Source organism: Streptomyces sp. NPDC046557, from assembly GCF_040645975.1.
In the GTDB taxonomy this organism is placed as follows: domain Bacteria; phylum Actinomycetota; class Actinomycetes; order Streptomycetales; family Streptomycetaceae; genus Streptomyces.
In genome coordinates this window covers 1-114199 of record NZ_JBEYZH010000008.1, presented here as the reverse complement: position 1 = coordinate 114199, position 114199 = coordinate 1, and the positions used below count along the sequence as shown (strand labels likewise).

The following is a 114199-nucleotide window of genomic DNA, read 5'->3' as shown; positions in this document are numbered from 1 at the left end:
CGGGCCTTCTTCGCGGCCGCGCAACTGCGCCCGGCCGCCTTGGAGTTCGAGCTGGTGCTGGAGCGGGAACCGGACAACGCGTACGCGCACTTCGCGCTCGCCCGGACCCATGAGCGGTCCGGGCGGCGCGCGCAGGCCCGCAAGCACTTCCGGCTGGCCGCCGCGCTCGACCCGCAGCCCGAGTACGTGGCCGCGGCGCGCTTCGAGGATTAGGCCGTCGGCCGACGCCGGGGCGCCGGCCTCTCAGCGGGAGTGCGGGGGCTCGTACGGGGGCACGTCGCGGCCGGGCTGGTAGTGCGGGCCCTGACGGATGTGGTGGACCACCACGATCAGGTCCACCGCCGCCAGCACGGCGAGCGCCCCGCAGGCGGCCGCCCACCCGGGCCGGCCGGCCAGCGCGAAGACGGCCGCCCCACCTGCCGCCCAGAGCAGCCCCCACAAGCTGAGCCAGAGCCGCAGCCGCAGGGGACTGCGGGCGGTCACCGGCTCGTTTCCGGTACGCATGACCATCGCCTCGGATCACCGTAGTCCTCGGTTCCATGGTCCCACCCGCCGGGCGGACCGGTAGGGGGCGGTGGGGAGCGTTTCAGGGGGCGAGCTTGTTTACGGCCGTGGCGGTCGTCTTCTTGAAGGCCGCCACGGGCGCGTCGGCGAGCGTCCCCATCCGCCCCCACTTCACGACGGTCACGGTCGCGCCGTCCCGGCCGATGCCGTACAGGTGCACGCCGGGTTCCGAGTCGGGGACCGAGGTGTTGACCCCGTAGACGTGGGCGCCCTCCTCGACGGGCAGCGCGCCGTAGTCCTGCCAGGAGGCCGTGCCGCCGGGTGTCGTGCGCAGCCAGTCGGCCGCGCAGGCGGCGTACCCGGTGGGGACGGCGCGGGGCGGTGGGGAAGCGGATCGGGACGGAATCGGGACACGGGAAGCCGACGGGGCCGTCTCACGGGCCGAGCGGATCGATGAAAGCCCAGGTCACAGCCGTTGTCGGTGGGTCCACCTAGACTCGGCGGCAGAAGAGAACCATTCGGACCGACCGGGAGGGAGGGCACTGTGAGTACCGCGACACCGGCACCCCGGGCGTACGCGCGGCCGGGGGAACCGGCGGCGACCGCGCCGGAGGCGCTGCTGCGGCATGCCGCCGTGTTCCTCCCCGCGGCCGTCCCCCGCCAGGGGCGGGTGGCGTTCTGGTGCCCCGAGGGGGACGCGCTTCCCGAGGCCGGGAAGGCGGCCCCGCTCGCGGTCGTGCGGCCGCACGGCGAAGGCGTCCGTACCCGTACGGTCGCCTCCGTCAGCCTGTCGGTGAGCGCCGCGCTGCCGCTGCTGGTCCGGGCGGCCCGCAGCCGCGCCGCCCACCCCGCCACCCGCGCGTGGGGTACCGCCGCCGTGCAGGCGCTCGCGCTGGTCGCGCGCGGGCGACTGCTGCCGGGCCTGACCCCCGACGGCATCGACGCCTGGCGCGCCGGCCCGCTCGACGCGCAGGACGTGGCCCACCTGCGCGCGATCGCCGCCGCCCTGCCCCCCGAGGGGTACGCCACCCCGCTCGCCGGTCGCCGCCCGCTCCGGCTACCCGAACCGGAGGCCCTGGTACGGGCGTTCCTCGACGCCGTCGCGGACGGCCTGCCCCGCACCCCGGCCGCGCCGGTGGCCGCCGGGCGGCCCTTCGCGGCTCGCGAACCGCAACGGGTGCCCGGGATGGCGGAATGGGCCGCTCAGGTCGCGGCGGGGGCGGACACCGGGGTGGGGATCTCCCTGCGACTGGACCTGTCCTCCTTCCGCCTCTTCGACGAGGCCGAGCCCGAGGACGTCCGCCGCGCCGGGGCCGCGGTCGTCCAGGTGCACAGCCTCGCCGATCCGACGCTGGTCACCGACGCGGAGCAGCTCTGGGCGGGAACGGTGGCCGCCGGGTTCGGCCCGCGCGCCCGCATCGATGCCGTGCTGGCGCTGCGCCGGGCCGCGCGGGTGTGGCCGCCGCTGCTGCGCCTGCTGGACCAGCCCGTCCCCGACGCGCTGGCACTGTCCGACCCCGAGCTGGACGACCTGCTGGGCATGGCCGGGACCCGGCTGGCGGAGGCCGGGGTCATGGTCCACTGGCCGCGTGAGTTGGCCCGTACGCTGTCGGCGACCGCCGTCGTACGCTCGACCGCGCCCGGATCCGCGATCGAGGGCACCGCCTTCTTCGACGCGCGGAACCTCTTCTCCTTCTCCTGGGAGCTGGCGCTGGGCGGCGACCGACTCACCCCGGGGGAGATGGACGCGCTGGCGCAGGCGCACCGGCCCGTGGTGCGGCTGCGCGACCAGTGGGTGCGGGTCGACCCCGAGCTGGTGCGCAAGGCCCGCAAGCGCCAGTTGGGGCTGCTGGACCCGGTGGACGCGCTGGCCACCGTACTGACCGGGACGGCCGAGGTCGGCGGCGAGCCGGTGGAAGCGGTTCCGGTCGGCGCGCTGGCCGCGCTGCGCGAGCGGCTGACGGGCGAGCCGGTACCCCTGCCGCAACCCGCCGCGTTGCAGGCGACCTTGCGCGACTACCAGGCCCGGGGCCTGGCCTGGTTGGACCTGATGACCTCCCTCGGCCTCGGCGCCTGCCTCGCCGACGACATGGGGCTTGGCAAGACCGTCACCCTGATCGCGCTGCACCTGCACCGGGACCGACCCGAGCCGACGCTGGTCGTGTGCCCGGCGTCACTGCTGGGCAACTGGCAGCGGGAGATCGAGAAGTTCGCGCCGGGGACCCCGGTGCGCCGCTTCCACGGGGGCAGCCGCAGTCTGGAGGGCCTGCCCGGCGGGTTCGTCCTCACCACGTACGGGACCATGCGGGCCAGTGCCGCGAAGTTGGCGGAGCAGAGCTGGGGCATGGTCGTCGCGGACGAGGCCCAGCACGTCAAGAACCCGCACTCCGCGACGGCGAAGGCGCTGCGCACCATCCCGACCCCGGCCCGGGTGGCGCTGACCGGCACCCCGGTGGAGAACAACCTGTCCGAGCTGTGGGCGCTCCTCGACTGGACCACGCCCGGTCTGTTGGGCCCGCTGACCACGTTCCGGGCCCGCCATGCCCGTCCGGTGGAGCACCAGACGGAGGAGGACGGCGGCAACGAGGAGGCCGTCGCCCGACTCGCGGCCCTGGTCCGCCCGTTCCTGCTGCGCCGCAAGAAGTCCGATCCGGGGATCGCCCCCGAGCTGCCGCCCAAGACGGAGACCGACCACCCGGTGTCCCTCACCCGCGAGCAGGCCTCGCTGTACCAGGCGGCGGTGGAGGAGGCGATGGCGGTGATCGAGTCGAGCGAGGGCATCGAACGACGCGGCATGATCATGAAGCTGCTCACCTCGCTCAAGCAGATCTGCAACCACCCGGCTCAGTTCCTGGGCGAGCACGGCTTGGGGGAGCACGTCGTGGGTGCGGGGGACCAGCGCGGCATACGGCAGGGGCAGCCCCGCATCGCGCACCGCTCCGGCAAGCTGGCCCTGCTCGACGAGCTGCTCGACACGATCCTGTCCGAGGGCGGTTCGGTGCTGGTGTTCACCCAGTACGTGACGATGGCCCGCATCATCGAGCGGCACCTCGCCGCCCGGGGGGTCCCCCATCAGCTTCTGCACGGGGGGACGCCCGTCACCGCCCGGGAGCGGCTCGTCGACCGCTTCCAGGCCGGTGAAGTCCCCGTTTTCCTGCTGTCCTTGAAAGCGGCGGGCACCGGACTCAACCTGACCCGGGCCGGACACGTCATCCACTTCGACCGCTGGTGGAATCCGGCCGTCGAGGAACAGGCCACCGACCGGGCCTACCGGATCGGGCAGACGCAGCCCGTGCAGGTCCACCGGATCATCGCGGAGGGCACCGTCGAGGACCGGATCGCCGAGATGCTGGAGGCGAAGCGAGCCCTGGCCGACGCCGTCCTCGGCTCGGGCGAGTCCGCGCTGACGGAGCTGACCGACCGCGAGCTGGCCGACCTCGTCTCGCTGCGGAGGCCCGCGTGATCACCGCCCGGGACGACCGCCGTCGGACCTTCGAGACCGTGCCGCCCGGTGTCGAAGCCGAGACGTGGTGGGGACGGGCCTGGGTGGCCGCCTTGGAGGAGCGCTCGCACGACGCGGCCCGGCCGGCCCGCGGGCGGGCGTACGCGGCGGAGGGCCATGTCGACGCGGTGACGATCACCCCCGGTCGGATCGTGGCGTACGTGCGGGGCAGCCGGCCCCGCCCGTACCGCACCGAGCTGGCGCTGCCGGCCTTCGCGGACGCCGAGTGGGGTGACGTACTGGAGGCGGTGGCGGCCGATCCGGCGGCGCTGGCCGGACTGTTGGAGGGGGAGGTACCGCAGTCCCTCGCGACTACGGTTTTGCCGGGCGCGGGGGAACTCGTCCCCCGCTGTTCCTGCCCGGACGTGGGCCGCCCGCCCTGCAAGCACGCCGCGGCGCTCTGTTACCGGGCGGCCCGGCTCCTGGACGAGGACCCGTTCGTGCTGCTGCTCCTGCGCGGGCGCGGGGAGCGGGAGCTGTTGGCGGAGCTGGCCCGGCGCAACGCCGCCCACGCCGCCCGCGAACGGCCCGACGCCGAGCCCGCGTTCCCCGGGGTCGCGGCCCGCACGGCGCTGGCCCGGACCGTGCTGCCTCCGTTGCCGGCCCCGTGGGCAGTGCCCGGCGCCGTGGGTCTGCCGCCCGCGTATCCATCGGACCCCGCCGCGCCGGACCCGCTGGTGCTGGACCAGCTCGCGTCGGACGCCGCCGCCCGGGCGCTGGCGCTGCTGCGGACCGACGAGGACCCCCTCGCGGGGCTCACGCTCTGGCAGGACGCCGTCCGGTTGGCGTCCGCGCACCCCACGGCGGGGCTCACCGGGCCCGCCCGCGCCCTCTACCGGGACCTGGCCCGGGCCACCGGGCGTACCCCGACCGACCTCGCGCGGGGCGCGGCGGCCTGGCGCCAGGGAGGTCTGGAGGCCCTGACCGTCCTCGAAGAGCCCTGGGACCCCCCGGCGGGCCCCTTCGACCGGGCCCGGCCCGCCCTGATCGCGGCGGGCCAGGGCTCCTTCCGACCGGACCGCAACCGCCTCAGCGCACGCAGCCGGCAGCTCCGGCTGGGCCGCCGGGGCCTCTGGTACGCGTACGAGTCCAGGTCGGACGAGGAGGACTGGTGGCCCACCGGCACGCCCTCCCCGGACCCCATCACCGCGTTGCGGAAGTGAGCCCGAGTCCCTGCGGTCATTCAGTACGGGTTACCCAGTACACGATGGAGTGAAATACGTACCGGCTCTATAACTCGAATGGGCCTACGGCGTTGTCTCCGGTGCGGGTGAGTCGCCCGTGAACTCCTCCGGAAGGCAGGGAACTGATGCGTCACAGTCGACGGAACGGCTTGATCGCGGCGGTGGTCGCGGGAGGTGGCGTGGCGGTCGCGGGAATGAGCGGCTTCGCCTACGCCGATGCGGACGCGGGCGGCGCCGCGCTGCAGTCGCCGGGGCTGCTCTCCGGAAACCTGGTGCAGCTGCCCGTGCACACGCCGGTGAACGTGTGCGGCAACACGGTGAGCGTCGTCGGGGTGCTCAACTCCGCCGCCGGCAACCGCTGCGTCAACGACGCGCCCGGGGGCGTCGGTAGCCATCCGGGGTCGAGGCCATCGCAGCCCGGCCCGTCCTCACATCCTTCGAAACCCGGGGCGGCCAACGGTTCGGGAGCCGTGGCCCACGGGAGCGGAAAGGATTCGCCGGGGGTGCTGTCCGGCAACGGCATCCAGCTTCCCGTCGACCTGCCGTTGAACATCAGCGGCAACTCGGTGGGCGTCGTCGGGGTGGGCAACGGAGCCACCGGCAACACCTCCGTCAACGGGGGCAGTCCCACCGAGCCGGTCCGGCCGCCCGCCCCCGTACCGCCCGTCACCTCCCGGCCGGTCACCCCGTCGGCCCCGCAGCAGGCCGCGGGGGCGCTGGCCCACACCGGCGCGGACGCCGTCGGGTACCTGCTGCCCGGCGGCGGGGCGCTCCTCCTCGGCGGAGTCCTGCTCTACCGCCGCTTCCGCGTCGGTCAGTAGCCCGGCGGATCGGGGTCGGCCGGCCCGCAGCCCCCGGCCCCCGGGTCCGGCGAGCCCGGAGCGGCCCGGTCCTCAACCCGCCCGGTCCTCAACCCGCCCGGTCCGAGAGGACCGGCCCGGCAGCGGGTTCCGGCCGGGGGGCGCGCCAGGCGTCGAGGATCGCGTCGATCCGCGGTGCCAGCCGGGCCCGGGCCGTGAAGCGGGGCACCCCCGCCATCAGCAGCGCGTCGTACTCGGTGTCCAGGTGGCGCACGGCGGCCCGGACCGCCACCGACACCGCCTGCTCGTCGAGGGCGCGGCCGGCGGCCGTGCGGCCCACCCGGCCGCTGCCCCGCAGCGAGGCGTGCGCGGCGATCGCCTGCGCGCGGTCGGCGGGGCACCCGGGGAACAGCCGCAGGATCTCTGCGGCGAAGGCCGCCGTGAACCGGGTGTCCTCGGCCGCGCGCCGCAGCCGGTCCCGGGCCCGACGCCGGGCGCGTGCGTCGGCGTCGGCGAGACAGGCCCGTTCCGCGCCGGCCAGTGCCTCCTCCTCCACGAGCAACCCCTGCCGCTCGTAGCGGTGTCGCCGCTTGTGGAGGCGGACCACGACGGCGGACAGCGAACTGGCCTCCCGGGCCCGCCGGGTGAGCGCCGCGTCCCCGCGCGGCAGGTACACCAGGTGTCCGAGGTCGGCGCAGTCGAGACAACGGGGGACGCCCGCCTCGCGGACGAGAAGCCGCTGCGGCCCCCGCCGGCACTCGGCGCAATGGACGGGCTTCAGCGACTCGAAGACGACGAGACTCATGACGGAGTGATACCGCCGATCGGCGCTTATATCACCTTGCGGAGATGGGTTGTTGGACTTTCATCAATTCACTCGGGACGTCATCATGTCCGCCTAACGTCACTCGGATGGGTCACTTTTCGGCCCATGGAGGAGGGCACATGGGTGGCGGACAGGCGACGGTACGGCGTCCGAGACCGACCGGGGCATCGGACCTCATCGGTCGGGAGATCGTCATAGCCCCCGGGGAGTGCACGGGATGGCACTACCACGACGTTCCGCTGATGGCGGTGGTCAAGTGCGGGACCCTGACCCGCGTCCTGCACGACGACACGGTCGAGGTGCACCCGGCCGGGACCACCTTCGTGGAGCCCCCGGGGATCGACCACATCCACCTCGGCCGCAACCTCGGCACCGAACCGGTCGTGCTCCAGGTGACCTGTTCCCTTGCCGAGGACGCACCCTGGTCGGTGTCGACCCCGGCCCCGCCCACCGCCACGCCCTGCGGCTGCCCCGGCCACGACGGCTGACGAATCCCTCGTCCCCGCCCGCCGCCCGCCGCCCCCCGCCCGCCGCCGGGCGTGGGCGCAGCCGACGTATCTACCCGCCCCCCCGCACGCCACGGACCACCCCTGACAATGGGCGCGTGCAGTGGGAACCGATCACCTGGCAGCGGCTGGCCGAAAGACTCGCCGACCACCTCGACGCACGCGAATCACCTGAGGGTGAGGCGGGTTGGCAGCGGGTCGGCATCGACGGCGCGCCCGCCGCCGACACCGGAACGGCGGCGGACCACCTCGCCGACGCCCTGCGCTCGCACGGCCGCCCGGTCCTCGTGGTGGCCGCCGACGGCTTCCTGCGCCCCGCCTCCCTGCGTTTCGAGTACGGCCGCGAGGACGTGGACGCGTATCTCGGCGGCTGGTACGACACGGCCGCCCTGTGGCGCGAGGTGTTGGGCCCGACCGACCCGGGCGGTACCGGGCGGGTACTGCCCGACCTGTGGGACCCCGTGACCGACCGGGCCACGCGCAGCCGGTACATCGAACTGCCCCCGGGCGCGGTGCTGATCGTGCACGGGCCGCTGCTGCTGGGCCACTGGTTCCCCTTCGACCTCAGCGTGCACATCCGCCTCTCCGCGGGGGCGCTGGCCCGCCGCACCGAGGAGTCCGCGCGCTGGACCCTGCCCGCCTTCGCGCGCTATGAGGCCGAGACCGATCCCGCTTCGATCGCCGACGCGCTGGTGCGGGCCGACGACCCTCGCCACCCCGCGTGGACCGGCATCCGTGGGCAGGCCGGCTGAGCGCGGGCCGCCCGCGCCCTCCCGCACCGTCACGGACGTCCGCACTCCGCACTCCGCAACAGCCCGATCCCCGCACGGTGACGAACCGGATCAGGCCATCGTGGTGGCCGCTAGTCATCGCTACGTTGACCGGGACGCTTCAACGGGCGCCCCGACGCCTGGGCAGAGGGAGACGGCAATGAGCAGAGGTCCCAAGGCAGCGGCGCCGGCCGCGCCGGCCCTGTGCGCCACCCTGGCCCTGACGGGCTGCAACGGTGACACGGAGGCGCGAGCCGCCGGCTCGACCCCCGGCGGCACCCCGAGCGCGACCCCCGCCCCGCCCTCGGCCCCGGGCGGCGGTGCGCCGCCGACGCCCGCCAAGCCGACGGCGAAGTCGACACCGGCCGCATCCGCGTCCACCACCGCGTCCGCCACCATGCCGGGAAAGCGCGCGCCGTCGGCCTCCGCGCCCGGCTGCACCGCCAAGGCGCCGATCTCGCCGAACGAGATCGCCGTCTACCGCTACACCCCCGAAGGCGGCTTCTCCAGCCTGATCGTCAAGCACGGCCACTGGGGCTGCCCCGGCCCGGGCGGCGCCGCCCACTTCGAAACGGTCGGCGAGAAGACCTTCATCCCGATCGCCGAGGAGGCCAAGATCACCGCCGTCACCCCCATCGTCGCGAGCACCGTGAGCAAGCCGATCACCCTCCACGAGCTCGGCGAGTGGCTCATCGCCCACCCGGACACGGGCCTGGTGTTCCACTACAACGTCGGCAAGTCGGGTGCGATCGAGACCCTCGGTCAGGAGGAGTACACGGTGTGAGCGCTACGGTCGACCCCCCGGCCGGGTGACCGCCACGGCCGCGGCGAGGCAACCCGCGCGGGTGGCCTCCGAGGGGTCGGCCCCGGCCAACCGGGCCGCGAGGAAGCCACCCGTGAAAGCGTCCCCGGCGCCCGTGCAATCCACCGCCTCCGCGGCCTCCGCCGCCACCTCGGCGGTGATCCGGCCCGCTTCGGCGACCAGCGCCCCCGCCGCCCCGCGGGTGACCACCACCAGCGGTACCCGCCGGCTCAGCTCCACCGCCGCGCGTGCCACGCCGGCCGGCTCCGGCAGGCCGGCCAGCAGCCTGGCCTCGTCCTCGTTGGGCAGGAGTACGTCCGCCCCCGCCACGGCGGCCAGGAAGCGCTCCGGCCCCAACACGGCGAGGAACCCCGCCGAGGCCGGGTCGACGCTCACCGGCACCCCCCGGGCGCGCGCCGCCCGCAGCGCGATCAGGGCCAGGTCCCGGCTGGAGTCCGCGAAGAACAGGTACCCCGACAGGTGCAGGTGCGCGGCCCCGTCCAGCAGGGCGGGCGCCCAGTCGTCGGGGGACAGGCGCAGCGACGCCCCGCTGTCGGTCAGGAACGTGCGCTCCGTGTCCTTGCCGACCAGCGCCACCACCGTCCCCGTCGGCTCCTCCCGGTCGATCACCAGCTTCGGCCGCACCCCGGCGTCGACCAGGGCCCGCTCGTGCCAGCCTGCCGATTCCACGCCCACCCGCGCGAGGAGGCGTACTTCCGCCGGGCCCGTGCGGGCCGCCCAGCAGGCCGCGTTCGCCCCGGCGCCACCGGGCAGGGTCCGGATGCGGGCCGCCGTGTCGGTGGCCGGGGCCAGGGGTTCCCGATACACCGCGACCACGTCCGTCACCACATCCCCGACGACCAGCAGCGCCCCGGCCGGGCCCGGTCCGGTGGTTAACCGTGCCCCGGTCATGCCCGCGCCGCCCACGCCCGCGCGATCCGCGCGCCGAGCCGCACGTTGCCCCGTACCGCCGCCAGGTTCGCCTCCAGCGATGCCCCGCCCGTCGCCCGCACCAGGAACCCCAGCAGGAACGGGGTCACCGCCTGCCCCGTGAGCCCCCGCTTCCGACATTCCGCGAGGGCGTCGGCCAGCACCCGGTCGTGGAGTTCCGGATCCAACTGTTCCGCCTCCACCACCGGATTGGCCACCAGCAGCGCGGAATCCGCACCGCCGAGCGCGTCCTGGGCGGCCATCACCTCCGCCACCTCTTCCGGGCTGTGTACCGTCCAGCCCACCGGCTCGCCGGAACTGGCCAGGTAGAAGCCGGGGAAACGGTCCGTCCCGTACCCGAGCACCCCCACGCCCAAGGTCTCCAACCGCTCCAGGGTGGCCGGGACGTCCAGGATCGACTTCACCCCCGCGCACACCACCGTCAGACGCGTGCGGGCCAGCAGCGACAGGTCCGCCGACTCGTCCTGGCTCCGGGTCCAGTCCCGGTGTACGCCGCCCAGCCCCCCCGTGGCGAAGACCCGCAGCCCCGCCCGCGCGGCCAGGAAGGCGGTCGCCGACACCGTCGTCGCCCCGGTCGCGCCCGTCGCGAGGGCGGGCGCCAAGTCCCGGTGACCGAGCTTGCGCACGCCGTCGCCGCTCGCGATCCGCTCCAACGCGGCCTTGTCGAGGCCCGCGTACGCCACTCCGTCCAGGACCGCGACCGTCGCCGGGACCGCGCCCTCCGCGCGGACCAGAGCCTCCAGCTCCAGGCCGACCGCCAGATTGCGGGGGCGGGGCAGGCCGTGGGCGATGATCGTCGACTCCAGCGCGACGACCGGGCGGCCCCCGGCGAGCGCCTCGCGTACCTCTTCGGACAGGACCGGTACTCCGGCCGGGGGTGCGGCTGCTCTCTGCTGTGACATGTCCCCATCCATGGCACGGGAGCGCCTCCGCCAAACGCGGGGCCGGCGCCGGGGCCGCGCCCGTACCCGCGCCGTCGACAGGATGACGCGTTCCACGCGCCCGCGCTGGACGTTCTGGCCACCCCGCGGGCCCCGGCACCGGCCTTACGCTTGCGCCCCATGAGCACCAGTGATCACAGCGCCCGCCCGGCCTCCCTCGCCGTCTCCGTACCGGACGTCCCGGACGACGAACTGGAGACGGAGGAGCTGGATCCGGCCCGGATCGTCGCGGGCGAACCGGTCGTGACCGGCAAGGTGCTGTGGGAGGCCGAGGACGGCTCGCAGATCCGCGGCATCTGGCAGATCACCCCCGGAGTGGTCACCGACACCGAGGCCGACGAGCTGTTCGTGGTGGTCAGCGGACGCGCCACCATCGAGATCGAGGGCGGGGCGACCCTGGAGGTGGGCCCCGGTTCCGCCTGTGTGCTCCGCGAGGGCGACAAGACGACCTGGACCGTCCACGAGACGCTGCGCAAGGCGTACCACATCAACTGCTGAGCGCCGCCGCTTCACCGGCCGAGCGCCGCGGTCCGGACCGTACGGGGCCTACGCGTCCGCCCGCGCCCGCGCCTTCACGGGCCCGGGGTAGCGGCGGGCGGTGAACAGGGCCAGCGCCGCCGTCGGCAGCAGCAGCGCGGCGCCGATCGCGTTGAGCCGGCCGTAGCCGGCCCGGGACATGACCAGACCCGCCGCGGCGCCGCCCACGCCCGCGGCGGTGTTCATCGTGAGGTCGCTCAGGCCCTGTACGGCGGCCCGGGCGGCCTGTGGCACCGAGTCGGTCAGCAGCGCCGAGCCGGACACCATCCCGGCGGACCAGCCCAGTCCGAGCAGGAACAACCCGAGTGCGCTCTGCCCGTGGCGATCGCCCGCCGTGCCCGCGAGCAGCGTGGCGAGCGACAGCAGCCCGGCCCCGAGACCGATCACGGACAACCGTCCGAGCCGGTCCGAGAGCGACCCCATGACCGGCGAGAAGGCGAACATGCCGGCGATGTGGCCGCTGATGACGAGCCCCACCAGTTTCAGCCCGGCGCCGTGGTGCCCGAGGTCCATCGGCGTCATCACCATGATCGAGACCATCGTGGTGTGGGACACCGCGACGGTGAGCAGGGCGAGACGGGCCCGCGGCGAGACCTTGACGGCGGCGAACCCGGCGCGCAGCGAGCGGCCCGCCGCGGGCAGCCCGGTCGGCGCCGACAGCGCACGCGCCGTCAGCAGGGGGTCGGGCCTCAGGAACACGGCGAGCAGCGTGCCGGTGAGGACGAAGACGACGGCGGCCCACAGGAAGGGGCCCGCCGTCCGGGGTATGGAGGTGCCGGCGAAGCCCGCGGCGGCCGGGGCGGAGAGGTTCGGCCCGGCGACCGCCCCGATCGTGGAGGCCCAGACGACCACGGAGATCGCCCGCGCGCGGCGGTCCGGCTCCGCGAGGTCCGCGGCGGCGAAGCGGGCCTGGAGGTTGGCGGAGGAGGCGGCGCCGAAGCAGGCCATGCCCAGCATCAGCAGCGGGAAGTTCCTGACCGAGGCGGCCAGCACCACGAGGAGGGCCCCGCAGGTGCCGATGGCGTAGCCCAGGACCAGCCCGGCCCGGCGCCCCCGCGCCGTCATGAAGGCGGCCAGCGGCAGCGAGACCAGGGCGGTGCCGATCACGGCGGCGGTGGAGGCGAAGCCGGACAGGGACTCCGTGCCACTGACCTCGGTGGCCAGGACCGGGGCCAGGGCGATGCTGATGGGCACGCCGAGGCCGCCCAGCATCTGACTGGCGATCAGCACCCCGGTGATCCGCCGCCGCAGCCGGGGCAGATCCGCGGCCGTGACCGGCGCGCCGGTGCGCTCCGTACCGAGGGACGCCGTCACGCGCCACACCCCCCGGGCGGGAGCGGGACGCGGACGGACGGGGTGAGGCGACCGCGTGCGGCGGCAGGAGTAGTCACCGCCGCAGTTTCCCACCCCTTACCGCAGGGCGGAACCCGGCAGGCAGCCCCCACGCGAGCCCCGAGTCCGCGCGCCGCCCCCGAGCCCCCACGAGCCGCCCCCGAGCCCCCACGAGCCGCGGCGCCCGCGTGCCTCTCAGAACAGCGGCTCGGGCAGCACCCCCTCCAGCGCGAGCAGCGTCCGCTTGGCCTCCACTCCGCCCCCGAAGCCCCCGATACCGCCGTCGTTCTCCACGACCCGGTGGCAGGGGACCACCACCGGCAGCGGATTGGATCCCATGGCGTTGCCCACCGCCTGGGCCGCGCCCGGTTGTCCGACCCGGGCGGCCAGCTCCCCGTACCCGACGACCTGGCCGTAGGGCACCGAGCGGTCGAGCTCCAGCAGCACCTGGCGGTTGAACCCGGAGCTGAGCCGCCAGTCCAGCGGAAGCTCGAAGCGCCGCAGCGAACCGGCGAAGTACGCCTCCACCTGGCGTATCGGCTCGGCGAGCAGCACCTCGCGGCCCGGCTCGGGCCGCCAGGGGTCCGCGCCGAGCCGGGAGACCAGCGAGCCGATCATCCGGTCGACCCGGTCCACCTCGGCATGGAACCCGACCCGGACCAGGCCCTCCGGGGTCGCGGCAAGGAGCAGGGGGCCGACGCCACCGGCGGCGACCGTCCATTCGAGATGCGGCCCGCGGGGCCGCTCGGAGCTGTCCACGCGTCCACCGTACGGCCCGCCACCGACAGCCCGGCCCCGCCTGCGGATCAGAACCAGCCGACCGCGTCACGCACCACGTCGGGCGCGTTGGTGATGATCCCGTCCACCCCCATGTCCTGGACCTTGCGGGCCGTCGCCGCGTCGTCCACGATCCAGGTGTCCACCTCCATCGTCTTGCCGTGTGCGCCGCGCAGACGGTGCACCGCCGCGACCCAGTCGGCCGAGATCGTGGTGTGCCAGGGGTTGATCCGGTCGGTGAAGGCGGCGTAGCGCGGGAGGTCGGCGACCTTGGGGGTGCCCAGGAAGGCCGTCACGATGTCCGGGCGCAGGTCGTGCACGATCCGGATGGAGTCGGCGCTGAAGCTCTGCACCACCAGCCGGCGGCCGACGTGCGCCTCGTCGAGCCAGCCGAGCCGATCCAGCAGGTCGAGGGTCTGCCGCTCGATCCCGGGGTAGAGCTCCGGCTTCTTGATCTCCAGCAGCAGTCGCTGGCGGTTGCGCTGGACCCGGTTCATGTAGTCCCGCAGGGTCGGCACCCGGGCGCCCGCGTACTCCTCGCTGAACCAACTGCCCGCGTCTAGCCGGGCGATCTCCGCCGCCGTGAAGTCCTTGACGAGCCACGGCTTGCGATCGGGGAACAGCTGCTCGACATTGGTGGTGCGGGCCAGACTGTCGTCGTGGACGACCACGAGTTCGCCGTCCTTGGTGCGCTGGACGTCGTTCTCGACCCAGGTCACGCCGAGCCGCATGGCGAGGTCGATCGACTCCAGGGTGTTCTCCGGGGCGTACGCCGAAGCCCCCCGGTGGGCGTACACGACGGGGGCGGACGAGCCGAGCGGGCCGTTGCCCGAGGCGGGGCGGCCGGCGGGGCCGGCGGCGGACGAGACCGTCGTGCCGAGCACGGTGAGGGTCAGGCCCAGGAAGGCGGCCGCGGCCGCGGCGGCGGGTCGGACGACGTACATGCGTTCTCCTCGGGTCGTGAGCCCCTGCCGCTGCCTCAAACAGGCGCGAAGCGGCAGACGTTGCGGCGGTGCACTTCACTGCGATGCACTTCACGGCTGTGCGGTGGACGGCGATGCGGTGGACGGCGATGCGCTTCACGGCGATGCGCTTCACGGAGATCTGCCCCATGGAGATCCGCTGTATGGCGATCATGGGCGTGAAGATCACCGCGCCGCCACCGAACTACGACAAACGGACCAGGCCACCGCCGACCGGACGGGTACGGCGAACGGCCCGGGGGCCCGCGCCCGACCCGGCCGACCCGTGCGAGTGCGTGAGTGTCAGTGGAGGGTCGTACGGTGGAGTCATGCGGCCCGTATCGAAGATCGAACGCACGGTGGCGCCTTTCGAGGTCGTCAGCCCCTACCAGCCCAGCGGCGACCAGCCGGCGGCCATCACCGAGCTGGAGAAGCGCATCCGTGCGGGTGAGAAGGACGTCGTGCTCCTGGGTGCGACCGGCACCGGCAAGTCGGCGACCACCGCCTGGATGATCGAGCGGCTCCAGCGCCCCACGCTGGTCATGGCCCCGAACAAGACGCTCGCCGCCCAGCTCGCGAACGAGTTCCGCGAGCTCCTGCCGAACAACGCCGTCGAGTACTTCGTCTCGTATTACGACTACTACCAGCCCGAGGCGTACGTACCGCAGTCGGACACCTACATCGAGAAGGACTCCTCGATCAACGAGGAGGTGGAGCGGCTGCGCCACTCCGCGACCAACTCGCTGCTGACCCGGCGCGACGTCATCGTCGTCGCGTCCGTGTCCTGCATCTACGGCCTCGGCACCCCCCAGGAGTACGTCGACCGGATGGTCGCCCTCAAGGTCGGCGAGGAGATCGACCGGGACCAGCTGCTGCGCCGTTTCGTCGACATCCAGTACACGCGCAACGACCTGGCCTTCACCCGCGGCACCTTCCGGGTCCGCGGCGACACCATCGAGATCTTCCCGGTCTACGAGGAACTCGCCGTCCGCATCGAAATGTTCGGCGACGAGATCGAGGCCCTCTCCACCCTCCACCCGCTGACCGGCGAGGTCATCAGCGAGGACCGCGAGCTGTACGTCTTCCCGGCCAGCCACTACGTCGCCGGCCCCGAGCGCATGGAGAAGGCGGTCCGCGGGATCGAGGCGGAACTGACCGAACGCCTCGCCGAGCTGGAGAAGCAGGGCAAGCTGCTGGAGGCGCAGCGACTGCGCATGCGCACCACCTACGACCTGGAGATGATGCGCCAGATCGGGTCCTGCTCCGGGATCGAGAACTACTCGCTCCACATGGACGACCGCGCGCCCGGCTCCGCCCCCAACACCCTCATCGACTACTTCCCCGAGGATTTCCTCCTCGTCATCGACGAGTCCCACGTCACCGTGCCGCAGATCGGCGCGATGTACGAGGGCGACGCCTCGCGCAAGCGGACCCTGGTCGACCACGGCTTCCGGCTGCCGTCGGCGCTGGACAACCGGCCGCTCAAGTGGGAGGAGTTCCAGGAGCGGATCGGCCAGACGGTCTACCTGTCGGCCACCCCCGGCAAGTACGAGCTCTCGCGCGGCGACGGCTTCGTCGAGCAGATCATCCGTCCCACCGGCCTCATCGACCCCGAAGTGGTGGTCAAGCCGACGGAGGGCCAGATCGACGACCTGGTGCACGAGATCCGTCAGCGGACGGAGAAGGACGAACGGGTCCTGGTCACCACCCTCACCAAGAAGATGGCCGAGGACCTGACCGACTACTTCCTGGAGCTCGGCATCCAGGTCCGCTACCTGCACAGCGACGTCGACACGCTGCGCCGCATCGAGCTGCTGCGCGAGCTGCGCGCCGGCGAGTACGACGTACTGGTCGGCATCAACCTGCTGCGCGAGGGCCTCGACCTGCCCGAGGTGTCCCTGGTGGCGATCCTCGACGCCGACAAGGAGGGGTTCCTGCGCTCGGGGACCTCCCTGATCCAGACCATCGGCCGCGCCGCGCGCAACGTCTCCGGCCAGGTCCACATGTACGCGGACAAGATGACCCCGGCGATGGAGAAGGCCATCGAGGAGACGAACCGGCGCCGCGAGAAGCAGATCGCCTACAACACGGCCAACGGAATCGACCCCCAGCCGCTGCGCAAGAAGATCAACGACATCGTCGCCACCATCGCCCGAGAGGAGCTCGACACCGAACAACTGCTCGGGACCGGCTACCGCCAGGCGCGGGACGGCAAGGGCGCGAAGACGCCGGTACCGGCCCTGGGCGGGGCGGCGGCCGGCGGCAAGGCGGCCAAGGCGAAGGGCGCCAAGGGGGCCAAGGCCGCCGAGGTGCTGACCGACCGTCCGGCCGCCGAACTGGCCGGGATCATCGAGGAGATGACGCAGCGGATGCGCGCCGCGGCGGCCGAGCTCCAGTTCGAGGTCGCGGCCCGGATCCGGGACGAGGTCGGCGAGCTGAAGAAGGAGCTTCGTCAGATGAGGGAAGCGGGCCTCGCCTGACCCGGGGCAGGTCAGTAGGGTGGGCCACGGGCAGCCGCGGGTACGTGCCGCGGGCCCTCATCGGGGCGGGTAGAGGAGAAGGGGACAGCGCGTGACGGTCAACATGACCAAGGGTCAGGCCATCAGTCTGCAGAAGCAGGACGGGGGCACGCTGACCGCGGTCCGGATGGGTCTCGGCTGGCAGGCGGCGAAGCGCCGGGGGCTGTTCGGCTCGCGGACCCGCGAGATCGACCTGGACGCGTCGGCGGTGCTCTTCGCCGACAAGCAGCCGGTGGACGTGGTGTTCTTCCGGCACCTGCAGAGCGACGACGGCTCCGTGCGGCACACCGGTGACAACCTCGTCGGCGGTGTCGGCCAGGGAGGTGACGACGAGGCGATCCTGGTCGACCTCCAGCGCGTTCCGGTGCACATCGACCAGATCGTCTTCACGGTGAACTCCTTCACCGGGCAGACGTTCCAGGAGGTGCAGAACGCCTTCTGCCGCATCGTCGACGAGACCAACGGCCAGGAACTGGCCCGCTACACCCTCGACGGCGGCGGCGCGTACACCGCGCAGATCATGGCGAAGGTGTCGCGCGTCGGAGCGGGCTGGCAGATGACGGCCCTGGGGACCCCGGCGAACGGCCGGACCTTCCAGGACCTGATGCCGGCCATCCTGCCGCACCTGTAAAGAGCCGCACCTGTAAGGAACGGCGCGGACGACCAAGAGCACAGAGGGCACGGGGGAGGGCTGCACGATGACGGCCGAACTGGTCCGGGGGCAGAACCACCCCCTGTCCCGGCACCAGGTGGAGATAGGGGTCGTCGCGGGTGCGCCCGTACTGGCCCTGGTCTCGGCCGGTGACGACGAGGGCCGGCTGCCCGGCCCGGAGGCGCTGGCGCACCCGGGCGCCCGGACCCTGCCCGGGCTCCGGGTGCCGGGGTCGGCCGCCGACCGGCACCGGTTCCCCGTCGACCTCGACGCCGTCGGGGCGGCCGTCCACCGGGTCCGCCTGGTGCTCGCGCTGCCGCCCGGCGGACCGGCCCGCTTCGGCGCGGTGCCGGCGCCGCACGTGGTGGTGGCCGGCCCCGACGGCGTCGAGGTCGCCGCCTACGCCATCACCGGCCTCGATTCCGAGACCGCAGTGGTGGCCCTGGAGCTGTACCGCAGGCAGGACGCCTGGAAGGTCCGCGCCGTCGGCCAGGGTTACGCCGACGGGTTGGGCGCCCTGCTCGCCGACGCCGGACTGGCCGGCCCGACCGCCGGCGCGCTGGCCACGGCGGCCCTGGGGGAGGACTTCTCCCTCGCGGCTGCCGTGACGACGCCGGCGCCCACCGCCCCGCACGGCCTGCCCGGACCATCCCGGTCCGGCGAGGCCCGGGCAGGCGGAACCCGGGCAGGCGGAACCCGGGGCGATGAGGCGCCGGCCGCCCCCGGCCCGACGGCCATCGACTACGCCCACCCGCGCCGCCGCCGTACCACCACCGAGCCGCCCGAGCCGGCGCCCGGCCCCGAGGCGCCCCAGGAGCCCGGGACACCCCCGCGCCCCGTCGCCGGGGACGCGAGCGGCTGGTCCATGGAGGAGCGGCTCTACAACCAGGTCTGGGGCATGTTCGAGGACCTGGCCCGCACGGTGGCCGCCTACCGCAGCGCCGTCGACTTCGCCGACTCCCGGCTCGACCGGGAACTCGACGAGGCGTTGTCCGACCCCCGCGCCCGCCTCGGTGGAGCCGGCAACGCGGCACGGGACGCCGCCCGCGCCCGCCGTGACGAACTCGTCGCCCGGGCCCAGGCGGTCCTCGACCGGGACCTCGCCCAACTGCGCGCCGAATCCGATGTCGTCGAACCCGCGCTGCCCGCCGCGTACGCCCGCTGGGACAACCCCGTCTGGCACGGCGCCGGCGTACCCCAAGAGAGCCCGCTCGCGCTGCGCCTGGGCGACCTGAGCCTGCCCGAGGCGCCGGGCCTGCGCGTGCCGATGCTGATGCGGCTCCCGCTGGAGCGCGGGCTGTGGATCGACAACGGCCGCACCGGCTCCGAGGCCGCCATGACCATGGACACCGACCGGCTGCGCCGCCTCGCGATGGACACGGCCGTGGCACACGCGGTCCGGCTGCTCGCCGTCCACCCCGCCGGCCGGTTCTCCGTCGACGTCATCGACGCGGCGGGCGCCGGGGTCGCCGCGCTGGCACCCCTCGTACGGGCGGGTGTGCTCGCCGCCCCTCCCGCCGCCGGGGCCGAGGGCGTCACCGCGACCCTGGAGCGGCTGACGCGGCGGGTGGACCTCGTACAGATGGCGGTGCGCGCAGGGGCACCCGAGGAACTCCCTCCGGACGTGGACCCGGCGGACCAACTGCTGATCGTCCACGACTTCCCGCACGGCTTCGACGACCGCGCCGTCACCCGGCTGCGCTATCTGGCCGACGAGGGGCCGGCGGTCGGCGTACACCTGCTGATGGTGGCCGATCGGGACGAGGCGTCGGCTTACGGACCGCTGCTCGATCCCCTGTGGCGGTCGCTGATGCGCCTGTCGCCCGTACCCGACCACCACCTGGCCGACCCGTGGGTGCACCACGCCTGGACCTTCGAGCCGGACCTGCCCCCGCAGCGGAGCGAGGTCCTCGACCGGGCGCTGGAGCGGATCGCGGAGGCCCGACGGGGCGCCCGGCCATGAGGCCCCGGCGCCACGCGACCCGGCCCTCCCATGACCTTGCGGTGACCGTTCGCTGACCTTTCTTTGGTCTTCTCTTTACCTTCACGCCTCCGGCGGCTACTGTGAGGAGCGCGGAGGGGAGTATTCCTGCTTTCCTGCTACGGCGTGCCCGTCAATACGGACCCCACCGGTCATACGACCGTGGTCGGTCCCGGGGCGCCGGCCCCCGGCCTCCAGGCCGCCCGGGTGGAAGAGACCTCCGGCAGCGATGACGCTGACACAGTGCTGAGCCATCCGCCGGAGGCGTGTAGACATGGACGTTTCGTTGACCCTCTGGGTGCTGACCATCGTGGGTCTGGGCATCCTCATCGGCGCCGATTTCCTGATCGGCCGCAAGCCGCATGACGTATCGATCAAGGAGGCCGGCGTCTGGACGGTCGTCTGGATCGTCCTGGCCGTGCTCTTCGGCCTCGGCCTGTCGGTCTTCGGCAACGGCCAGGCATCCCAGGAGTTCTTCGCCGGCTTCGTCACCGAGAAGTCCCTGAGCGTGGACAACCTCTTCGTCTTCGTCCTGATCATGGCGAAGTTCGCCGTACCGTCCCACCTCCAGCAACGCGTCCTGCTGATCGGCGTACTGATCGCCCTACTGCTCCGCGCGGTCTTCATCGCGGCCGGCGCCGCGATCATCGCGAGCTTCTCGTGGGTCTTCTTCCTCTTCGGCGCCTTCCTGATCTACACCGCCTGGAAGCTGATCCAGGAGGCGCGCAAGGATGAAGAGGAGGAGGAGTTCGAGGAGAACCGTCTCCTGAAGTCGGTCGAGAAGAAGTTCGGCGTCGCCGACAAGTACCACGGCACCAAGCTCTTCGTCCGCAGCAACGGCAAGCGCGTCCTGACCCCCTTGATGGTCGTCATGCTCGCCATCGGCACCACCGACGTGCTGTTCGCCCTGGACTCGATCCCCGCGATCTTCGGCCTCACCCAGGACCCGTACATCGTCTTCACCGCCAACGCCTTCGCCCTGATGGGTCTGCGCCAGCTGTACTTCCTCATCGGCGGCCTGCTCAAGAAGCTGGTCCACCTCAGCTACGGACTGTCCGTCATCCTCGGCTTCATCGGCGTCAAGCTGGTGCTGCACGCCCTGCACGAGACCGGGGCGCACGTCCCGCAGATCTCCATCCCGGTGTCCCTCGGCGTCATCTGCGGTGTCCTGGTCGTCACGACCGTCACCAGCCTGCTGGCGTCCAAGAAGCGGGCGGCCGCCGAGGCGACCGCCCGCACGGAGAGCGTCGACGCCTGATCCGACGGCTATACGGGGGCGGCCGCTTCGGCCGCCCCCTTCTGCGTACCCGCGCCCGGGCCCGCCCCGGGCCCCGCGACGGCGGGGTTCGTCTCCGGCAGCAGCGCGAAGCAGACCAGGCTGAGCAGGGCCATACCACTCAGGTACCCGGCCACGCCCCACGGCGGACCGGCGCCGTCCGCGAGCGCCGTCGCCACGATGGGGGTCAGGGCCCCGCCCAGCACGCCGCCCAGGTTGTAGCCGACGGCCGCCCCGGTGCACCGCACGCGCGGGGCGTACAGCTCGGGCAGGTAGGCCCCCACCACCGCGAAGGTGGTCACCATGCCCACCAGGCCGCCGAGGAAGCCCAGTGTCATCAGCAGCGGATCGCCGGTGCACAACAGCGCGACGAAGGCCGGCATCCACACCGCGCAGGTCGCGCAGCCGATCAGACACAGCGGCTTGCGACCGTAGCGGTCGCCCAGCACCGCGACCAGCGGGGTCAGCGAGCCCTTGAGCACGACGGCCGTCATGACGCAGGCCAGCATCACCGTGCGATCCAGACCGAGGTGCTTCGTCGCGTACGCCAAGGACCAGGTGGTGGTCGCGTAGAAAACGGAGTAGCCCGAAGCGAGGGCCCCGCCGGTCAGCAGGAGCAGCCGCCAGTGGCCGCGCACCACCTCGGCGAGCGGGGCCTGCGAGCGCCGCCCCGTCTCCGCGAGCGCCCGGAACTCCGGCGTCTCCTGCACCGAGCGGCGCAGCCACAGCCCGGTCAGCGCGAGCAGCCCGGCGGCCCAGAACGGCACCCGCCAGCCCCAGGAGGTGAACTGACTTTCCGTCAGGGTGGCCGACAGCACCAGGATCATGCCGTTGGCCAGGACGAAACCCACCGGCGGCCCCATCTGCGGGAAGCTCGACCACAGTCCGCGCCGGCCCTCGGGCGCGTGCTCGGCCGTCAACAGGACCGCGCCGCCCCACTCGCCGCCCAGCCCGAGCCCCTGGAGGAAGCGCAGCAGGAGCAGCAGCACGGGCGCGGCCGTGCCGATGGAGGCGTAGGAGGGTACGCATCCGACCGCCACCGTGGCCAGGCCGGTGAGCAGCAGGGAGCCGAGCAGCACCGGGCGGCGCCCGTGGCGGTCGCCGATGTGGCCGAAGAGGGCGGAGCCGAGGGGGCGGGCGAGGAAGCCGATGCCGAAGGTGCCGAAGGCGGCGAGGGTCCCGGCGAGGGGCGAGAAGGACGGGAAGAAGAGCGGGCCGAGCACCAGGGCGGCGGCCGTGCCGTAAACGAAGAAGTCGTAGAACTCGATGGCGGTCCCGGCGAGCGAGGCCAGGGCGAGGCGCGGCATCGAGGGGGAGTGGCCCGGGGAGGGGTCTTGTCGCATGGTGCGGCAATACCCCGCCCCGGAGCCTCAGGGCGTGCGTTCGGTCATGAACGACCGGAAGGAGTGCCCGTGCGCGCCGTGTTGACCGGCGTCACCGTCCTACCAGCCGCGCTCGCGCCACTCGGCCAGGTGCGGCCGCTCGGCGCCGAGCGAGGTGTCGTTGCCGTGCCCCGGGTAGACCCAGGTCTCGTCCGGCAGCCGTGCGAAGAGCTTCTCCTCCACGTCGTCGAGGAGCCGGACGAAGGCTTTCGGGTCGCCCCACGTGTTGCCGACGCCGCCCGGGAAGAGGCAGTCGCCGGTGAACACGTGCGGGTGGCCGTGCGGGTCGTCGTAGATCAGCGCGATCGAGCCGGGGGTGTGGCCGACCAGGTGGCGGGCGGTCAGCGAGACCCGCCCCACCGTGACCGTGTCGCCGTCCTCGACCAGGACGTCGGTGGGGACGGGGATCCCTTCGGCGTCGTGCGCCCCCGCGTAGGTGCGGGCGCCCGTCGCGTCGACCACGGCCCGGAGCGCGCCCCAGTGGTCGCCGTGGCGGTGGGTGGTGAGGACGGAGGCGATGCCGTCGTCCCCGATCAGACTCAGCAACGTGTCCGCCTCGGCGGCCGCGTCGATCAACAGCTGCTCACCGGTGGCCCGGCAGCGCAACAGGTAGGCGTTGTTGTTCATCTCGCCCACCGCGACCTTGGAAATCATCAGGTCCGCGATTTCGTGCACGTCGGCAGGACCGCCGACCTTGACCGCTCCGCTGTACGTCATGCCTTGATCCTAGAGCGGGGGAAGGGTCGGCAGGGGGCCGCCGGTGGTGGTCAGGGCGGCGCCCTTGTCGGCGCGGCCGGCCAGCCAGGCCAGGAGCTGGGCCGCACTGCCCGAGACGGTGACGGCCGCCTCCCCGGCGGATCCGGTCCGCCAGGTGCGACCGTCGGTCGCGGCCAGGGCCGTGGGCGGCACCTCGGGACGGCCGGACCAGCGGTCCGCGAGGAAGGCGATCTCGCGGCCCGTGAACTCCTGCGGGAGGTCTTCGAGCGTGTAGCCGATGCCGAGGTCGACATGGTGCAGCTCCACCTCCACGAGCCGGCGGAACGGCACGTTGGAGGCGAGGTCGGTCACACCGCCCCGGAGCTCGACGGTCCGCGACCAGTCCTGGTCGGCGTCGGCGACGGCCAGGAAGCGGTCCGCGGAATGACGGACGTCCTCCGACTGTTCCACCAGAGGTCGGCCGGAATCGCGCTCGATGTCCGCGTCCCGCGCCTCCCCGCTCGTGTACATCGCTCGGCCCTCGAAGACGTTGACGAGGGCGTCGGCGTTACGGGCGAGGTGGGCCAGGATGTGGCCGCGGGTCCAGCCGGGCAGAAGTGACTCCTCGGCGAGGGCCGCGTTGTCCAGTTTCGCGACAGCGGTCAGCAGTCGGTCCGTGGCTTCACGTACAGATCGCAGGTCGTGCACATGATCAGTCATGGGGCCGAGCCTAGTGCGCGCGGGGCGTCGGCCACACGATCGGGTGAAGCCCACTTGCGCGTGCCGTAAATCGAATGCGCGTGCTATACGCTCGGAAGTCAAGCACGACTCCACCGCTAACGCGCCCCCCATACCCTGGGACGGGGGCCCGTGCCCCCCGCTCTCTCAAGAAAGGTGCGGACCGGCGTGACCGACCGTCTCATCGTTCGTGGCGCTCGCGAGCACAACCTGAAGAACGTCTCGCTCGACCTGCCCCGCGACTCCCTCATCGTCTTCACCGGACTCTCCGGCTCGGGCAAGTCCTCCCTGGCCTTCGACACGATCTTCGCCGAGGGCCAGCGCCGCTACGTCGAGTCGCTCTCGTCGTACGCCCGCCAGTTCCTGGGGCAGATGGACAAGCCCGACGTCGACTTCATCGAGGGCCTCTCCCCGGCCGTCTCCATCGACCAGAAGTCCACCTCGCGCAACCCGCGCTCCACCGTCGGCACGATCACCGAGGTCTACGACTACCTGCGCCTGCTGTTCGCCCGCATCGGCAAGCCGCACTGCCCCGAGTGCCGCCGGCCGATCTCGCGCCAGTCGCCGCAGGCGATCGTCGACAAGGTGCTCGCGCTGCCCGAGGGCAGCCGCTTCCAGGTGCTCTCGCCGCTGGTGCGCGAGCGCAAGGGCGAGTTCGTCGACCTCTTCGCCGACCTCCAGACCAAGGGATACAGCCGGGCCCGGGTGGACGGGGAGACGATCCAGCTCTCCGAGCCGCCCACGCTCAAGAAGCAGGAGAAGCACACCATCGAGGTGGTCATCGACCGCCTCACCGTCAAGGACTCCGCCAAGCGCCGGCTCACGGACTCCGTGGAGACGGCCCTCGGCCTGTCCGGCGGCATGGTGATCCTGGACTTCGTCGACCTCGCCGAGGACGACCCGGACCGGGAGCGGATGTTCTCCGAGCACCTCTACTGCCCGTACGACGACCTGTCCTTCGAGGAGCTGGAGCCGCGCTCCTTCTCCTTCAACTCGCCGTTCGGCGCCTGCCCCGAGTGCACGGGCATCGGCACGCGCATGGAGGTGGACCCGGACCTGATCGTCCCGGACGAGGACAAGTCGCTGGACGAGGGCGCGGTGTCCCCGTGGTCGCTCGGTCACACCAAGGACTACTTCCAGCGGCTGGTCGGCGCCCTCGCGGGCGAGCTGGGCTTCCGTACGGACATCCCCTGGGCCGGGCTGCCGCAGCGCGCCAAGAAGGCCCTGCTGTACGGCCACCGCACCCAGATCGAGGTCCGCTACCGCAACCGGTACGGGCGCGAGCGGGCGTACACGACCGCCTTCGAGGGCGCCGTGCCGTTCGTCAAGCGGCGGCACGCGGAGTCCGAGAGCGACGCGAGCCGGGAGCGCTTCGAGGGCTACATGCGCGAGGTGCCGTGCCCGACCTGCGAGGGAACCCGGCTCAAGCCGATCGTCCTCGCGGTGACGGTGATGGAGAAGTCCATCGCCGACGTCGCCGCGATGTCGATCAGCGAGTGCGCCGATTTCCTGGGGCAGCTGCGGCTCGACGCCCGTGACAAGAAGATCGCCGAGCGGGTCCTCAAGGAGGTCAACGAGCGGCTCCGCTTCCTGGTGGACGTGGGCCTTGACTACCTCTCCCTGAACCGTGCCGCCGGCACCCTCTCGGGCGGCGAGGCCCAGCGCATCCGGCTGGCCACGCAGATCGGCTCCGGCCTGGTCGGCGTGCTGTACGTCCTGGACGAGCCCTCCATCGGCCTGCACCAGCGGGACAACCACCGGCTGATCGAGACCCTCGTGCGGCTGCGTGACATGGGCAACACCCTGATCGTCGTCGAGCACGACGAGGACACCATCAAGGTGGCCGACTGGGTCGTGGACATCGGTCCGGGCGCGGGCGAGCACGGCGGCAAGGTGGTGCACAGCGGCTCGCTCAAGGAGCTGCTCAAGAACGACGAGTCGATGACCGGGCAGTACCTGTCGGGCAAGCGGTCCATCCCGCTGCCGGACGTACGCCGTCCCGTGAACGGGGAGCGGAAGCTCACCGTCCACGGTGCCAAGGAGAACAACCTGCGGGACATCGACGTGTCCTTCCCGCTGGGTGTGCTCACGGCCGTGACCGGTGTGTCCGGATCCGGCAAGTCCACGCTGGTCAACGACATCCTCTACACGCACCTGGCGCGCGAGCTGAACGGCGCCCGGTCGGTGCCCGGCCGGCACACCCGCGTGGAGGGCGACGACCTGGTCGACAAGGTCGTGCATGTCGACCAGTCGCCGATCGGGCGGACGCCGCGGTCCAACCCGGCGACGTACACCGGTGTCTTCGACCACGTGCGCAGGCTGTTCGCGGAGACGATGGAGGCGAAGGTGCGCGGCTACCTGCCGGGCCGCTTCTCCTTCAACGTCAAGGGCGGCCGGTGCGAGAACTGCTCCGGTGACGGCACCATCAAGATCGAGATGAACTTCCTGCCGGACGTGTACGTCCCGTGCGAGGTGTGCCACGGCGACCGGTACAACCGCGAGACGCTGGAGGTCCACTACAAGGGCAAGTCCATCGCCGAGGTCCTGAACATGCCGATCGAGGAGGCCCTGGACTTCTTCGAGGCGGTGCCGACGATCGCACGGCACCTGCGGACGCTGAACGAGGTGGGCCTCGGGTACGTCCGGCTCGGCCAGTCGGCGCCGACGCTGTCGGGTGGTGAGGCGCAGCGCGTGAAGCTGGCGTCGGAGCTGCAGAAGCGGTCGACGGGGCGGACGGTGTACGTGCTGGACGAGCCCACGACCGGCCTGCACTTCGAGGACATCTCGAAGCTGATCAAGGTGCTGTCGGGGCTGGTGGACAAGGGGAACTCGGTGATCGTCATCGAGCACAACCTCGATGTCGTCAAGACCGCGGACTGGGTCATCGACATGGGCCCCGAAGGCGGTTACGGCGGCGGTCTCGTCGTCGCCGAGGGGACGCCGGAGCAGGTCGCCTCGGTCGGGGCCAGCCACACGGGCAAGTTCCTGCGGGACATCCTGGGGGCGGACCGGATCTCGGACGCGGCGCCGGTCGCGGCGCCGGCCCGGAAGCGGGTCGCGGCGAAGAAGACGGCCGCGGCCAAGAAGACGGCGGCGGCACCGGCCAAGACGGCCGCCGCCGCGCCGAAGAAGGCGGTACGGGCCCGCAAGAGCTGACGCGGGAGGCGGGCGGGCCGGGGTGTTCCCGGCCCGCCTCACCCCCGGTGCGCCTTACCCCGGCCGCCTCGTCCCCGCGCCCGCAGCGGCTCGGTTCGCCACGCCCACCGGGCGGTCGAAGGTGGACTGATCCGTCAGGCAGGCCAGCAGGGCGTCCGCCACGTCGGCGCGCGCGATGATCCCGGGCGCCCGGCACGTTGGCCCCGATCACCCGGCGGTAGCGCCCCGTACCCGGCCGGCTCAGCAGGCGCGGCGGGCGGACCACCGTCCACCGGATGCCGCTCGAACGGATCACCGCCTCCATCACCGCCAGGTCCGCGTACAGGTCCCGCAGCGCCCGTCGCAGCAGCGGGAGGAAGCCCTTGCGCGTCAGCATCCCGTCCCCCGGCACGTCCGGCCCGATCGGCGCCGCGCCGACCGCCGCCAGCCGGCTCACCCCCGCCTGCTCCATGGCCGCCACGATGGCCCGTACCGCCGTACCGCCGTACCGCCGTACCGCCGTACCGCCGTACCGCCGTACCGCCGTACCGCCGTACCGCCGTACCGCCGTACCGCCGTACCGCCGGCCCGGCGACCGGCGTCAGCCGCGACTGCTTGTTGCTCGGGGAGCCCGGCGCCGTCGAGGAGTTCGCCTCCGCCGTGGCCGGCACCCTCTGGGCGGCTATCCGCTGAGCTCGGCCGCGTACGGGGGTTCCGCGCCCGCCCGCGTGCAGGTCAGCGCGGCCGCGTGGGCGGCGTAGGCGAGGACCCGCGGCCAGTCCACCGGCCCGCCGGAGCCCACCAGGCGGTGCAACAGCGCCGCGTTGACGGTGTCGCCCGCGCCGATCGTGTCGACCACGGTCACCGGGCGGGCCGTCACCGTGTGCTCCGCGCCCTCCCGCGTCCGGACCGTCAGCCCCGCGGCACCCCGGGTCAACACCACCGCCGAGGGCCCGGCGGCCAGCCAGTCCTCGGCCCGGCCGCCGAGCCAGGCCGCGTCCTCCTCCGAGAGCTTCAGCACGCTGACGTAGGGGAGCCGGCGCAGGAAGCGCCTCCGGTACGCGGCGGGATCCGCGATCAGCGCCGGGCGGATGTTCGGGTCCAGCAGGGTCAGCAGCCCGCGCGCGGACTCCCGGCGCAGCAGGGCCTCGTACGCGCTCGCCCCCGGCTCCAGCACCAGCGAACAGGTCCCGAGCGCGAGGGCCCGCGCACCGGAGGGGAGCGCGGGCGGCAGGGCGAACAGCCGGTCGGCGGTGCCCTCGACGTAGAAGCGGTACTGCGCCGAGCCGTCCGGCGACAGAGAGGGCACGGCCAGCGTCGTCGGCTCGGGCCCGCGCTGGACCGACGAGAGGTCCACCCCGGCGGCCCGCAGCCCGGCCAGCAGGCTTTCGCCGAAACCGTCGGTCGAGACCCTGGAGCAGAAGGCGACCCGCTCCCCGAGCCGCCCGAGCGCCAGCGCGGTGTTGTACGGCCCGCCGCCCGGCCGGGGCACGAGGGCCCCCGGCGGGTCCGCGAGGGGCACCAGGTCGATCAGGGCTTCTCCACCGACGACGATCACGCGGGGAAAGTACCCCATCGGGCGGCGGTATCGTCGGGTGGGCCCGGCCGGCCGCCGGCCCCCGACACCAGGAGCAGCGCATGTCCGCGTCACCGTCAGCCGCCCGCCGTACCGTGCTCAAGGGCGCGGCCGCCCTCACCGGGGCCGCCGGCGCCGGCCTGACCCTGGCGGCCTGCTCCACCGCGGCGAGCGGCGCGGCGGGTTCCCCGGCGGTGCCGGGCGAGCCGGTCGAACTCGGCGCGGCGGCGGACGTCCCGGTCGGGGGCTCGAAGCTGTACCGGGAGCAGAAGCTCGTCGTGAGCTGCCCGGCGGAGGGCCAGTACAAGGCGTTCACCGCCCAGTGCACCCACGCGGGCTGCATCCTGGACAAGATCGTCGAAGGGCAGGGCAGCTGCCCCTGCCACGGCAGCCGCTTCGACGTGGCCACCGGGAAGGTGCTGCGCGGCCCGGCCGCCGACCCGCTGACGCCGGTCCCGGTGAAGGCGGAGGGCGGCAAGCTCATCGCGGGCTGAGCCGCGGGTCCGCGAACGGTGCGGGCGACGGGTCAGTCCCAATCCCAGACGATGCCCACGATCCCGCGCCGTACCGCCTCCTCCACGAGGTGCACGGCCCGGTGGCGCCCGCTCGGAGTCAGGTCGGCCAGCCCGGTGCGCGGTGCGCCCGGACCGGTTCGGGTGAAGCGCCGGCAGCGCACCGGCAGCGCGGCCTCGTCGAAGCGGACCTGGAGCACGTACTGACCGCCGGTGTACGTGAAGCCGCGCACGTACTCGGTACAGCGCCCGCCCGTGCCGTCCTCGAAGCCGTAGCCGAAGAGGTACGTGTCGCCCGCGCGCAGCCGGGCGTCGAAGAGCAGCTCGGCGACCGTCACCCCCGCCCCGCGGTGCCACCGCACGCGCCCGGTCCGGCAGTTCTCGCCCGCGCGGACACGGACGCGCGCCGGGTCGCAGCCCGGATCGCCGTGGTGGACGGCGAGGTAGCGGTCGACGCCGTCGCGGTGGGCCCGTACGACGTGCTGGGAGGCGCGGTCAAGCAGCTCGCCGCCCGCGCCGACGCGCACCCGTTCGTGGTGGCCGACCGTGTGCAGTCCGCCGTCGGTGGGCAGCTCCAGGCCGGCGAGCAGTTCGTCCACCGCCGCGCCGGCGCCGACGAGGGCCCGGTACGGGCGGGCGGACGGACGGTGGGTGACCGGCCCTGCGGTCCCGGGAGCGGACAGCAGCCGCAGTAACGTTCCCTCGGGCAGTTCCAGGATCTGCTCCAGGGCGCCCACGGCCTTCAGCGATTCGGGGCGCTGCGGCCGCCGGGCCCCCTGCTGCCAGTAGCTCAGGCTGGTCACGCCGACCTTGATGCCCCGGGCCGCGAGCCGGTGCTGCACCCGGTGCAGGGGCAGGCCGCGGGCGGTCAGCGCGGCGCGCAGCGCCAGGTGGAAGGGGCCCGCGCGCAGCAGTCGTGGCAGGTCCGGGTCGCTCTCGTCGGTCGGCCGCACGCCGGCGCTCCTTCCTGTGAACGTTCACGGGCGGCGGGGCGGGGGACCACGCCGGTGACTGCTGTGGTCCAGGTGACGGGACCCCCGCCGTTCACACCGGCGCCCCGCCGTTCACACCGCGATGTCACCTCGCATTGAAGCCTGTTGACCTGTCCGCAACAACACCCTGATGCTCCTCACCAGCGTCCGGACGCGCTCCTCCATCCCCACTCCCCCCACGGGAGGAACGCGATGCGCAATCCCCACCGGCGGCCGTCCCTGGCCGTCACCCTTCTCACCGCCCTGCTGTTCGCCCTGCCCGCCGGCACCGCCACCGCCGCCGATGCCGGCTCGCAGGCCACCTCCGCCCTGTCCGCCCTGTCCGCCAACCGCCTGAACATCACGATGCAGGCCCAGCAGAAGACCAACTGGTGCTGGGCCGCCTCCGGCAACACCATCGCCACCTGGTTCGGCCGCACCTACAGCCAGAACCAGTTCTGCAACGCCGCCTTCAACCGCCAACAGGGCACCGAATGCCCGAACAACCAAGCCACCTTGGGCAACGTCCAGACGGCCCTGCGCTGGGCGGGCATCAACTCCGGTTCGTACGTGACCGGATGGCTCCAGTACTCCACCGTCCAGACCGAGATCAACGCCAACCGCCCGGTGGAGACCCGTATCCAGTGGTCCAACGGCGGTGGGCACATGCACGTCCTGTACGGCTACGACACCGCCAACAGCTGGGTGTACTGGGGTGACCCGTGGCCCTCCAACGACCGCTACAACTGGGCCTCCCACGCCTGGTACGTCGACAACGACACCTTCTCCTGGACCCACTCGCTCTACCGGATCGGAGCGTGACCGCGTGAACGCCGACCGACTGCGTGCCGCCGCCGTCGCGGTCCTCGCCACCGCCGCCGCCTGCCTGGCGCTGCCCTCGCAGGCGCAGGCGGCCCCCGTGCCCCAGCCCTTGTCCGCGACCGCCGAGGTCAAAGCGGCGGCCGGGCAGGCGGCCGGCGCACCCGAATCCCTGGCCACCCTGTCACGGTTCTTCGCGCGGGAGGGCAGGGTGACGGTGAGCGCCGCGCAGCCGAGGCTGGAGGGCGAGGCGATACCGGTGAACTACCTCTCGCCGGACTTCGTGGCGGGCAAGGCCGGGGCGCCCGTCGCCCGGCTGGAGTTCCTCGCCAGCGAGGCGGTCTCCTCGGACGGCCAACTGGCCTCGCTGTGGACGGCGCGGACGGAGGCCGGCTGGCAGGTGGTGAACATCGCCACCGGCGACGACGAGTTCCGCTACGCGCGGCTCGGGGAGCGGAAGCTGCCGGGCGGGACGGTGTTCCGCGAGCCGCAGATCGACGCGTGGTACGTGGCCCGGGGCGCGAGTGTGCTGCCGCTGGACGAGGACGCGGAGCGGGCCGTGGGCGCCGGGGGCACGAGCCTGGCGGCGTACCGGTCGCGGGTCGCGCGGGCGTACGGGGACAAGCTGCCGGGGTCGGCGTACGCGAAGGCCGGCAAGGCCGGGGGGTACGCGGACGGCTCCGCCGGTGGCTCGGCGGGTGGCTCCGCCGGTGACGCCGCAGGAGTGGCCGGGGCCGCCGGGGCGCTGGCGTTGGGCGGGGCGGGGGTGCTGTTCCTCCGCCGCCACCGCCGCGCGCCGGCGGCGTAACCGACCCGCCGACCCCGCCGACCCCGCCGACCCCGCCGGTCCCGCCGTCCCGCCGTCCCGCCAGGACGGCGGGACGGCGGTCCCTCGGCCCCCGGGCGGCAGTTGCCCTCCGGAAGCGGGGCCGGGGCGCAAGCGTGGCTCCGACCCGGCCGCCGGGCGGCCGTGTGTCTCCCGGAGCGGTGCCGAGTCGGTCCGCCCAGGCGCCCGAGCGGTTGTCGGGCCCCTGCGGGGCGCTCCCCGTCCCGTGCGCCCGACACGCCCGAGCCTCGCCGCCCCGGGCGGGGTCGGGCCGGCGCCCCAGGCACGCTGCCCCGGCGGTGGGTTGTGCCGCCCTGGCCCGCGGGACCGGCCGCCCGGGGAGCCGCCCCGACCCCGCCCGGGCGGACCGTTCGGTGGTCTGCGCGGCCGTGCTCCGCGCCTTCGGCGAGTGGGCGGCCCGGCCCGGGGTGCCGGGGTGGCCCGTGCGGCACGGCTCCGCCATACCGCCAAGGCGGCGGGCCCCGCCCTTTCCCCATCTCCCGGGGCTCCGCCCCCGGGACAGTTCCGCGTGGACCAGTCCGCGCCTCGGCGTTGCACCCCGGACGTCTTGCCCCGCCCCCGGGGACGGCACCGGCTGGGCGCCTCCGGGGACGGAGCGCCGGTAGGGGCCCGGTGCTCCCGGGTCCCGCCCCCGGGGCCGGGCCGGGACCGGTGGGTTCGGGCCGGCGCCCCGGACCGGGGGGCCGGACCCCGCACTACCGCCCGGCGTCCCCGGGCCGGGGCGTGGGGTGGGTTGTCCGTGGGCGACAGTAGGGTGGTTGGCATGGCCGACCCTTCCAGCTACCGCCCCCAGCCGGGGCAGATCCCCGACTCCCCCGGGGTCTACAAGTTCCGCGACGAGCACCGCCGGGTGATCTACGTCGGGAAGGCCAAGAGCCTGCGCCAGCGCCTGGCCAGCTACTTCCAGGACGTCGCGAACCTGCACCCCCGTACCGCCACCATGGTGACGACCGCCGCGTCCGTCGAATGGACCGTCGTCTCCACCGAGGTCGAGGCGCTCCAGCTCGAATACTCCTGGATCAAGGAGTTCGACCCCCGGTTCAACGTCAAGTACCGGGACGACAAGAGCTACCCCTCCCTCGCCGTCACCATGAACGAGGAGTACCCCCGCGTCCAGGTCATGCGCGGCCCGAAGAAGAAGGGCGTGCGCTACTTCGGCCCCTACGGCCATGCCTGGGCGATCCGCGAGACCGTCGACCTGATGCTCCGGGTGTTCCCGGTACGGACCTGCTCCGCCGGCGTGTTCAAGCGCTCCGCGCAGATCGGCCGCCCCTGTCTGCTCGGCTACATCGGCAAGTGCTCCGCCCCCTGCGTCGGCCGCGTCACCCCCGACGAGCACCGCGAACTCGCCGAGGACTTCTGTGACTTCATGGCCGGCCGGACCGGCACCTACCTCTCCCGGCTCGAAGCGCAGATGCGCGAGGCCGCCGAGGACATGGAGTACGAGAAGGCCGCCCGGCTGCGCGACGACATAGGGGCGCTGCGCCGGGCCATGGAGAAGAACGCCGTCGTGCTCGCCGACGCCACCGACGCCGACCTCATCGCCGTCGCCGAGGACGAGCTGGAAGCCGCCGTGCAGATCTTCCACGTACGCGGCGGCCGGGTCCGCGGCCAGCGCGGATGGGTCACCGACAAGGTGGAGGCCGTCGACACCGCCGGGCTCGTCGAGCACGCGCTCCAGCAGCTGTACGGGGAGGAGAAGGGCGAGGCCGTCCCCAAGGAGGTGCTGGTCCCCGCCCTGCCCGAGGACACGCCGGTGCTGAGCGAGTGGCTCGCCGAGCGGCGCGGCGCCCAGGTCAGCCTGCGCATCCCGCAGCGCGGCGACAAGAAGGCGCTCATGGAGACCGTCCACCGCAACGCGCAGCAGTCCCTCGCCCTGCACAAGACCAAGCGGGCCGCCGACCTCACCACCCGCTCCCGGGCCCTGGAGGAGATCGCCGAGGCCCTGGAGCTGGACGGCGCGCCGCTGCGCATCGAGTGCTTCGACATCTCCCACCTCCAGGGCGACGACGTGGTGGCCTCCATGGTCGTCTTCGAGGACGGGCTGGCCCGCAAGAGCGAGTACCGGCGCTTCCAGATCAAGTCCTTCGAGGGGCAGGACGACGTCCGGTCGATGCACGAGGTGGTCTCCCGGCGCTTCCGGCGCTACCTCCAGGAGAAGCTGAAGACCGGCGAGTGGTCCCCGGAGGACGGGGAGACGGACGGCCCCGAGGAGGACGACGGGCGTCCCAAGCGCTTCGCGTACCCGCCGCAGCTCGTCGTGGTCGACGGCGGCCGGCCGCAGGTCACGGCCGCCCGGCGGGCCCTGGAGGAGCTGGGGATCGACGACGTGGCGGTGTGCGGCCTCGCGAAGCGGCTGGAGGAGGTCTGGCTGCCCGGCGAGGACGACCCGGTGGTGTTGCCCCGTACCAGCGAGGGCCTCTACCTGCTCCAGCGGGTGCGTGACGAAGCCCACCGCTTCGCCATCCAGTACCAGCGCAACAAGCGCGGCAAGCGCTTCAAGGCCGGTCCGCTGGACGAGGTGCCGGGCCTCGGGGAGAGCCGCAAGCAGGCCCTGATCAAGCACTTCGGTTCGGTGAAGAAGCTGAGAGCGGCGACAATCGACCAGATCTGCGAGGTTCCGGGCATAGGCCGCAAGACGGCCGAGACCGTGGCCGCCGCGCTCGCCCGGGCCGTCCCCGCCCGTCCTGCCGTCAACATGGCGACAGGAGAGATCATTGAGGATGAGACTCCCGCGTCTGCGGGAACGTCGTCCGAACGGGGGACAACGCCATGACCGAGCGCCCGACCAACGAGAACGCGACCAACGAGAACACGACCAACGAGAACGCGACCAACGAGAACGCGACCGACGAACACGTCGCGGATCAGAACGAGACCGAGCACGACCGAGACGGAGCACAGGTGAGTACGGGCACGACAGTGGAGCCCGGCGATACCGCCGAGGCGGCCATCCCCGAGCTGGTGATCATCTCCGGGATGTCCGGGGCCGGCCGCAGTACCGCGGCCAAGTGCCTGGAGGACCTCGGCTGGTTCGTCGTGGACAACCTCCCGCCGGCGCTGATCCCCACCATGGTGGAACTCGGCGCCCGCTCGCAGGGCAACGTGGCACGCATCGCCGTCGTCGTCGACGTCAGAGGCCGCCAGTTCTTCGACGCCCTGCGCGAGTCCCTCGCCGACCTGGAGGCCCGTGGCGTCACCCGTCGCATCGTCTTCCTGGAGTCCTCCGACGACGCGCTGGTCCGCCGCTTCGAGTCGGTCCGCCGCCCGCACCCCCTCCAGGGCGACGGGCGCATCGTCGACGGCATCGCCGCCGAGCGCGACCTGCTGCGCGAGCTGCGCGGTGACGCCGACCTCGTCATCGACACCTCCAGCCTCAACGTGCACGAGCTGCGCGCCAAGATGGACGCCCAGTTCGCGGGCGACGAGGAGCCCGAGCTGCGGGCCACCGTCATGTCCTTCGGCTACAAGTACGGCCTTCCCGTCGACGCCGACCTCGTCGTCGACTGCCGTTTCATCCCCAACCCGCACTGGGTCCCGGAGCTGCGCCCCTTCACCGGGCTCAACGCGGAGGTGTCGGGGTACGTCTTCAGCCAGCCCGGCGCGAAGGAGTTCCTCGACCGGTACACCGAGCTGCTCCAGCTCATCGCCACCGGCTACCGCCGTGAGGGCAAGCGGTACGTGACCATCGCGGTCGGCTGCACGGGCGGCAAGCACCGCAGCGTGGCCATGTCCGAGAAGCTCGCGGCCCGCCTCGCCGCCGAGGGAGTAGAGACCGTCGTCGTCCACCGGGACATGGGGCGCGAGTGACCGGACGCTCCCTGCGCCTGCGCCGCCTGCGCCGGCTCGCCCCCGGCCGGGGCGAGGACGGCGCGGGCCGCACCGGGCGCCGCGCCGCCGCCAAGGTGGTCGCCCCCAAGGTCGTCGCCCTCGGTGGCGGCATGGGCCTGTCGGCCTCGCTCGCCGCGCTGCGCCGGATCACCGGCGAGCTCACGGCCGTGGTCACCGTCGCCGACGACGGCGGCTCCAGCGGCCGGCTCCGTGAGGAGCTCGGCGTGCTGCCGCCCGGCGACCTGCGCAAGGCGCTCGCCGCGCTGTGCGGGGACGACGAATGGGGCCAGACCTGGTCCCGTGTCATCCAGCACCGCTTCCAGTCCGCCGGTGCCCTCCACGAGCACGCGGTCGGCAACCTGCTGATCGTCGCCTTGTGGGAGCAACTCGGCGACCCCGTGCAGGCGCTCGACCTGGTCGGCAAGCTGCTCGGCGCGCAGGGCCGGGTGCTGCCGATGTCCGCGGTCCCGCTGGAGCTCCAGGCGCTGGTCAAGGGCCACGACCCGGCGCGCCCGGAGGACGTGGACACCGTACGGGGGCAGGCCACGGTGGCCCTGACCCCCGGCGAGGTGTTGTCCGTGCAGGTCGTCCCGGGCGATCCGCCGGCCGTGCCGGAGGCGGTCGCGGCCGTGCTCGACGCCGACTGGGTGGTGCTCGGTCCGGGCTCCTGGTTCTCGTCGGTGATCCCGCACCTGCTGGTGCCGGAACTGCTCGACGCGCTCATCGCGACGAAGGCCCGCAGGGTGCTCTCGTTGAACCTCGCGCCGCAGCCCGGTGAAACAGAGGGCTTCTCTCCGCAGCGTCATTTGGAGGTTTTGGCCCGACACGCCCCTAAACTCGCCCTGGACGTGGTGCTGGCCGACGAGGCCGCCGTGCTCGATCGCGACTCCCTGGCCGATGCCGCCAAACGGTTCGGCGCCGCGGTCGAGCTGGCGCCCGTGGCCAGGCGGGACGGGGCTCCGAAGCATGATCCGGAGCTGCTGGCCGCCGCGTACGACCGTATTTTTCGGATGCATGGAAGGATCGGCCCATGGCGATGACGCCCGCGGTGAAGGATGAGATCTCCCGCCTCCCCGTCACCCGGACCTGCTGCAGGAAGGCGGAGGTTTCGGCGATCCTTCGGTTCGCGGGCGGGCTGCACCTGGTGAGCGGCCGCATCGTCATCGAGGCGGAGCTCGATACGGGCATCGCGGCCCGGCGCCTGCGCAAGGACATCCTGGAGATCTTCGGGCACTCCTCCGACCTGGTGGTGATGGCCCCGGGCGGGTTGCGCCGGGGCAGCCGGTTCGTCGTCCGCGTCGTCGCCGGCGGGGACCAGCTGGCCCGCCAGACCGGCCTCGTGGACGGCCGCGGCCGACCGATCCGGGGCCTGCCGCCGCAGGTCGTCTCCGGGGCCACCTGTGACGCCGAGGCGGCCTGGCGCGGCGCCTTCCTGGCCCACGGCTCGCTCACCGAGCCCGGCCGGTCCTCCTCCCTGGAGGTCACCTGCCCGGGCCCGGAGGCCGCCCTGGCCCTGGTGGGCGCCGCCCGCAGGCTCTCGATCGCCGCCAAGGCGCGCGAGGTGCGGGGGGTGGACCGGGTCGTGGTCCGCGACGGCGACGCGATCGGCGCGCTGCTGACCCGGTTGGGTGCCCACGAGTCGGTGCTGGCGTGGGAGGAGCGCCGGATGCGGCGCGAGGTGCGGGCCACCGCCAACCGCCTCGCCAACTTCGACGACGCCAACCTGCGCCGCTCGGCGCGGGCCGCGGTGGCCGCCGGTGCCCGGGTGCAGCGCGCCCTGGAAATCCTGGGCGAGGAGGTCCCGGAGCACCTCGCCGCGGCCGGCCGGCTGCGCATGGAGCACAAGCAGGCGTCGCTGGAAGAGCTGGGTGCGCTGGCCGACCCGCCGCTGACGAAGGACGCCGTCGCGGGCCGGATCCGTCGGCTGCTGGCGATGGCCGACAAGCGGGCTCAGGACCTGGGCATCCCGGGCACCGAGTCGAACCTCGACCTCAGCGAGGAACTGGCCGACAACATGGCCGGTTGACCGCGTTCCCCGGGCTGACCGCGTCACGGAGCAGGGCCGGCAGGGACCCGCACGGGTGATCGTGCGGGTCCCCCGTCGTATGCCCCATTGACATGCGCATGGGCTGTCGTGAGCCTGGCTGCCAACGCTTTCGTGGCAGACGACGCCCAGGGGGGCATATGAGGCACCGCGCGAGATCGATCCTCGCCGCAAGCGCACTCGTCATCGGAACCACACTCGCCGCGTTACCCGTAGCGGCACACGCCCGACCCGCGACGGACGGCGGAGCCGGACCGGCATCCGACGAGGTCCGGGTCTACGACGCCGACATCACCAAGGAACAGGTCCCGCTCGTCCTCGCCGCCGGCCAGGACGCCCACGAACTGGCCGAGCGCCCGCCCGCGACCGGGACGGCGAAGGTCGAACTGTTCCTCACCGCCGGGCAGGCCGGGGATCTCGCCGCACAGGGCGTCAAGATCGCCGAGCGCAAGATCGTCCCGTCCGCCCGCGCGGAGGCCCCCGGCGACGGCGTCTTCCGGCCGTACAGCGGCAAGGGCGGCCTCCAGGAGGAGATCCTCAAGACCGCCCGGGACAACCCGTCGCTCACCAAGGTCGTCTCCATCGGCAAGACCGGCCAGGGCAAGGACATCCTCGCCCTGAAGGTCACCAAGGACGCCAAGAAGACCAAGGACGGCGCCAAACCCTCGGTGCTCTACATGTCCAACCAGCACGCCCGCGAGTGGATCACCCCCGAGATGACCCGGCGGCTGATGCACCGGACGCTGGACGGCTACGGCAAGGACCAGCGCATCACCAAGCTGGTGGACTCCACCGAGATGTGGTTCCTGCTCTCCGCCAACCCCGACGGCTACGACTACACGCACGCCCCCGACGGGCAGCGGCTGTGGCGCAAGAACCTGCGCGACAACGACGGCGACGGCAAGATCACGGCCGTCGACGGGGTCGACCCCAACCGCAACTTCGCCTACCGGTGGGGCTACGACGACGAGGGCTCCTCCGAGAGCCCGTCGAGCGAGACCTACCGCGGCCCCAAGGCGAACTCCGAACCCGAGACCGTCGCCCTCGACGCGTTCGAGAAGCGCGTCGGCTTCAGGTACGCGATCAACTACCACTCGGCCGCCGAGCTGCTGCTCTACGGAGTGGGCTGGCAGGTCGCCACCCCCACCCCCGACGACGTCGCCTACAAGGCGCTCGCCGGCACCCCCGAGCACTCGGCCGTGCCGGGCTACTACCCACAGGTGTCCTCCGAGCTCTACACCACCAACGGCGAGGCCGACGGCCACGCGGCCAACGTCAACGGCGTCATGATGTTCACCCCCGAGATGAGCACCTGCCAGACTGCCTCCGCCGTCGACCCGAACGACCGCTGGAAGCCCGAGGACTGCCCGTCCGTCTTCAACTTCCCGGACGACGAGAAGCTCATCCAGGCCGAGTTCGCCAAGAACGTCCCCTTCGCGCTGTCGGTCGCCGAGAGCGCGGCGCACCCGGACCGGCCGGTGTCCTCCGTCGGCCTGAGCGCCGCCGACTTCACCGTGGACCCCTTCACCACCTCCTACGTACAGCGCGGCGAGGACCAAACCGTCTCGGTCACCGCCCGCAAGGCGCTCCAGGACAAGCAGCTCAAGTTCCGCGTCAACGGCGGTCGTACGCACGACGACGGGCTGAAGGCGTGGAAGGGCGGCGACGTCTACGGCGGCGACGACAACAACTGGTTCGACGAGTACCGGGCCAAGGTCGACGGCGCCAAGCCGGGCGACAAGGTCGAGGTCTGGTTCACCGGCCGCGACCGGGGCAGGGAACTCTCCAGCGAACACTTCAGCTACACGGTGGCCGAGCGGCCACGCGACGCGGACGTCCTCGTGATCGCCGAGGAGGGCGCCAAGGCCACCCACGCCCAGGAGTACGTCGACGCCCTGCGCGCCAACGGCAAGAAGGCCGCCGTCTGGGACGTCGCCACCCAGGGCGTCCCGCACCACCTGGGGGTGCTCTCCCACTTCCGCACCGTCGTCCACTACACCGGGGCCAAGACCCCCGGCGGTGAAACGCAGCTCGCCGTACGCGACTTCCTCAACGAGGGCGGCAAACTGATCGAGGCCGGTGAGCAGGCGGGCGGCAACGCCCGGGTCGGCCGCGCCGTCACCGACGACTTCAGCCAGTACTACCTCGGCGCCTACGGCCGGGCCCGGGTCAGCGGGCCCACCGCCTTCACCGGAGCGGGCGCCCTCGCCGGGGCGAAGGGCGGCCTCGGGGACGCCGCGGACAACCCCCTGGACGCTCCGGGTTCCTTCTCGGTGACCTCCGAGACGCTGCCACCGGCGCGGTTCCCGCAGTTCAAGAGCGCGCAGGCGGGCCAGTACGCCGGTGTCGTGAACCCGTACGCCCCTTACGCGGGCACCGGGATGGCCGCGGCCACCCACGAGGACAACGAGTGGAAGCGGCTGACCCGCACGCTCGACCTCACCAAGGTCTCCGCCGCCGACAGGCCGCAGCTCAAGATGGCCCTCAACTGGAACACCGAGCAGGGGTACGACCACGCCGTCCTGGAGGCGCACACCACCGGGGCGGAGGACTGGACCACGCTCCCCGAGGCCGCCGGTCTCAGCAGCGCCGCCGTCCCCGCCGAGTGCGACGCCGGCTTCTTCGTCAACGGGCACCCCTTCCTGCGCCACTACCTCGACCTGACCGCCGGCGGCTGCACGCCGCACGGCAGCAGCGGGGCGTGGAACAGTTTCACCGGCTCCTCGGGCGGCTGGAAGCAGGTCTCCTTCGACCTGAGCGCCTACGCCGGCAAGTCCGTGGAGGTCTCGCTGTCGTACGTCACCGACGGCGGGGCGGGCGGCCGGGGCGTCTTCGCGGACGAGGCGCGGCTCTCCGTCGGCGGGACGGACCAGACCGTCGAGGGCTTCGAGACCTCGCTGGGGGCGTGGACGGCCCAGGGCGCACCGGCCGGAAGCCCCGTCATCCCGGGGGATTGGTACAGGACCGGGGAGCTCTTCAAGTCGTACGCGGCTGTCACTACGCGTGACACCGTGCTCTTCGGTTTCGGCCTGGAACAGGTCCCGGCGGCGGCGGAACGAGTCGTACTCGTCGGTAAGGCCCTCCGTTCGCTGAACCACTGATCCGAGGCTTAACCGGCCCTCACTCCGGGTAACGGGGACAAGGTCCCAGGGGTCCCGTACCGGTACGTCCGGTACGGGGCCTCGCGGTGTCATTCCTGGGAAGCAGGGGAGTGTCAGCCGTCGGCCGATGTCACTCGGAAGCTCACGGAGAGGTAGGGTCGTAAGCGGTCGGGGACATCCCATACAGCTCGCCGGGGGACTTTTACCGGCGCACCAACGAGGAGATCGGTTCGTGACGATCCGCGTAGGCATCAATGGTTTTGGCCGAATTGGCCGCAACTACTTCCGGGCGCTCCTTGAGCAGGGAGCGGACATCGAGATCGTCGGTGTCAACGACCTGACTGACAACGCCACTCTGGTGCACCTGCTCAAGTACGACACGATCCTCGGCCGCCTCAAGGCCGAGGTCTCGCACACCGACGACACCATCACCGTCAACGGCAACACCTTCAAGACGTTCGCCGAGCGCGACCCCGCCAACCTGCCCTGGGGCGAGCTGGGCGCCGACATCGTCATCGAGTCCACCGGCATCTTCACCAAGAAGGCCGACGCCGCCAAGCACATCGCGGCCGGCGCGAAGAAGGTCCTCATCTCGGCCCCGGCCAAGGACGAGGACATCACGATCGTGATGGGCGTCAACCAGGACAAGTACGACGCGGCCAACCACCACGTCATCTCCAACGCCTCCTGCACCACCAACTGCGTGGCGCCGATGGCCAAGGTCCTCGACGAGAACTTCGGCATCGTCAAGGGCATGATGACGACGGTCCACGCCTACACCAACGACCAGCGCATCCTCGACTTCCCGCACTCGGACCTGCGCCGCGCCCGCGCCGCCGCCGAGAACATCATCCCGACCTCGACCGGTGCCGCCAAGGCCACCGCGCTGGTCCTGCCGCAGCTCAAGGGCAAGCTGGACGGCATGGCCATGCGCGTCCCGGTCCCCACCGGCTCGGTCACCGACCTCGTCCTGGAGCTCTCCCGCGAGACCACCAAGGAAGAGATCAACGCGGCCTTCCAGAAGGCCGCCGAGGGCCAGCTGAAGGGCATCCTCGACTACACCGAGGACGCGATCGTCTCCTCCGACATCGTGAACTGGCCCGCGTCCTGCACCTTCGACGCGTCCCTGACGATGGTTCAGGACGGTACGCAGGTCAAGGTCATCGGCTGGTACGACAACGAGTGGGGCTACTCCAACCGCCTCGTCGACCTGACCGTGTTCGTCGGCGGTCAGCTCTGATCGTCACGGCAGGCAGCACGATGTGAGGCACAGGGTCCGAGTGGCGCGACGAGGCGCCGCACGGGCCCTGTGGCTTGTCTCGTACCCTCTCACCCAGGTCGGGACGGAAACCCCGCGTGGGGATAAGGAGTAAGAAACACATGAAGACGATCGACGAACTTCTCGCCGAGGGCGTCTCCGGCAAGCGGGTGTTCGTCCGCGCGGACCTCAACGTGCCGCTCGCGGGCACCGAGATCACCGACGACGGACGCATCCGTGCCGTCCAGCCGACCATCGCGAAGCTTGCCGAAGCCGGCGCCCGCGTGATCGTCGCCTCGCACCTGGGCCGCCCCAAGGGCGCCCCGGACCCGGCGTTCTCGCTGGCCCCGGCTGCCAAGCGGCTCGGCGAGCTGCTCGGCACCGACGTCGCGTTCGCCACCGACACCGTCGGCTCCTCCGCCAGGGAGACCGTCGCGGCCCTCGCCGACGGCAAGGTCGCCGTCATCGAGAACCTGCGCTTCAACGCCGGCGAGACCTCGAAGGACGACGCCGAGCGCGGCGCGTTCGCGGACGAGCTCGCCGCGCTCGCCGACCTCTACGTCGGCGACGGCTTCGGCGCCGTCCACCGCAAGCACGCCTCGGTCTTCGACCTCCCGGCGCGCCTGCCCCACGCGGCCGGCTACCTCATCGCCACCGAGGTCGGCGTCCTGAAGAAGCTGACCGCCCAGGTCAAGCGCCCGTACGTGGTCGTCCTGGGCGGCGCCAAGGTCTCCGACAAGCTCGCCGTCATCGACCAGCTCCTCGGCAAGGCCGACCGCATCCTCATCGGCGGCGGCATGGCGTACACCTTCCTCTACGCCAAGGGCTACGAGGTCGGCATCTCCCTGCTCCAGAAGGACCAGGTGGACGTCGTCAAGGAGTACATGGAGCGCGCCGAGAAGAACGGCGTCGAGCTGGTCCTGCCGGTCGACATCCTCGCCTCTACGGACTTCCCCGACCTCAAGGGCAAGACCCCGGCCGACTTCACCACCGTCGACGCGGACAAGATCCCCGCCGACAAGGAGGGTCTGGACATCGGTCCCAAGACCCGCGAGCTGTACGCGTCGAAGATCGCCGACGCGGAGACCGTCTTCTGGAACGGTCCCGTGGGCGTCTTCGAGCACCCCGACTACGCCGGAGGCACCCGCGCGATCGCGCAGGCCCTCGTCGACAGCGACGCGTTCACCGTCGTCGGCGGTGGGGACTCCGCCGCCGCCGTGCGCACGCTCGGCTTCGACGAGAACGCTTTCGGCCACATCTCGACCGGTGGCGGCGCCTCCCTCGAATACCTCGAGGGCAAGACGCTCCCCGGCCTCGCCGCACTGGAGGTCTGACCCTCAATGACCACGCGCACCCCGCTCATGGCGGGCAACTGGAAGATGAACCTCAACCACCTCGAGGCCATCGCGCACGTCCAGAAGCTCGCCTTCGCGCTCGCCGACAAGGACTACGACGCCGTCGAGGTGGCGGTCCTGCCGCCCTTCGTCGACCTGCGTTCCGTCCAGACCCTCGTCGACAGCGACAAGCTGAAGATCAAGTACGGCGCCCAGGACATCTCGGCGCACGACTCCGGTGCCTACACCGGCGAGATCTCCGGCCCGATGCTGGCCAAGCTCTCCTGCACCTTCGTGGCCGTCGGCCACAGCGAGCGCCGGCAGTACCACGCCGAGAGCGACGAACTCTGCAACGCCAAGGTCAAGGCCGCCTACCGGCACGGGATCACCCCGATCCTGTGCGTCGGTGAGGGCCTGGACGTCCGCAAGGCCGGCCGGCAGGTCGAGCACACGCTCGCCCAGGTCGACGGCGGCCTGAAGGACCTCCCGGCCGAGCAGGCCGAGACCATCGTGATCGCGTACGAGCCCGTCTGGGCCATCGGGACCGGCGAGGTCGCCACCCCCGAGGACGCGCAGGAGGTCTGCGGGGCGATCCGCGGCCGGCTGGCCGAGCTGTACTCGCAGGAGCTGGCCGACAAGGTCCGCATCCAGTACGGCGGCTCCGTCAAGGCCGGCAACATCGCCGCGATCATGGCCCAGCCCGACGTCGACGGCGCCCTGGTCGGCGGCGCGGCACTGGACGCCGACGAGTTCGTCAAGATCGTCCGGTTCCGGGACCAGTAGAGCCGGGCCGTCCCCGCAGCGAGTAGGCGGCGGGGCGGATCCGTCGTACCCTTGCGGGGGCCAGGAGGCCGCACTGCCGGCCACTGGCCCCCGCGCACCTCCCAGCGGAACCGGAAAGCCGGAAAAGCCAGAAAGTAGGAATCAGCCGTGATTTTGGGGTTCTCGATCGCCCTGATCGTCTTCAGCGCCCTGCTGATGCTGCTCGTGCTGATGCACAAGGGCAAGGGTGGTGGCCTTTCCGACATGTTCGGCGGCGGCATGCAGTCGTCGGTCGGCGGCTCCTCGGTCGCCGAGCGCAACCTGGACCGCATCACCGTCGTGATCGGTCTGCTGTGGTTCGCCTGCATCGTCGCCCTGGGCCTGCTGAGGAAGTAAGCCCGAAGTCGACCGTTCCGGCCATTGTGCCGGTCCGGTACGCCCCCTCCGGCCTATCATGGGCTCCTGCGGGGGCGCCCCCTCCAGTTGCAGGACGGCCGCCCGGCCTTACGTAGACTTGGGCGCCCGCAGCGGAATACCCCTCACGCTCCGCGGCACCATCAGGCAGGGAGTTACGACCGTGGCAAGTGGCAACGCGATCCGTGGAAGTCGGGTCGGAGCGGGGCCGATGGGCGAGGCCGAGCGCGGCGAGTCCGCGCCCCGCCTGCGCATCTCCTTCTGGTGCTCGAACGGGCACGAGACGCAGCCGAGCTTCGCCAGCGACGCGCAGGTGCCGGACACCTGGGACTGCCCGCGCTGCGGCTTCCCCGCCGGCCAGGACCGGGACAACCCGCCGGCGCCGCCGCGCACCGAACCGTACAAGACGCACCTGGCGTACGTGCGGGAGCGGCGTACCGACGCCGACGGCGAGGCGATCCTCGCCGAGGCGCTCGCCAAACTCCGGGGCGAGATCTGAGAGTCGGCCCACGCCGTCGCACTGGAGAGTGACTTGGGGCCCGGCCCGCGGAAGAGACAATCCCGCGGGCCGGGCCCCTTTGTGCGCGTTGTCCCCCTTCGCATCCCTTAAGTTGGGGCGTGGCGGGGCACAACAGGACGGAAGAAGTGGGTTGATGTCCGAGATGAACGCAGACAGCCGCAGGACGAGGCTCAACCGGACGCCCGAGTGGTCGGCACTCGGCAAGCACCGGGAAGCGCTGGGTCAGACGCATCTGCGGGAGCTGTTCGAGACGAATCCGGACCGGGGCACCGGTTACACCCTGCGGGTCGGGGACCTGCACATCGACTACTCGAAGCACCTCGTCACCGACGAGACGCTCGCGCTCCTGCGCGACCTGGCGTCGGCCACGGGCGTGGCCGAGCTGCGCGACGCGATGTTCCGCGGCGAGAAGATCAACACGACGGAGGACCGGGCGGTCCTGCACACCGCCCTGCGGGCCCCCCGGGACGCGGTGGTCGAGGTGGACGGCGAGAACGTCGTCCCCGCCGTCCACGCGGTCCTCGACAAGATGGCCGCCTTCTCCGAGCAGGTCGGGTCGGGGGAGTGGACCGGGTTCACCGGCAAGCGCATCAAGAACGTCGTCAACATCGGCATCGGCGGCTCCGACCTCGGTCCGGCGATGGCCTACGAGGCACTGCGCGCCTTCACCGACCGCGACCTGACCGTGCGGTTCGTGTCCAACGTGGACGGCGCCGACCTGCACGAGGCGGTACGGGACCTCGACCCCGCCGAGACGCTGTTCATCATCGCCTCCAAGACGTTCACGACGATCGAGACCATCACCAACGCGACCTCGGCGCGCACCTGGCTGCTGGCCGGACTGGGCGGCGAAGACGCCGCGGTGGCACGGCACTTCGTGGCCCTGTCGACCAACGCCGAGAAGGTCGAGGAGTTCGGCATCGACCCGGCCAACATGTTCGGGTTCTGGGACTGGGTCGGAGGCCGCTACTCCTTCGACTCCGCCATCGGACTCTCCCTGATGATCGCGATCGGCCCGGACGCCTTCCGGGAGATGCTGGGCGGCTTCCACACCGTGGACGAACACTTCCGTACGGCACCGCCGGAGCGGAACGCGCCCCTGCTGCTGGGCATGCTGGGCGTCTGGTACGGGGGCTTCTTCGACGCGCAGTCGCACGCGGTGCTGCCCTACAGCCACTACCTCTCACGGTTCACGGCCTACTTGCAGCAGCTCGACATGGAGTCCAACGGCAAGTCCGTGGACCGGGACGGCAACCCGGTGGACTGGAACACCGGCCCGGTCGTCTGGGGCACGCCCGGCACCAACGGGCAGCACGCGTACTACCAGTTGATCCACCAGGGCACCCGGATGATCCCGGCGGACTTCATCGGCTTCGCCCGTCCGGTGGCGGAACTGGAACCGGAGTTGAAGGCCCAGCACGACCTGCTGATGGCGAACTTCTTCGCGCAGACCCAGGCGCTGGCCTTCGGCAAGACGGAAGAGGAGGTGCGGGCGGAGGGCGTTCCCGAGGCGCTGGTCCCGCACAAGACGTTCCGGGGCAACCACCCGACGACGACGATCCTGGCGGACGAGTTGACGCCGGCGGTCCTCGGCCAGTTGGTCGCCCTGTACGAGCACAAGGTGTTCGTCCAGGGCGCGGTGTGGAACATCGACTCCTTCGACCAGTGGGGCGTGGAACTGGGCAAGGTGCTGGCCAAGCGGATCGAGCCCGCCCTGGTCGACGGCTCCCACCTGGAGGATCTCGACCCGTCCACCCGGGCGCTGGTCACCACCTACCGGGAGCTGCGCGGCCGGTCTTGACCCGGTGACGGCGGCGGGGGCGGGGGCCCGGGGCCCTCGCCACCGCCGTCCGGGAGCCGTTCGCCAGGCCGGGGCGACCCGTCAGGCCGGGGTGACCCGTCAGGCCGGGGTGACCCGTCAGGCCGGGGTGACCCGTCAGGCCGAGGCCGGCGGGTAGAGGCCCGGCGGCAGCTTGGCCGCCGCCGGGCGGTCCAGCAGCCACAGGGTGCGGCTACGCCCGTACGCGGCCGAGGCGGGGGCCTGAACGCTCCCAGCGCCGCCGAGCGCGATGGCCACCGCGCCCGCCTTGTCCTCGCCCGCCGCGAGAAGCCAGACCTCACGCGCGGCCCGGATCGCCGGGAGGGTCAGCGAGACCCGGGTCGGCGGCGGCTTCGGCGCACCGTGTACCCCGACCACCGTGCGGTCGCTCTCGCGCGCCGCAGGGTGCTCCGGGAACAGGGACGCCACGTGCGTGTCCGGGCCCACGCCCAGCATCAGGACGTCGAAACGGGGGACGGGGCCGTGGTCCTCGGGCCCCGCGGCCTGGCGGAGCTCCTCGGCGTAGGCCGCCGCGGCCGCGTCCACGTCCGCCCCGTACGGGCCGTCCGAGGCCGGCATCACGTGGACCCGTGCCGGATCGACGGGGACCGCGTCGAGCAGCGCCTCCCGGGCCTGGACGTGATTGCGCTCGGGGTCGTCGGCGGGGACGTAACGCTCGTCGCCCCACCACAGGTCCAGTCGGGACCAGTCGATGGCGTCCCGGGCCGGGGCCGCCGCGAGCGCGGCGAGCAGCCCGTTGCCGTTGCGGCCTCCGGTCAGCACCACCGAGGCGCTGCCGCGGGCCGCCTGCGCGTCCACGACCTTCGTGATGAGCCGGGCCGCGGCGGCCTGGGCCATCAGCTCCTTGTCCCGGTGGACGACGACCTGCGGAGTCGTCATACCCATGTGCGTGCCGCCTTCTTGCTCGTGCCGGACGCCTCGACGCCGGACGGAACGGGAACGGCCGCCGGCCGGACCCCCGTGCGGGGGCCCGACCGGCGGCCGTGGAACGTCACTGCTTGGCCGCGGCCTTCTTCGCTGCGGACTTGGCGGCCTTCTTCGCCGCCGGAGCGTCGGCGGACGCGCCGGCGATCTGGGCGCCGGTCGCCGCGGGGGCCTCGGCGGCCGGGGCGGAGGCGACCGGACCCGGCGCCGTCTCCAGCCGGGTCACACCGAACTTCAGCGACGCCTCGTAGGTGTTGTCCGGGTCCAGCCGGCGCAACTCCTCCGCCAGCAGCTCGGCCGTTTCACGGCGCTTGAGCGCCACCGCCCGGTCGGGCTGACCCGGCATGCACAGCGTCGCCAGGGCGCCGTCCGCGCGGTCCAGGACGATCTGGCCGTCCCTGGTCTCCAGGCGTACGGCGGTCAGACCCGGGCCCTGGGACAGAGTGCGCGTCACCGGCACGTCCAGCCGGTCCGCCAGCCACATGGCCAGCAGCTCGCAGCTCGGGTTCTCGTCCTCGCCCTCGACGGTGGCGGAGACGACCGACACCGTCTGCTGGTCCAGGGCGGCGGCCAGCATCGAGCGCCAAGGTGTGATCCGGGTCCAGGACAGGTCCGTGTCGCCAGGCGCGTAGGCCTCCGCCCGGGCACCGAGGGCGCCGATGGGGTCCTCGGAGGAGTACGTGTCCGTGATCCGGCGCTGACCGAGCACACCGAGCGGGTCGCCCACAAGGTCCGTCGGAGCCCCCTCCGGCCACCAGACGACCACGGGGGCGTCGGGCAGGAGGAGCGGGAGAACCACCGACTGGGCGTGGTGGACCAGTTCACCGTGCAGGCGCAGCACCACCGTCTCGCCGGTGCCCGCGTCCGCCCCGACGCGGAGCTCCGCGTCGAGCCGGGCGTCGCGACGGCTGCGGGGGGAGCGGCTGACCCGCCTGACCACGACGATGATCCGCGAAGGGTGTTCGTGGGACGCGTCGTTGGCTGATTTGAGCGCGTCGTACGCGTTCTCCTCGTCGGTCACGATCACCAGCGTGAGGACCATGCCGATGGCCGGCGTGCCGATGTCCCGGCGCGCCTGCACCAACGCGGCGTTGATCTTGCTGGAGGTGGTCTCCGTAAGATCGATCTTCATGGCCGGCGCCAGCTCCGTCCGTCTCGTGCGAGCATCTCGTCCGCCTCGACCGGCCCCCAGGTGCCCGCCGGGTACTGCGCGGGCTTCCCGTGCTTGTCCCAGTACTCCTCGATCGGGTCGAGGATGTTCCAGGACAGTTCGACCTCCTGGTGGCGCGGGAACAGGTTCGCGTCACCCAGCAGGACATCGAGGATCAGCCGCTCGTACGCCTCGGGGCTGGACTCGGTGAAGGACTCGCCGTACGCGAAGTCCATCGTCACGTCGCGGACCTCCATGGAGGTGCCCGGAACCTTCGAGCCGAAACGCACCGTCACGCCCTCGTCCGGCTGGACCCGGATGACCAGGGCGTTCTGCCCCAGCTCCTCGGTCGCGCCCGACTCGAACGGCAGGTACGGGGCCCGCTTGAAGACGACCGCGATCTCGGTCACCCGGCGGCCCAGGCGCTTGCCGGTCCGCAGGTAGAACGGGACGCCCGCCCAACGGCGGTTGTTGATCTCCAACCGGATGGCCGCGTACGTGTCGGTCTTCGACTTGGGGTCGATGCCGTCCTCTTCGAGGTAGCCGACGACCTTCTCGCCGCCCTGCCACGCCGCCGAGTACTGGCCGCGCACGGTGTGCTTGCCCAGGTCCTCCGGGAGCTCCACGGCGGTCAGCACCTTGAGCTTCTCGGCCACCAGCGCCTTGGGGTGGAAGGAGCCCGGCTCCTCCATCGCGGTGAGCGCCAGCAATTGCAGCAGGTGGTTCTGGATGACGTCACGGGCCGCGCCGATGCCGTCGTAGTACCCGGCCCGGCCGCCGATGCCGATGTCCTCGGCCATCGTGATCTGTACGTGGTCGACGTACGACCGGTTCCAGATCGGCTCGAACATGGTGTTGGCGAAGCGGAGTGCCAGGATGTTCTGGACGGTCTCCTTACCGAGGTAGTGGTCGATCCGGAAGACCTCGTCACGGGGGAAGACCTCGTGGACGACCTTGTTGAGTTCCTCGGCGCTCTTGAGGTCGTGGCCGAAGGGCTTCTCGATGACGGCACGCCGCCAGGAGCCCTCCTTCTGCGCCAGACCGTGGTCCTTGAGCTGCTGGACCACCTTGGGGAAGAACTTGGGCGGCACGGACAGGTAGAAGGCGAAGTTGCCGCCCGTGCCCTGCGCCTTGTCGAGCTCCTCGATCGTGGCCTTGAGGGTCTCGAAGGCCGCGTCATCGTCGAACTCGCCCTGGACGAACCGGCAGCCCTGGACCAGTTGCTGCCAGACCTCTTCGCGGAAGGGGGTGCGCGAGTGCTGCTTGACGGCCTCGTACACCTCCTGGGCGAAGTCCTCGTCCTGCCACTCGCGGCGGGCGAACCCGATCAGCGAGAAGCCCGGGGGCAGCAGGCCGCGGTTCGCGAGGTCGTAGACGGCGGGCATCAGCTTCTTGCGCGACAGGTCACCCGTAACGCCGAAAATGACCAGGCCGGACGGCCCCGCGATGCGCGGGAGCCGCCGGTCCTGTGCGTCACGAAGCGGGTTCGCTCCGTTCACCGACAAAATACTCAGTCCTCCGCGGGGGCGAGGCGCTCAAGCTCCGCCTGGGTCGACTTCAGCAGGTCGTTCCACGACGCCTCGAACTTCTCGACGCCTTCGTCCTCGAGCAGCTGCACCACATCGTCGTACGAGATGCCCAGCTTCGCGATCGCGTCGAGCTCGGCGCGCGCCTGCCCGTAGGTGCCGCGAATGGTGTCGCCGCTGACCTCACCGTGGTCGGCGGTGGCCTCCAGGGTGGCTTCCGGCATGGTGTTGACCGTGCCGGGCGCGACCAGGTCCACCACGTACAGGGTGTCCTTGTACGCCGGGTCCTTCACGCCGGTCGAGGCCCACAGCGGGCGCTGCTTGTTGGCGTGCGCCTTGTCCAGGGCGGCCCAGCGTTCGGAGGAGAAGACCTCCTCGTACGCCTCGTAGGCCAGCCGGGCGTTCGCGAGCGCCGCCTTGCCCTTGAGGGCCTTCGCCTCGTCGGTACCGATGCCGTCCAGGCGCTTGTCGATCTCGGTGTCCACGCGGGACACGAAGAAGGAGGCCACCGAGTGGATCTTGGAGAGGTCCAGGCCCGCGGCCTTGGCCTTCTCCAGGCCCGCCAGGTAGGCGTCCATGACCTGGCGGTAGCGCTCCAGCGAGAAGATCAGCGTCACGTTGACGCTGATGCCCCGGCCGATGACCTCGGTGATCGCGGGCAGGCCGCCCATGGTCGCCGGGATCTTGATCAGGGTGTTCGGGCGGTCCACCAGCCAGGCCAGTTGCTTGGCCTCGGCGACGGTCGCCTTCGTGTGGTGGGCGAGGCGCGGGTCGACCTCGATCGAGACCCGGCCGTCCTGGCCCTCGGTCGCGTCGAAGACCGGCCGCAGGATGTCGGCGGCGTCGCGGACGTCCGCCGTGGTGATCATGCGGATGGCTTCCTCGACGGTCACCTTGCGGGCGGCGAGGTCCGAGAGCTGCTGGTCGTAGCCGTCGCCCTGGCTGATCGCCTTCTGGAAGATCGACGGGTTGGTGGTGACACCGACCACGTGCTGCTGGTCGATCAGCTCGGCGAGGTTGCCGGACGTGATGCGCTTGCGGGACAGGTCGTCCAGCCAGATCGCCACGCCCTCGTCGGAGAGGCGCTTGAGTGCGTCTGTCATGGGAATTGCATCTCCTACTGGTCGATACGGGCGTCAGCGCGCGGCGGCTGCGATGGATTCCCGGGCAGCGGCGGCCACGGCCTCGGGGGTGAAGCCGAACTCACGGAACAGCACCTTCGCGTCGGCCGAGGCGCCGAAGTGCTCCAGCGACACGATGCGGCCCGCGTCACCCACGTAGCGGTGCCAGGTCAGGCCGATGCCCGCCTCGACCGCGACACGGGCCCGCACGGACGGCGGCAGGACGCTGTCCTTGTACGCCTGGTCCTGCTCCTCGAACCACTCGACGGACGGCATCGAGACCACACGGGTCGGGATGCCCTCGGCCTGCAGCGCCTCGCGGGCGCCCACGGCGAGCTGGACCTCGGAGCCGGTGCCGATGAGGACGACCTCGGGCGCACCGCCCTCCGCCTCGAACAGCACGTACCCGCCCTTGGCGGCGTCGTCGTTCAGCTCGTACGTCGGCACGCCCTGCCGGGTCAGCGCCAGACCGTGCGGGGCACCCTTGCCGAACACCTTGGTGTGGCGGCGCAGGATCTCGCGCCAGGCGACGACGGTCTCGTTCGCGTCGGCCGGCCGGACCACGTTCAGGCCCGGGATGGCGCGCAGCGAGGCGAGGTGCTCGACCGGCTGGTGGGTCGGGCCGTCCTCGCCGAGGCCGATCGAGTCGTGCGTCCACACGTAGGTGACCGGCACGTGCATCAGCGCCGACAGGCGCACGGCGTTGCGCATGTAGTCGGAGAACACCAGGAAGGTGCCGCCGTAGATGCGCGTGTGACCGTGCAGCGCGATGCCGTTCATGGACGCGGCCATGGTGTGCTCGCGGATGCCGAAGTGGATGGTGCGGCCGTACGGGTCGGCCTCCGGCAGCGGGTTGCCCTCCGGCAGGAACGAGGAGTTCTTGTCGATGGTGGTGTTGTTGGAGCCGGCCAGGTCGGCCGAGCCGCCCCACAGCTCCGGGATGACCGGGCCGAGCGCCTGGAGCACCTTGCCGGAGGCCGCGCGGGTGGCGACGCCCTTGCCGGGCTCGAAGACGGGGAGCTTGTCCTCCCAGCCCGCGGGCAGCTCGTTGGCCTCGATGCGGTCGAACTCGGCGGCGCGCTCCGGGTTGGCGGTGCGCCAGGCGGAGAAGTCCTTCTCCCAGGCGGCCTTGGCCTCGCGGCCGCGGTCCAGCGCCTTGCGGGTGTGCGCGATGACCTCGTCGGAGACCTCGAAGGTCTTCTCCGGGTCGAAGCCGAGGACGCGCTTGGTGGCGGCGACCTCGTCGTCACCGAGGGCCGAGCCGTGCGCGGCCTCGGTGCCCTGGGCGTCCGGGGCCGGCCAGGCGATGATCGAGCGCATCGCGATGAAGGACGGACGCCGGGTCTCGGCCTTCGCCGCCTTGAGCGCCTCGAACAGCGCCTTCGGGTCGAGGTCGCCGTTCTCCTTCGGGGCGACGCGCTGGACGTGCCAGCCGTACGCCTCGTAGCGCTTGAGGGTGTCCTCCGAGACGGCCGTCTCCGTGTCGCCCTCGATGGAGATGTGGTTGTCGTCCCACAGCAGCACCAGGTTGCCGAGCTTCTGGTGACCGGCCAGTGAGGACGCCTCGGCGGAGATGCCCTCCTGGAGGCAGCCGTCACCGGCGATCGCGTAGACCATGTGGTCGAACGGGGAGGCGCCCGGGGCGGCGTCCGGGTCGAACAGGCCGCGCTCGTAGCGGGCGGCCATGGCCATGCCCACCGCGTTGGCGACGCCCTGGCCGAGCGGGCCGGTCGTGGTCTCGACGCCGGCCGTGTGCCCGTACTCCGGGTGACCGGGCGTCTTGGAGCCCCACGTCCGGAACGCCTTGAGGTCGTCCAGCTCCAGGCCGAAGCCGCCGAAGTAGAGCTGGGTGTAGAGGGTGAGGGACGAGTGCCCCGCGGAGAGCACGAAACGGTCGCGGCCGACCCACTGGGGGTCCGCCGGATCGTGGCGCATGACCTTCTGGAACAGGGTGTACGCGGCGGGGGCCAGGCTCATCGCCGTTCCCGGGTGGCCGTTTCCGACCTTCTGGACCGCGTCGGCGGCCAGGATGCGGGCGGTGTCGACGGCCCGCTGGTCCAGTTCGGTCCACTCGAGCTCTGTGGTGGTCGGCTTGGTGCTCACCGTGAGTCAGGGCTCCTCTCCACATGTTGTTTCCCGGTGACGAACGGTGCACCGGCGCGATTCCGAGCCTACCCCCGAGACGGCGTGCCACTATTCGAGAGCCGGCAGTGCGTCGCCTTGTCGGCCACAGGTGTTCACCTGCGCTCGGGCCGATCGGCCCAACACGAGGCGACCCCGGCGCCGGGCGGGGTGAGGGCAACGTCTAGAGTGGCGTGGTACGTGCGAGCATTGCCGGGCCTCCTGCCCGCGGCTTGCTGAATTCTCTGTCAGGGGTGCGTGTGACGGCCGTCGAATCCCGTCCAGCGGGGGTGCTGGGGAGCCCTCCCGGTCACCGGCCGTTCGGGGCCAGGGTCATGGCTTTCGTGGCTTTGACCAAGCCGCGGATCATCGAACTTCTGCTGATCACCACAGTGCCGGTGATGTTCCTCGCCGAACAGGACGTGCCGTCCTTGTGGCTGGTCCTCGCGACCTGTTTCGGCGGATACCTGTCGGCCGGCGGCGCCAACGCGCTGAACATGTACATCGACCGCGACATCGACGCGCTGATGGACCGTACGTCGCAGCGCCCGCTGGTCACCGGCATGGTGAGCCCGCGCGAGTGCCTGGTCTTCGGCATCACCCTCGGCGTCGTGTCGACCCTGTTCTTCGGCCTGCTGATCAACTGGCTGTCCGCCGCGCTCTCGCTCGGCGCACTCCTCTTCTACGTCGTCGTCTACACGATGCTGTTGAAGCGGCGCACCGCCCAGAACATCGTCTGGGGCGGCATCGCGGGCTGCATGCCGGTGCTCATCGGCTGGTCGGCGGTGAAGAACGAGGTCTCCTGGGCCGCGGTCATCCTCTTCCTCGTCATCTTCTTCTGGACGCCGCCGCACTACTGGCCGCTGTCGATGAAGGTCAAGGACGACTACGCGCGGGTCGGCGTGCCGATGCTGCCGGTCGTCGCGGGCAACAAGGTCGTGGCCCGTCAGATCGTCCTCTACAGCTGGGTGATGGTGGCCGTCTCGCTGTTGCTGACGCCGCTGGGTTACACGGGCTGGTTCTACACCTCGGTCGCGCTGCTGGCCGGCGGCTGGTGGCTGTGGGAGGCGCACGCGCTGAACGCGCGGGCCAAGGCCGGCGTGACGGGCGCGAAGCTCAAGGAGATGCGGCTGTTCCACTGGTCGATCACCTATGTGTCGCTGCTCTTCGTCGCCGTGGCCGTGGATCCCTTCCTCCGTTGATTACTCACCGGTAGCATGCCGTCCATGGCAGACACCACCGCGGACACCGCAGACACCAAGAAGCAGGACCGTAAGGCCGCGAAGCTGGCCAAGCAGATCGGCGCGTTCGCCGCGCGGCACGGCGGCGCCGAGGGGCAGCTCGCGCACATCGGCCAGGCCGGCACCCGGATCGTGCTCGTCGGCACGGACGGCGGCTGGGGCGACCTGGTCGCCCCGACCTACGCGGTGGCCGAGCAGGCCGCCGAGAAGGCGGGCCTGACCCTCCACGAGGAGTTCGACGGAGAGTTCGCCGCCCGGGTGAAGACCGGCCCCTACGAGTGGTCGCGCATGGCGGGGATCCAGCTTTAGGGTGTCCGGCCAAGATCCGCCGGACACCTCCAAGGGCTCGGTGGCCCGTTCGGGGCCGGCTCGGTCAAGCGCGCGAGCAACACCTGGGGCGCCGCTCACCCGTTAGGACGTGTGGAAGCCGCTTCCTCACGTCCGCAACGGGATGCCCGGATGATCGAAACGCCGCCCCTGGTGGACCAGCACTGCCAGGGAGTGCTCCGCACGGAGCTGGGCCTCGGCACCTTCGAGGCCCAGCTGATCCGCTCGGCCGGACCGCCCGCCGCGGGCACCACCTTCTTCGACACGCAGACCGGCTTCGCCGTGCGCCGCTGGTGTCCGCCGCTGCTCGGGCTCGAACCCCACTGCCCGCCCGCCCGCTACCTCGCCCGGCGGCGCGAGCTCGGTGTCGCCGAAGCCGGGCGGCTCCTGCTGCGGGGCGCCGGGGTCGGAGCCTACCTCGTCGACACCGGGGTGCCCGGCGACCTCACACCGCCCAAGGAGCTGGCCCGCGCGGCGGACGCCGAGGCGTTCGAGATCGTCCGGCTGGAGTCGCTGGCCGAGCAGGTCGCCGACACCTCCGGGACCGTCGCCGCCTTCCTCGCCAACCTCGCGGAGGCCGTCCACCACGCAGCCGCCGGGGCCGTCGCCTTCACCTGCGGGGCCGACGCCCGATATCCCGCCGCCCTGGCCCAATACCCGGAGCCACCCGGCCCGGGAGAGGTGCGCGGGGCCGCCGGGCGGTGGTTGGCCGGCCGGACCAAGGGCGGCGCCGTACGCGACCCCGTCCTCTTGCGGCACCTGCTGTGGAGTGCCGTGGCGACCCGGCTGCCGATCCAGCTCCACACCGGCGCCGGGGAACCGGGGCAGCGGCCCGAGCATGCCGACCCCGGGCTGCTGACCGGCTTCGTACGGGCCACAGAGGGGCTGGGCGCCCCGCTGGTGCTGCTCGGCGGCTACCCGCACCATCGCGCCGCGGCCCGGCTGGCCGAGGCGTTCGCGCACGTGCACGCCGACCTGGGACCGTTCCTGGCGCGGACCGGCCCGGGGGCCGCCTCCGTACTCGCCGAGCTGCTGGAGCTCACGCCGTTCGGGAAGCTGCTGTTCTCCAGCGGGGGCCGGCAGGTGCCCGAGCTGCACGCGGTGGGCGCCCTGGCGTTCCGCGAGGCGCTGGGCCGGGTGCTGCGCGGGTGGGTCGGCGACGGGGCCTGGTCCTGGCGGGACGCGGACCGGGTGGCGGCGATGATCGCGGCGGGCAACGCCCGCCGCGTCTACCGGCTGGACGAACGGGCCTGACCCGCTCGCGCGGGGTCGGGCAGGCCCGCGCTGCTCAGACGGAGGAGAGCCGGCTGTCGCCCTGCGCCGGGATGCCCGCCCGCTCCGGCGACCGCTCGCGCAGGCTCAGCACCACACGCAGGACCGAGATCCACACCAGGCACGAGCCGAGCATGTGCACGGCGACCAGCACCTCGGGCACGTGGGTGAAGTACTGCACGTAACCGACGGCGCCCTGGGCCAGCAGCACGATCAGCAGGTCACGGGCGCGCGCCCGGGTGTCGACGGGGGCGTCGGCCACGCGCAGCACCAGCCACATGGCCAGCGCCAGGGCGCACACCACCCAGGCGGAGACGGCATGGACGTGCGCGGTGGTCGCCCAGTCGAACGGCATCCGCTTGATCTCGCTGCTGTCACCCGCGTGCGGGCCGGAACCGGTGACGACCGTGCCCGCCGCGATCAGCACCAAGGTGGCCGCGACCAGCGCCCAGGAGAGCCTGCGCACCGGCGCGGGCACCCGGGGCCGGGGGGCGGAGTCGCCCTCGCCGGTGCGCTGCCAGGTGACCGTGGTGACCGTGAGCAGGGAGGTGGCGAGCAGGAAGTGCCCGGCCACGCTGTACGGGTTCAGTCCGGTCAGCACGGTGATGCCGCCGAGGACCGCGTTGCCCATCACGAGGGCGAACTGGAGCCAGCCGAGCTTGGTGAGCGAGCGGCGCCACGGCTTGGCGGAGCGTGCGGCCAGGATGCACCAGCCGACGGCCGCGCAGAGCACGTACGTCAGCATGCGGTTGCCGAACTCGATCGCCCCGTGGAACCCCTGTTCCTGGGTGACGATCAGGCTGTCGCCGGTGCACTTGGGCCAGGTGTCGCAGCCGAGACCCGATCCGGTCAGCCGCACCGCGCCACCGGTGACCACGATGGCCACGCTCATGAGGAGCGCGGCGAACGCGGCCCGGCGGACGGTCCGGGGTGACGGGGTCCAGCGGCGGGCGAGGAAGGCGAGGGGGTTCAACACGGCCCCTATCGTAGGCCGCGCCTTGTGCAAAGTTTCACGAGGGGGTGCCCACGGGTGCGTCCGGGCCGATGACCAGGCGGAACTTGGCGGTGGCCGGGTCGCCCTCCTCGTGCCACCACACCCGCACGCGCCAGAAGCCCTCCTCGCCCGGGTACCGTGCGGAGGCCCGGAACCCGCGGATCAACTCGGCAGCGACCTCCTCGGCCGTACGGTCGCGGACCTGGGACGCGCCGTGCCAGGCCTGCCCCGGGACAGTCCACAGTCCGTCCGCGCCGCGCACCTCGACGCGCCACACCGCCGTCCAGGGCGTGACCTCCAGCATCGTGGCGACCTGCTCGGCCCCCAGGCCCAACCGCGCCGCGATCTCGGGTTCCGGGGCGCCCTGGATCCGGGCGGCCACCACGGCCAGGGGCAGCAGCCGCTCGGGCAGCCGTCCGCCGGCGCGCAGGCGGGCGAGGGAGTCGAAGGTCAGGTGGCGCAGCCGCAGCTCCACCTGGCGGCCGATGTGGTCGAGCGCGGCCTCCGCCTCCTCCACCTCCTCCGGGCCCGGCGCGGAGAGCAGGATGCGACGGAAGCCGGCCTCCGCGTCCACCGCCCAGGCCACCGCGTCCTCGGTGGAGCCCAGCTCGGCGAGCCGGTCCCCGAGGAACACCTCGGCCTGCGCGAGCCCGCGCCGGTTGACCGGATCGTTGCGGTCGAGGGCCGCCCAGACCTCGACGGCGGCCCGGGTCACGTCACGGGCGCGCTCACCGGCCGCCCGTTCCATGGGGCTCGGGCCGTTCTCCCCGGCCGCGCCGAGCGGGTAGCGGGGCAGTCGGTCCCCGTCGCTCAGCGGCCAGGCCAGCCAGACGCCCTGGTTGATGAGGGCCCGGGCGTACCAGCGGGCGTACTCGGGATCGTGCCCGGCCGCGTCCCGGGCGTGCCGCAGCGCCTCCTCGACGGCGGACAGGGCCCCCGCGCGGTCCCCGGCGGCGAACCGGCGGGCCGCGAGGTCACCCAGGCGCAGGCCCAGCCGCGCCGCGCACTCGGCATCGGTGCGTGCGGGCTCGCGCAGGGCGCCGATCAGCTCGGCGAGCAGCCGGTCGCCCTCCCCGGGCTCGGCCTGCGCGGCCCCCGAGCGGACCCTCGCCCACTGCCGGTCCAGCCGCAGAACGGCTTCGCGCTGTCCCATGCCCCGCTCCCCGGTGTCCTGGTGTGCGTCGCCTATGTGCGGCGGCGCCCATCCTCGCGCCCGGACAACGAACGGGGGAAGGGATTCACTCCCAGCGGAAGAAGCGGGCGGCGGCGCCCAGGCCCAGCACCGCCCAGCAGGCCAGCACGGCCGCCTCGCCCCACGGCATCGCCGCCCCCTGCCCGAGCACCTCGCGCAGCCCGTCCGACAGCGCCGAAATGGGCAGCAGCTCCAGTACGGAGCGCACCGCGCCCGGGAACTTGTCCAGCGGCACGATCACCCCGCCGCCGACCAGCAGCAGCAGGAACACCAGGTTGGCGCCGGCCAGGGTCACCTCGGCCTTCAGCGTGCCCGCCATCAGCAGCCCGAGCCCGGAGAAGGCGGCGGTGCCGAACAGGAGCAGCGCGGCGACGGCGAACGGGTTCCCGTGCGGCGACCAGCCCAGCGCCAGGGCGATCACCGTGAGCAGGGCGACCTGGAGCACCTCGGTGACCAGCACCGACAGGGTCTTGGCGGCCATCAGCGCCCAGCGCGGCAACGGGGAGGCACCGAGCCGCTTGAGCACCCCGTAGCGCCGGTCGAAGCCGGTGGCGATGGCCTGGCCGGTGAAGGCGGTGGACATCACGGCGAGGGCGAGGACGCCGGGCGCGAGGAAGTCGACGGACTTGCCGGTTCCCCCGTCGGCGACCGGCACATTGACGATGTCCACGGTCGAGAACAGCACCAGCAGCAGCGCGGGGATGATCACGGTCAGCAGCAGTTGCTCGCCGTTGCGCAGCAGCATCCGCGTCTCCAGCAGGGCCTGCGCCCTGATCATCCGGGAGAGGGGGGCGGCCGCGGAGCGGGGGGTGAACGTACCGGCGCTCATGCGCGCAGCTCCTTGCCCGTGAGTTCCAAGAAGACGTCTTCGAGGGTGTGCCGCTCCACCGTGAGGCTGTCCGGCATCACCCCGTTCTGCGCGCACCAGGAGGCGACGGTCGCCAGCAACTGCGGGTCGACCTCTCCGGTGACCCGGTAGACGCCCGTGCCGAGCTCGGCGGCCTGGGTGCCGTCGGGCAGGGCCTTGAGCAGCGAGGCCAGGTCGAGGGAGGGGCGGCCGGTGAAGCGCAGGGTGTTCTCGGCGCCACCGCGGCACAGCAGCTCGGGGCTGCCGTGGGCGATGACCTTGCCCGCGTCCACGATGGCGACCTCGTCGGCGAGCTGTTCGGCCTCGTCCATGTGGTGGGTGGTGAGGACGACGCCGACGCCGTCGGCGCGCAGTTCCCGTACGAGGTCCCAGGTCGCGCGGCGGGCCTGCGGGTCGAGGCCGGCGGTCGGTTCGTCCAGGAAGACCAGCTCGGGGCGGCCCACGACGGCCATGGCCAGGGCCAGGCGCTGCTGCTGGCCGCCGGAGAGCCGGCGGTAGGGGGTGCGTCCGCATCCGCCGAGGCCGAGGCGTTCCACCAGGCCGGCGACATCGAGCGGGTCGGCGTAGAGGCTCGCCATGTGGCGCAGCATTTCCACGGCCCGGGCGCCGGAGTACACGCCGCCGGACTGGAGCATCACGCCGACGCGTGGCCGCAGGGCCGGGGCCTGGGCGATCGGGTCGAGGCCGAGGACGCGTACGGTGCCGGCGTCGGGGCGCAGGTAGCCCTCGCAGATCTCGACGGTGGTGGTCTTGCCCGCGCCGTTGGGGCCGAGGACGGCGGTGACCGAGGCGTTGCGGACGGTGAGGTCGAGGCCGTCCACCGCGGTTTTCGGGCCGTACCGCTTCACCAGTCCGCGGATCTCCACGGCGGGGTCGTTACTCATGCGGGTGAGTCTACGGAGGGCCGGACGGCCCCCCGGGCCGTGGGGTGAAGGGGGCCGGAACTCGCTCTCACGTGCGGCTTTCGGTGATCTTTTAAGTAAATAAGGTAACCCTTAGTGATGGAGGACACCAGGAGTGGCGTCCGTCACGGCTTGTCTGGCCTCGGCTAATTACGCAACAATGGCGTTGTGAAATACGGCGAACGGATGATCGAGACCCCTCAGGGGGAGCTCGCAACCGGGGAGCGGTCAACCCGCGACCGGGTCGCGCGCTCCATCCTGGACCACGGTCCGTCCACCGTCGCCGACCTCGCCCAGCGCCTCGGCCTCACCCAGGCCGCCGTGCGCCGTCACCTCGACGCACTCGTCGCGGACGACGTGGTCGCACCCCGTGCGCAGCGCGTCTACGGGGCGCGCACCCGGGGTCGGCCGGCCAAGGTCTTCGCGCTCACCGACTGCGGTCGTGACGCCTTCGACCAGTCCTACGACTCGCTCGCCGTGGACGCCATGCGCTGGATCGCGCAGGCCGCCGGCGGGGGCGAGCAGGGAGAAGCGGCCGTCGCCGCTTTCGCCCGGGCGCGTATGGCCGCACAGGCGGAGACCTACCGGGAATCCGTCGCGGCGGCCGCCCCCGAGGGCCGCACCGAGGCCCTGGCCAAGGCGTTGACCGCGGACGGGTACGCTGCTACGGCGAAGAGCGCTCCCGGTCCGCACAGCGGTGAACAGCTCTGCCAGCACCACTGCCCGGTGGCCCACGTAGCCGAGCAGTTCCCGCAGCTCTGCGAGGCGGAGACCGAGGTCTTCTCCCGTCTGCTCGGGACACATGTGCAGCGACTCGCCACCATCGCCCACGGCGACGGGGTGTGCACGACGTTCATTCCGCGAAGCGGAAGCGCCGGCGCCACGGGCGCCGCACAGACCGACACATCAGTATCTGCAAGCACGGCCGGGAGGAACCCCGCATGACCACGGAGACTGCTCACCCTGAGCTCGATGGCCTGGGCACCTACGAATACGGCTGGGCCGACTCCGACGCGGCCGGCGCCGCTGCCAAGCGGGGTCTGTCCGAAGAGGTCGTCCGCGACATCTCCGCCAAGAAGTCCGAGCCGGAGTGGATGCTGAACCTCCGCCTCAAGGGCCTCAAGCTGTTCGGCAAGAAGCCCATGCCGAACTGGGGCTCCGACCTCTCCGGCATCGACTTCGACAACATCAAGTACTTCGTGCGCTCCACCGAGAAGCAGGCCGCTTCCTGGGAGGACCTGCCGCAGGACATCAAGAACACGTACGACAAGCTCGGCATCCCCGAGGCGGAGAAGCAGCGCCTCGTCGCCGGTGTCGCGGCCCAGTACGAGTCCGAGGTCGTCTACCACCAGATCCGCGAGGACCTGGAGGAGCAGGGCGTCATCTTCCTCGACACGGACACCGCGCTCAAGGAGCACCCGGAGCTCTTCCAGGAGTACTTCGGCACGGTCATCCCGGTCGGCGACAACAAGTTCGCGTCGCTGAACACCGCCGTGTGGTCGGGCGGCTCGTTCATCTACGTCCCCAAGGGCGTCAAGGTCGACATCCCGCTCCAGGCGTACTTCCGTATCAATACGGAGAACATGGGCCAGTTCGAGCGGACGCTGATCATCGTCGACGAGGACGCCTACGTCCACTACGTCGAGGGTTGCACCGCCCCGATCTACTCCTCGGACTCGCTGCACAGCGCCGTGGTCGAGATCATCGTCAAGAAGGGCGGCCGCTGCCGCTACACGACCATCCAGAACTGGTCGAACAACGTCTACAACCTGGTCACCAAGCGCGCCGTGGCGTACGAGGGCGCGACCATGGAGTGGATCGACGGCAACATCGGCTCCAAGGTCACCATGAAGTACCCGGCCGTCTACCTGATGGGCGAGCACGCCAAGGGCGAGACCCTGTCCATCGCCTTCGCGGGCGAGGGCCAGCACCAGGACGCCGGCTCCAAGATGGTCCACATGGCGCCGCACACCTCCTCCAACATCGTCTCCAAGTCGGTGGCGCGTGGCGGCGGCCGCACCTCCTACCGCGGCCTGGTCGAGATCGGCGAGGGCGCGTACGGCTCCAAGTCCAACGTGCTGTGCGACGCGCTGCTGGTCGACACGATCTCCCGCTCGGACACGTACCCGTACGTCGACGTCCGCGAGGACGACGTCTCCATGGGCCACGAGGCCACCGTCTCCAAGGTCTCCGACGACCAGCTCTTCTACCTGATGAGCCGCGGTCTGACGGAGTTCGAGGCCATGGCCATGATCGTGCGCGGCTTCGTCGAGCCCATCGCGCGTGAGCTGCCCATGGAGTACGCGCTGGAGCTGAACCGGCTGATCGAGCTGCAGATGGAGGGTTCGGTCGGTTAGTCCGACCACCCCGCATCAGCGGCAATTCTTCGACGCAGGCAGCGCTTTACAAGAGAGTGAGCAACACGACAGCCATGGCTGAGGCTCAGAACATCCCGGCGGGCTCGACCACCGCCGGCGCGATCGCGGTGGCCGCAGAGTCCACCGTCGCCACCCGGATGAGTGCACCCCCGTCCTTCGACGTGGCGGACTTCCCCGTCCCCCACGGCCGCGAGGAGGAGTGGCGCTTCACTCCGCTGGCGCGCCTGCGTGGTCTCCACGACGGCACCGCGGTCGCCAACGGCACCATGAAGGCCCAGATCGACGCCCCCGACGTCGTCACGATCGAGTCGGTCGAGCGCGATGACGCCCGCATCGGCAGGGCCGGCGCCCCCGTGGACCGCGTCGCCGCCCAGGCGTTCTCCTCCTTCGCCAAGGCCACGGTCGTCACCGTGCCCAAGGAGGCCGTCCTGGACGAGCCCGTGCGCGTATCGCTGCACGGAGAGGGTGGCACCACCTTCGGTCACACCGTCTTCGACGTGCAGGCCTTCGCCGAGGCCGTCATCGTCATCGACCACACCGGCGACGGCGTCCGCGCCGCCAACGTCGAGTTCCTCGTCGGCGACGGCGCGAAGCTCACCGTCGTGTCGGTCCAGGACTGGGACGACACCGCCGTGCACTGCTCCCAGCACAACACGCTGGTCGGCCGCGACGCGAGCTACAAGTCGATCGTCGTCACCTTCGGCGGCGACGTCGTGCGCCTGCACCCGCGGATCAGCTACGCGGGCCCCGGCGGCGAGGCCGAGCTGCTCGGTCTGTACTTCACGGACGCCGGCCAGCACCAGGAGCACCGCCTCCTGGTCACGCACGACGCCCCGCACTGCAAGTCCCACGTGGTCTACAAGGGCGCGCTGCAGGGCCAGGACGCCCACGCCGTCTGGATCGGTGACGTGCTCATCCAGAAGAGCGCCGAGGGCACCGACACCTACGAGATGAACCGCAACCTCGTCCTCACGGACGGCGCGCGGGTCGACTCGGTGCCGAACCTGGAGATCGAGACCGGCGAGATCGTCGGCGCCGGCCACGCCTCCGCCACCGGCCGGTTCGACGACGAACAGCTCTTCTACCTCCAGGCCCGCGGTATCCCGGCCGACGAGGCGCGGCGCCTGGTCGTGCGCGGCTTCTTCGCCGAGCTCGTCCACCAGATCGGTGTCCCCGACATCGAGGAGCGCCTGCTCGCCAAGATCGAGGCCGAGCTCCAGGGTTCCGTCTGATGAATTACGTCAAGGCCTGCGCATTGAGCGAGCTGGAGGACAACACCCCGAAGCGGGTGGAGCTCGACGGCACGCCGGTGTCCATCGTCCGCGCCGAAGGGGAGGTGTTCGCGATCAACGACATCTGCTCGCACGCGAACGTGTCCCTCTCGGAGGGCGAGGTCGAGGACTGCATGATCGAGTGCTGGCTGCACGGGTCGTCCTTCGACCTGCGCACCGGCAAGCCGTCCGGCCTTCCCGCGACGCGCCCCGTCCCCGTATACCCCGTAAAGATCGAAGGGGACGACGTGCTCGTCTCCCTCACCCAGGAGTCCTGAGGTATCCATGGCAACGCTTGAAATCCACGACCTGCACGTCTCCGTCGAGGCCGAGAATGGTGCCCGCGAGATCCTCAAGGGCGTCGACCTCACCGTCAAGCAGGGTGAGACGCACGCCATCATGGGTCCCAACGGCTCCGGCAAGTCCACGCTCGCGTACTCGCTGGCCGGTCACCCGAAGTACACCATCACCGGTGGCACCGTGACCCTCGACGGCGAAGACGTCCTGGAGATGTCCGTCGACGAGCGCGCCCGCGCCGGCGTCTTCCTCGCCATGCAGTACCCGGTCGAGGTCCCCGGCGTCTCGGTCTCCAACTTCCTGCGCACCTCCGCCACCGCCATCCGCGGCGAGGCGCCGAAGCTGCGTACCTGGGTGAAGGAGGTCAAGTCCGCCATGGAGCAGCTCCAGATGGACCCGGCCTTCGCCGAGCGCAATGTCAACGAGGGCTTCTCCGGTGGTGAGAAGAAGCGCCACGAGATCCTCCAGCTGGAGCTCCTCAAGCCGAAGATCGCGATCCTCGACGAGACCGACTCCGGCCTCGACGTCGACGCCCTGCGCCAGGTCTCCGAGGGCGTCAACCGCGTCCGCGCGACCGGCGAGGTCGGCACGCTGCTGATCACCCACTACACGCGGATCCTCCGCTACATCAAGCCCGACTTCGTCCACGTCTTCTCGGAAGGCCGCATCGTCGAGTCCGGTGGCGCCGAGCTCGCCGACAAGCTGGAGGCGGAAGGCTACGAGGCGTACAGCACGAAGGGTGGCGCGACCGCGTGACACAGCTGCCTGGCCTCCTCGACATCGAGGCGATCCGCAAGGACTTCCCCCTGCTGGATCGTGTGGTCCACGACGGGAAGAAGATCGTTTACCTGGACAACGCGGCGACCTCGCAGAAACCGCGCCAGGTGCTCGACGCGCTGAACGAGTACTACGAGCAGCACAACGCCAACGTCCACCGCGGCGTTCACGTGCTCGCCGAGGAGGCCACGGCGCTGTACGAGGGCGCCCGCGACAAGGTCGCCGCCTTCATCAACGCGCCGAGCCGCGACGAGGTGATCTTCACCAAGAACGCCTCCGAGTCGCTCAACCTGGTCGCGAACATGCTCGGCTGGGCGGACGAGCCCTACCGGGTCGACCGCGAGACCGAGATCGCCATCACGGAGATGGAGCACCACTCCAACATCGTCCCGTGGCAGCTGCTGTCGCAGCGCACCGGCGCGAAGCTGAAGTGGTTCGGGCTCACCGACGACGGCCGGCTCGACCTGTCCAACATCGAAGAGGTCATCACGGAGAAGACGAAGATCGTCTCCTTCACGCTGGTCTCCAACATCATGGGCACCGTCAACCCGGTCGAGGCGATCGTCCGGCGCGCCCAGGACGTCGGCGCCCTCGTGCTGATCGACGCCTCGCAGGCCGCGCCGCACATGCCGCTCGACGTACAGGCGCTCGGCGCCGACTTCGTGGCCTTCACCGGCCACAAGATGTGCGGCCCGACCGGCATCGGCGTCCTGTGGGGTCGCCAGGAGCTCCTGGAGGACCTGCCGCCGTTCCTCGGCGGTGGCGAGATGATCGAGACCGTGTCGATGCACGCCTCGACGTACGCTCCCGCGCCGCACAAGTTCGAGGCGGGTACGCCCCCGATCGCCCAGGCCGTCGGCCTCGGCGCGGCCGTGGACTACCTGACGGCGATCGGCATGGACAAGATCGCCGCCCATGAGCACGCGATCACCGAATACGCGGTCAAGCGCCTCGCCGAGGTGCCCGGCCTGCGGATCATCGGCCCGACCACGGCCGAGGACCGCGGCGCCGCGATCTCCTTCGTCCTCGGGGACATCCACCCGCACGATGTCGGGCAGGTGCTGGACGAGCAGGGCATCGCGGTCCGCGTGGGACACCACTGCGCGCGCCCGGTCTGCCTGCGGTACGGAATTCCCGCGACGACGCGAGCGTCTTTCTACCTGTACTCCTCTCCGGCCGAGGTCGACGCGCTGATCGACGGGCTTGAGCACGTACGGAACTTCTTCGGATGACGACGAGTCGGACGACGACGAGGCGGACGAGAGCGCTGTGAAGCTGGATTCGATGTACCAGGAACTGATCCTGGACCACTACAAGCACCCGCACGGGCGTGGCCTGCGCGACGGCGATGCCGAGGTGCACCACGTCAACCCCACCTGTGGCGACGAGATCACGCTGCGTGTGAAGTACGACGGGGAGACGCTCACCGACGTCTCCTACGAGGGCCAGGGCTGCTCCATCAGCCAGGCCAGCGCGTCCGTACTGAACGAGCTGCTCGTCGGCAAGGAGCTGGCCGAGGCGCGGAAGATCCAGGCCGTGTTCCTGGAGATGATGCAGTCCAAGGGCAAGATCGAGCCCGACGAGGCCATGGAGGAGGTGCTGGAGGACGCGGTCGCGTTCGTCGGCGTCTCCAAGTATCCGGCGCGGGTGAAGTGTGCTCTGCTGAGCTGGATGGCGTGGAAGGACGCGACCGCCCAGGCACTGGGCGACGCCGAGAGGAAGACGGCATGACCGAGAACGCGACGCCCGAGGCGTCGATCAAGCCGGCCACCGAGGAAGAGGTCCGCGAGGCCCTCTACGACGTGGTCGACCCCGAGCTGGGCATCGACGTCGTCAACCTGGGCCTGATCTACGGCATCCACATCGACGACGCGAACATCGCGACCCTCGACATGACGCTGACGTCGGCGGCCTGCCCGCTGACGGACGTCATCGAGGACCAGGCGAAGTCGGCGACGGACGGCATCGTCAACGAACTCCGCATCAACTGGGTCTGGATGCCCCCGTGGGGCCCGGACAAGATCACGGACGACGGCCGTGAGCAGTTGCGCGCGCTCGGCTTCAACGTCTGAGTTCCGCGTTCGCGAGAGGGCCCCCGGCACGGTCGTGCCGGGGGCCCTCCGTGTTTTCGCCGCCCTTCGTGTTCTTTCCGTGGTCGGTCCGCGTGCGCCGGGAGCTGGCCACGCCCGTCGGCGCGGGCCGCTCAGGGGCCGTCGGCGCGGACGGCGGCGAGGGCGGCCCGGACGCTCGCCTCGATGTCCCGGATCGGGTAGAGCACCTCGCGCACCGTCCGCTCCCGGTCCACGACCAGGGTCAGCCGCTTGATCCGGCTCGTCCCCGCCGCCCGGAAGGTCGGCAGCCGAAGCGCCGCGACCAGTTCCAGGTCCGCGTCCGAGAGCAGCGGGAAACGCAGGCCCTCCGCCTCCGCGAACTCCTTCTGCTCGTCGGGGCGTTGGGTGGAGACCCCGTGCACCGTCGCGCCCGCCGCCGTGAACTGCGCGAGTTGGTCCCGGTAGGTGCACGACTCCAGCGTGCAGCCCTTCGCCCCCGGGATCCCCGCCCAGCCCGGCGGGTAGGACTCCGCTCGGGCGTACGCGCCCGGGAAGCAGTACAGGACGGTGAACGGAGTGTCGGCCACCGGGTCGCGCGCCTCGCCGAAGCGGTCCGGCAGCAGCAGCTCCGGCAGTCGGGTGCCGCGCAGCGCGTGGACGCGTACCGCCTCGCGCGAGGATTCCGTCGTCGTCGCCGTCATCTCTCCCTCTCCGAGGATCCAGGTGTCGCCCCAGTCCTGGAGGGCGACCAGCACCGGCAGTAGGCCCCGCCCGCGCGGCGTCAGCCGGTACTCGTACCGGACCGGGCGGTCCTGGTACGGCACGCGCGCCAGCACCCCGGCGTCCACGAGCAGCTTCAGCCGCTCGGCGAGGACCTTGCGGGACATGCCCAGCTCCCGCTGGAACGCCTCGAAGCGGTGCACGCCACGGGCGGCGTCGCGCACGATCAACAGCGTCCACCAGTCCCCGACGACGTCGAGGGCCTGGGCGATGGAGCAGTCCGCGTCGCCGAGGGTGGTGCGCTGGGCCATGGGAACTCCTTTGTCCGTTGACCCGAGGCTGTCATGCTGGCATAGTCCGTTCCCAAAAGGAACTGACTCGGGGGTGGTGGCTGTGCCGCAGGGGTTCGGGAGGCCGGGGTTCGGCGGGTCGGCGTTCGGGGACGTGCCGAGGGTCGTGTGGCTGCTTGCGGCGGGAGTGTTCGTCAACGCGGTCGTCAGCTTCACGTTCGTCTTCGTCTTCCTCTACCTCTCGGGTCCGCGCGGCCTCGGCCCGGCGCAGGCGGGTGTCGCCGTCGGCGTCGGAGGCATCGGCATGGTCGCCGGGAACTTCACCGGCGGCTGGTACGGCGACCGTTTCGGCCACCGCCGGGTCCTCCTCGCCGCCGCCGGCCTCGGCGGGCTGACCCTGGTGAGCCTTCCGCTGCTGCCCACGCCGCTGCTGTACGCCGCCCTGCCGGTGGCCCAGTACGCCTCGGGCGTGATCCGCGCGGCGAACTCCGCGCTGGTCGCCGTGACCGTGCCGGAAGGGTCCCGCCGACAGGCGTTCGCCGTGGTGCGCTGCGTCTCCAACGGCGGCTTCACCCTCGGCCCGCCCCTGGGGGCCCTCGTCGCGACCGCCCTGTCCTACGACTGGCTCTTCGTCGCCGACGGCTTCGGCAGCCTCCTCTTCGCCGTCTGGACCGCCCGGGTCGTCCCCGCCCGCGGCGCCTCCGTGAAGCCCGCCGCGGCCCCGGACGGGGGTCGGGGCCGCGGCGTATGGGGGGAACTGCGGGCGAGGCCGGCCGTGCTCGTCCTGCTCGGCGCGATCCTCGTCACCGACCTCGTCTACCGCCAGCAGTACGGCACCTTCCCGGTGTTCCTCGCCGACCACGGTCTCGACGTCGGCGCCTTCGGGCTCGTCATCGCGCTCAACGGCGGCGTCATCCTGCTGCTGGAGCTGCCAGCCGCCGTCGCCCTGCGCCACCGCCCCCCGCTGCCCGTCATCGCCACCGGCCTGGTGCTCGTCGGCGCCGGGTACGCGGCGCTGCTCGGCGGGGCGGGCGCGGCGAGCGCCGTCGCCATGATGGTGCTGCTGAGCCTCGGGGAGATCCTCTACAAGACCACCGCCACCGCCTACGTGGCCGACCAGGCGCCGGAACACGCGGTCGGCCGGTTCCAGAGCCTGTACGCCGGGGTCTCGATCAGCGGCGTCGTGTTCGGCGCGCCGCTGGGCGGGGCCCTGTACTCCGCCGCGCCGGGGCTGCTCTGGCCGCTGTGCGCCGCGCTGGCGGTGGGTGCGGGTGGGGCGGTGTTCTTGGCGTCGGCACGGCAGGCGCGCGGAGGTGACGCCCGAGTGGGGGACGCCCGTCGCACCGGGGGACGGGAAGCGCGCCCGGCACATGAGACCGGTTCGCGACGCGAGCCCCTGGCCGGTTAGGTTTCGGATATGACTGCTACGCGTACCACCGGCGCCGTCGCCGCCGGACTTGCCACCCTCGCCGCCGACGGCACCGTCCTCGACACCTGGTTCCCCGCCCCCGAGCTGGTCGCCGAGCCCGGCCCGGCCGGCACCGAGCGCCTCACCGCCGAGCGGGCCGTGGAACTGCTCGGCGAGGCCGCGCCCAAGGCCCTCGGGCCGGACGCGCGCCGCGGCGTCGAGGTCGTAGCCGTCCGCACCGTGATCGCCTCGCTCGACGACAAGCCGCTGGACGCCCACGACGCGTACCTGCGCCTGCACCTGCTCAGCCACCGCCTGGTCAAGCCGCACGGCCAGAACCTGGACGGCCTCTTCGGCCTGCTGGCCAACGTCGCGTGGACCTCGCTCGGCCCGGTCGCCGTCGACCAGGTCGAGACCGTCCGGCTCAACGCCCGCGCCGAGGGCCTGCACCTCCAGGTCACCTCGATCGACAAGTTCCCGCGGATGACGGACTACGTCGCCCCCAAGGGCGTGCGCATCGCCGACGCCGACCGCGTCCGCCTCGGCGCGCACCTCGCCGAGGGCACCACCGTCATGCACGAGGGCTTCGTCAACTTCAACGCCGGAACCCTCGGCACCTCCATGATCGAGGGCCGCATCTCGGCCGGTGTGGTGGTCGGCGACGGCTCGGACATCGGCGGCGGCGCGTCCACCATGGGCACCCTCTCGGGCGGCGGCAAGCAGATCATCTCGATCGGTGAGCGCTGCCTGGTCGGCGCCGAGGCGGGCGTCGGCATCGCGCTGGGCGACGAGTGCATCGTCGAGGCCGGCCTCTACGTCACCGCCGGCACCCGCGTCACCCTGCCGGACGGCCAGATCGTCAAGGCCCTGGAGCTCTCGGGCGCGAGCAACATCCTCTTCCGCCGCAACTCGGTCACCGGCGCCGTCGAGGCCCGCCCGAACAACGCGGTCTGGGGCGGCCTGAACGAGGTCCTGCACAGCCACAACTGATCCGGCCCGCCCGGCCGTACGCGCGAACGCCCTCCCACACCCCCGAGCGGGGTGGGAGGGCGTTCGCGCGGGACGGGGTCCTCAGTGGAGGGCGATGGTGCGGATCAGGCCGGCGAAGGCCCGTTCCTCCTCCTCGGTCAGTTCGACCGTCTCCATCGGGTGGCCGGCCGGGCCGCGCTGGCCCGGGATGGCCGCGAGGCCCTCGCGGGGGCCGGGCTCGGGGTGGTGGAACCTGCCGTCCCACAGCATGTGACCGAGGCCGATGACCCAGACCAGCGCGGCCACGAGCAGCACGGCCAGGCCGATTTCCTGGGCGAGGGAGACGGAGGGGAACACGCGGTCCTCCAGGAGTGCGGGGGGACGGGATCGGGCGTGGGCCTGGCGTGCGCGCGGCGCGGGTCGCACGCGTCGGGCGCGGGTCGGGCGTCGGGTCCGGCGTAGGTCCGGCGGGTCGAGCGGGTTCCGGCGTGGGGATACTCAACACCACAACCCAGGTCGAATGGGTGCGGATGTGGCCGGCGTCACGTCAGGGACGAAACTCCTCATCTCGCCCCCCTCCGCGCGCGCTCAGTCCGTCAGCGACAGCTTGAACCCGTCGTGACTGCGGGTGAAACCCAGCCGCTCGTAGAAGCGATGCGCGTGGACCCGGCGCTTGTTGCTGGTCAGCTGCACCAGAGCGCAGCCGCGCTCCCGGGCCCGTGCCACCGCCCGCTCCATCAGTTCCGTGCCCAGCCCGTCCCCCCGCCGCTCGGGGCGCACCCGTACCGCCTCGATCAGCGCCCGCTCCAGGGCCGCCCCGGCCGAGACTCGGGATGTACGTCAGTTGGAGGCAGCCCAGCACCCGGTCGCCGTCCGCCAGGACGAGCATCTCGTTGCGCGGGTCCGCCCCGATGGCCGCGAAGGCCCGCTCGTGCGCCTCGGTGACCCGGGCGTCGTCGCCGTCCGCCAGGAGGGCCAGGATGACGGGAAGGTCGGCACGGGTCGCGGTGCGGAGGATCATGGCGGCAGTGTGGCAGGCGGCCCGGGCCGGAGAGCACCCGGGCCGCCCACGGCCGACGGTCCGCGGACCGCGGTCAGGGGCGGAAGCGCAGCACCTGCGGGTCGTGGTCGCTGTTCTGGGCGGAGAACTCGGCGTTGATGTGCACGCTGTCGTAGGAGAAGTTCTTCACCGCCGGGCTCGTCAGGATCTGGTCCAGCACCTGCGCGTTGCCCTGGTAGACATAGGAGTAACGTTCCGCCTTCGGCAGCGACTTGATCGCCGAGTACAGCGCGCCGCCGTCCTCCAGCGCCTTCGCCGTCCCCGAGAACTCGAAGTCGTTGATGTCGCCGAGCGCGAGGACGTCGGCGTTCTTCTCCGTCGCCAGGATGTCCTTCACGAAGCCGTTCACGGCCTGCGCCTGGAGCAGCCGCTTGGCCTCCGAGGACCGCACCGGAGGCTGGTGCGCGGAGGTCAGGCCTTCGTCGCCGCCCTTCGAGGTGAAGTGGTTGGCGATCACGAAGACCGTCCGGCCGCGGAAGACGAACTCGCCCGCCAGCGGCTTGCGGCTGTCGGTCCATGCCGGGTTGGCCGGGTCGATCCGGCCGGGGGAGTGGGTCAGCGCCGCGTGGCCCTTCTCCGTCGTCACGCCGGTCGCGGTGGTGGAATCGCCGGCCGCGCGGTCGGTGAAGGAGACGCGGGCCGGGTTGAACAGGAACACCTGGCGGATGTTGCCGCCGGGCTCGCCGCCGTCCTTGTTGTCCTCCGGGTTGACGGTCCGCCACTGGTAGGCGGGACCGCCCGCCGCCGCGATGGCGGCGGTGAACTTGGTCAATGTCTGCTCCGCGGAGACGGTGCCGTCGTTCTTGACGCCGTTGTCGTCCTGGATCTCCTCCAAGGCCACGATGTCGGGGGAGGCGAGGTTCTCGACGACGGCCTTCGCCAGGTTGTCGAACTTCGTCTGCGGGTCGGACGGGTCGAGGTTCTCGACGTTGTACGTGGCCACCGCCAGCTCGCCCGGAGCCTGCGTCTTGGTCTTCTCGGGGGCGAGCGTGCCCGCCTGGACCTGCCCGAGGGTGCGCGCGACCAGGGTGTAGCCCCCGAACTGGTTGTAGTCGAGGGGGCCCTCGGTGGTGCCGGTCAGCTTGTCGCCGACGTTCGCCACGGGGAAGGGCTGCTGCGCGAGCGGCGCGAGCTGCTGGACCTGGAGACGGCCGGTGTTCTGGGACTCGTACGAGCCGTAGAGCGTGCCGCCGCGCTTGGCGGTGTTCTCCCAGCCCTTCACCGTGACCCAGAGCTCGGCGTACCGGTCGGTGGCGCCGACGACGCGCGAGGTGCCGATGCGGACGTTCATGCCCTCCAGGGACTCGTAGTAGTCCAGGGCGTACCGCGAGGGCTCCAGCGTCAGGCCGTTGATGCTGCCCGCGGCGGCCGCGTCGCCGGCCGGGGCGTACTCGGCGGGGACGCTGTACTCGTTGACCGCGATGGCCTCGGGCAGCGCGTTGCCGGAGGAGACCACGGTGACGGCCGGCTTGGAGATCTGGGTGACCGACTGGTTGCCGGAGGAGTTCCCGCCCGGGATGTACTCGCCGACCGTGCCGTTCACCTTGACGGCGTCGCCGACCGCGACGGTCGGGACCGAGCTGGTGAACACGAAGATGCCCTCGCTGGTGGCCGCGTCGTCGTCGGCGTCCGGGTCCTGCATCCAGAAGCCGCGCGAGCCGTACGTGCGCACGCCGGTGACGATGCCCTCGACACCGGTGACCTGCTTGCCGTTGAGCGGGGATATCCGGGTGGTGCCCTGGATGTCGTGGATCCGGACGGGATCGGCGGACGCGGCGCCCTCGGCCGCGTCGGCGGAGCCCGCGAGCAGGCCGGTGGCCAGGGCCGTGGCGACGAGGGCCGCGATGGCGGCGGAACGGGGGTTCGAGGAGCGCATGGTCAGGAACTCCGGTGTGTGGAGGGGGAACCCGAAGGACCGCGGGTGCCCGGAATGGTGTGCAGGGTTTGGGGTTGGGGCCTTCGCTATGTCTACGCGCGTCAATTTCCTGTGTGGGACGTGAAGTTGTCAAGGTCTCCAGGGAAGACGGCATCTGACTGTGGGATGAACCAAAGGTGTTGGCCCCCTGGACGTGCCCGAAATGCGTCTACGCTGGGCGTCGCCGTTCGGCCCGACGGTCCCACCACCGCGTCCCCGAGGAGAACCGCCCCATGTCCGCAGAGCCGCACCCCACGCTGCCGCCGGTACGGCTGCACTCCGATGCGGAGCTGGCCCGCGACGCCCTCGTCACACCCCTGTTCGCCCGGGCCGTGCGCCTCGCGCGGTGGGCCGGGCCCGACACGCGCGTCGAGATCGGCGGCGAGCTGGCCGCCGACCAGTTGCCGCGGGCCGCGACCGTACTCGGGTTCGACGCGGCCGACCCGGACGGCCCGATGTATGCGAGCCGGGCCTGGCGGGTGGCCGTCGACACCGGGCTGGTCGACGTGACCGAACCCGAGCCCGAAGCCGAACCCGATCCCGAAGCCGAAGCCGAAGGCGAACCGGAATCCGGCGCCGCCTCCCAGGGCGGCGGCGCCGGTGAGCCGGAGCACGGGACCGCCGCGCCCGGGGAGGACCTCGCGCTGATCGGCGGGGGCGCGCCCGCCGACGTACTCAACCTGTGGCTGGCCGCCTTGGACACCGTCCTCGCGGATGCCGCCGTACCCGAGCTGGACGACCTCGTCGACGCGCTGGAGGACGGCGGGGAAATCGACTTCGACCGCCTCGACTGGAACCCGGCGCGCGAGGCGGACTTCCTGGACGGGGTCCTCGCCAACCTCTACCTGCTCACGGTCGCGGAGGGCGGCGCGGGGGAGAGCCCGGTGCCGCTGCCCGTCCTCGCCGCCTCCATGGTCGTCCCCGACGACATGGGGGAGCCGACCGACGCGGTGTTGGAACAGGTCTCCGACGCGATGATGCGCCTCGACGACCAGTTCCGGCAGCTGGAACCCATCGGGCTGGTCGAGTTCCGGCCCGTGGACGAGGAGCTGATGGCGGAGGCGGACGACGAGGAACCGCTCCCGGACCCGGCCGAGGTGGACGAGGACGACATCGCCCGGTACGGCATGGTGCGGCTGACTCCCCTCGGCCTGTACGGCGTCCGCGCTCGCATGCTCGAAGCCGGGGTCGAGGCGCCCGCCATCGGTGAACTGGCCGACAAGGGCGCCGACGCACTGCTGGACGCCGTCTCCCACTACCCGGAGCACGCGGCGCAGGCCGAGATGGAGCAGTGGCTGGCCGGACGCGAACTGTCGTCGGCGGCGGCCGAACTGCTCGACGCGGCGCGGGGCGACGACGAAGGGGCCCCGCTGCGCCGACTGCGCTGCCAGCAGGCACTCGCCCCGGCCGGACCGGCGGCGGAACCCGCGGTCCGGGCGGTACTGGGGGACCCGCGCCTGGGCGGGCTGGCACGGGTCTGGCTGGCCGAGCGGGGGGCGACGGACGTACCGGCCCCGGACGGGGCGATGGTGTTCTGGCTGACGGTCGACACGATCGCGGCGCAGCTCGCGGCGGACGGGGAGGCGGACGAACTGCCGCTGCTGATGGGGAGCCTGACGGGACACCACGCCGGGTTCTTCGACGAGGTGTGGCGGGTGGAGCACCCGGCGACGGCGGACGTTCTGGAGGCGATGGGCCGCCTGCACCCGGACAAGAAGGCGGCGAAGGAAGCCCGCAAGGCCGCCTTCAAGGCCCGGTCCCGCCGCCGCTGACGGGGCGCGAGGGGTCCCTGGCCGGTTCGAGGCTGGGCGTTGCGCGACGGAGCGGCCCCGACCCCACGCCCGGGGGTCCGCCCGGGGGCCCGACTCCCGGGCGGACCCCCGGGCCGTTTGCTTTGTCGGCTCGGACGGCCCGGGCGGCGTACCGCTGGAGTCGGGTTCGCCGGTCCCGGACCAGGTGTGCTCCCGGCCGCCGGAGCGGGCGTGGGCGCCGGGTTGGCCACAGGTATCGGTCCGGGTGTCCCGGGAGCGGGGGGCTCGGGGCGGGGCCTCGGGCGGCGGGGGCACCGGTTCCTGTTCCGCGCCCGACGGCCCCGGCGGCTCGCCGCAACGGCAGGGTCCGGGCCCGCGCCGCAAGGGGGTACAACGAGCCGACGTACGGCCGGAGTTCGCCATTCCGGGCGGCGGGCAAGGCACAGTCCGGCGTCGGGGGTAGTTCAGCCGGCGTCCACGTGCGGGCGCGAGCGTGTGCGCCGACGACCGTACGACAGGCGCACCACCGCCCATCCCTTGGAGCCACGATGCCCCTCAGCCGTAGAGACTTCACCTCCCGCACCGTCATCGCCGGTGCGGGAGTCGCGCTCACCGGCACCGTCGGCGCGCTCGCCACCGCCCCCGGTGCACTGGCGGCCGACGACACCGCGCGGCACGACGAGAACGGTCACCCGCGCGAGCCCGGCTACGGCCCCCTCGTCTCCGACCCGGCCGGAATCCTCGCCCTCCCGGCCGGTTTCACGTACCGCGTCATCACCCACAGCGGCGTGACGAAACTCGACTCCGGCGAGAGCACCCCCTCCAACCACGACGGCACGGCCGCCTTCGAGGGCGCACGCGGGGTCACCCTCCTCGTCCACAACCACGAGTTGAAGGGCCCCCGCTCCGGCTGGGCCCACCCGGTCCCGCTCACCGAGGGCCTCGTCTACGACCCCGCGGCCTCCGGCGGCTGCACGGTCGTCGAGGTCCGCCGCGGCGGCGAGGTCGCCGAATGGGTCGGCATCGCCGGTACGTCCACCAACTGCGCCGGCGGCGCCACTCCCTGGGGCACCTGGCTGACCTGCGAGGAGAGCGAGGACTTGGCCGGCAAGAACGGGATGACCAAGGACCACGGCTACGTCTTCGAGGTCGATCCGCACGACCGCCGTGCCAACCGCGACCCTCAGCCCGTCAAGGCGTTCGGGCGGTACGCGCACGAAGCCGTCGTCATCGACCCGCGCCAGGGCAACGCCTACCTCACGGAGGACGCATCCGGCCCCAACGGCCTGCTCTACCGCTGGACCCCGCCGCACGGCTTCCGCCACGGACGCGGCAAGCTCCGTACGCTCGCCCCCGACGCGGGCGTGCTCGCGGCGGCCAAGTGCTTCGACAGCTCGGGGCGGTTCGTGGACGACCTCTCGCGCGCGACGCGGACCGGCACCGTGTACGGGGTCGACTGGGTGGAGGTCCCGGCCCGCGACGGGCGTACGACGTCGGTGCGCAAGCAGTTCGGGGCGGACGCCGTGACCCGGGCGCGCAAGCTGGAGGGCATGTGGTGGGCCGACGGGGGCGCGTACTTCGTCTCCTCCTATGCCCGCTCCGAGAGCCCGGGCCCCGCGCACGACGGCCAGGTGTGGTTCTACGACCCGAGGCGCCGCACGATCCGGCTGATGGTCCTGTTCGGGGTGAACCCCGACCCGTCCAAGGAGGGTGCCTTCGACGGCCCCGACAACATCACGGTGTCCCCGTACGGCGGTCTGGTCATCGCGGAGGACGGCGAGGGCGTCCAGCACCTGCTCGGCGCGACGGAGTCGGGCCGCACCTATCCGCTCGCCCGCAACGAGATGAACACGGGGACGGCCGAGAACCCCGAGTACTCGGAGTTCACCGGCGTCTGCTTCGCACCGGACGGGCGCACGCTGTACGCCAACATCCAGGAGCCGGGGATCATGCTGGCCATCACCGGGCCTTGGCGGCGCGCCCGCTGAGGACGCCGACGGACGGCGCGGCCGGGCCGATACGGCCCGGCCGGTTACCGGCCCTACTGGGCCGGGGCGGCCTCCGCGCGGGACGCCGCGGCCCATTCCTCAAGCAGGAATTCGTACGCCTCGGAGGGCCACTCGTCGTCCACTCGGGTCTCGACGAGGTGCCGGATCGCCGCGTTCGCCTCTGCGGCGGACGGGCGGGCCGGACCCGCGGGCTGGAGTGTCTTCTGCATGGTTACAAGGCTACGGGCGGCCACTGACAGTCACCTCCGATTTAGAGGTGTCATCGCTCACCCGGTCTCGGCACCGGTCGCGCCACGTGGCCGCCCACCTGCTCAGAGTGCTTCCGAGGCGGGCTTGACCATGCCCCGCACTGTGCGGGACTTCACAAAGTCGCCCATGGCCGTCATCTCCCACTCGCCGCTGAACTGTTTGATCAACTTGGCCATCATGACGCCGGTCTGCGGCTCCGCTCCGGTGAGGTCGAAGCGGACCAGTTCCTCGTCGCTCGCGGCGTCGATCAGCCGGCAGTAGGCCTTCGCCACCTCGCTGAACTTCTGGCCGGAGAAGGAGTTGACCGTGAAGACCAGGCCCGTGACCTCGGCGGGCAGTCGGCCGAGGTCCACGACGATCACCTCGTCGTCCCCGGCCCCCTCACCGGTCAGATTGTCACCCGAGTGCTTGACGGCGCCGCCCAGGATGGACAGCTTGCCGAAGTAGCAACTGTCGATGTGGTTGCGCTGCGGACCGTAGGCGATGACGGACGCGTCGAGGTCGATGGCCCGGCCGCCGAACGCGGGCTCCCAGCCCAGGCCCATCTTGACCTGGGAGAGCAGCGGGCGGCCGCCCTTGACGAGTGAGACGGTCTGGTTCTTCCGCAGGTTGACCCGCCCCTTGTCGAGGTTGATCTTCCCGGTGCCGGCGGCCGGTGTGGCGGCGGGAGCGGGGGCGGCAGCGACCGGGGCAGGGGCGGGCGCCGACGGCATCGGCGGGGCAACGGCCGAGGGCGCGGCCGTGGGCATCGGCGGGACGGCCGTAGCCGGCTCCTCCTCGACCGTGACCCCGAAGTCCGTGGCGATGCCGGCGAGACCATTGGCGTACCCCTGGCCCACGGCACGCACCTTCCACACGCCGCCGCGCTGGTACACCTCCACCACCACGAGGGCGGTCTCGGCGCCGAGCCGCGGCGGGGTGAAGGTGGCGATCACCGTGCCGCTCACGGCGTCCCGCACGGTGGCGGTGGGCTCGATGCCCTGGAAGTTCTGTCCGGCGGCGTCCGGACTCGCCGTGACGACGATCCGCTCGATCCCCGGCGGGAGGGCGGAGGTGTCGACGGTGATCGAGTCGGGCGCCGAACCGCCGCCGGACCGGTAGTCCACACCGGGTCCGGACGGCTGGTTGTAGAAGATGAAGTCGGCGTCCGAACGCACCTTGCCGTCCGCCGTGAGGAGGAGTCCCGACACGTCGAGCCGCACCGGGGCAGCCACATCGACCGTCACACGGACGGTATGGAGCGGCAGATTGGAACCAGGGGTCATAGCGGTCATGCCGGGAGAACGACCGACACCGCTTTGCCGTTCCCTTACCTCGCAAGACTTCTCAGCCGCGGTTGCGCGGGTGGTTCCGAGCCGTGCGCTCGTTGCCGAACTTGTACGCGCCGGTCCAGCGGGCCATGACGAGTTGGGGGCCGCCGGACTCCACCTCGGCGAGGAACTTCCCGGCCCGGGCCCCCCGTAGGGTGCCCGCGGCGCGACCCCGGTGCGTGATGACGACGCAGTCGCCCTGTTTTTCGTACGTGAACCCGTGCGGCTTCGGCATGGGCGGCAGCCTGCCCTGCCCGGGGCGGAGGTGGCAACGGATTCGGGCCGCCTCCGCGAGCGCGCCGGAACCTCCCGCGGTCGACCGGCCCGGCCCGCCGCCCGGCGGCCTCCGCCCGGACCCGCCGCGCCCGCCCGGACCCGCCGCGCCCGCCCGCCGCGCCCGCGCCCGCCCGCCGCCGTCCGCGCACCCCCGGCCGCCCGCCGCAAGCCGCCCGTCGGACGCCCGTCAGCCGCCCGTGACCCGCCGCGGCAGGCCGAGCGGGTTGCCCTCGCGCAGCTCCGCCGGGAGCAGCGCGTCCGGCACCGATTGGTAGACCACCGGCCGCAGCCAGCGCTCGATGGCGGTGGCGCCGACCGAGGTCGAGTGTGAGGTCGCCGCCGGGTACGGGCCGCCGTGGTGCTGGGCCGGCGCCACCGCGACCCCGGTCGGCCAGCCGTTCACGACGATCCGGCCGGCCAAGCCGGTGACCCGCTCGATCAGTTCGGTGGCCGGTCCGGGGGCCCCCTCGGCCTCGGCCGTCGAGAGCTGGAGGGTGGCGCTCAGGTTCCCCGCGAGCCGGCCCAGCACTTCGGCCGGCTCGCGCCCGTCCGCGTACCGGACGACGACGCCGACCGGGCCGAAGCACTCCTCCAGGAGCACCTCGTAGGACGGCCCGCCGTCGAGGAGACTCCGGGCCGGCACGCTCAGGTACCCGGGGGCGACGGCGTGTTCACCGGCCGGGCCGGGTGCGACGGGCGCGTCGACGCCGGGCAGCGCCGAGCGCTCGCGGACGCCGGCGACGAAGGCGTCCCGCATCCGGTGGTCCAGCAGCACCCCCGGCCCACTCTCGCCGAGCGCCTTGCCGAGCGCGGCGGTGAGGCGGTCGCCGTCCGGGCCCTCGGGGAGGAGGACGAGCCCCGGCTTGACGCAGAACTGGCCCACCCCGAGCGTGAGCGAGCCCGCGAGCCCCGCTCCGATCTCCTCGGCGCGCTCGGCGACCGCGGCCGGGGTGACCACGACGGGGTTCAGCGAGCCCAGTTCGCCGTGGAAGGGGATCGGCACGGGACGGGCGGCGGCCGCGTCGAACAGGGCTCGCCCGCCCCGGATGGAACCGGTGAACCCGGCCGCCGCGACGAGCGGGTGGCGGATCAGCTCCAGCCCGGCCCCGAAGCCGTGGACGACCGACACGATGTCGGCCGGCAATCCGGCGCCCACCGCCGCCCGGCGCAGCAGGGCGGCGCACAGTTCGGAGGTGGCCGGGTGGTCGGGGTGCGCCTTGACCACCACGGGGCATCCGGCGGCCAGCGCGCTCGCGGTGTCCCCGCCGGGCACGGAGAAGGCGAGCGGGAAGTTGGAGGCGGCGTAGACGGCGGTCACGCCCAGCGGCACCTTGTAACGGCGCAGGTCCGGGCGCGGCGGAGTCAGTGACGGGTCGGCGTGGTCGACGCGGATGTCGAGGTACGCCCCCTCGTCCACGGCGTCGGCGAAGGCCCGCAGTTGGCCGGTGGTGCGGGCCAGTTCGCCGGTGAGGCGGCCGGGCCCGAGGGCGGTCTCGGCCTCGGCGGTTTCGACGACCTGGTCCGCGGCCCCGTCCAGCAGGTCGGCTGCCCCGCGCAGGAAGGCGGTCCGGGCGGCGCGGTCCGCCAGCGCGCCCCGGGCGGCGTGCGCCGCGCGTACGGCCCCCTCCACCTCCCGGGGTGTGGCCTCCACCGCAACCTGACCGTGTTGCTTCCCGGTGCGGGGGTCCACACTCCAGACTGGTGTTGCTGCCATGGCGCACTGCCTCCTGGATCTACGCTGACCCGCGCGGTGTCGTCGTTCAGTATTCTGAACGCCGTTCCGAAGGATGAATGATCACATCCAGCGTGGACTCTATTTCCGCGTCTTCCCGGTTGACAAGGGAAACGAGACAAGAGGGGCACGAAGGCCGATGACCACAGGTGAGTCCGGGGCGTCAGGGGACCAAGGGGCGGAAGCGGGCGGTTCGGGGGCCCCGGCGGCCGTCAAGTCGGCCGTGCGCACGGTCATGTTGCTGGAACACTTCGCGGCCCGGCCGGGACTGCACAGCCTGGCCGACATCCAACACGACCTCTCGCTGCCCAAGTCCAGCCTGTACATGCTGCTGCGCACGCTGGTAAACCTGGGCTGGGTGGAGACGGACGCGACCGGCACGCGGTACGGCATCGGCGTACGGGCCCTGCTGGTCGGCAGTTCCTACATCGACGGGGACGAAGTGGTCGCGGCGGCCCGGCCCACCCTGGACCGGCTCTCCGACGACACGACCGAGACGATCCACCTGGCCCGGATGGACGGGACGAGCGTCGTCTACCTCGCGACCCGGCCGTCCCAGCACTACCTGCGGCCCTTCACCCGTGTCGGCCGGCGGCTGCCCGTGCACTCGACGGCCCTCGGTAAGGCGCTGCTGGCCACGCACACCGACGACGAGGTGCGGGGGCTGCTGCCGCGGCGGCTGGAGGCGGTGACCGAGCACACCATCACCGACCGGGATCGGCTCGTGGACGAGTTGGCACTGGTGCGGGAGCAGGGCTACGCGGTCGACCGGGAGGAGAACACCCTCGGACTGCGCTGCTTCGGGGTGGCGGTGCCCTACCGCACCCCGGCGCGGGACGCGGTGAGCTGCTCGGTGCCGGTCGCCCGGCTGACGCCGCAGCACGAACAGGCCATCAAAGCAGCCCTGTTCGAGGCCCGCGACCGGCTGTCGGTGGTGACGCGCCGCATGTGAGGCGGCGGACGCGGGGGTCCTCCCACCGGGCGGGGTCCTCCCCCGGGCGGGGGTTTCTCCCCCGGACGGGGGAGGCGGTTCCCCTTCACGGGGGAGGTGGTGGGGCGGCGCGCACGCGACCGTTGGGTCATGACCACACGAGCGGTGCACACGAGCGAGACGACGTACACGGCGCGGCCGCCGGCCGGCGGTCCGGGGGCCTCCCGTCCCGGGGCCGTCGGACGGGTACTGCGAGCGGCGGCCCTGGCCGCCACCGTTCCCTACCTGTGCCTCAAAGGCGCCTGGCTGGCGGGGAGCCGCATCGGGATACCGGACGGCAGCGTGCTGCTGGGGCCCGGCATGTTCTTCGAGGTGGCCAATGCCGTCACCCTGGTCATGGACTCGGCCGTCATCGTGCTCGTGCTGGTGTTCACCCGTTCCTGGGGCATACGGGTGCCGACCTGGCTGCTGACCGTCCCGGTGTTCATCGCCACCGGACTGCTCGTCCCGATCGTCGTGGCCTTCCCCGCCCAACGCCTCATGGGAGTCGCGGGCCTGGGTCCGGACGCTGCCGCGGAGGCGGCCAAGGAGCCCTTCCTCGACCCTTGGGTGTTCAACGTCGTCTACAGCGGCTTCATCGTGCAGGCCATAGCCCTGGCCGGGTTGTTCGTCCCCTATGCGCGGGAGCGCTGGGGCAGCCGGTGGCAGGGCGTCCTGGGGGAGCGGCTCCCGTCACCCACGGGGGTGGTGGCGGGAGCCGCGGCGCTGACGGCCGTGGCCGTGGCAGCCGTGCAACTCTTCTGGGCCTTCGGCGGCACGGCCGGGCTCAGCGCGTCACAGATCGCCCGGTTCGATCCGCAGACGGGCGCGGTGTCCGCCACCCATGCGATATGCGCCCTGGCCGCGGGCGCGGGCGCGGTGAAGCTGGCCCGGGGCGGAGCCCGACGGGCCCGGGGGGCGCTCGCCGTGGCATGGACCGGCTCGGCGGCCGCGGCCTGCTGGGGCCTGTGGCTGTTGATCGCCTCGACGGGTGCCACCGATCCCGAGGAGGCGGTCACCATCGCGATGGTCCTGACCTACGCTGGCCAGATGATCACCGGCCTGCTCGCCGCCGTGGTCCTGGCCCGGTTCCTCGCCTCACGCCGCACCGCGTGAACGGACCGGCGCGGGCGGGAGAGGGCCGACGGGGGCAGTGGGATGCCGGGGGGCGATGGAATGGGGACGGGGGCACGGGCCGGTGTGGCCCGGCTGCTGGGGGCGCGGGCCCGACGGCGGTGGGTACATCTGATCCTGGGCGGCGCCCTGCTGATGCCGTACTTCCTCCTCGCCGAGGTGGCGGTCAGTGTCGTGGCGAGCGTGGGCAACGTCCTCGGCTCCACCCGCCTGACCTTCGCCGCCTACGGGGTCTCCCTGCCCCTGGCCGCGGTGACCGCCGTGTTCGCGCTCGTCCGGCCGATGTCGGCGGGCGCCGTACGGGCCCTGTGCGGGGTGCCCGGCGAGCGGCTGGCGGAGGGGCCGGCCCGGTCCTGGCAGGCCCGCGGGCGGACTTCGGTCTGGTGGACGCTGCACCTGGGGGTCGGCGCCGTCATCAGCGGGATGAGCCTCGCGGTACCGCCCATGGCGGTAGTGCTGATCGTGCTGCCGTTCGTGCGCCGGCTGCGGGACGCACCGGTGGGGCTGGGCTGGTTCCGTACCGGCGCCGAGCCGTACACCGCCCCGCTGCTCGGGATCGCGCTGCTGTGCGGGCTCGTCCTGTGCGCCGCCGCGGCCGGGGCGCTGCTGGCCCGGGCGGCGCCCGTCCTGCTCGGGCCGACCGCGGCCGACCGGCTGGCGGCGGCGGAGGAGCGGGCCGCCGACCTGGCGGTGCGTAATCGGCTGGCGCGGGAGCTGCACGACGCCGTCGGGCACGCGCTGAGCGCCGTCACCCTCCAGGCGAACGCCGCCCGGCGGGTGCTGGACAGCGACCCCGGCTTCGTACGGGAGGCGCTGGCCGCGATCGAGGACACCACCCGGCGGACGGTCGGCGAGCTGGACGCCGTACTGGGCCTGCTCCGGGAGGGCGACGGCGCCGACGGGTCGGACCGGTCGCAGCCCGCGCCGACGCTCGCGGCGGACCTCGACGGCCTCCTGGCCCGTTCCCGGGCGGCCGGCACCCGGATCACCGCCCACCAGGACCGAGGGGCCGCCGGGGACTGGGCCCGACTCCCCGCGATCGTTTCCCGGGAGGCGTACCGCATCGTCCAAGAGGGCCTGAGCAACGCCCTGCGCCACGGCACGGGCCCCGTCGAGCTGTGGATCGCCGTGCAGGACAGGGACGACGGCACGCAACGCGAACTGGAGATCACCATGACCAACCCGCCGGGCACCGCCGAGGGGCCGAAGCCCCGCGCGACGGGCGGGCGCGGCCTGCGCGGCGCCGCCGAGCGGGCCGCGCTGCTCGGCGGCGGCGTCGAGGCCGGACCCGTCGAGGCAGGCCCCGGCGAGGGGCGGTGGCGGCTGCGTGCCGTCCTTCCGCTGGGCGGGGATGAGCGATGAGCCGGCCGCCCCTGCGCATCGTGCTCGCCGACGACGAGCGGTTGGTCCGTACCGCCCTGCGCGTGATCTTGGAGGCCGAACCCGACCTCGACGTCGTCGGCGAGGCGGCCGACGGCGCCGAGGCGGTGTCCCTCGTGCGCGCACTGGCCCCCGATGTGGTCCTGATGGACGTACGGATGCCGGGGATCGACGGCATACGCGCCACTCGGCAGATCCTCGCGACCATGGCCGAGCCGCCCCGGATCGTCGTCGTCACCACCTTCGAGAACGACTCCTACGTCTACGGGGCGCTGCGCGCCGGCGCCGCGGGTTTCCTCCTCAAGCGCGCCGACCCGGACGAGCTGATCGGAGCGGTCCGGCTCGTCGCCCGCGGCGACTCCCTGCTCTTCCCCGCCGCCGTCCGCTCCCTCGCCGCCACCCACGCGGCCGGCGACCCCTCCGCCACCGCCCCCTGGGTGCGCCGGCTGACCGACCGGGAGGCCGACGTACTGCGCCTGATCGCCACCGGCCTGTCCAACCACGAAGTGAGCGAACGCCTCGGCGTCGGGCCCCAGACGGTCAAGACGCACGTCGCCGCCATCCTCGCCAAGACCGGCTCCCGCGACCGCACCCAAGCGGTGATCGCCGCCTACGAAGGGGGCTTCCTCATGAGGAAAGACTGAGAACCCGGCCACAATCGGGGCAGAGTGGAACGTCTTGCGCCGCTGGCACGTCTTTCCGGGGGATGAACAAGACGATCAGGCGCGCGTCGGTCTTCTGTCTGCTTCTGGTGGCGGCCCTCTTGATACGGGTCACCTGGGTGCAGGCGTACCAAGGCCAGGCGCTCGCAGACGACAAGCACAACCGGCGCAACCTCATCGGGCAGTACGAGAACCCGCTGGGGAACATCATCGTGGGCGGTGAGGCGATCACCGGCTCGGTGAAGACCGGCGGCAAGGACTTCGAGTACAAGCGCACCTACGTCGACGGCCCGCTGTACGCGCCGATCACCGGCTACAGCTCCCAGGCGTACGGGGTGAGCATGCTGGAGGGCGTCTACAAGAACATCCTCAACGGCTCCGACAGTCGGCTGAAGACGCCGATGGACATCCTCACCAACAAGCGGGCCGCCCCGGGCAACGTGTTGACGACCATCGACAAGGGCGTCCAGAAGGCGGCCTACGACGCGCTGCAGGGCAAGCAGGGTTCCGCCGTGGCGATCGACCCGGCGACCGGGCAGATCCTCGCGATGGTGAACAACCCCTCCTTCGACCCGGGCCGGATCACCGGCGCCACCGACGAACAGGCGTGGAAGGAGCTCTCGGCCGACCAGGGCAAGGCGATGGAGAACGTGGCGCTGCGCAAGCCGCAGGCCCCCGGCTCCACCTTCAAGCTGGTCACCATGGCGGCGGCCATCGAGAACGGTCTGGTCTCCGACATCGACGCGCCCACCGGCATCCCCGGCGCGTACACGATCCCGGGTACCCGTACCGCCCTGCCCAGCGAGGCCGGCAACGACGGGTGCAACAACGTGTCCGTGCGCACCGCGCTGCGGCTGTCCTGCAACAACGTCTTCGCCGAACTGGCGTCCAAGCTCGGCCAGGACAAGATGCGCGCGATGGCGGAGAAGCTGGGCTTCAACAAGGAGACCGCCACCCCCGTCACCGCCCGGCCCGCGAGCAAGTACCCCTCGACGAAGATGTCGGTCGACCAGGTCGCACAGACGGGTATCGGCCAGTTCGACGTGCAGGCCACGCCGCTCCAGATGGCGATGGTGACGGCGGCGATCGAGAACGGCGGCAAGCTCGTCGCGCCGCACATGGTCTCGGAGGTCACCGATTCCGGCGGCAATGTGCTGGAGAGCTTCAAGGACCCCAAGTCGGACCAGGTCATGAGCGCCAAGACCGCCTCGATGCTCCAGGACGCGATGCGCACCGTCGCTACCCAGGGCGGCGGCAAGCCCGCGCAGGTCGCGGGCGCCGAGGTCGGCGGCAAGACGGGTACCGCGCAGCGCGGCGTGAACAACAGCCTGCCGCCGCTGGCCTGGTTCACCTCGTACGGGAAGACCGACGGCAAGCAGATCGCCGTCGCGGTGGTGATCGAGAACTCGGACACCGACCGTTCCGAGATCGGCGGCGGCAAGCTGGCCGCGCCCATCGCGCAGAAGATGATGCAGGCGTGGCTCAAGAAGTAGCCCTCCCGCCGGCGTGGCTCAAGAAGTAGCCTCCCCGCCCGCGGGGCGCCGCGCCGGGAACCGACACGGTTCCCGGCGCGTTCCCCTGTCCATGATCCGAACCGCGCGCCCCGACGACCTCGACGCCATCGCCGCCCTCCACACCCGGGCCCGTGCCACCTACTACCGGGGCCGTGCCCCCGAGAAGGTGTACGGGGGCGAAGCGGAACTCGCGCGCAGCCGCGAGGGCTGGGCCCGCGCCGTCGCGCGCGCCGGCTCCGAAGGCGGCGTGTTCTGCGCCGAACAGGACGGCATACTCACCGGGGTCGCCGCGTTCCGCACCGCCGACGGGCAGAGCACGCTCACCCAACTCCACGTGGACCCCGCCCACTGGCGCCACGGCACCGGCGCGGCCCTGCACGCCGCCTGCCTGGACGCCTGGCGCCGCGCCGGGGTCACCCGGGCCCGCCTGGAGGTGTACGAGCACAACACGCGCGCCCAGTCCTTCTACGCCTCCCTCGGCTGGCGCCCGGAGCCCGCGGCGTCCCGCTCCGGCAGCCACCTCACGCTCTGGCTGCGCGTGGGGGACCCGTCCGGGGAATGAGACGCTCCGGCAGTTGGTTGAAGGGGAAACCGCCCGGTCCTCCCGTCGGACGGCCCCCGAACCCGAGAGAAGAAGGATCATGCGCGTCGAGATCTGGAGCGACATCGCTTGCCCGTGGTGCTACATCGGCAAGGCCCGGTTCGCCAAGGGGCTGGCCGACTTCGCGCACCGCGACCGGGTGGAGGTCGTCTTCCGGTCCTTCGAACTCGATCCGCACGGCCCCAAGGGCGTGACCGCGCCGGTCCTGGAGATGCTGGCCAAGAAGTACGGCCGCACCCTCGACGAGGCGCGCGGCATGGAGGAGCACGTCGCCGCCAGTGCGCGCGGCGAGGGGCTGGCGTACCGGGTCGAGGGGCGCGACCACGGCAACACCTTCGACATCCACCGCCTGCTGCACCTGGCCGCCGCCCGGGGTCGTCAGGAGGAACTGCTCGACCTGGCCTACCGCGCCAACTTCGCCGAGGAGCGCAGCGTCTTCGACCCTGAGGTGCTGGTCGCCCTCGCCGTCGAGGCCGGGCTGGAGGAGGCGGAGGCCCGTACGGTCCTCGCCGACGACTCCGCCTACGCCGACGACGTGCGCGCCGACGAGCGCGAGGCGGCCGAACTGGGGGCCAACGCCGTACCGTTCTTCGTCCTCGACCGCCGCTACGGCATCTCCGGCGGGCAGCCCGCCGAGGTGTTCACGCAGGCGCTCGAACAGGCGTGGGCCGGCCGCGAGGTCGCCCCGTCCAAGGCCGCCGACGGCGAGGTGTGCGAGCCCGACGGGGTGTGCGCCGTCCCCCGGGCGTAGCGGACACCGGCGCGACGGGCGTGGACGGGGAGCCGGCCTTGGCGCAGAGTTGAGGGCATGGACCTCCCCGCCCTCAGGGCCGAGTTCGCGCACTCCACCACCTACCTCAACACGGCCAGTTGCGGAATCCTCCCGCGTTCCGCCGTCGCCGAGGTCCGGGCCCTGGCCGAGGCGGCCGGGGCCGGGGACCCGGCCGGATTCGGGGACTTCGACCGGGTCAACCGGGTCCGGGCGGCCTTCGCCCGGCTCGTCGGCGTGCCCGTCGCACGGGTCGCGCTCGGCTCCTCGGTCGCGACGCACGTCGGTCTCGTCGCGGCAGCCCTCCCCGCCGGCTCCGAAGTCGTGTGTCCCGAAGGGGACTTCGCCTCGGTGATGAACCCCTTCGTCGTTCGCGCCGACCTCAAGCTCCGCCTCGCCCCGCTGGAGTCGCTGGCCGAAGCCGTCGGCCCCGACACGGCGCTCGTCTCGCTGTCCGCCGTGCAGTCCGCCGACGGCCGCACCGCCGACCTGGCGGCGGTACGGGCCGCGACGGTCGCCCACGGCGCGCGGATGCTCGTCGACGCGACCCAGGCGGTGGGCAGCGTGCCCTTCGACGCCGCGCCCTACGACTACACCGTCACCGCCGGCTACAAGTGGCTGCTCGGCGCGCGCGGGGCCTCGTACCTCACCGTGTCCGAGGAGGCCCAGGACACCCTCACCCCGCTGCACGCCGGCTGGGTGGCGGCGGAGTCCGTCTGGGACGCCACCTACGGGCCGATGCCGCGACTGGCCGAAGGGGCCCGGCGCTTCGACGAGTCCCCGGCGTTCCTCGGCTACCACGCCGCCGAGCCCTCGCTGGCGCTGCTGGAGCGGATCGGCGTCGCCGTCGTCCACGCGCACAACACCGCCCTGGCCGCCCGCTACCGGGCCGGCCTCGCCCGCCTGGGCCACGAACCGGTCACCGGCGGGGCCCCGATCGTCACCGTTCCCGGGCTGGCCCACCGACAGCCCGCCCTCCAAGCCGCCGGCATCGCCACATCGGCCCGGGCCGGCGGCCTGCGGGCCTCGTTCCACCTCTACAACACCGAGGCGGACGTCGACCGGCTCCTGGACGTCCTCGCGGACTGATCCGGCCGGCCCCGAACCGGCCCAGAACCGGCCCCGAGCGCGCCCTCGCGAGGCGGAGGCCGGGGCCAGGCCTCGCTTCGGACTACCAGACCGCGTCCGCCGCGGCGAGCGCCGGGGCCGGGTCGGCCGACAGGGCGGAGGCCAGCGCGGTCAACGACGCCCGCACCGCCTCCGGGGAGGCCGCCGGGCCGTAGTGGTTGACCCGGATCATCTCCTGGGCGAGCGCCCCGCCGCCCGCCGCGAGCGGAGCGGTCGGGTCCGCCGACAGCGCCTTGGCCACCACCACGGAGGCGTCCGCCACCCGCAGGGTCGTCGCCACCGGCGCCGCCTCCACCGCCACCGGGACGTACGGGGCCACGCCCAGCGCCGTCGCGCCCGCTCGGGTCGCGGCGGCCGCGGCCGCGTGCCGGCCCATCACCGCGGGCAGCCCCTCGGCGGCGATCCGGTCGAGGCACGCCTCCAGCGCCAGCATCTCCAGCTGGGCGGGGGCGTGCAGCAGGGTCGTACGGCCGGCGTCGATCCAGCGCTGCTTCCAGTCCAGCAGCGACAGGTACGAACGCCGGGGCGCCGCCGGGTTCTCCGCGAAGCGGGCCCAGGCGCGCTCCGAGACGGACACCGCCGAGACGCCCGCCGGGCCCCCCATCGCCTTCTGCGCGCCGATCACGCACAGGTCCACCCCCCACGCGTCCGGGAGCAGCGGCTCGGCGGCCACCGAGGCCACCGCGTCCAGCATGAACAGGGCGCCGTGGGCCCGGACGGCCTCGCCGATCTCCGCGACCGGGTTGGTGTTGCCCGTCGCGGCCTCGGCATGCACCAGCGAGACGAAGTCGATCTCCGGGTGCGCGGCCAGCGCCCCGGCGACCTGCTCCCCGGTGACCGCGGTGTGGAACGGCACCGCCAGGTCCACCACCGTCGCCCCGCAGTCGCGCAGCCAGTTGCCGAACGTGGTCCCGTACGGACCCGTCACGATGTTCAGCGCCGTCGAACCGGGACGGGCCCCCGAGCGGATGCACGCCTCCAGCGGCAGCAGCGCCTCGCCCTGGGTGATCACCACGTCCTGGCGGGTACCGAGCAGCTCCGCCACCCCCCGCTCGATCGACGCGAAACGGTCGGCGGTCAGCGGCGGGAGGTCCAACAGGGGGTGGGTCACGGCGGTGCTCTCTTCGTCCGGGGTCACCGGCCGAGCCTACCGAGCACGGACGTAAGGTGCCGCCATGAGCGATGCGCGTGAGGTGGGCGGAGCGGGCCGGGCCGACGATCGGTCGGAGGGCGGGTCCGAAGGCGGGTCCGAGGGCGAAGTGCTGCACGTCAAGGGGCGGGTGCTCGTCGGACCCGACGACGTACGCGATGAACTGTGGGTGATCGGCGGCCGGATCTCCTACGAGCGCCCGCGCGCCGCCCGCGAGATCACCACGGTCACGGGTTGGGCCCTGCCCGGCCTCGTCGACGCGCACTGCCACGTGGGCCTCGACGCCCACGGGCCCGTCGACGCGGCGACCGCCGAACGCCAGGCGCTCACCGACCGCGACGCCGGCACCCTCCTGATCCGGGACGCCGGATCGCCCTCCGACACCCGCTGGATCGACGACCGCGAGGACCTGCCGAAGATCATCCGGGCGGGCCGGCACATCGCCCGGACCCGCCGCTACATCCGCAACTACGCGCACGAGATCGAGCCGGCCGACCTGGTCGAGTACGTGGGGCGCGAGGCGCGGCGCGGCGACGGCTGGGTCAAGCTGGTCGGCGACTGGATCGACCGCGACGCCGGGGACCTGACCGCCTGTTGGCCGCGCGCGGAGGTGGAGGCGGCCATCGCCGAGGCGCACCGCCTGGGCGCCCGCGTCACCGCGCACTGCTTCGCCGAGGACTCGCTGCGCGACTTGGTCGAGGCGGGCATCGACTGCGTCGAGCACGCCACCGGGCTCACGGAGGACACCATCCCGCTGTTCGCGGAGCGCGGGGTCGCCATCGTCCCGACCCTGGTGAACATCGCGACGTTCCCCAAGCTGGCGGCGGGCGGCGAGGCGAAGTTCCCGGCCTGGTCGGCGCACATGCGGCGGCTGCACGAGCGCCGGTACGACACCGTACGGGCCGCCTACGACGCGGGGGTCCCGGTCTACGTCGGCACCGACGCGGGCGGTTCCCTGCCGCACGGCCTGGTCGCCGCCGAGGTCGCGGAGCTGGTGAAGGCCGGGCTGCCGACATCGGCCGCCCTCTCCGCCACCGCCTGGTCGGCCCGCGAGTGGCTCGGCCGGCCCGGCCTGACCGAGGGCGCGCCGGCCGACCTCGTGGTCTACGGATCGGACCCGCGCGTTGACGTACGGACCCTGGCGCAGCCGCTGCGCGTGGTGGTCAACGGGGCCGTTCGGGCGTGAAGGGGGGAACTCCCGTTCCTGCTGGGGCCGATGATTCGCACGGGCGGTCGGAAACCACCCATTGGGGTGAAGCCACCTCAGGTTGACCCCCGTTCACCCACAGTGCTTAAAGAATCCGAGGGTCGAAGCCGTCGGCGTGCGCGATGTCCCCCATTGGCCGCGCGACGGCACCCATCTTCCCGGGGGTTCCACCATCTTGAACAGCAACACCTTCCGCATGCCCGCGGCCGCCCTGCTCGCCGCGGGGGCGGTGGCCCTGCTCACCGCGCCGCCCGCCTTGGCCACCGAGGCGGCCAGTGGCAGTGGCGGCGCGGCGGGCCAGGGCAAGGCCGGCGCCGTCGTCCTGCGCGCCGGACTCGACGTCGGCCTGCTGGGCGAGGCCGTCCACGTCCCGCTCACGGCCACCCTCAACGAGGTCAGCGCCCCGGCGACGGCCGAGAAGACCGCCCTCACCGTGACCGTCGACGGCGCCGAACAGGGCAACCCCGTCAGCGTGTTGCGGGCGGACGTGGCCACCGCCAAGGCGACCGCGGACACCCACGGCGCGCGGGCCGAGTCCAACCTCGCCAACGCCACCGTGCACGTGCCCGGGCTGCCGCTGCTCTCCCTGATCCAAGTCGAGAAGGTCACCTCCACGGCGGTGTGCGAGGCCGGGCGCAAGCCGGTGGCCGGCTCGAACGTGCTCGGTGCCGTCACCGTCCTCGGCAAGAAGGTCACCCTGTCGGCGGGCGGCCCGACCAAGGTCGAGGTCCCGGGGGTCGGCCTGGTCGACCTGGAGCTGTCCGGTACGCGGACCACCTCCACCACGGCCGCGGCGGCGGCGCTCCGGCTCAAGGTCTCGGTGAACCCGCTGAAGCTGAACGTGGCGCGGGTCGAGGGCGAGGTCGTCCTGGCCGAGGCCCACTGCGAGGCCCCGACGGGCCCCGCGCCGAGCACGGCCGCCTCCGCGCCGTCGGACGTCAAGCCGCAGACGGCGAGCGGCGCGACGACACCCGTGCGCGCCGACCTCGCCGAGACCGGGAGCAGTTCGGCGACGCCCTATGTGGCGGGCGGGGCGCTGCTGCTGCTCGGCGTCGGCGCGGGCGCGTTGCTCCTCATCCGGCGCGGCAAGTCCTCGTAGCGCGGCCGGTCGGCCGAGGAATCCGTCAGCGCGCGGCGTGCCCCGGTCCCCGGACGGTCGCGCCCCGGGACGTCACCGCGGCGGTGACTTGCCGGTCGGCGGGGCGTACTCGCTCCGCTTCCCGGCGGTCAGCGAGCCGTCGGCGGCGGCGCAGGAGGCGCGGACGACCCGGAACGGCGGCCCAGAGCGGCGTCGGGGGCTCGTGTCCGTGAGACCGGCCCCGCCGGAATCCCGGTTACGCCGGCGGGCGACCCGGAACGGCTCCGGGCGCCGGGCAGTAGGCCGGGCCGGAGCCGGCCCCGACCCGGGCGGCCGAGCAAGGCCGCGCGTCGAGCGGCGTCGACGCAGCCGGCGTGGCAGGGGGCCGACCACCAGCCTCGCCGGCGTTTGGGGCGCGGGGTCCGGGGCATCGCCCCAGCGAACCCCGCCCCGCTGCCCCTCGCCGACGCGGTAGCCGCCAGAACAGGTGAGGCCGCCCACCATCCCCCGGAGGCCGGGCGCGCCACGAGCCAGACCGGGATACCCCTCCAGCGGTCCCGCGGGGCGGGTCAGTGCGTGGTCAGGGTCAGGGCGTGGTCGAGGGCCTGGAGGAGGCGGCCCGTCGTGGGGCGGTCGCGGACCGCGAGGCGCAACCAGGAGGCGTCCAGGCCCGGGAAGGTGTCCCCGCGGCGCACCGCGAAGCCCAGCGCGCGCAGGCGGGCACGGACCTGCTCCGCGCCCGGCACCCGGATCAGCACGAACGGCCCCTGCGCCACCCCCGACACCGAGATCTCCTCGAACTCCGCGAGCCCCGCCAGCAGATGGGCCCGGTCCACCGCGATCTGCCGCGCCGCCGCCTCCGCCTCCGCCAGTGCCTCCGGGGTCATGCACGCCTGCGCCGCCACCAAAGCCGGCGTCGACACCGGCCACAGCGGCTGCGCCGCCGCCAGCTTCGTGATCACCTCCGGCTCGGCCAGCACGTACCCGATCCGCAGCCCCGCCAGCCCCCACGTCTTCGTCAGGCTGCGCAGCACCACCAGCCCCGGTACGTCCGTCCGCCCGGCCAGCGCCTCCCGTTCGCCCGGGACCGCGTCCATGAAGGCCTCGTCCACCACCAGGATCCGGCCCGGCCGGGCCAGCGCCGCCAGGCCGGCCGCCGGGTGGAGCACGGACGTCGGGTTGGTCGGGTTCCCGACCACCACCAGGTCCGCGTCCTCCGGCACCGCCGCCGGGTCCAGCCGGAACCCGTCCGCCGCCCGCAGCACCACCCGCTCCACCCGGTGGCCCGCGTCCCGCAGGGCCGCCTCCGGTTCGGTGAACTGCGGATGCACCACCACCGGCCGGACGGCGCCCAGCGCCCGGGCGATCAGTACGAACGCCTCCGCCGCCCCCGCCGTCAACAGCACGCGTCCGACCGGCAGCCCGTGCCGCTCCGCGACGGCCGCGCGGGCCGCGCGGCCGTCGGGGTACGCGGCGAGATCCCCGAGGGAGGCCGCGATCCGCTGCTTGAGCCACTCCGGGGGCGTGTGCGTCCGTACGTTGACCGCGAGGTCGACGAGTCCCGCTTTCGCGTCCCGCACCTCCGCGTCGCCGTGGTGGCGCAGATCGTGTCCCTGCGCGGTGGCGACGGCGCAGGTCGCCGCCACCGACCGGCGTTTGGGTACGAGGAGTTCCCCGCCCCCCGCGAGCGCCGCCGCCTCCGCCACCGAGGCGGTGCCGACGCCGTCGAGCGCCGCGTCCGAGGGGTGCGGTACCGCGATGGTCGCCAGCTTCTCCGCGGGGTAGCCGAGCAACGGCACGCCGAAACGTTTCGCCGCGCCCGCGATCCCCGCCTCCTTCGTCTTGGGCTCCACCGTGGCCAAGGCCGTCACCGCGTCGGTGGCCAGCCCCGCCCCCCGCAACGTCTCCTCGACCAGCGCACAGACCTCCGCCACGGAGACCCCCGCCCGTCCGCCCACCCCGACCACCAGCCGGGTCGCGTACTCGCCCACCGAAGCCCTCCCTCCGTCGTCCTGTCGAGTCATTGTCGGGCCGCCGTCGTCAATACGTCTCCGTCGTCCCGCGCGGGGAAGTGCGCGCGACGCCGACAATCGGTATTCAGGGGCACATGGCCGTGATCGTGGCGTTGGGCGCGTTCCTGATGACCCTGGCGGGCGGATGGACGGCGCAGCGCGTCACCGACCGGCGCCACCTCGTGCTGGGCCTGGCCGGCGGGCTGATGCTCGGCGTCGTCGGCCTCGACCTGCTCCCCGAGGCCATGCGGGCCGCGGGCCGCCCGGTGTTCGGCGTCCCGCTCGCCCTGCTGCTCTTCGTCACCGGCTTCCTGCTCGCGCACGTCGCCGAGCGGCTGCTCGCCGTGCGGCAGGCCGCGCACGGCGCCGCGAACGGCGTCCCGAACGTCCCGCGCGTCCCCGACGACCCCGACGACCCCGACCACCCCCACGACCGCGCCCGCGCCCGCGAACGACCGCACGCGCACCGGACCCCCGAGGTCGGGCTCACCGCGGCCGCCGCCATGGTCGGCCACAGCCTCGCCGACGGGGTGGCCCTCGGCGCCGCCTTCCAGGTCGGCGGCGGGATGGGCGTGGCCGTCGCCCTCGCGGTCGTCACCCACGACTTCGCCGACGGGTTCAACACGTACACGCTCACCAGCCTGTACGGGAACGCCCGCCGCAAGGCGCAGCTGATGCTCTTCGCCGACGCCGTCGCGCCGGTCGTGGGCGCCCTTTCCACCCTGCTGTTCACCCTTCCGGAGGAACCGCTCGGGGCGTACCTCGGCTTCTTCGCCGGCGTCCTGCTCTACCTGGCCGCCGCCGAGATCCTCCCCGAGGCGCACCACAGGCACCCCGCGCTGTCCACGCTGCTGTGCACCGTGGGCGGGGTGGCCGGGATCTGGCTCGTGGTCGGCCTCGCGGACTGACCTCACGACCGGGCCGCCGCCGCTTCCGCGAACCGTCGGGCGACGGACCGCCGCGCCGCCCAGTGCGTGTGCAGGTAGCTGGCGTGGACACCGCCCTGTACGAAGCCCTCGACACGGCGTTCGGGATGCGTGAAACCCCACGCGGGGGCCGCTCCCGCGCCCGGCTCGATCACCGTCCGGTGGAACTCGTGTCCCCGCAGCCGGGTCCCGGCGAGGGCCAGCGCGCTGTCCGACACCGCGACCGCCTCGCGGTAGCCCAGCGTCAGGCGCTCCGACATCCGCGCGTCGGCGTCGAGCACCCCGCACATCGGCTTCCCGTCCAGCGACCGCGCCAGGTACAGCAGCCCCGCGCACTCGGCCGCCACCGGGCCGCCGGCCGCGGCGAAGTCGGCGACGGCCCGGCGCAGCGGCGCGTTGGCGGAGAGCTCGGGCGCGTACACCTCGGGGAAGCCGCCGCCGATCACCAGGCCGGTGGTGCCCTCGGGGAGGGCCTCGTCCCGGAGGGGGTCGAAGGTGACGACCTCCGCGCCCGCCGCCGTGAGGAGCTCCGCGTGCTCGGCGTAGGAGAAGGTGAAGGCGGCGCCGCCCGCGACCGCGACGACGGGCCGCCGACCGGCACCCCGCCCCTGACCGGGCGCCCGACCCGGCGCCTGATCCGGCGCCTGATCCGGCGTCGGCGTCCGGTCCCGCCCGTGATCCCGCCCGGCCTCCCACTCGGACCCGGGACTCCACGCCTCGCACTCCAGCGGCGGGGCCGTGCGCGCCAGGGCCATCAGGGCCTCCAGGTCGCACCCGGCCCGGACCTGGTCCGCCAGCGCAGCCACCGCGGCCACCGCGTCGGCCCGCCGCTCCGCCACCGGCACCAGCCCCAGGTGCCGCGACGGCGCGGCCACCTGCGGAGCCCGCCGCAGGACCCCCAGGACCGGCATCCCGGCCTCTTCCAACGCCTCCCGCAGCATCACCTCGTGCCGGTCGGAGCCGACCTTGTTGAGGATCACCCCGCCCAGGCGCACCCGGGGGTCGAACGACGCGAAGCCGTGCACCAGCGCCGCCACGGATCGCGACTGCGAGGACGCGTCCACCACGAGCACCACCGGCGCCCGCAGCAACTTCGCGACCTGCGCCGTCGACGCCAGCTCACCCCGCCCCGCCGCCCCGTCGTACAAGCCCATCACGCCTTCGACGAGGGCGAGGTCGCACCCCGCCGCCCCGTGCGCGAACAGCGGCGCGACCAGCTCCGGCCCGCACATGAAGGCGTCCAGGTTCCGACCCGGCCGGCCGGTGGCCAACGCGTGGTAGCCCGGGTCGATGTAGTCGGGCCCGGCCTTGTGCGGGGACACGGCGAGGCCGCGCTCCGCGAAGGCCGCCATCAGGCCCGTCGCCACGGTGGTCTTGCCGCTGCCGGAGGACGGCGCGGCGATGACCAGCCGCGGCATGTGGAGCGAGGTCACCACTCGATGCCCTTCTGGCCCTTCTGGCCGGCGTCCATGGGGTGCTTGACCTTGGTCATCTCGGTGACCAGATCGGCGAACTCCAGGAGCTTCTCGGGCGCGTTGCGGCCCGTGATGACCACGTGCTGGGTGCCGGGACGGTCGCGCAGTACCTCGATCACCTCGTCCACGTCGATCCAACCCCAGTGCATCGGGTACGCGAACTCGTCCAGCACGTACAGCCGGTGGGTCTCGGCGGCCAGGTCCCGCTTGACCTGTTCCCAGCCCTCCTTCGCCGCCTGCTCGTTGTCGAGCTGTGCGTCGCGCTGGACCCAGGACCAGCCTTCGCCCATCTTGTGCCAGACGACCGGGCCGCCCTCCCCGGAGGCGCCGAGCACCTTGAGCGCGTTCTCCTCGCCGACCTTCCACTTCGCCGACTTGACGAACTGGAACACCCCGATCGACCAACCCTGGTTCCAGGCGCGCAGCGCCAGTCCGAAGGCCGCCGTCGACTTGCCCTTGCCCGGGCCGGTGTGGACGAAGACGAGCGGACGATTGCGGCGCTGGCGCGTCGTGAGCCCGTCGTCCGGAACGACGGACGGTTGTCCCTGGGGCATTACGCGGCCCTCCTGTTGGGGGTGGTGTTCGAGGTCACTGAGGTACGTACGTTCTTCACCAGGCCGGCCAGCGAGTCGGCCCGCAGCCCGTCGAGCGTGACGGCCGGCCCGCCGAGGTCGGCGGCCAGCACCCCGGCCAGCCCCAGCCGGACCGGACCCGTCTCGCAGTCCACGACCACCGAGGCCAGCCCCTGGGCCGCCAACATCCGCGCACTGCGCCCGGACAGTTCGCGCGGGTCCCCACCGAGCGTGCCCGCCGAGGTGGCCCGTCCGTCGGTGACGACCACGAGCAGCGGTCGCCGGGAGGGATCCCGCAGCCGCTCGATCCGCAGCACCTCGTGGGCTTTGAGCAGTCCGGCCGCCAGCGGGGTCCGCCCACCGGTCGGCAGCTTCTCCAGCCGGGCCGCCGCCGCGTCCACGGACGAGGTCGGGGGCAGCGCCAGCTCGGCGCCCGCACCCCGGAAGGTGATCAGACCGACCTTGTCGCGGCGCTGGTAGGCGTCCAACAGCAGCGACAGGACGGCGCCCTTGACCGCGCCCATGCGCTGCCGGGCGGCCATCGAACCAGAGGCGTCGACGACGAACAGGACGAGGTTGCCCTCGCGGCCCTCACGGGTCGCCTGCCGCAGGTCGTCCGCCCGCACGACGAGCCCGCGCCCGCTGCGCCCGCGCGCCTTCTGGTGCGGCGCCGCCGCCTGGATGGTCGCGGCCAGGTGCAGCTTCGTCAGGTGGCCGCGGGGGCGCTGGGCGCCGGTGGTGCGGCCGTGCGCGGTCCGGGCGCGGGAGCGGCGGCCGGCCGCGCCCTCGCCGAGGCCCGGCACGCTCAGCATCTTGGTCCGGAAGGGCTCGGCGGCCCGTACGGGCGCCTGTTCGGGCGCGCCGCCCCCTTCGGGCGAGGGGGGTGCGGGCTGCGGCTCGGGCGCCTCGTTCGGGCCCGGCGCGTCGGGCGCCTGAGCGGCCTCCGGCGCTTCGCCCTGCGGGGGTACGCCGCCGCCACCGTCCGGACCGCCACCGTCCGGACCGCCGTCGCCCGGGCCGTCGTCCCCGGGACCACCGTCCTGCGGGCCCTCCGGCTCGGGTTCCGGTTCGGGCTCCGGTTCGGGTTCCTCGTCGGGGAACCGGTCCAGGATCTCGTCCAGCTTGTCCTCGTCGAGGCCGGGGGCGTCGAAGGGGTTGCGCCGGCGCCGGTGGGGGAGCGCCAGCAACGCGGCCTGCCGCACGTCCTCCTTGCGCACCTCGGTCCGCCCGGCCCAGGCGGCCAGGGCCGTCGCCGTGCGGGCCATCACGATGTCGGCCCGCATGCCGTCGACCTCGAACCCGGCGCAGGTGGCCGCGATCCGCAGCAGCGAGGTGTCGTCGAGCACGACCTTCGGCAGCAGCGCCCGCGCGGCCACCACCCGTGCCCGGACCTCGCGTTCGTCATCGGCCCAGCGGCTCGCGAAGGCCGCGGGGTCGTCCTCGTAGGCGAGCCGGCGGCGCACCACCTCGACGCGCTGGGCGGGCTCGCGCGAGGCCGCGACCTCGACGGTGAGCCCGAAGCGGTCCAGGAGCTGCGGACGGAGCTCGCCCTCCTCGGGGTTCATCGTGCCGACGAGGAGGAAGCGGGCCGCGTGGCGGACGGAGACCCCTTCGCGCTCGACGTAGGAGGCGCCCATCGCGGCGGCGTCCAGGAGCAGGTCGATGAGGTGGTCGTGGAGGAGGTTGACCTCGTCGACGTAGAGGATGCCCCGGTGCGCGTCGGCGAGCAGGCCCGGCTCGAACGCCTTCACGCCCTCCGCCAGCGCCCGTTCGATGTCGAGCGCGCCGACCAGGCGGTCCTCGGAGGCGCCGACGGGCAGTTCCACCATCCGCGCGGGCCGGACGACGCCGCTCCCGGGCTCGTGCGGGCCGTCGGGGCAGGCCGGATCGGGCGCGGCGGGCGCGCACGAGAACCGGCAGCCGGGTACGACGTCCACCTGCGGCAGCAGCGCGGACAGGGCCCGGACGGCCGTGGACTTGGCGGTGCCCTTCTCGCCGCGCACGAGCACACCGCCGACCGCCGGGCTCACGGCGTTGAGCAGCAGCGCCAGCCGCAGGTCGCTCTGGCCGACCACCGCGGTGAACGGGTAGGGGGTGCTCACGTGTTGCTCACTCCTTCGTAGCGGACGGTCTGCGGGTACGGCGCCGCACCCGGGACGGGTCTCGGGGCGCAGTCCCGGGCGCCGGGGAGGGGCGGCGTGGCGGAGGGGCCCCGCGGGGCCGCGGGCCTCACGGCGCGCCCGGCGGCAGGAACGGGAGCCCGGCGGGCGCGCCCGACTCGATCAGCCCCAGCAGCGCGGAAGTGTCCGCGTGTTCCTCGATCAAGTCCCCGAGCAGGTCGAGCTGTCGCTCCCGCAGGGCGGCGAACGACGTGTCGGGCGCCGGGACGAACCGGCGCCCCGCGGCCGCCGCGACCTCCCGGAGGAAGGCCCGGCGGAAGCCGTCCGACTCCAGCGAGCCGTGCCAGTGCGTGCCCCACACCTCACCGACCCGGCAGCCGTCCAGGAAGGGGGACCCGCCCAGCACCTCGGCCACGCCGTGGTGGATCTCGTACCCCTCGACGGGCTCGTCCAGCGCCGAACCCACCGGCCGCGCCAGCGTCTTCTCGCGCGCGAAGCGGACGCGTACGGGCAACAGCCCCAGGCCCTCGACGGTGCCCGCCCGGGATTCCACCTCGTCCTCGATCCGCTCGCCCAGCACCTGGAACCCGCCGCAGATGCCCAGCACCGGCCGCCCGGCCGCGGCCCGCGCCGCCAGGGCGTCGGCCAGACCGCGCTCGCGCAGCCAGGCGAGGGCCTTCACGGTGCCGCGGGTGCCCGGTACCACCACCAGGTCGGCGTCGGTCAGTTCCTCGGGCCGGTCCACGAACCGCACCACGACCCCGGGTTCCGCCGCGAGCGCGTCCACGTCGGTGAAGTTCGACATCAACGGCACCGCGCACACCGCGACCCGCAGCACGTCCTCGCCTACCGGCGGGGCGACCACGGACTCGCGTACCGCGCCCCGCAGCGAGACCCTCAGGCCGTCCTCCTCGTCGATGCCCAGCCCGTGCCGGTACGGCAGTACGCCGTAGGTGGACCGCCCGGTCAGCCCGCGCAGCATCTCCATGCCGGGTTCCAGCAGCGAGACGTCACCGCGGAACTTGTTCACCAGGTAACCGGCGATCAGCGACTGGTCCTCCGGCGACAGCAGCGCCGTCGTCCCGAAGAACGAGGCGAACACACCGCCCCGGTCGATGTCCCCGACCACCACCACCGGGAACCGCGCGGCCCGCGCGATGCCCATGTTCACGATGTCGGTCCGGCGCAGGTTGATCTCGGCCGGACTGCCCGCCCCCTCGCAGATCACGGCGTCATACGTGCCCCGAAGCTGCTCCAGGCAGTCCGTGACGACCCCGAGCAACTGCTCGCGTCCGCCGTGCGGCGCCTTCCCGGCGGCCGACCCCCCGGGATTCCCGAAGAACCCTCGGGCGCTCATCTCGCCCACCGGCTTGCCCAGCAGCACGACTTGGCTGCTGCGGTCGCTGCCCGGCTTGAGCAGCACCGGATTCATCAGCGCCGTCGGCTCCACCCGGGCGGCCTGCGCCTGCATCGCCTGCGCCCGGCCGATCTCGGCGCCCTCCCGGGTGACGAACGAGTTCAGCGACATGTTCTGCGCCTTGAACGGCGCCACCTTCACGCCCTGCCGGGACAGCCAGCGGCAGATGCCCGCCGTGACCACGCTCTTGCCCGCGTCCGACGTGGTGCCCGCGACCAGCAGACCGCCGCCCCGCTTCGAACCGCTCGTGCCGCTCATGCCCGCCCCTTCCCCGACTGCCGTGCCGACCACCGTGTCATCGCACACCGCAATGCCACACACGCCCCGAGCGCCACCCACGTCACCCGACGCGACAGCCGTACCGCCCGCTCGATGTCCGCCACCTCGACCGGCCGCCCGGCGGCGCCGTTCAGCACGGCCCGGTGCTCGACCCGGCCGCCGTACGCGAGGGTCCCGCCCAGCCGTACGCCCAGCGCCCCGGCGAACGACGCCTCGACCGGGCCGGCGTTGGGGCTCGGGTGCGTGGCGGCGTCGGCGCGCCAGGCCCGTGCGGCTCCCCGCCGGTCGGGTCCAACCAGGACGGCCGCGAGCGCCGTCAGCCGGGCGCCGGGCCAGCCCGCCACGTCGTCGAGCCGGGCGGAGGCCCAGCCGTAGCGCAGGTAGCGCGGCGACTTGTGGCCCACCATCGCGTCCAGGGTGTTGACGGCACGGAACGCCAGCAGCCCGGGCACACCCGCGAGGGCACCCCAGACCAGCGCGCCGACGACCGCGTCGGAGGTGTTCTCGGCGACGGACTCCACGACCGCGCGAGCCAACTGCTGTTCGTCCAGGGCCTGCGGGTCCCGGCCGCACAGGTGCGGCAGCCGCTCCCGGGCCACCTCGGCGTCCCCCGCGGCGAGCGCCCCGCCGATGGCCCGGGCCTCCCGGCCGAGCGAGGTGCCGCCGACGACGGCCCAGGTGGCGGCGGCGGTCAGGGCGATACGGGTGGCCGCGGGCCGGGAGCGCACGGCGCGGGCGCCGAGCGCGCCGACGGCGAGCGCGCCCCCCGCGCACACCAGGGTGTGGACCACGCCCCGCGCCCGGTCGTCGCGCCACAGGACGCGTTCGAGGGCGGCGGCGGCTCTTCCGAAGGCGGCCACGGGGTGCCCCCGGCGCGGATCCCCGAGGATCCGGTCGCCGATCAGGCCCGCCGTGGCGCCGTACGCGAATACGCGATCGGCACGCATGGTGGCAGGTATGTCCTCGCTCAGGGTCCGCGCCCTGGTTCGACGTGTCCGGCGGCGAGAGTTCCTGGCTCCCGGGACGCACGGACCGCGTGCGCTCCCCGGTGACAGTGGCGGGACCGCGCCGGATTCGCACCGGACTTCCTCTCCATGCCGCCGTATTGGCTCGGGCAGTCCACCACGCGCCGAGAACGCCCGTCAACTTGCCGTTGACCTGCGCGCCGGGAGGGGGTGGGGCGGCCGGGGCGGGGGCATGTGAAAGCTCCCCGCGGGAATCCCGCGGGGAGCTTTCGACGGTCGTCGCGTCAGCTGACGATCAAGTAGATCGCGTAGGCCACGGCGAGGCCGCAGAGCGTGAAGCAGGCGTACGCGCCGCCGCGGGCCGCGGTGGCGGTCCCGCCCTGCTCCGTGGCGGCCTCGTGCTTGGAGAGGCCCACCAGGCCCAGCGTGAACAGGGCCACGAGGGCGACGGTGGCGGAGAGGCTGACCCCGAAGACGGAGCCGAGTGCTGCCCAGTCGATCTTCATACCGCTGATTCCTCTGTCGTTCTCGGGGTCAGACCGCCGCGGCCGGAGCCACGGGTGCCGGGGCGGCCGCCGGGATGGTGGCCTTGAGGTCCTCGTCCGTGACGGCGGCGGTGGTACCGGCGGCGGCGATCGGCGGGACGGTGACGGCGGCCATGGCCGTGGTGACGACGCCGGGCGGCTCGACGGCGACCGGCTCCGCCTCCGTGACGTTGTGGTGGTCGACGACCTGGCGGCGCGAGATGAACCAGATCGCGGCGCAGGAGGCGACGAGGAAGACCACGACGGCGGCGACGCCCACGTTGCCGGTGCGCATGACCATCTCGGCGCCGGCGCCGACCAGCGCGGCGGCCGGCAGGGTCAGGCCCCACGCGATGAACATGCGGGTGGCGGTGGACCAGCGGACCACACCGCCCTTGCGGCCCAGGCCCGCACCCATGACCGCGCCCGAGCAGGCGTGGGTGGTGGAGAGGGAGAAGCCGAGGTGGGACGAGGCCAGGATGACGCTCGCGGCCGAGGTCTGGGCGGCGAAGCCCTGCTGCGGCTGGAGTTCGGTGAGGCCGCTGCCCATGGTGCGGATGATGCGCCAGCCGCCCAGGTAGGTGCCGGTCGCGATGGCCATGCCGGCGGAGACGATGACCCAGACCGGCGGGTTGGCGCCGGAGTCCAGGGCGCCGCCCGCGACGAGCGCGAGCGTGATGATGCCCATCGTCTTCTGGGCGTCGTTGGTGCCGTGCGCCAGGGAGACGAGACCGGCCGAGGCGATCTGGCCGGCGCGGTACCCCTTGGTGGCGGTCTTGCCGCCGACCTTGCCACCGAGCTTGTACGTGAGCCTGGCGGCCAGCATCGCGGCCACCCCGGCCACGATGGGGGCGGCGACCGCCGGGATGAGCACCTTGGTGACGACCACGCTGCCATTGACCGCGCCGAGGCCGGCCGAGGCCACCGCGGCGCCGATCAGGCCGCCCATCAGGGCGTGGGAGGAGCTGGAGGGGAGCCCGACCAGCCAGGTGACCAGATTCCAGAGGATCGCGCCGACCAGGGCGGCGAAGATCACTTCGGGCTGGATGCCCTCCTCGTTGACCAGGCCCTTGGAGATCGTCTTGGCGACCTCCACGGACATGAACGCGCCGACGAGGTTGAGGACGGCGGACATGGCCACCGCCGTCTTGGGCTTGAGAGCGCCGGTCGAGATGGTGGTCGCCATCGCGTTGGCTGTGTCGTGGAAACCGTTCGTGAAGTCGAACACGAGAGCGGTGATGATCACGATCCCGAGGAGAAGCGTTATGTGCTCCATTTACCCAGGCTTCTGTTTGGCGTCAGTGGTTCGGCGACCGTAGGCAACCTGAGTGAACGGAAGATGAACTGGGGGAGGTCGGGTGGTGTCGCGTCCCGCGGTGCGATCGGGGCCTTCCTCCCGATTCAACCCCTGATCCAGCCATAAGGGCACGTCACAGCCGGTGAGCGGCTCTCACCGGCGGGTGTCACGGCCGCCCCCCCCGGCCTCTCGCGCCCTTCCCGACGAGACCCGGATCACATTCCGTGGCGGCCAGGCGGAACCTTGACCGACCGTGACCCGACGGATGCGGAATGATCTCCTCCAGTGGCCTCCGTGTCGTCGCGCCCCGACACTGGAGCGGTGCGTACCGCCACAGCGACGGCAGCGGCCGTCACCGCGACCCTGATCGGTGCCGGCGCGGCCGCCGTCGCGGCCGGCCGGTACGCCGCCGACGCGGCCCTGCGTCCCGAACCGGGGCGCCCCCTGCCCGGCAGTGCCCGGCTCACCGTCCACTCCACCGCGGCCGGCCGCGTCGAGCTGAGTCGGTCCTTGGCCTCCCTGCGCCCCGGCAGGTACGGCCTGGACGCCCCCGGCGTGCACGCCGTGGTCGGCCCCGTCCTCACCGATGTCCCGCACGGCCCCGACACCGTCGTACGCCGCCTCCTCGCCGTCACCCACGGCAGCCTCGGTCGCGGCACCCGGCTCGCCCTCACCCCCCAGGTCCACCTCGGCAATCCGCGCACCGCCCTCGGGCTCGACCACGCCGACGTGGACATCCCCGGCGAGCTCGGCCCGCTGCCCGCCTGGTTCGTCCCGGCGGCCCGTGACACCTGGGTCATCGCCGTGCACGGACTGGGCGGCACCCGAGAGCACCCGATGGTCGTCATGCCGTTCCTGCACCGGTACGGGATCCCCGTCCTTGATGTCGGCTACCGGGGCGACCTCGGGGCCCCCCGCCCACCGGACGGCCTCGGTCATCTCGGCGAGTCGGAGTGGCGGGACGTGGACGCCGCCATCCGCTACGCCCTGCGCTACGGCGCCCGAAGCGTCATCCTGTACGGCTGGTCCACCGGCGCCACCATGGCGCTCTACGCCGCCGAGCGCTCGGCGCTGGCCGGCCGGATCTCCGGACTGGTGCTGGACTCCCCGGTGCTCGACTGGCACACCACCCTGCGCGCCCTGGCCGAGGCCCGGCGCACCCCGGCGCCGCTGATGCCGTTCGTGGTCCGGGCCGCCGAAGGCCGCGCGGGCCTGCGCGTCGACCGGCGCCCCCCGGGAGCGGACCCCGGCACGCTGGGGATGCCCGTCCTGATCTTCCACGGACCCGACGATGTGATCGCCCCCTGGGGGCCCGCCCGCCGGCTCGCCGCGGCCCGCCCCGACCTGGTCACCCTGAAGACGGTTCGGAGCGCGCCACACGGCGCGATGTGGAACGCGGACCCGGCGGTCTACGAGGAGACCCTGCGCCGCTTCTTGACCCCTCTCATGTGAAACCGCTTCTCATCCGAACCGCTACGGTCGTGTGAAAGAGCTGTGGCAGAGGAAGTGTCGTGGTCGTCTTGTCCCGGTATGCCTGACCGGTGACCCGTAGAAACGCCCCGTTCCGTTTGGGCTTTCGGCCAGTGACGGGCGAGACTGCTTCCGTGACGTCCCGAAAGCCTGATGAGCAGTTGGCTCGCGACTCCAGACTCCGACTCGTCTCCCCGCGCTCCGTCGCCGCGGCCCGCAAGGCGGTGACCGATCGGCGGACGCGAACCGCCCCCCGGCCCCCGGCGGGCACTCCCGCGACGGCCGACCTGGCGAACCGGGCCCGGGCCTCACTCGCCGACGCGGTACGGCTGGCCCGCTGGGCCGAGCGGCACCTCGGGGCCGGCGACGGGGGCAGGCCCGCCCCGGCGGGCGCGCTGCCCGCCACGGACGTCGAACGGGCCGCGGAAGACCTGGGGCTGACCCACGGCCAGATCCGGGTCGGCTGGGACCGGGCCCGCCTCTCCGGCCTGGTCGAGGTGCACGGCGGCCACGCCCGGCCCGGCTGGCGCCTGCGCGCCTGGGACCGGGACGACACCGCGGTCCTGCGCGGTTGGGTCGCCCTGTTCGACGCCTGGTCGCTCGTCCATCCGGCCCCTGCCGACATCGCCCCGGCGGCCGTCGCCGAGGTCGTCGAGGCGATGCCCCAACTCCTGTCGCTGCTCCAGCTCTCCGCCGGTCCGGTGACCGTCCCGGACCTGCTGGACCTGCTCGACCAACGGGTGACGGAACTGCGCGACGAGCGCTGCGAAGTCCCCTACGCCGCCTCCACCCCGGACGCCTCCGACCCGGCCTCCGCGCACGACGGCCCGACGGACTCGGCGGTCACCGCGCAGACGACCGCCCCCGCGCCCCCCGTCCCCCTCGCCCGCCTGCTGCGCTGGGCGCTCGGCGGCCTCGCCGCCGTCGACGCCGTCACCCTCGGTCCCGCGCGGGCCACCCTCACCCCGCTCGGCAGTTGGGCCGTCTGGGTCAAGCTGGAGCAGATCTGCGTCGCCGCGCAGAGCCCGGCCGGGAACATCGAACAGTCCGCCGCCGCCATGCTGCACGGCTGCGCCCGGCTCACCCCGGGGCCCGCGCGCGCCGAGTACCGGGCCTGGCTCGCCGCCCGACCCGTCGGACACGCCGTCAGCGAACTGCTCCAGGCCGCCCGCGGGGAGGACGCCCTACTGCGCGGCCTCGCCTTCGAGGCGCTCCGCGTGGTCGGCGCCCCCGCCGAACCCGACGTGCGCGCCGCCGTACGCGACCCGGCGCTGCGGCCCTACGCCCTGCTCTGGCTCGCCGAGCACGACGGGGTGGACCCGGACGAGGCACAGGACGTCCTCACCCCCGAGGAGTCGACCTGGCTCTGGGTGGACACCGCCGCTGCCATCGCGGACCACGGAGAGGCCGAACTGCTGGCCCGCCACCTCGACTCGGCCGTGCGCACCACCGTGCCCCGGTTGCTGGACGAGGTCCGCGCGGTCGGTCACCCCCGCACCGTGCAGGTCCTGGTGGCCCTGGCCGCCGCCCACCCCGACCCGGCCCTGGCCAAGGCGGTCCGTCGGGCCGCCTTCCAGGTCCACACCGGCGGCGCGTAGCACCACAAGGAAACGAGGGGCGTACGCCCGGCCGCGGTCAGACCTGCGGTGCGTACGTCCCGAAGCTCCAGATGTTGCCCTCGGCGTCGCGGGCCATGTAGTCCCGCGAGCCGTAGTCCTGGTCGGTCGGCTCCATCACGATCTCCACGCCGTGCTCCGCGGCCCGGCGGTGGTGGGCATCCACGTCGTCCACCACGACGTAGACACCGACGGGCCCGCCGTCCGCCATGGCCTTGTCGAAGGCCCCGCCCCGGCCCTTGCTGCCGAGCATCACCGCGCCGTTCCCGTACGACAGCTCCGCGTGCATCACCGAGCCGTCCTCACCCTCGTAGACGGCGACCTGCGTGAACCCGAACGCCTCGGTCAACTGCCGGATCGCGGCCTTCGCGTCGCGGTAGAGCAGCGTCGGAACGATGGACGGAACACCTGCCATGACGATCACTCCCTCTCGTGCGGTGGGCGTGTACGGACCTGCGATCACGAGACCGGGCGACCGGCCACGTGACCCGCACCACAGCATGGCAGGCACCGCCGACAGTCAGCGGAAGGTGTCGCACTGGGCCATGTCGCCGGTCCGGTAGCCCTGGTAGAACCACTGTCGGCGCTGCTGAGCCGAGCCGTGCGTCCACGATTCCGGGGTGACCCGCCCCTGGAACTTCTCCTGGATCCGGTCGTCGCCGATCGCGGCCGCCGCGTCCAGGCCGTCCTTGATGTCCTGGTCGGTCAGGCTGGTGATCAGCGGGCGCCCGGTGGACTCGTCCCGGGTCCGGGTCGCGTTGTGGGCCCACACCCCCGCGTAGCAGTCGGCTTGGAGCTCGACCTTGACCGAGTTGCTGTTCGCGCCCGTCCGCCCGTCCTGGGACTTCCCGAGCGTCCCCGTCAGGTTCTGGATGTGGTGCCCGTACTCGTGGGCGACCACGTACGCCTGGGCGAAGGGGCCGCCGCTCGCGCCGAATTTCGTCCGCAGCTCCTGGAAGAAGCCGAGGTCGAGGTAGACCTTCCGGTCACCGGGGCAGTAGAAGGGGCCGACCGCCGAGGTGGCCGGGCCGCAGGCGGTGTTCACCTGGCCGGTGAAGAAGACGGTCGAGGCCGGGACGTACCGGGCGCCCCGCTGCTGGAACTCCTGCCGCCAGTAGTCCTGCGTGCTGTTCGTCACGGCGACGAGCCGGCAGTCCTCGCGGGTGTTCGCGTCGTGGCCGGTCCGGCAGGTCTGCTGCACCCGGGCGGCGGAGGAGGGGCTCGTCACCGGTCGGGGACCACCGCCCGACAGGCCCAGCCGGTCCGGTCCCACCCCCAGCAGCAGCCCCAGGACCAGGGCGATCAGACCGACGAGCCCCCCGCCGATCGTGGCCCTGCCGCCCGGGACCCGGCTGCCGCGCTGGTCCGAGACCTCCGACGTGTCCAGATTGGCGTCGTCGTCGAACTGCATGCCGCACCGACCTCGCTCCCACGTGTCCGCACTCGCGGCGACCGTCACCGTCGTTGCCCTGATACGTGCCCCGGAAGGCGCGCGGGATCCGTGCGCCGAACGGAGGACCGGGCGCGGACCCCGGCGGGGCCGCGACGACGACCGGCGGGCACCCGGCGACGGGACGGGAAGGTGACCGGGCGGCCCGAAAAGTGGTTGCGCGCCCCCGGTAGAATGTCCTCATGGCAAATCTCCTCGCGGATTAGCGGCGTCGAAGCCTCGCGCGTCCTGCCCCCCTTCCGCCGTCCCCACCGCCCTGGAGTATTTCCGTGATCACCGCCACCGGCATCGAGCTGCGCGCCGGCGCCCGCGTCCTCATCGAGTCCGCCTCCTTCCGAGTCGCCAAGGGCGACCGCATCGGTCTGGTCGGCCGCAACGGCGCGGGCAAGACGACCCTCACCAAGTGCCTCGCCGGCGAGGGCCAGCCGGCCGCCGGCGCCATCACCCGCTCGGGCGAGGTCGGCTACCTGCCGCAGGACCCGCGCACCGGTGACCTCGACGTACTCGCCCGCGACCGGATCCTCTCCGCACGCGGGCTCGACGTACTGATCAAGAAGATGCGCATGAACGAGGAGCGCATCGCCACCGGCAGCGGCGGCACCCGCGACAAGGCGATGAAGCAGTACGAGCGCCAGGAGACCGAGTTCCTGACCAAGGGCGGGTACGCCGCCGAGGCGGAGGCCGCCACCATCTCGGCCGCCCTCGGCCTGCCCGACCGGGTCCTCGGCCAGCCCCTGCACACCCTCTCCGGTGGTCAGCGCCGCCGGGTCGAGCTCGCCCGCATCCTCTTCTCGGACGCCGACACCCTGCTCCTCGACGAGCCCACCAACCACCTCGACGCCGACTCGATCGTCTGGCTGCGCGACTACCTGAAGAACTACCGCGGCGGATTCATCGTGATCTCCCACGACGTCGACCTGGTCGAGACCGTCGTCAACAAGGTGTTCTACCTGGATGCCAACCGCGCCCAGATCGACGTCTACAACATGGGCTGGAAGCTCTACCAGCAGCAGCGCGAGGCCGACGAGAAGCGCCGCAAGCGCGAGCGCCAGAACGCCGAGAAGAAGGCCGCGGCCCTCAACTCCCAGGCCGACAAGATGCGCGCCAAGGCGACCAAGACGGTCGCCGCGCAGAACATGGCCAAGCGGGCCGAGCGGCTGCTGTCCGGCCTGGAGGCCGTCCGCGTCTCCGACAAGGTCGCCAAGCTGCGCTTCCCGGACCCGGCGCCTTGCGGCAAGACCCCGCTGACCGCGGAGGGCCTGTCGAAGTCCTACGGCTCGCTGGAGATCTTCACCGACGTCGACCTGGCCATCGACAAGGGCTCGCGCGTTGTCATCCTCGGCCTCAACGGCGCCGGCAAGACCACGCTCCTGCGCCTGCTCTCGGGCACCGAGAAGCCGGACACCGGCACCGTGACCCCCGGACACGGCCTCAAGCTCGGCTACTACGCCCAGGAGCACGAGACGCTCGACCCGGAGCGCACGGTCCTGGAGAACATGCGCTCCTCCGCGCCCGACCTGGACCTGGTCGCCGTCCGCAAGACGCTCGGCTCGTTCCTGTTCTCCGGCGACGACGTGGACAAGCCCGCGGGCGTCCTGTCCGGCGGTGAGAAGACCCGTCTGGCCCTGGCCACGCTGGTCGTCTCCTCGGCGAACGTGCTGCTCCTCGACGAACCCACCAACAACCTCGACCCGGCCAGCCGCGAGGAGATCCTCGGCGCGCTGCGCACGTACAAGGGCGCCGTCATCCTCGTCACCCACGACGAGGGCGCGGTGGAGGCCCTGGAGCCGGAGCGGATCATTCTGCTGCCGGACGGTGTGGAAGACCTGTGGGGTCCGGACTACCGGGACCTCGTGGCGCTCGCCTGACCCCTCGGCCGAGCCTCCGCCCGAGCCCGCGCCCGAGTCTTCGCGCGGGTCCCGCCGACCCTTCGCGGGGTTGATCCAGTCCCTTATGGATCATTCGGCCCACGCGTGATCCATCATCTGAGTGAGGCGGTCTCATACCGTCGCACCGACACGACGGCCCCGGCCGTACCCGTGGGGGTACGCGACCGGAGCCCGTCCACTTTCCGGTGTCCCGCCCCTGACCTGGTGATTTCTTGTGCGGCCGGGGGAGTGTGACGGAGGTCATGCGGCGGAAGGGGAGATTCCGTTCTGCTCTCGTGTCCACTCCCTGAGAAATGCCGTCGTACCGACCTTGCTGAATGGGTGGCCAGGATCGCGGGGAGGGGTGATCATGAGAAGTCCAGAGCGCACTTCCCATGAGGAGGCACGGGTGGCCGAGACTCTGAAGAAGGGCAGCCGGGTAACCGGCGCCGCGCGCGACAAGCTCGCGGCAGACCTGAAGAAGAAGTACGACTCCGGTGCGAGTATCCGGGCGCTGGCCGAGGAGACCGGCCGGTCCTACGGATTCGTCCACCGGATGCTCAGCGAGTCCGGAGTCGTGCTGCGTGGTCGCGGTGGCGCGACGCGCGGCAAGAAGGCGGCCTCGGCCTGACCCTGGCCGTCACGGACGGTTCTTCGGTGGCCCCCGGTCGGTCCTGCGGCCGACCGGGTGGTTACTGTGCAGTCACTTAGGCCGGGATTGCCGGCCGACTGCACACCGGAGGCACCGAGATGGCTCTGCTCGACAAGGACGGCGTACGGCTCACCGTGGACGACACGGTCGCCACGGTGACATTGACCAATCCGGCCAAGCGAAACGCTCAGTCCCCCGCGCTCTGGCGGGCTTTGGCGGAGGCCGGACGGTCGTTGCCGGGGAGCGTCCGGGTCGTCGTGCTGCGCGGCGAAGGCAAGTCCTTCTCCGCCGGACTCGACCGTCAGGCGTTCACGCCCGAGGGTTTCGAGGGTGAGCCGTCCTTCCTCGATCTCGCGCGCGGTTCGGACGAACTGCTCGACAGCACCATCGCCGGGTACCAGGAGGCGTTCACCTGGTGGCGGCGGGGCGACCTCATCTCCGTCGCCGCCGTGCAGGGGCACGCGATCGGCGCCGGCTTCCAGCTCGCGCTCGCCTGCGACCTGCGCGTGGTCGCGGACGACGTGCAGTTCGCCATGCGCGAGACCAGCCTCGGCCTGGTGCCCGACCTGACCGGTACGCAGCCGCTGACCTCGCTGGTCGGGTACGCCCGCGCGCTGGAGATCTGCGCGACGGGCCGCTTCGTGCACGCCGAAGAGGCCGAACGGGTGGGCCTGGCGAACCTCGTGGTGCCCGTGGACGAGCTCGACGCCGCCGTCCAGGACCTGACGACGGCCCTGCTGGCGCCGCCGCGCGACGCGGTCATCGAGACCAAGACACTGCTGCGGGGCGCCACCTCACGCTCCTACGACGACCAGCGCGCCGCCGAACGTGCGGCGCAGGCCCGCCGCCTGCGCGACCTGGCCGGCCTCTCCGACTGACCCGGCCGGCCCGGCACCCCCTGCGCCCGGCCCGGCAACCCCTCCGATCCGCCCGACGCACCCGCGTCCTCAGAGCGGCGGAGGGGTTTCGCGCTTACGGTGGTCGTGAGTCCGCACGCTCGAAGGGACACGCGATGACCGAATTCGTGCCAGGGAGCCCCGCCAAGGACGCCGCCGACCGGGGCCGCACGTCCATCGCCGACGGGGTGGTCGAGAAGATCGCCGGACTGGCCGCCCGGGAGGTGGTCGGCGTCCACGCCATGGGCAGCGGCTCCGGCCTCTCGCGTACGTTCGGCGCCGTCCGCGAACGCGTACCCGGCGGCGCCAAATCCTCCGCCTCGCGCGGGGTGAAAGCCGAGGTCGGCGAGCTCCAGACCGCCCTCGACCTGGAGATCGTCGTCGAGTACGGCGTGTCGATCCGCGAAGTGGCCCGGGCGGTCCGTGAGAACGTCATCTCGGCGGTCGAGCGGATGACCGGCCTGGAAGTCGTGGAGGTCAACATCGCCGTCACCGACGTCAAGCTGCCCGACGAGGAAGACGAAGAACCGGAATCCCGTCTCCAGTAGCCGAAGGAGCCCCGCATGAGCATGGCGGTCGTCGGCCTGGTGGCCGGCATGGCACTGGCGTTCGCCGGGTACTTCGGCGGCTTCGGGGCCTTCCTGCTGGTGGCAGCCCTGGGCGCCATCGGTTTCGTGGTCGGCCGGTTCCTCGACGGGGACCTGGACATCGCCGACCTGTTCCGTCCGCGCGACGGCCGGCGCAGGTGAGGCGTCGATGAGTACGAGCAGCACCAACACGCCGCGGCCCACCCCGCCGCGGGTACTGCCCGCGGAACGGGGAGCGACCCAGATCGCCGACCGGGTCGTGGCCAAGATCGCGGCCCAGGCGGCCCGGGAGGCGCTCGCCGCGACCGGACCCGCGCCGGCGCCCCCGCACGCGACCGTCACCGTGCACCACGACATCGCCCGGGTGCACGTGAGCCTGGAGCTCGGCTACCCCTCCGACCTCACCGCCCAGTGCGCCGCCGTACGCCGTGAAGTGACCGAGCGGATCGAGCGGTGCGCCGGGATGGCGGTACCGGAGGTGGACATCGACATCGAGCAGCTGCGTCCCCTCCCGGCCGGGCCGGCCGCCGCCGGGCGCAGCGGCCGGCGGCTGCGGTGACGGGCCCGCGCGCGCGGCGGTTCAAGTCGGTGCGGCGGATCCCGGCCGGGCTCACCGCACTGGCGGTGCTCGCGGTCGCGGGGCTGTTCCTCTACGACCTCGCGGCGGTACGGGCGCACCGACCCGGCATGGGCTGGCGCCGGGAACTGGTGCGACAGCTGGAGCGGCAGACCCCCGCCGATGCGGAGGTGCTGATCGCCGGAGCGGTCCTGGCGGTGGCCGGGGCGGTGCTCCTGCTGCTCGCTGTCGCGCCGGGGATGCGCGGGATCCTGGTCATGCGGGGCTCGGAGGTACGGGCCGGCCTCGGCCGCAAGGCGGCCGGTCTGGTGCTGCGCGACCGGGCGATGGAGGTGTCCGGGGTGCGGTCGGTCCGGGTGAAGACGGGCCGCTCCCGCGTCAGGGTCCGGGCCACCTCGCACTTCCGCGAACTGGCCGACGTACGGGCCGACCTGGAGGCGGTAATCGCGGTCGGCATCGAGGAACTCGGGCTCGCGCACCCGCCGGTGGCGCGGGTACGGGTCCGCCGGAAAGGGTGAAGGTGACGCGATGCTCGGGGTGGTGAACCGGGTGCTGCTGGCCCTGATCGGGCTGGCGCTGCTGGCGGCCGGGGTGTCCGTGCTGACCGGGTCGTGGCCGCTGGCCGGGCGGCACGCACCGCTGCTGACGGCGCGGGCCCGGCGTGCCCACGTGCACGTCGAGGGTTGGTGGTGGTGGGCGGTGCTCGGCGGGCTGGCGCTGTGCGTGCTGCTGGCGCTGTGGTGGCTGCTGGCCCAGCTGCGCCGGTCGAAGCCGGCGACGGTGACGGTGGACACCGGGGACGGGGCCTACGCGCTGCTGCGGGGACGCGCCCTGGAGTCGGCGGTGGCCGCGGAGGTGGGCGCGCTGGACGGGGTCGCCGCGTGCCGGGTCGCCCTGCGGGGCCGGCGGAGTGCGCCGGCCCTCAGGGTGAGACTGGAACTGGAGCCGCACGCCGTCCCCTCGGACACGCTGGCCGCGCTGGCCGGCCCGGTCCTGGAGCGCGCCCGCGCCTCGACGGGTCTGACGCCCCTCTCCACGGAGGCCCGCCTCGCGGTCGCTTCCCACCGCGCGAGCCGGGTCACCTGACGGTCCCCGACGACCGTGGCCGGCCGGCCACCGTCGGGGGGGGCCCGCGGGGGGAGCCCGGGGGGGGGCCCCCGGCGCCGGGGCGCCAGTCCCCCCGCGGGGGCGCCGCCACCC

At 72.6% G+C, this 114199-nt stretch carries 103 protein-coding genes, 2 pseudogenes and 1 riboswitch (1 of these 106 cut by a window edge); of the genes and pseudogenes, 63 read left to right on the top strand and 42 right to left on the bottom strand.

Features of this window, described 5'->3' with window-relative positions:
* Positions 1-213, top strand: the 3' portion of a protein-coding gene (locus ABZ934_RS17530; RefSeq protein ID WP_361313853.1) for a tetratricopeptide repeat protein. 120 nt of this gene lie to the left of the window's left edge; 213 of the gene's 333 nt are visible here — the last part of the coding sequence; the start codon falls outside the window, past its left edge; the stop codon is at positions 211-213.
* Between the two features lie 30 nt (positions 214-243).
* Here the strand turns inward: ABZ934_RS17530 and ABZ934_RS17525 are convergent, their stop codons facing one another.
* A complete protein-coding gene (locus tag ABZ934_RS17525) occupies positions 244-504 on the bottom strand; it encodes a DUF6343 family protein (protein ID WP_361313587.1) in 261 nt (86 codons plus the stop codon).
* 82 nt (positions 505-586) lie between these two features.
* On the bottom strand, positions 587-724 hold the full coding sequence (locus tag ABZ934_RS17520) for a hypothetical protein (RefSeq protein WP_361313585.1): 138 nt from the start codon (positions 722-724) through the stop codon (positions 587-589).
* A gap of 396 nt (positions 725-1120) precedes the next feature.
* On the opposite strand from ABZ934_RS17520, the gene ABZ934_RS17515 reads away from it, so the two are divergent.
* From ABZ934_RS17515 to ABZ934_RS17505, 3 genes are all read left to right on the top strand, one after another.
* On the top strand, positions 1121-3967 hold the full coding sequence (locus ABZ934_RS17515; RefSeq protein ID WP_361313851.1) for a DEAD/DEAH box helicase: 2847 nt from the start codon (positions 1121-1123) through the stop codon (positions 3965-3967).
* Positions 3964-5169, top strand: coding sequence for an SWIM zinc finger family protein (locus ABZ934_RS17510; RefSeq protein ID WP_361313583.1), 1206 nt, complete (start codon positions 3964-3966; stop codon positions 5167-5169). Before ABZ934_RS17515 ends, ABZ934_RS17510 begins: the two co-directional genes overlap by 4 nt.
* Positions 5170-5315: 146 nt before the next feature.
* On the top strand, positions 5316-6011 hold the full coding sequence (locus tag ABZ934_RS17505) for a chaplin (protein WP_361313580.1): 696 nt from the start codon (positions 5316-5318) through the stop codon (positions 6009-6011).
* 88 nt (positions 6012-6099) lie between these two features.
* Here the strand turns inward: ABZ934_RS17505 and ABZ934_RS17500 are convergent, their stop codons facing one another.
* Complete coding sequence (locus ABZ934_RS17500; protein WP_361313577.1) at positions 6100-6795, bottom strand: DUF2293 domain-containing protein; 696 nt, start codon at positions 6793-6795, stop codon at positions 6100-6102.
* Between the two features lie 140 nt (positions 6796-6935).
* Here ABZ934_RS17500 and ABZ934_RS17495 point away from each other — a divergent pair, with 140 nt between their 5' ends.
* The 3 genes from ABZ934_RS17495 to ABZ934_RS17485 all read left to right on the top strand — a co-directional run bounded on the left by ABZ934_RS17495 (position 6936) and on the right by ABZ934_RS17485 (position 8876).
* Complete coding sequence (locus ABZ934_RS17495; protein ID WP_361313574.1) at positions 6936-7304, top strand: cupin domain-containing protein; 369 nt, start codon at positions 6936-6938, stop codon at positions 7302-7304.
* A 116-nt stretch (positions 7305-7420) separates the two neighbouring features.
* A complete protein-coding gene (locus ABZ934_RS17490; protein ID WP_361313571.1) occupies positions 7421-8074 on the top strand; it encodes a uridine kinase in 654 nt (217 codons plus the stop codon).
* A 178-nt stretch (positions 8075-8252) separates the two neighbouring features.
* A complete protein-coding gene (locus ABZ934_RS17485; protein WP_361313568.1) occupies positions 8253-8876 on the top strand; it encodes a hypothetical protein in 624 nt (207 codons plus the stop codon).
* Positions 8877-8879: 3 nt separating this feature from the next.
* Here the strand turns inward: ABZ934_RS17485 and ABZ934_RS17480 are convergent, their stop codons facing one another.
* The gene (locus ABZ934_RS17480; protein ID WP_361313565.1) at positions 8880-9806 is read right to left on the bottom strand and encodes a PfkB family carbohydrate kinase; all 927 of its coding nucleotides are present in this window, start codon (positions 9804-9806) and stop codon (positions 8880-8882) included.
* On the bottom strand, positions 9803-10747 hold the full coding sequence (locus tag ABZ934_RS17475) for a pseudouridine-5'-phosphate glycosidase (RefSeq protein ID WP_361313563.1): 945 nt from the start codon (positions 10745-10747) through the stop codon (positions 9803-9805). The genes ABZ934_RS17480 and ABZ934_RS17475 overlap by 4 nt, the downstream gene beginning before the upstream one ends.
* Before the next feature lie 159 nt (positions 10748-10906).
* On the opposite strand from ABZ934_RS17475, the gene ABZ934_RS17470 reads away from it, so the two are divergent.
* Positions 10907-11284 carry a cupin domain-containing protein gene (locus ABZ934_RS17470; protein WP_361313561.1) on the top strand — a complete coding sequence of 126 codons (378 nt, stop codon included), beginning with the start codon at positions 10907-10909 and terminating at the stop codon, positions 11282-11284.
* Positions 11285-11332: 48 nt separating this feature from the next.
* Here the strand turns inward: ABZ934_RS17470 and ABZ934_RS17465 are convergent, their stop codons facing one another.
* The 3 genes from ABZ934_RS17465 to ABZ934_RS17455 form a co-directional block, all read right to left on the bottom strand.
* Positions 11333-12637, bottom strand: a complete 1305-nt coding sequence (locus ABZ934_RS17465) for an MFS transporter (RefSeq protein ID WP_361313558.1) — start codon at positions 12635-12637, stop codon at positions 11333-11335.
* 213 nt (positions 12638-12850) lie between these two features.
* Positions 12851-13414 carry a methylated-DNA--[protein]-cysteine S-methyltransferase gene (locus ABZ934_RS17460; protein WP_361313556.1) on the bottom strand — a complete coding sequence of 188 codons (564 nt, stop codon included), beginning with the start codon at positions 13412-13414 and terminating at the stop codon, positions 12851-12853.
* 47 nt (positions 13415-13461) lie between these two features.
* Positions 13462-14376, bottom strand: a complete 915-nt coding sequence (locus ABZ934_RS17455; protein WP_361313554.1) for a glycerophosphodiester phosphodiesterase family protein — start codon at positions 14374-14376, stop codon at positions 13462-13464.
* Between the two features lie 347 nt (positions 14377-14723).
* On the opposite strand from ABZ934_RS17455, the gene uvrB reads away from it, so the two are divergent.
* The 4 genes from uvrB to ABZ934_RS17435 all read left to right on the top strand — a co-directional run bounded on the left by uvrB (position 14724) and on the right by ABZ934_RS17435 (position 20804).
* Positions 14724-16874, top strand: a complete 2151-nt coding sequence (gene uvrB / locus ABZ934_RS17450; RefSeq protein WP_361313551.1) for an excinuclease ABC subunit UvrB — start codon at positions 14724-14726, stop codon at positions 16872-16874.
* A 91-nt stretch (positions 16875-16965) separates the two neighbouring features.
* A complete protein-coding gene (locus tag ABZ934_RS17445) occupies positions 16966-17544 on the top strand; it encodes a TerD family protein (RefSeq protein WP_136217164.1) in 579 nt (192 codons plus the stop codon).
* A gap of 67 nt (positions 17545-17611) precedes the next feature.
* Positions 17612-19528, top strand: a complete 1917-nt coding sequence (locus ABZ934_RS17440; protein ID WP_361313549.1) for a TerD family protein — start codon at positions 17612-17614, stop codon at positions 19526-19528.
* A gap of 292 nt (positions 19529-19820) precedes the next feature.
* On the top strand, positions 19821-20804 hold the full coding sequence (locus tag ABZ934_RS17435; RefSeq protein ID WP_361313546.1) for a TerC/Alx family metal homeostasis membrane protein: 984 nt from the start codon (positions 19821-19823) through the stop codon (positions 20802-20804).
* A gap of 8 nt (positions 20805-20812) precedes the next feature.
* Here the strand turns inward: ABZ934_RS17435 and ABZ934_RS17430 are convergent, their stop codons facing one another.
* The 3 genes from ABZ934_RS17430 to ABZ934_RS17420 all read right to left on the bottom strand — a co-directional run bounded on the left by ABZ934_RS17430 (position 20813) and on the right by ABZ934_RS17420 (position 23620).
* A complete protein-coding gene (locus ABZ934_RS17430; protein ID WP_361313849.1) occupies positions 20813-22129 on the bottom strand; it encodes an MFS transporter in 1317 nt (438 codons plus the stop codon).
* Between the two features lie 135 nt (positions 22130-22264).
* Positions 22265-22921 carry an MBL fold metallo-hydrolase gene (locus tag ABZ934_RS17425; protein WP_361313544.1) on the bottom strand — a complete coding sequence of 219 codons (657 nt, stop codon included), beginning with the start codon at positions 22919-22921 and terminating at the stop codon, positions 22265-22267.
* A 9-nt stretch (positions 22922-22930) separates the two neighbouring features.
* Positions 22931-23620, bottom strand: coding sequence for a maleylpyruvate isomerase family mycothiol-dependent enzyme (locus ABZ934_RS17420; RefSeq protein WP_361313541.1), 690 nt, complete (start codon positions 23618-23620; stop codon positions 22931-22933).
* Between the two features lie 186 nt (positions 23621-23806).
* Between ABZ934_RS17420 and uvrA the strand changes: the two genes are divergently transcribed.
* Complete coding sequence (uvrA, locus tag ABZ934_RS17415; RefSeq protein ID WP_361313539.1) at positions 23807-26794, top strand: excinuclease ABC subunit UvrA; 2988 nt, start codon at positions 23807-23809, stop codon at positions 26792-26794.
* Positions 26795-27011: 217 nt separating this feature from the next.
* On the opposite strand, the pseudogene ABZ934_RS17410 reads toward uvrA, so the two are convergent.
* Both ABZ934_RS17410 and ABZ934_RS17405 read right to left on the bottom strand, forming a co-directional pair.
* Positions 27012-27260 (bottom strand): annotated as a pseudogene (locus tag ABZ934_RS17410) (NAD(P)H-binding protein); the annotation flags it as partial.
* Positions 27261-27455: 195 nt separating this feature from the next.
* Positions 27456-28331: a carbohydrate kinase gene (locus tag ABZ934_RS17405; protein ID WP_361313536.1), complete on the bottom strand. Its 876-nt coding sequence runs from the start codon at positions 28329-28331 to the stop codon at positions 27456-27458.
* 80 nt (positions 28332-28411) lie between these two features.
* Between ABZ934_RS17405 and ABZ934_RS17400 the strand changes: the two genes are divergently transcribed.
* A complete protein-coding gene (locus tag ABZ934_RS17400; RefSeq protein WP_361313533.1) occupies positions 28412-28843 on the top strand; it encodes a Rieske (2Fe-2S) protein in 432 nt (143 codons plus the stop codon).
* 32 nt (positions 28844-28875) lie between these two features.
* Here ABZ934_RS17400 and ABZ934_RS17395 read toward each other — a convergent pair whose 3' ends face one another.
* Complete coding sequence (locus ABZ934_RS17395; protein ID WP_361313530.1) at positions 28876-29814, bottom strand: hypothetical protein; 939 nt, start codon at positions 29812-29814, stop codon at positions 28876-28878.
* Between the two features lie 231 nt (positions 29815-30045).
* On the opposite strand from ABZ934_RS17395, the gene ABZ934_RS17390 reads away from it, so the two are divergent.
* The 13 genes from ABZ934_RS17390 to pgi all read left to right on the top strand — a co-directional run bounded on the left by ABZ934_RS17390 (position 30046) and on the right by pgi (position 46563).
* Complete coding sequence (locus ABZ934_RS17390) at positions 30046-30654, top strand: papain-like cysteine protease family protein (RefSeq protein WP_361313527.1); 609 nt, start codon at positions 30046-30048, stop codon at positions 30652-30654.
* Between the two features lie 4 nt (positions 30655-30658).
* Positions 30659-31459: a hypothetical protein gene (locus tag ABZ934_RS17385; protein ID WP_361313524.1), complete on the top strand. Its 801-nt coding sequence runs from the start codon at positions 30659-30661 to the stop codon at positions 31457-31459.
* Positions 31460-32261: 802 nt separating this feature from the next.
* Positions 32262-34274, top strand: a complete 2013-nt coding sequence (gene uvrC / locus ABZ934_RS17380) for an excinuclease ABC subunit UvrC (RefSeq protein WP_361313521.1) — start codon at positions 32262-32264, stop codon at positions 34272-34274.
* On the top strand, positions 34271-35308 hold the full coding sequence (gene rapZ, locus ABZ934_RS17375; RefSeq protein ID WP_361313518.1) for an RNase adapter RapZ: 1038 nt from the start codon (positions 34271-34273) through the stop codon (positions 35306-35308). The genes uvrC and rapZ overlap by 4 nt, the downstream gene beginning before the upstream one ends.
* Positions 35305-36369 (top strand): uridine diphosphate-N-acetylglucosamine-binding protein YvcK, encoded by a 1065-nt coding sequence (yvcK, locus tag ABZ934_RS17370; protein ID WP_361313515.1) that lies wholly within the window; start codon positions 35305-35307, stop codon positions 36367-36369. The genes rapZ and yvcK overlap by 4 nt, the downstream gene beginning before the upstream one ends.
* Entirely contained in the window at positions 36360-37355 is a 996-nt protein-coding gene (gene whiA, locus ABZ934_RS17365; RefSeq protein ID WP_030237199.1) for a DNA-binding protein WhiA, read from the top strand. The genes yvcK and whiA overlap by 10 nt, the downstream gene beginning before the upstream one ends.
* Positions 37356-37513: 158 nt before the next feature.
* Positions 37514-40474, top strand: a complete 2961-nt coding sequence (locus ABZ934_RS17360; RefSeq protein ID WP_361313513.1) for a M14 family zinc carboxypeptidase — start codon at positions 37514-37516, stop codon at positions 40472-40474.
* A 232-nt stretch (positions 40475-40706) separates the two neighbouring features.
* The gene (gene gap / locus ABZ934_RS17355; protein ID WP_136216877.1) at positions 40707-41714 is read left to right on the top strand and encodes a type I glyceraldehyde-3-phosphate dehydrogenase; all 1008 of its coding nucleotides are present in this window, start codon (positions 40707-40709) and stop codon (positions 41712-41714) included.
* Between the two features lie 140 nt (positions 41715-41854).
* Positions 41855-43066 (top strand): phosphoglycerate kinase, encoded by a 1212-nt coding sequence (locus ABZ934_RS17350; protein WP_361313510.1) that lies wholly within the window; start codon positions 41855-41857, stop codon positions 43064-43066.
* Between the two features lie 6 nt (positions 43067-43072).
* Positions 43073-43849, top strand: a complete 777-nt coding sequence (tpiA, locus tag ABZ934_RS17345; RefSeq protein ID WP_361313507.1) for a triose-phosphate isomerase — start codon at positions 43073-43075, stop codon at positions 43847-43849.
* A 153-nt stretch (positions 43850-44002) separates the two neighbouring features.
* Positions 44003-44224: a preprotein translocase subunit SecG gene (gene secG / locus ABZ934_RS17340; RefSeq protein ID WP_190182709.1), complete on the top strand. Its 222-nt coding sequence runs from the start codon at positions 44003-44005 to the stop codon at positions 44222-44224.
* A gap of 181 nt (positions 44225-44405) precedes the next feature.
* A complete protein-coding gene (locus ABZ934_RS17335; RefSeq protein WP_007263454.1) occupies positions 44406-44741 on the top strand; it encodes an RNA polymerase-binding protein RbpA in 336 nt (111 codons plus the stop codon).
* Between the two features lie 163 nt (positions 44742-44904).
* Positions 44905-46563 (top strand): glucose-6-phosphate isomerase, encoded by a 1659-nt coding sequence (gene pgi, locus ABZ934_RS17330; protein WP_361313846.1) that lies wholly within the window; start codon positions 44905-44907, stop codon positions 46561-46563.
* A gap of 135 nt (positions 46564-46698) precedes the next feature.
* Here pgi and pgl read toward each other — a convergent pair whose 3' ends face one another.
* The 5 genes from pgl to tkt all read right to left on the bottom strand — a co-directional run bounded on the left by pgl (position 46699) and on the right by tkt (position 53426).
* The gene (gene pgl, locus ABZ934_RS17325) at positions 46699-47481 is read right to left on the bottom strand and encodes a 6-phosphogluconolactonase (RefSeq protein WP_361313843.1); all 783 of its coding nucleotides are present in this window, start codon (positions 47479-47481) and stop codon (positions 46699-46701) included.
* 112 nt (positions 47482-47593) lie between these two features.
* Positions 47594-48658: a glucose-6-phosphate dehydrogenase assembly protein OpcA gene (gene opcA, locus ABZ934_RS17320; protein ID WP_361313504.1), complete on the bottom strand. Its 1065-nt coding sequence runs from the start codon at positions 48656-48658 to the stop codon at positions 47594-47596.
* Positions 48655-50184: a glucose-6-phosphate dehydrogenase gene (gene zwf / locus ABZ934_RS17315; RefSeq protein ID WP_361313841.1), complete on the bottom strand. Its 1530-nt coding sequence runs from the start codon at positions 50182-50184 to the stop codon at positions 48655-48657. The genes opcA and zwf overlap by 4 nt, the downstream gene beginning before the upstream one ends.
* A 2-nt stretch (positions 50185-50186) precedes the next feature.
* Positions 50187-51305, bottom strand: a complete 1119-nt coding sequence (gene tal / locus ABZ934_RS17310; protein ID WP_361313501.1) for a transaldolase — start codon at positions 51303-51305, stop codon at positions 50187-50189.
* Between the two features lie 33 nt (positions 51306-51338).
* Positions 51339-53426 carry a transketolase gene (gene tkt, locus ABZ934_RS17305; RefSeq protein WP_361313498.1) on the bottom strand — a complete coding sequence of 696 codons (2088 nt, stop codon included), beginning with the start codon at positions 53424-53426 and terminating at the stop codon, positions 51339-51341.
* Positions 53427-53704: 278 nt separating this feature from the next.
* Between tkt and ABZ934_RS17300 the strand changes: the two genes are divergently transcribed.
* From ABZ934_RS17300 to ABZ934_RS17290, 3 genes are all read left to right on the top strand, one after another.
* Entirely contained in the window at positions 53705-54646 is a 942-nt protein-coding gene (locus tag ABZ934_RS17300; RefSeq protein ID WP_361313495.1) for a heme o synthase, read from the top strand.
* A 24-nt stretch (positions 54647-54670) separates the two neighbouring features.
* Positions 54671-54994 (top strand): hypothetical protein, encoded by a 324-nt coding sequence (locus ABZ934_RS17295; RefSeq protein WP_361313492.1) that lies wholly within the window; start codon positions 54671-54673, stop codon positions 54992-54994.
* A 150-nt stretch (positions 54995-55144) separates the two neighbouring features.
* The gene (locus ABZ934_RS17290; RefSeq protein WP_361313489.1) at positions 55145-56266 is read left to right on the top strand and encodes an amidohydrolase family protein; all 1122 of its coding nucleotides are present in this window, start codon (positions 55145-55147) and stop codon (positions 56264-56266) included.
* 34 nt (positions 56267-56300) lie between these two features.
* On the opposite strand, the gene ABZ934_RS17285 is transcribed toward ABZ934_RS17290, so the two are convergent.
* The 4 genes from ABZ934_RS17285 to ABZ934_RS17270 form a co-directional block, all read right to left on the bottom strand.
* Entirely contained in the window at positions 56301-57269 is a 969-nt protein-coding gene (locus ABZ934_RS17285; protein ID WP_361313838.1) for a COX15/CtaA family protein, read from the bottom strand.
* A gap of 25 nt (positions 57270-57294) precedes the next feature.
* Positions 57295-58431, bottom strand: a complete 1137-nt coding sequence (locus tag ABZ934_RS17280) for a hypothetical protein (protein WP_361313486.1) — start codon at positions 58429-58431, stop codon at positions 57295-57297.
* Positions 58432-58516: 85 nt separating this feature from the next.
* Complete coding sequence (locus ABZ934_RS17275; protein WP_361313483.1) at positions 58517-59299, bottom strand: ABC transporter permease; 783 nt, start codon at positions 59297-59299, stop codon at positions 58517-58519.
* On the bottom strand, positions 59296-60222 hold the full coding sequence (locus ABZ934_RS17270; RefSeq protein ID WP_361313480.1) for an ABC transporter ATP-binding protein: 927 nt from the start codon (positions 60220-60222) through the stop codon (positions 59296-59298). Before ABZ934_RS17270 ends, ABZ934_RS17275 begins: the two co-directional genes overlap by 4 nt.
* Positions 60223-60426: 204 nt before the next feature.
* Here ABZ934_RS17270 and ABZ934_RS17265 point away from each other — a divergent pair, with 204 nt between their 5' ends.
* The 8 genes from ABZ934_RS17265 (at position 60427) to ABZ934_RS17230 (ending at position 67035) form a co-directional block, all read left to right on the top strand.
* Positions 60427-61185: a helix-turn-helix domain-containing protein gene (locus tag ABZ934_RS17265; protein ID WP_361313478.1), complete on the top strand. Its 759-nt coding sequence runs from the start codon at positions 60427-60429 to the stop codon at positions 61183-61185.
* Positions 61182-62597 carry a Fe-S cluster assembly protein SufB gene (gene sufB / locus ABZ934_RS17260; protein ID WP_361313475.1) on the top strand — a complete coding sequence of 472 codons (1416 nt, stop codon included), beginning with the start codon at positions 61182-61184 and terminating at the stop codon, positions 62595-62597. Before ABZ934_RS17265 ends, sufB begins: the two co-directional genes overlap by 4 nt.
* A gap of 74 nt (positions 62598-62671) precedes the next feature.
* Entirely contained in the window at positions 62672-63850 is a 1179-nt protein-coding gene (sufD, locus tag ABZ934_RS17255; RefSeq protein ID WP_361313472.1) for a Fe-S cluster assembly protein SufD, read from the top strand.
* Positions 63850-64167: a bifunctional 3-phenylpropionate/cinnamic acid dioxygenase ferredoxin subunit gene (locus ABZ934_RS17250; protein WP_361137937.1), complete on the top strand. Its 318-nt coding sequence runs from the start codon at positions 63850-63852 to the stop codon at positions 64165-64167. Before sufD ends, ABZ934_RS17250 begins: the two co-directional genes overlap by 1 nt.
* 7 nt (positions 64168-64174) lie before the next feature.
* Positions 64175-64942 (top strand): Fe-S cluster assembly ATPase SufC, encoded by a 768-nt coding sequence (sufC, locus tag ABZ934_RS17245; protein WP_266630406.1) that lies wholly within the window; start codon positions 64175-64177, stop codon positions 64940-64942.
* Complete coding sequence (locus ABZ934_RS17240) at positions 64939-66195, top strand: cysteine desulfurase (RefSeq protein ID WP_361313470.1); 1257 nt, start codon at positions 64939-64941, stop codon at positions 66193-66195. The genes sufC and ABZ934_RS17240 overlap by 4 nt, the downstream gene beginning before the upstream one ends.
* A gap of 37 nt (positions 66196-66232) precedes the next feature.
* Positions 66233-66694: a Fe-S cluster assembly sulfur transfer protein SufU gene (gene sufU, locus ABZ934_RS17235; protein WP_361313835.1), complete on the top strand. Its 462-nt coding sequence runs from the start codon at positions 66233-66235 to the stop codon at positions 66692-66694.
* Complete coding sequence (locus tag ABZ934_RS17230) at positions 66691-67035, top strand: metal-sulfur cluster assembly factor (protein WP_030388904.1); 345 nt, start codon at positions 66691-66693, stop codon at positions 67033-67035. The genes sufU and ABZ934_RS17230 overlap by 4 nt, the downstream gene beginning before the upstream one ends.
* 131 nt (positions 67036-67166) lie before the next feature.
* On the opposite strand, the gene ABZ934_RS17225 is transcribed toward ABZ934_RS17230, so the two are convergent.
* On the bottom strand, positions 67167-68045 hold the full coding sequence (locus ABZ934_RS17225) for a winged helix-turn-helix transcriptional regulator (RefSeq protein WP_361313467.1): 879 nt from the start codon (positions 68043-68045) through the stop codon (positions 67167-67169).
* 76 nt (positions 68046-68121) lie between these two features.
* On the opposite strand from ABZ934_RS17225, the gene ABZ934_RS17220 reads away from it, so the two are divergent.
* Both ABZ934_RS17220 and dapD read left to right on the top strand, forming a co-directional pair.
* Positions 68122-69432: an MFS transporter gene (locus tag ABZ934_RS17220; protein WP_361313833.1), complete on the top strand. Its 1311-nt coding sequence runs from the start codon at positions 68122-68124 to the stop codon at positions 69430-69432.
* A 9-nt stretch (positions 69433-69441) separates the two neighbouring features.
* A complete protein-coding gene (gene dapD, locus ABZ934_RS17215) occupies positions 69442-70422 on the top strand; it encodes a 2,3,4,5-tetrahydropyridine-2,6-dicarboxylate N-succinyltransferase (protein ID WP_361313464.1) in 981 nt (326 codons plus the stop codon).
* An 81-nt stretch (positions 70423-70503) separates the two neighbouring features.
* On the opposite strand, the gene ABZ934_RS17210 is transcribed toward dapD, so the two are convergent.
* From ABZ934_RS17210 to ABZ934_RS17200, 3 genes and pseudogenes are all read right to left on the bottom strand, one after another.
* Positions 70504-70758: a hypothetical protein gene (locus tag ABZ934_RS17210; protein ID WP_361313461.1), complete on the bottom strand. Its 255-nt coding sequence runs from the start codon at positions 70756-70758 to the stop codon at positions 70504-70506.
* A 231-nt stretch (positions 70759-70989) separates the two neighbouring features.
* Positions 70990-71422 (bottom strand): annotated as a pseudogene (locus ABZ934_RS17205) (GNAT family N-acetyltransferase).
* Positions 71423-71495: 73 nt separating this feature from the next.
* Positions 71496-73337, bottom strand: a complete 1842-nt coding sequence (locus tag ABZ934_RS17200; RefSeq protein ID WP_361313458.1) for an endonuclease/exonuclease/phosphatase family protein — start codon at positions 73335-73337, stop codon at positions 71496-71498.
* Between the two features lie 272 nt (positions 73338-73609).
* Here ABZ934_RS17200 and ABZ934_RS17195 point away from each other — a divergent pair, with 272 nt between their 5' ends.
* Both ABZ934_RS17195 and ABZ934_RS17190 read left to right on the top strand, forming a co-directional pair.
* On the top strand, positions 73610-75148 hold the full coding sequence (locus tag ABZ934_RS17195; RefSeq protein WP_361313456.1) for a hypothetical protein: 1539 nt from the start codon (positions 73610-73612) through the stop codon (positions 75146-75148).
* Between the two features lie 527 nt (positions 75149-75675).
* Positions 75676-77115: an alkaline phosphatase PhoX gene (locus ABZ934_RS17190; protein WP_361313453.1), complete on the top strand. Its 1440-nt coding sequence runs from the start codon at positions 75676-75678 to the stop codon at positions 77113-77115.
* Positions 77116-77168: 53 nt separating this feature from the next.
* Here ABZ934_RS17190 and ABZ934_RS17185 read toward each other — a convergent pair whose 3' ends face one another.
* The 4 genes from ABZ934_RS17185 to ABZ934_RS17170 all read right to left on the bottom strand — a co-directional run bounded on the left by ABZ934_RS17185 (position 77169) and on the right by ABZ934_RS17170 (position 80685).
* A complete protein-coding gene (locus ABZ934_RS17185) occupies positions 77169-77345 on the bottom strand; it encodes a hypothetical protein (protein ID WP_361313450.1) in 177 nt (58 codons plus the stop codon).
* Positions 77346-77447: 102 nt separating this feature from the next.
* Positions 77448-78650, bottom strand: a complete 1203-nt coding sequence (locus tag ABZ934_RS17180) for a TerD family protein (RefSeq protein ID WP_361313447.1) — start codon at positions 78648-78650, stop codon at positions 77448-77450.
* Positions 78651-78711: 61 nt separating this feature from the next.
* Positions 78712-78930, bottom strand: coding sequence for a hypothetical protein (locus ABZ934_RS17175; RefSeq protein ID WP_361313444.1), 219 nt, complete (start codon positions 78928-78930; stop codon positions 78712-78714).
* Between the two features lie 228 nt (positions 78931-79158).
* Entirely contained in the window at positions 79159-80685 is a 1527-nt protein-coding gene (locus ABZ934_RS17170; RefSeq protein ID WP_361313442.1) for an aldehyde dehydrogenase (NADP(+)), read from the bottom strand.
* Between the two features lie 157 nt (positions 80686-80842).
* Between ABZ934_RS17170 and ABZ934_RS17165 the strand changes: the two genes are divergently transcribed.
* The 8 genes from ABZ934_RS17165 to ABZ934_RS17130 all read left to right on the top strand — a co-directional run bounded on the left by ABZ934_RS17165 (position 80843) and on the right by ABZ934_RS17130 (position 88822).
* Positions 80843-81655 (top strand): IclR family transcriptional regulator, encoded by an 813-nt coding sequence (locus tag ABZ934_RS17165; protein WP_361313439.1) that lies wholly within the window; start codon positions 80843-80845, stop codon positions 81653-81655.
* Positions 81656-81784: 129 nt separating this feature from the next.
* The gene (locus tag ABZ934_RS17160; protein WP_361313437.1) at positions 81785-82789 is read left to right on the top strand and encodes a hypothetical protein; all 1005 of its coding nucleotides are present in this window, start codon (positions 81785-81787) and stop codon (positions 82787-82789) included.
* 60 nt (positions 82790-82849) lie between these two features.
* Positions 82850-84169, top strand: coding sequence for a histidine kinase (locus tag ABZ934_RS17155; RefSeq protein WP_361313434.1), 1320 nt, complete (start codon positions 82850-82852; stop codon positions 84167-84169).
* Entirely contained in the window at positions 84166-84831 is a 666-nt protein-coding gene (locus tag ABZ934_RS17150; RefSeq protein ID WP_361313431.1) for a response regulator transcription factor, read from the top strand. The genes ABZ934_RS17155 and ABZ934_RS17150 overlap by 4 nt, the downstream gene beginning before the upstream one ends.
* Positions 84832-84893: 62 nt before the next feature.
* Positions 84894-86342 (top strand): penicillin-binding transpeptidase domain-containing protein, encoded by a 1449-nt coding sequence (locus ABZ934_RS17145; RefSeq protein WP_361313429.1) that lies wholly within the window; start codon positions 84894-84896, stop codon positions 86340-86342.
* 91 nt (positions 86343-86433) lie between these two features.
* A complete protein-coding gene (locus ABZ934_RS17140) occupies positions 86434-86925 on the top strand; it encodes a GNAT family N-acetyltransferase (RefSeq protein ID WP_361313426.1) in 492 nt (163 codons plus the stop codon).
* A gap of 79 nt (positions 86926-87004) precedes the next feature.
* Entirely contained in the window at positions 87005-87715 is a 711-nt protein-coding gene (locus ABZ934_RS17135) for a DsbA family oxidoreductase (protein WP_361313423.1), read from the top strand.
* Positions 87716-87772: 57 nt separating this feature from the next.
* Complete coding sequence (locus ABZ934_RS17130; protein ID WP_361313420.1) at positions 87773-88822, top strand: aminotransferase class V-fold PLP-dependent enzyme; 1050 nt, start codon at positions 87773-87775, stop codon at positions 88820-88822.
* Between the two features lie 82 nt (positions 88823-88904).
* On the opposite strand, the gene ABZ934_RS17125 is transcribed toward ABZ934_RS17130, so the two are convergent.
* Positions 88905-89972, bottom strand: a complete 1068-nt coding sequence (locus ABZ934_RS17125; protein ID WP_361313830.1) for an aminotransferase class V-fold PLP-dependent enzyme — start codon at positions 89970-89972, stop codon at positions 88905-88907.
* Between the two features lie 64 nt (positions 89973-90036).
* Between ABZ934_RS17125 and ABZ934_RS17120 the strand changes: the two genes are divergently transcribed.
* The gene (locus ABZ934_RS17120; RefSeq protein ID WP_361313418.1) at positions 90037-91197 is read left to right on the top strand and encodes an amidohydrolase family protein; all 1161 of its coding nucleotides are present in this window, start codon (positions 90037-90039) and stop codon (positions 91195-91197) included.
* A gap of 196 nt (positions 91198-91393) precedes the next feature.
* Positions 91394-92317 (top strand): SCO1860 family LAETG-anchored protein, encoded by a 924-nt coding sequence (locus ABZ934_RS17115; RefSeq protein ID WP_361313415.1) that lies wholly within the window; start codon positions 91394-91396, stop codon positions 92315-92317.
* A gap of 548 nt (positions 92318-92865) precedes the next feature.
* Here ABZ934_RS17115 and cobC read toward each other — a convergent pair.
* The gene (cobC, locus tag ABZ934_RS17110) at positions 92866-94287 is read right to left on the bottom strand and encodes an Rv2231c family pyridoxal phosphate-dependent protein CobC (RefSeq protein WP_361313412.1); all 1422 of its coding nucleotides are present in this window, start codon (positions 94285-94287) and stop codon (positions 92866-92868) included.
* A gap of 116 nt (positions 94288-94403) precedes the next feature.
* Between cobC and ABZ934_RS17105 the strand changes: the two genes are divergently transcribed.
* Positions 94404-95216 (top strand): ZIP family metal transporter, encoded by an 813-nt coding sequence (locus ABZ934_RS17105; RefSeq protein WP_361313409.1) that lies wholly within the window; start codon positions 94404-94406, stop codon positions 95214-95216.
* Positions 95217-95218: 2 nt separating this feature from the next.
* On the opposite strand, the gene ABZ934_RS17100 is transcribed toward ABZ934_RS17105, so the two are convergent.
* From ABZ934_RS17100 to ABZ934_RS17070, 7 genes are all read right to left on the bottom strand, one after another.
* A complete protein-coding gene (locus tag ABZ934_RS17100) occupies positions 95219-96652 on the bottom strand; it encodes a cobyrinate a,c-diamide synthase (protein ID WP_361313827.1) in 1434 nt (477 codons plus the stop codon).
* An 11-nt stretch (positions 96653-96663) separates the two neighbouring features.
* The gene (gene cobO, locus ABZ934_RS17095; RefSeq protein WP_361313407.1) at positions 96664-97263 is read right to left on the bottom strand and encodes a cob(I)yrinic acid a,c-diamide adenosyltransferase; all 600 of its coding nucleotides are present in this window, start codon (positions 97261-97263) and stop codon (positions 96664-96666) included.
* Positions 97263-99383, bottom strand: coding sequence for a putative cobaltochelatase (locus ABZ934_RS17090; protein ID WP_361313404.1), 2121 nt, complete (start codon positions 99381-99383; stop codon positions 97263-97265). Before ABZ934_RS17090 ends, cobO begins: the two co-directional genes overlap by 1 nt.
* Positions 99384-99510: 127 nt before the next feature.
* Positions 99511-101076: a cobyric acid synthase gene (locus ABZ934_RS17085; RefSeq protein WP_361313401.1), complete on the bottom strand. Its 1566-nt coding sequence runs from the start codon at positions 101074-101076 to the stop codon at positions 99511-99513.
* Entirely contained in the window at positions 101073-102044 is a 972-nt protein-coding gene (locus ABZ934_RS17080) for a cobalamin biosynthesis protein (RefSeq protein WP_361313398.1), read from the bottom strand. The genes ABZ934_RS17085 and ABZ934_RS17080 overlap by 4 nt, the downstream gene beginning before the upstream one ends.
* Positions 102045-102102: 58 nt before the next feature.
* Positions 102103-102189, bottom strand: a riboswitch (cobalamin riboswitch).
* Positions 102190-102346: 157 nt separating this feature from the next.
* On the bottom strand, positions 102347-102568 hold the full coding sequence (locus ABZ934_RS17075) for a hypothetical protein (protein ID WP_361313395.1): 222 nt from the start codon (positions 102566-102568) through the stop codon (positions 102347-102349).
* Between the two features lie 28 nt (positions 102569-102596).
* A complete protein-coding gene (locus ABZ934_RS17070; RefSeq protein ID WP_361313392.1) occupies positions 102597-103862 on the bottom strand; it encodes an inorganic phosphate transporter in 1266 nt (421 codons plus the stop codon).
* A 342-nt stretch (positions 103863-104204) separates the two neighbouring features.
* On the opposite strand from ABZ934_RS17070, the gene ABZ934_RS17065 reads away from it, so the two are divergent.
* Positions 104205-105335: an alpha/beta fold hydrolase gene (locus tag ABZ934_RS17065; RefSeq protein ID WP_361313389.1), complete on the top strand. Its 1131-nt coding sequence runs from the start codon at positions 104205-104207 to the stop codon at positions 105333-105335.
* A gap of 242 nt (positions 105336-105577) precedes the next feature.
* On the top strand, positions 105578-106951 hold the full coding sequence (locus ABZ934_RS17060) for a hypothetical protein (RefSeq protein ID WP_361313824.1): 1374 nt from the start codon (positions 105578-105580) through the stop codon (positions 106949-106951).
* Between the two features lie 37 nt (positions 106952-106988).
* On the opposite strand, the gene ABZ934_RS17055 is transcribed toward ABZ934_RS17060, so the two are convergent.
* Together ABZ934_RS17055 and ABZ934_RS17050 are read right to left on the bottom strand one after the other, a co-directional pair.
* Positions 106989-107384, bottom strand: coding sequence for a VOC family protein (locus ABZ934_RS17055; protein WP_361313386.1), 396 nt, complete (start codon positions 107382-107384; stop codon positions 106989-106991).
* A gap of 105 nt (positions 107385-107489) precedes the next feature.
* The gene (locus ABZ934_RS17050; protein ID WP_361313383.1) at positions 107490-108380 is read right to left on the bottom strand and encodes a neutral zinc metallopeptidase; all 891 of its coding nucleotides are present in this window, start codon (positions 108378-108380) and stop codon (positions 107490-107492) included.
* Positions 108381-108688: 308 nt separating this feature from the next.
* On the opposite strand from ABZ934_RS17050, the gene ABZ934_RS17045 reads away from it, so the two are divergent.
* The 8 genes from ABZ934_RS17045 to amaP all read left to right on the top strand — a co-directional run bounded on the left by ABZ934_RS17045 (position 108689) and on the right by amaP (position 114085).
* On the top strand, positions 108689-110287 hold the full coding sequence (locus tag ABZ934_RS17045) for an ABC-F family ATP-binding cassette domain-containing protein (protein WP_361313380.1): 1599 nt from the start codon (positions 108689-108691) through the stop codon (positions 110285-110287).
* 409 nt (positions 110288-110696) lie between these two features.
* Complete coding sequence (locus ABZ934_RS17040) at positions 110697-110918, top strand: helix-turn-helix domain-containing protein (protein ID WP_005319113.1); 222 nt, start codon at positions 110697-110699, stop codon at positions 110916-110918.
* A gap of 119 nt (positions 110919-111037) precedes the next feature.
* Positions 111038-111817 carry an enoyl-CoA hydratase/isomerase family protein gene (locus ABZ934_RS17035; protein ID WP_361313377.1) on the top strand — a complete coding sequence of 260 codons (780 nt, stop codon included), beginning with the start codon at positions 111038-111040 and terminating at the stop codon, positions 111815-111817.
* A 134-nt stretch (positions 111818-111951) separates the two neighbouring features.
* Positions 111952-112383, top strand: coding sequence for an Asp23/Gls24 family envelope stress response protein (locus ABZ934_RS17030; protein ID WP_361313374.1), 432 nt, complete (start codon positions 111952-111954; stop codon positions 112381-112383).
* 15 nt (positions 112384-112398) lie between these two features.
* Complete coding sequence (locus ABZ934_RS17025; RefSeq protein WP_190181939.1) at positions 112399-112584, top strand: hypothetical protein; 186 nt, start codon at positions 112399-112401, stop codon at positions 112582-112584.
* 7 nt (positions 112585-112591) lie between these two features.
* The gene (locus tag ABZ934_RS17020; protein WP_361313371.1) at positions 112592-112981 is read left to right on the top strand and encodes a hypothetical protein; all 390 of its coding nucleotides are present in this window, start codon (positions 112592-112594) and stop codon (positions 112979-112981) included.
* Positions 112978-113517 (top strand): DUF6286 domain-containing protein, encoded by a 540-nt coding sequence (locus ABZ934_RS17015; protein WP_361313368.1) that lies wholly within the window; start codon positions 112978-112980, stop codon positions 113515-113517. The genes ABZ934_RS17020 and ABZ934_RS17015 overlap by 4 nt, the downstream gene beginning before the upstream one ends.
* A gap of 10 nt (positions 113518-113527) precedes the next feature.
* A complete protein-coding gene (gene amaP, locus ABZ934_RS17010) occupies positions 113528-114085 on the top strand; it encodes an alkaline shock response membrane anchor protein AmaP (RefSeq protein ID WP_361313365.1) in 558 nt (185 codons plus the stop codon).
* Positions 114086-114199: the final 114 nt, after the last annotated feature.

Coding starts and splice junctions, on each gene's coding strand:
- ABZ934_RS17525 (WP_361313587.1), bottom strand. CDS start 504: ATGCGTACCGGAAACGAGCCGGTGACCGCCCGCAGTCCCCTGCGGCTG.
- ABZ934_RS17505 (WP_361313580.1), top strand. CDS start 5,316: ATGCGTCACAGTCGACGGAACGGCTTGATCGCGGCGGTGGTCGCGGGA.
- ABZ934_RS17500 (WP_361313577.1), bottom strand. CDS start 6,795: ATGAGTCTCGTCGTCTTCGAGTCGCTGAAGCCCGTCCATTGCGCCGAG.
- ABZ934_RS17495 (WP_361313574.1), top strand. CDS start 6,936: ATGGGTGGCGGACAGGCGACGGTACGGCGTCCGAGACCGACCGGGGCA.
- ABZ934_RS17485 (WP_361313568.1), top strand. CDS start 8,253: ATGAGCAGAGGTCCCAAGGCAGCGGCGCCGGCCGCGCCGGCCCTGTGC.
- ABZ934_RS17480 (WP_361313565.1), bottom strand. CDS start 9,806: ATGACCGGGGCACGGTTAACCACCGGACCGGGCCCGGCCGGGGCGCTG.
- ABZ934_RS17475 (WP_361313563.1), bottom strand. CDS start 10,747: ATGTCACAGCAGAGAGCAGCCGCACCCCCGGCCGGAGTACCGGTCCTG.
- ABZ934_RS17470 (WP_361313561.1), top strand. CDS start 10,907: ATGAGCACCAGTGATCACAGCGCCCGCCCGGCCTCCCTCGCCGTCTCC.
- ABZ934_RS17455 (WP_361313554.1), bottom strand. CDS start 14,376: ATGTACGTCGTCCGACCCGCCGCCGCGGCCGCGGCCGCCTTCCTGGGC.
- uvrB (WP_361313551.1), top strand. CDS start 14,724: ATGCGGCCCGTATCGAAGATCGAACGCACGGTGGCGCCTTTCGAGGTC.
- ABZ934_RS17440 (WP_361313549.1), top strand. CDS start 17,612: ATGACGGCCGAACTGGTCCGGGGGCAGAACCACCCCCTGTCCCGGCAC.
- ABZ934_RS17435 (WP_361313546.1), top strand. CDS start 19,821: ATGGACGTTTCGTTGACCCTCTGGGTGCTGACCATCGTGGGTCTGGGC.
- ABZ934_RS17430 (WP_361313849.1), bottom strand. CDS start 22,129: ATGCCGCGCCTCGCCCTGGCCTCGCTCGCCGGGACCGCCATCGAGTTC.
- ABZ934_RS17425 (WP_361313544.1), bottom strand. CDS start 22,921: ATGACGTACAGCGGAGCGGTCAAGGTCGGCGGTCCTGCCGACGTGCAC.
- ABZ934_RS17420 (WP_361313541.1), bottom strand. CDS start 23,620: ATGACTGATCATGTGCACGACCTGCGATCTGTACGTGAAGCCACGGAC.
- ABZ934_RS17400 (WP_361313533.1), top strand. CDS start 28,412: ATGTCCGCGTCACCGTCAGCCGCCCGCCGTACCGTGCTCAAGGGCGCG.
- ABZ934_RS17390 (WP_361313527.1), top strand. CDS start 30,046: ATGCGCAATCCCCACCGGCGGCCGTCCCTGGCCGTCACCCTTCTCACC.
- uvrC (WP_361313521.1), top strand. CDS start 32,262: ATGGCCGACCCTTCCAGCTACCGCCCCCAGCCGGGGCAGATCCCCGAC.
- rapZ (WP_361313518.1), top strand. CDS start 34,271: ATGACCGAGCGCCCGACCAACGAGAACGCGACCAACGAGAACACGACC.
- whiA (WP_030237199.1), top strand. CDS start 36,360: ATGGCGATGACGCCCGCGGTGAAGGATGAGATCTCCCGCCTCCCCGTC.
- ABZ934_RS17360 (WP_361313513.1), top strand. CDS start 37,514: ATGAGGCACCGCGCGAGATCGATCCTCGCCGCAAGCGCACTCGTCATC.
- ABZ934_RS17350 (WP_361313510.1), top strand. CDS start 41,855: ATGAAGACGATCGACGAACTTCTCGCCGAGGGCGTCTCCGGCAAGCGG.
- tpiA (WP_361313507.1), top strand. CDS start 43,073: ATGACCACGCGCACCCCGCTCATGGCGGGCAACTGGAAGATGAACCTC.
- pgi (WP_361313846.1), top strand. CDS start 44,905: ATGAACGCAGACAGCCGCAGGACGAGGCTCAACCGGACGCCCGAGTGG.
- pgl (WP_361313843.1), bottom strand. CDS start 47,481: ATGACGACTCCGCAGGTCGTCGTCCACCGGGACAAGGAGCTGATGGCC.
- opcA (WP_361313504.1), bottom strand. CDS start 48,658: ATGAAGATCGATCTTACGGAGACCACCTCCAGCAAGATCAACGCCGCG.
- tal (WP_361313501.1), bottom strand. CDS start 51,305: ATGACAGACGCACTCAAGCGCCTCTCCGACGAGGGCGTGGCGATCTGG.
- ABZ934_RS17295 (WP_361313492.1), top strand. CDS start 54,671: ATGGCAGACACCACCGCGGACACCGCAGACACCAAGAAGCAGGACCGT.
- ABZ934_RS17290 (WP_361313489.1), top strand. CDS start 55,145: ATGATCGAAACGCCGCCCCTGGTGGACCAGCACTGCCAGGGAGTGCTC.
- ABZ934_RS17280 (WP_361313486.1), bottom strand. CDS start 58,431: ATGGGACAGCGCGAAGCCGTTCTGCGGCTGGACCGGCAGTGGGCGAGG.
- ABZ934_RS17275 (WP_361313483.1), bottom strand. CDS start 59,299: ATGAGCGCCGGTACGTTCACCCCCCGCTCCGCGGCCGCCCCCCTCTCC.
- ABZ934_RS17270 (WP_361313480.1), bottom strand. CDS start 60,222: ATGAGTAACGACCCCGCCGTGGAGATCCGCGGACTGGTGAAGCGGTAC.
- ABZ934_RS17265 (WP_361313478.1), top strand. CDS start 60,427: ATGATCGAGACCCCTCAGGGGGAGCTCGCAACCGGGGAGCGGTCAACC.
- sufB (WP_361313475.1), top strand. CDS start 61,182: ATGACCACGGAGACTGCTCACCCTGAGCTCGATGGCCTGGGCACCTAC.
- sufD (WP_361313472.1), top strand. CDS start 62,672: ATGGCTGAGGCTCAGAACATCCCGGCGGGCTCGACCACCGCCGGCGCG.
- ABZ934_RS17250 (WP_361137937.1), top strand. CDS start 63,850: ATGAATTACGTCAAGGCCTGCGCATTGAGCGAGCTGGAGGACAACACC.
- sufC (WP_266630406.1), top strand. CDS start 64,175: ATGGCAACGCTTGAAATCCACGACCTGCACGTCTCCGTCGAGGCCGAG.
- ABZ934_RS17230 (WP_030388904.1), top strand. CDS start 66,691: ATGACCGAGAACGCGACGCCCGAGGCGTCGATCAAGCCGGCCACCGAG.
- ABZ934_RS17225 (WP_361313467.1), bottom strand. CDS start 68,045: ATGGCCCAGCGCACCACCCTCGGCGACGCGGACTGCTCCATCGCCCAG.
- dapD (WP_361313464.1), top strand. CDS start 69,442: ATGACTGCTACGCGTACCACCGGCGCCGTCGCCGCCGGACTTGCCACC.
- ABZ934_RS17200 (WP_361313458.1), bottom strand. CDS start 73,337: ATGCGCTCCTCGAACCCCCGTTCCGCCGCCATCGCGGCCCTCGTCGCC.
- ABZ934_RS17195 (WP_361313456.1), top strand. CDS start 73,610: ATGTCCGCAGAGCCGCACCCCACGCTGCCGCCGGTACGGCTGCACTCC.
- ABZ934_RS17190 (WP_361313453.1), top strand. CDS start 75,676: ATGCCCCTCAGCCGTAGAGACTTCACCTCCCGCACCGTCATCGCCGGT.
- ABZ934_RS17185 (WP_361313450.1), bottom strand. CDS start 77,345: ATGCAGAAGACACTCCAGCCCGCGGGTCCGGCCCGCCCGTCCGCCGCA.
- ABZ934_RS17180 (WP_361313447.1), bottom strand. CDS start 78,650: ATGACCCCTGGTTCCAATCTGCCGCTCCATACCGTCCGTGTGACGGTC.
- ABZ934_RS17175 (WP_361313444.1), bottom strand. CDS start 78,930: ATGCCGAAGCCGCACGGGTTCACGTACGAAAAACAGGGCGACTGCGTC.
- ABZ934_RS17170 (WP_361313442.1), bottom strand. CDS start 80,685: ATGGCAGCAACACCAGTCTGGAGTGTGGACCCCCGCACCGGGAAGCAA.
- ABZ934_RS17165 (WP_361313439.1), top strand. CDS start 80,843: ATGACCACAGGTGAGTCCGGGGCGTCAGGGGACCAAGGGGCGGAAGCG.
- ABZ934_RS17160 (WP_361313437.1), top strand. CDS start 81,785: ATGACCACACGAGCGGTGCACACGAGCGAGACGACGTACACGGCGCGG.
- ABZ934_RS17155 (WP_361313434.1), top strand. CDS start 82,850: ATGGGGACGGGGGCACGGGCCGGTGTGGCCCGGCTGCTGGGGGCGCGG.
- ABZ934_RS17150 (WP_361313431.1), top strand. CDS start 84,166: ATGAGCCGGCCGCCCCTGCGCATCGTGCTCGCCGACGACGAGCGGTTG.
- ABZ934_RS17145 (WP_361313429.1), top strand. CDS start 84,894: ATGAACAAGACGATCAGGCGCGCGTCGGTCTTCTGTCTGCTTCTGGTG.
- ABZ934_RS17140 (WP_361313426.1), top strand. CDS start 86,434: ATGATCCGAACCGCGCGCCCCGACGACCTCGACGCCATCGCCGCCCTC.
- ABZ934_RS17135 (WP_361313423.1), top strand. CDS start 87,005: ATGCGCGTCGAGATCTGGAGCGACATCGCTTGCCCGTGGTGCTACATC.
- ABZ934_RS17130 (WP_361313420.1), top strand. CDS start 87,773: ATGGACCTCCCCGCCCTCAGGGCCGAGTTCGCGCACTCCACCACCTAC.
- ABZ934_RS17120 (WP_361313418.1), top strand. CDS start 90,037: ATGAGCGATGCGCGTGAGGTGGGCGGAGCGGGCCGGGCCGACGATCGG.
- ABZ934_RS17105 (WP_361313409.1), top strand. CDS start 94,404: ATGGCCGTGATCGTGGCGTTGGGCGCGTTCCTGATGACCCTGGCGGGC.
- ABZ934_RS17100 (WP_361313827.1), bottom strand. CDS start 96,652: ATGCCGCGGCTGGTCATCGCCGCGCCGTCCTCCGGCAGCGGCAAGACC.
- cobO (WP_361313407.1), bottom strand. CDS start 97,263: ATGCCCCAGGGACAACCGTCCGTCGTTCCGGACGACGGGCTCACGACG.
- ABZ934_RS17085 (WP_361313401.1), bottom strand. CDS start 101,076: ATGAGCGGCACGAGCGGTTCGAAGCGGGGCGGCGGTCTGCTGGTCGCG.
- ABZ934_RS17080 (WP_361313398.1), bottom strand. CDS start 102,044: ATGCGTGCCGATCGCGTATTCGCGTACGGCGCCACGGCGGGCCTGATC.
- ABZ934_RS17075 (WP_361313395.1), bottom strand. CDS start 102,568: ATGAAGATCGACTGGGCAGCACTCGGCTCCGTCTTCGGGGTCAGCCTC.
- ABZ934_RS17070 (WP_361313392.1), bottom strand. CDS start 103,862: ATGGAGCACATAACGCTTCTCCTCGGGATCGTGATCATCACCGCTCTC.
- ABZ934_RS17055 (WP_361313386.1), bottom strand. CDS start 107,384: ATGGCAGGTGTTCCGTCCATCGTTCCGACGCTGCTCTACCGCGACGCG.
- ABZ934_RS17050 (WP_361313383.1), bottom strand. CDS start 108,380: ATGCAGTTCGACGACGACGCCAATCTGGACACGTCGGAGGTCTCGGAC.
- ABZ934_RS17035 (WP_361313377.1), top strand. CDS start 111,038: ATGGCTCTGCTCGACAAGGACGGCGTACGGCTCACCGTGGACGACACG.
- ABZ934_RS17030 (WP_361313374.1), top strand. CDS start 111,952: ATGACCGAATTCGTGCCAGGGAGCCCCGCCAAGGACGCCGCCGACCGG.
- ABZ934_RS17025 (WP_190181939.1), top strand. CDS start 112,399: ATGAGCATGGCGGTCGTCGGCCTGGTGGCCGGCATGGCACTGGCGTTC.
- ABZ934_RS17020 (WP_361313371.1), top strand. CDS start 112,592: ATGAGTACGAGCAGCACCAACACGCCGCGGCCCACCCCGCCGCGGGTA.
- amaP (WP_361313365.1), top strand. CDS start 113,528: ATGCTCGGGGTGGTGAACCGGGTGCTGCTGGCCCTGATCGGGCTGGCG.